The 109161-nt window shown below is 64.7% G+C and carries 115 protein-coding genes and 1 tRNA gene (2 of these 116 only partly in view); 44 read left to right on the top strand and 72 right to left on the bottom strand.

Annotated elements, in window-relative coordinates; all coding sequences use genetic code 11:
* Window positions 1–209, bottom strand: the 5' portion of a protein-coding gene (locus DAEP_RS0107700) for a DUF1428 domain-containing protein (RefSeq protein ID WP_008555687.1). Its footprint begins 154 nt before the window's first position; only the first 209 of its 363 coding nucleotides appear in the window; the start codon lies at window positions 207–209; the stop codon falls past the left edge of the window.
* A gap of 174 nt (window positions 210–383) precedes the next feature.
* Between DAEP_RS0107700 and DAEP_RS0107695 the strand changes: the two genes are divergently transcribed.
* The gene (locus tag DAEP_RS0107695) at window positions 384–827 is read left to right on the top strand and encodes a nucleoside deaminase (protein ID WP_027244253.1); all 444 of its coding nucleotides are present in this window, start codon (window positions 384–386) and stop codon (window positions 825–827) included.
* Window positions 828–851: 24 nt separating this feature from the next.
* Here DAEP_RS0107695 and DAEP_RS0107690 read toward each other — a convergent pair whose 3' ends face one another.
* Window positions 852–1214, bottom strand: coding sequence for a PRC-barrel domain-containing protein (locus DAEP_RS0107690; protein WP_008553785.1), 363 nt, complete (start codon window positions 1212–1214; stop codon window positions 852–854).
* 173 nt (window positions 1215–1387) lie between these two features.
* Here DAEP_RS0107690 and DAEP_RS0107685 point away from each other — a divergent pair, with 173 nt between their 5' ends.
* The gene (locus DAEP_RS0107685) at window positions 1388–2152 is read left to right on the top strand and encodes a hypothetical protein (RefSeq protein ID WP_027244252.1); all 765 of its coding nucleotides are present in this window, start codon (window positions 1388–1390) and stop codon (window positions 2150–2152) included.
* Between the two features lie 21 nt (window positions 2153–2173).
* On the opposite strand, the gene DAEP_RS0107680 is transcribed toward DAEP_RS0107685, so the two are convergent.
* Together DAEP_RS0107680 and DAEP_RS0107675 are read right to left on the bottom strand one after the other, a co-directional pair.
* The gene (locus tag DAEP_RS0107680) at window positions 2174–2587 is read right to left on the bottom strand and encodes a hypothetical protein (RefSeq protein ID WP_027244251.1); all 414 of its coding nucleotides are present in this window, start codon (window positions 2585–2587) and stop codon (window positions 2174–2176) included.
* 13 nt (window positions 2588–2600) lie between these two features.
* A complete protein-coding gene (locus DAEP_RS0107675) occupies window positions 2601–3803 on the bottom strand; it encodes a pyridoxal phosphate-dependent aminotransferase (RefSeq protein ID WP_027244250.1) in 1203 nt (400 codons plus the stop codon).
* 96 nt (window positions 3804–3899) lie between these two features.
* Here DAEP_RS0107675 and DAEP_RS0107665 point away from each other — a divergent pair, with 96 nt between their 5' ends.
* The 3 genes from DAEP_RS0107665 (at window position 3900) to DAEP_RS0107655 (ending at window position 5155) form a co-directional block, all read left to right on the top strand.
* On the top strand, window positions 3900–4316 hold the full coding sequence (locus DAEP_RS0107665) for a helix-turn-helix domain-containing protein (RefSeq protein WP_027244249.1): 417 nt from the start codon (window positions 3900–3902) through the stop codon (window positions 4314–4316).
* 7 nt (window positions 4317–4323) lie between these two features.
* On the top strand, window positions 4324–4581 hold the full coding sequence (locus DAEP_RS0107660) for a succinate dehydrogenase assembly factor 2 (protein ID WP_008554023.1): 258 nt from the start codon (window positions 4324–4326) through the stop codon (window positions 4579–4581).
* A 76-nt stretch (window positions 4582–4657) separates the two neighbouring features.
* Window positions 4658–5155, top strand: a complete 498-nt coding sequence (locus DAEP_RS0107655) for a MarR family winged helix-turn-helix transcriptional regulator (protein WP_425411763.1) — start codon at window positions 4658–4660, stop codon at window positions 5153–5155.
* 554 nt (window positions 5156–5709) lie between these two features.
* Here DAEP_RS0107655 and DAEP_RS0107645 read toward each other — a convergent pair.
* Window positions 5710–6633: a hydrogen peroxide-inducible genes activator gene (locus DAEP_RS0107645; protein WP_027244247.1), complete on the bottom strand. Its 924-nt coding sequence runs from the start codon at window positions 6631–6633 to the stop codon at window positions 5710–5712.
* A gap of 141 nt (window positions 6634–6774) precedes the next feature.
* On the opposite strand from DAEP_RS0107645, the gene DAEP_RS0107640 reads away from it, so the two are divergent.
* Complete coding sequence (locus tag DAEP_RS0107640; protein ID WP_008555437.1) at window positions 6775–7014, top strand: YdcH family protein; 240 nt, start codon at window positions 6775–6777, stop codon at window positions 7012–7014.
* Window positions 7015–7027: 13 nt separating this feature from the next.
* Window positions 7028–7219, top strand: a complete 192-nt coding sequence (locus tag DAEP_RS0107635; RefSeq protein WP_027244246.1) for a hypothetical protein — start codon at window positions 7028–7030, stop codon at window positions 7217–7219.
* A 114-nt stretch (window positions 7220–7333) separates the two neighbouring features.
* On the opposite strand, the gene DAEP_RS0107630 is transcribed toward DAEP_RS0107635, so the two are convergent.
* The 3 genes from DAEP_RS0107630 to DAEP_RS0107620 all read right to left on the bottom strand — a co-directional run bounded on the left by DAEP_RS0107630 (window position 7334) and on the right by DAEP_RS0107620 (window position 10183).
* Window positions 7334–7762, bottom strand: a complete 429-nt coding sequence (locus DAEP_RS0107630; RefSeq protein ID WP_008554058.1) for a VOC family protein — start codon at window positions 7760–7762, stop codon at window positions 7334–7336.
* A gap of 75 nt (window positions 7763–7837) precedes the next feature.
* Window positions 7838–9274, bottom strand: a complete 1437-nt coding sequence (locus DAEP_RS0107625) for a hypothetical protein (protein WP_027244245.1) — start codon at window positions 9272–9274, stop codon at window positions 7838–7840.
* Between the two features lie 3 nt (window positions 9275–9277).
* On the bottom strand, window positions 9278–10183 hold the full coding sequence (locus DAEP_RS0107620) for a hypothetical protein (protein WP_027244244.1): 906 nt from the start codon (window positions 10181–10183) through the stop codon (window positions 9278–9280).
* A 246-nt stretch (window positions 10184–10429) separates the two neighbouring features.
* Here DAEP_RS0107620 and DAEP_RS0107615 point away from each other — a divergent pair, with 246 nt between their 5' ends.
* The gene (locus DAEP_RS0107615; protein ID WP_027244243.1) at window positions 10430–11263 is read left to right on the top strand and encodes a thymidylate synthase; all 834 of its coding nucleotides are present in this window, start codon (window positions 10430–10432) and stop codon (window positions 11261–11263) included.
* Between the two features lie 18 nt (window positions 11264–11281).
* Window positions 11282–11761, top strand: coding sequence for a dihydrofolate reductase (locus DAEP_RS0107610; protein ID WP_008556995.1), 480 nt, complete (start codon window positions 11282–11284; stop codon window positions 11759–11761).
* 72 nt (window positions 11762–11833) lie between these two features.
* Here the strand turns inward: DAEP_RS0107610 and DAEP_RS0107605 are convergent, their stop codons facing one another.
* Window positions 11834–12040, bottom strand: coding sequence for a cold-shock protein (locus tag DAEP_RS0107605; protein WP_008555379.1), 207 nt, complete (start codon window positions 12038–12040; stop codon window positions 11834–11836).
* Between the two features lie 189 nt (window positions 12041–12229).
* On the opposite strand from DAEP_RS0107605, the gene DAEP_RS0107600 reads away from it, so the two are divergent.
* Both DAEP_RS0107600 and DAEP_RS0107595 read left to right on the top strand, forming a co-directional pair.
* The gene (locus tag DAEP_RS0107600; RefSeq protein WP_008556176.1) at window positions 12230–12547 is read left to right on the top strand and encodes an ArsC/Spx/MgsR family protein; all 318 of its coding nucleotides are present in this window, start codon (window positions 12230–12232) and stop codon (window positions 12545–12547) included.
* A gap of 42 nt (window positions 12548–12589) precedes the next feature.
* A complete protein-coding gene (locus DAEP_RS0107595; protein WP_027244242.1) occupies window positions 12590–12958 on the top strand; it encodes a hypothetical protein in 369 nt (122 codons plus the stop codon).
* Window positions 12959–13032: 74 nt separating this feature from the next.
* Here the strand turns inward: DAEP_RS0107595 and DAEP_RS0107590 are convergent, their stop codons facing one another.
* The 6 genes from DAEP_RS0107590 to DAEP_RS0107565 all read right to left on the bottom strand — a co-directional run bounded on the left by DAEP_RS0107590 (window position 13033) and on the right by DAEP_RS0107565 (window position 18927).
* The gene (locus tag DAEP_RS0107590) at window positions 13033–13596 is read right to left on the bottom strand and encodes a DoxX family protein (protein WP_027244241.1); all 564 of its coding nucleotides are present in this window, start codon (window positions 13594–13596) and stop codon (window positions 13033–13035) included.
* Window positions 13597–13600: 4 nt separating this feature from the next.
* Entirely contained in the window at window positions 13601–14356 is a 756-nt protein-coding gene (locus tag DAEP_RS0107585) for an HvfC/BufC N-terminal domain-containing protein (protein WP_027244240.1), read from the bottom strand.
* Window positions 14353–15207 (bottom strand): MNIO family bufferin maturase, encoded by an 855-nt coding sequence (gene bufB / locus DAEP_RS0107580; protein WP_027244239.1) that lies wholly within the window; start codon window positions 15205–15207, stop codon window positions 14353–14355. The genes DAEP_RS0107585 and bufB overlap by 4 nt, the downstream gene beginning before the upstream one ends.
* A gap of 73 nt (window positions 15208–15280) precedes the next feature.
* Entirely contained in the window at window positions 15281–15586 is a 306-nt protein-coding gene (locus DAEP_RS0107575) for a BufA1 family periplasmic bufferin-type metallophore (protein ID WP_008556436.1), read from the bottom strand.
* Window positions 15587–15817: 231 nt separating this feature from the next.
* Window positions 15818–17764, bottom strand: coding sequence for a threonine--tRNA ligase (gene thrS, locus DAEP_RS0107570; protein WP_027244238.1), 1947 nt, complete (start codon window positions 17762–17764; stop codon window positions 15818–15820).
* A gap of 158 nt (window positions 17765–17922) precedes the next feature.
* Window positions 17923–18927 (bottom strand): Lnb N-terminal periplasmic domain-containing protein, encoded by a 1005-nt coding sequence (locus DAEP_RS0107565; RefSeq protein ID WP_027244237.1) that lies wholly within the window; start codon window positions 18925–18927, stop codon window positions 17923–17925.
* A gap of 134 nt (window positions 18928–19061) precedes the next feature.
* Here DAEP_RS0107565 and DAEP_RS0107560 point away from each other — a divergent pair, with 134 nt between their 5' ends.
* From DAEP_RS0107560 to DAEP_RS0107550, 3 genes are all read left to right on the top strand, one after another.
* Window positions 19062–19811 (top strand): alpha/beta hydrolase, encoded by a 750-nt coding sequence (locus DAEP_RS0107560; RefSeq protein WP_027244236.1) that lies wholly within the window; start codon window positions 19062–19064, stop codon window positions 19809–19811.
* Window positions 19812–19877: 66 nt separating this feature from the next.
* Window positions 19878–20303 carry a VOC family protein gene (locus tag DAEP_RS0107555; RefSeq protein ID WP_008554955.1) on the top strand — a complete coding sequence of 142 codons (426 nt, stop codon included), beginning with the start codon at window positions 19878–19880 and terminating at the stop codon, window positions 20301–20303.
* Window positions 20304–20425: 122 nt separating this feature from the next.
* Window positions 20426–21148, top strand: a complete 723-nt coding sequence (locus DAEP_RS0107550) for an alpha/beta fold hydrolase (protein ID WP_027244235.1) — start codon at window positions 20426–20428, stop codon at window positions 21146–21148.
* On the opposite strand, the gene DAEP_RS0107545 is transcribed toward DAEP_RS0107550, so the two are convergent.
* Together DAEP_RS0107545 and phaZ are read right to left on the bottom strand one after the other, a co-directional pair.
* Window positions 21145–21717, bottom strand: a complete 573-nt coding sequence (locus DAEP_RS0107545) for a DUF6151 family protein (protein WP_027244234.1) — start codon at window positions 21715–21717, stop codon at window positions 21145–21147. The genes DAEP_RS0107550 and DAEP_RS0107545 overlap by 4 nt on opposite strands.
* Window positions 21718–21721: 4 nt before the next feature.
* Window positions 21722–22996, bottom strand: a complete 1275-nt coding sequence (gene phaZ / locus DAEP_RS0107540) for a polyhydroxyalkanoate depolymerase (protein WP_008553658.1) — start codon at window positions 22994–22996, stop codon at window positions 21722–21724.
* Between the two features lie 134 nt (window positions 22997–23130).
* Between phaZ and DAEP_RS0107535 the strand changes: the two genes are divergently transcribed.
* Both DAEP_RS0107535 and DAEP_RS0107530 read left to right on the top strand, forming a co-directional pair.
* Window positions 23131–24933 (top strand): PHA/PHB synthase family protein, encoded by a 1803-nt coding sequence (locus DAEP_RS0107535; RefSeq protein ID WP_008553565.1) that lies wholly within the window; start codon window positions 23131–23133, stop codon window positions 24931–24933.
* Window positions 24934–25065: 132 nt separating this feature from the next.
* On the top strand, window positions 25066–25515 hold the full coding sequence (locus DAEP_RS0107530; protein ID WP_008557207.1) for a phasin family protein: 450 nt from the start codon (window positions 25066–25068) through the stop codon (window positions 25513–25515).
* Window positions 25516–25613: 98 nt separating this feature from the next.
* Here DAEP_RS0107530 and DAEP_RS0107525 read toward each other — a convergent pair whose 3' ends face one another.
* Window positions 25614–27362 (bottom strand): tetratricopeptide repeat protein, encoded by a 1749-nt coding sequence (locus DAEP_RS0107525; protein WP_027244233.1) that lies wholly within the window; start codon window positions 27360–27362, stop codon window positions 25614–25616.
* A 430-nt stretch (window positions 27363–27792) separates the two neighbouring features.
* Between DAEP_RS0107525 and phaR the strand changes: the two genes are divergently transcribed.
* Window positions 27793–28350: a polyhydroxyalkanoate synthesis repressor PhaR gene (phaR, locus tag DAEP_RS0107520; RefSeq protein ID WP_008555191.1), complete on the top strand. Its 558-nt coding sequence runs from the start codon at window positions 27793–27795 to the stop codon at window positions 28348–28350.
* A 112-nt stretch (window positions 28351–28462) separates the two neighbouring features.
* On the opposite strand, the gene DAEP_RS0107515 is transcribed toward phaR, so the two are convergent.
* The 17 genes from DAEP_RS0107515 to DAEP_RS0107435 all read right to left on the bottom strand — a co-directional run bounded on the left by DAEP_RS0107515 (window position 28463) and on the right by DAEP_RS0107435 (window position 45265).
* Window positions 28463–28645: a hypothetical protein gene (locus tag DAEP_RS0107515; RefSeq protein WP_245595066.1), complete on the bottom strand. Its 183-nt coding sequence runs from the start codon at window positions 28643–28645 to the stop codon at window positions 28463–28465.
* A 65-nt stretch (window positions 28646–28710) separates the two neighbouring features.
* The gene (locus DAEP_RS0107510; RefSeq protein ID WP_245595065.1) at window positions 28711–29232 is read right to left on the bottom strand and encodes a hypothetical protein; all 522 of its coding nucleotides are present in this window, start codon (window positions 29230–29232) and stop codon (window positions 28711–28713) included.
* A 92-nt stretch (window positions 29233–29324) separates the two neighbouring features.
* A complete protein-coding gene (locus DAEP_RS0107505) occupies window positions 29325–30530 on the bottom strand; it encodes a DegT/DnrJ/EryC1/StrS family aminotransferase (protein ID WP_027244231.1) in 1206 nt (401 codons plus the stop codon).
* A 142-nt stretch (window positions 30531–30672) separates the two neighbouring features.
* The gene (locus DAEP_RS0107500; RefSeq protein ID WP_027244230.1) at window positions 30673–31983 is read right to left on the bottom strand and encodes an NAD(P)/FAD-dependent oxidoreductase; all 1311 of its coding nucleotides are present in this window, start codon (window positions 31981–31983) and stop codon (window positions 30673–30675) included.
* Between the two features lie 105 nt (window positions 31984–32088).
* The gene (locus DAEP_RS0107495; protein ID WP_008554154.1) at window positions 32089–33447 is read right to left on the bottom strand and encodes a glutamine synthetase family protein; all 1359 of its coding nucleotides are present in this window, start codon (window positions 33445–33447) and stop codon (window positions 32089–32091) included.
* The gene (locus DAEP_RS0107490) at window positions 33447–34127 is read right to left on the bottom strand and encodes a type 1 glutamine amidotransferase (protein WP_027244229.1); all 681 of its coding nucleotides are present in this window, start codon (window positions 34125–34127) and stop codon (window positions 33447–33449) included. Before DAEP_RS0107490 ends, DAEP_RS0107495 begins: the two co-directional genes overlap by 1 nt.
* Window positions 34128–34197: 70 nt before the next feature.
* Window positions 34198–35532, bottom strand: coding sequence for a glutamine synthetase family protein (locus DAEP_RS0107485; RefSeq protein WP_027244228.1), 1335 nt, complete (start codon window positions 35530–35532; stop codon window positions 34198–34200).
* A 192-nt stretch (window positions 35533–35724) separates the two neighbouring features.
* Window positions 35725–36531: an ABC transporter permease gene (locus DAEP_RS0107480; RefSeq protein WP_008553466.1), complete on the bottom strand. Its 807-nt coding sequence runs from the start codon at window positions 36529–36531 to the stop codon at window positions 35725–35727.
* Window positions 36528–37412: an ABC transporter permease gene (locus DAEP_RS0107475; protein ID WP_008553262.1), complete on the bottom strand. Its 885-nt coding sequence runs from the start codon at window positions 37410–37412 to the stop codon at window positions 36528–36530. Before DAEP_RS0107475 ends, DAEP_RS0107480 begins: the two co-directional genes overlap by 4 nt.
* A 110-nt stretch (window positions 37413–37522) precedes the next feature.
* Window positions 37523–38230: a transporter substrate-binding domain-containing protein gene (locus tag DAEP_RS0107470; protein ID WP_008553963.1), complete on the bottom strand. Its 708-nt coding sequence runs from the start codon at window positions 38228–38230 to the stop codon at window positions 37523–37525.
* Window positions 38231–38277: 47 nt separating this feature from the next.
* Entirely contained in the window at window positions 38278–39057 is a 780-nt protein-coding gene (locus DAEP_RS0107465) for an ABC transporter ATP-binding protein (RefSeq protein ID WP_008553521.1), read from the bottom strand.
* A 133-nt stretch (window positions 39058–39190) separates the two neighbouring features.
* Window positions 39191–39964, bottom strand: a complete 774-nt coding sequence (locus DAEP_RS0107460) for a phosphate/phosphite/phosphonate ABC transporter substrate-binding protein (RefSeq protein WP_027244227.1) — start codon at window positions 39962–39964, stop codon at window positions 39191–39193.
* The gene (locus DAEP_RS0107455; RefSeq protein WP_008553301.1) at window positions 39961–40401 is read right to left on the bottom strand and encodes a tellurite resistance TerB family protein; all 441 of its coding nucleotides are present in this window, start codon (window positions 40399–40401) and stop codon (window positions 39961–39963) included. Before DAEP_RS0107455 ends, DAEP_RS0107460 begins: the two co-directional genes overlap by 4 nt.
* Entirely contained in the window at window positions 40401–40862 is a 462-nt protein-coding gene (locus DAEP_RS0107450; RefSeq protein WP_027244226.1) for a tellurite resistance TerB family protein, read from the bottom strand. The genes DAEP_RS0107455 and DAEP_RS0107450 overlap by 1 nt, the downstream gene beginning before the upstream one ends.
* Before the next feature lie 43 nt (window positions 40863–40905).
* Window positions 40906–41199 carry a DUF1330 domain-containing protein gene (locus DAEP_RS0107445; protein ID WP_008556856.1) on the bottom strand — a complete coding sequence of 98 codons (294 nt, stop codon included), beginning with the start codon at window positions 41197–41199 and terminating at the stop codon, window positions 40906–40908.
* 189 nt (window positions 41200–41388) lie between these two features.
* Window positions 41389–44460 carry a valine--tRNA ligase gene (locus DAEP_RS0107440; RefSeq protein ID WP_027244225.1) on the bottom strand — a complete coding sequence of 1024 codons (3072 nt, stop codon included), beginning with the start codon at window positions 44458–44460 and terminating at the stop codon, window positions 41389–41391.
* Window positions 44461–44827: 367 nt separating this feature from the next.
* Window positions 44828–45265 carry an Lrp/AsnC family transcriptional regulator gene (locus DAEP_RS0107435; protein WP_027244224.1) on the bottom strand — a complete coding sequence of 146 codons (438 nt, stop codon included), beginning with the start codon at window positions 45263–45265 and terminating at the stop codon, window positions 44828–44830.
* A gap of 104 nt (window positions 45266–45369) precedes the next feature.
* On the opposite strand from DAEP_RS0107435, the gene DAEP_RS0107430 reads away from it, so the two are divergent.
* The 3 genes from DAEP_RS0107430 to DAEP_RS0107420 are packed head-to-tail and all read left to right on the top strand — an operon-like array spanning window position 45370 to window position 49921.
* Window positions 45370–46521, top strand: coding sequence for a type III PLP-dependent enzyme (locus DAEP_RS0107430; RefSeq protein ID WP_027244223.1), 1152 nt, complete (start codon window positions 45370–45372; stop codon window positions 46519–46521).
* A gap of 48 nt (window positions 46522–46569) precedes the next feature.
* The gene (locus tag DAEP_RS0107425; protein WP_027244222.1) at window positions 46570–48867 is read left to right on the top strand and encodes a xanthine dehydrogenase family protein molybdopterin-binding subunit; all 2298 of its coding nucleotides are present in this window, start codon (window positions 46570–46572) and stop codon (window positions 48865–48867) included.
* Entirely contained in the window at window positions 48845–49921 is a 1077-nt protein-coding gene (locus tag DAEP_RS0107420; protein WP_008554127.1) for a DUF2235 domain-containing protein, read from the top strand. Before DAEP_RS0107425 ends, DAEP_RS0107420 begins: the two co-directional genes overlap by 23 nt.
* Before the next feature lie 85 nt (window positions 49922–50006).
* Here the strand turns inward: DAEP_RS0107420 and DAEP_RS0107415 are convergent, their stop codons facing one another.
* The 3 genes from DAEP_RS0107415 to DAEP_RS0107405 form a co-directional block, all read right to left on the bottom strand.
* Entirely contained in the window at window positions 50007–50522 is a 516-nt protein-coding gene (locus DAEP_RS0107415; protein WP_027244221.1) for a DUF2867 domain-containing protein, read from the bottom strand.
* Window positions 50523–50616: 94 nt separating this feature from the next.
* On the bottom strand, window positions 50617–51096 hold the full coding sequence (locus tag DAEP_RS0107410; protein WP_027244220.1) for a PaaI family thioesterase: 480 nt from the start codon (window positions 51094–51096) through the stop codon (window positions 50617–50619).
* A 64-nt stretch (window positions 51097–51160) separates the two neighbouring features.
* Window positions 51161–52030: a methylenetetrahydrofolate reductase gene (locus DAEP_RS0107405; protein WP_027244219.1), complete on the bottom strand. Its 870-nt coding sequence runs from the start codon at window positions 52028–52030 to the stop codon at window positions 51161–51163.
* A 98-nt stretch (window positions 52031–52128) separates the two neighbouring features.
* Between DAEP_RS0107405 and DAEP_RS0107400 the strand changes: the two genes are divergently transcribed.
* The gene (locus DAEP_RS0107400; RefSeq protein ID WP_027244218.1) at window positions 52129–53034 is read left to right on the top strand and encodes a LysR family transcriptional regulator; all 906 of its coding nucleotides are present in this window, start codon (window positions 52129–52131) and stop codon (window positions 53032–53034) included.
* 97 nt (window positions 53035–53131) lie between these two features.
* On the opposite strand, the gene DAEP_RS0107395 is transcribed toward DAEP_RS0107400, so the two are convergent.
* Window positions 53132–54151: an NADP-dependent oxidoreductase gene (locus DAEP_RS0107395; RefSeq protein ID WP_027244217.1), complete on the bottom strand. Its 1020-nt coding sequence runs from the start codon at window positions 54149–54151 to the stop codon at window positions 53132–53134.
* A gap of 192 nt (window positions 54152–54343) precedes the next feature.
* Here DAEP_RS0107395 and DAEP_RS0107390 point away from each other — a divergent pair, with 192 nt between their 5' ends.
* Window positions 54344–55129 carry an inositol monophosphatase family protein gene (locus DAEP_RS0107390; protein ID WP_008557303.1) on the top strand — a complete coding sequence of 262 codons (786 nt, stop codon included), beginning with the start codon at window positions 54344–54346 and terminating at the stop codon, window positions 55127–55129.
* 95 nt (window positions 55130–55224) lie between these two features.
* Here DAEP_RS0107390 and DAEP_RS0107385 read toward each other — a convergent pair whose 3' ends face one another.
* From DAEP_RS0107385 to putA, 3 genes are all read right to left on the bottom strand, one after another.
* Window positions 55225–55605 carry a GFA family protein gene (locus DAEP_RS0107385; protein ID WP_027244216.1) on the bottom strand — a complete coding sequence of 127 codons (381 nt, stop codon included), beginning with the start codon at window positions 55603–55605 and terminating at the stop codon, window positions 55225–55227.
* 201 nt (window positions 55606–55806) lie between these two features.
* Window positions 55807–56577: a rhomboid family intramembrane serine protease gene (locus DAEP_RS0107380; RefSeq protein WP_027244215.1), complete on the bottom strand. Its 771-nt coding sequence runs from the start codon at window positions 56575–56577 to the stop codon at window positions 55807–55809.
* A 53-nt stretch (window positions 56578–56630) separates the two neighbouring features.
* Window positions 56631–60044 (bottom strand): bifunctional proline dehydrogenase/L-glutamate gamma-semialdehyde dehydrogenase PutA, encoded by a 3414-nt coding sequence (gene putA / locus DAEP_RS0107375; protein WP_027244214.1) that lies wholly within the window; start codon window positions 60042–60044, stop codon window positions 56631–56633.
* A 126-nt stretch (window positions 60045–60170) separates the two neighbouring features.
* Here putA and DAEP_RS0107370 point away from each other — a divergent pair, with 126 nt between their 5' ends.
* From DAEP_RS0107370 to DAEP_RS0107355, 4 genes are all read left to right on the top strand, one after another.
* A complete protein-coding gene (locus tag DAEP_RS0107370) occupies window positions 60171–60641 on the top strand; it encodes an Lrp/AsnC family transcriptional regulator (RefSeq protein ID WP_084204405.1) in 471 nt (156 codons plus the stop codon).
* A gap of 67 nt (window positions 60642–60708) precedes the next feature.
* Window positions 60709–61314, top strand: coding sequence for a tetratricopeptide repeat protein (locus DAEP_RS0107365; protein WP_027244212.1), 606 nt, complete (start codon window positions 60709–60711; stop codon window positions 61312–61314).
* 108 nt (window positions 61315–61422) lie between these two features.
* Window positions 61423–61508: transfer RNA gene (locus DAEP_RS0107360), tRNA-Leu, on the top strand.
* A gap of 206 nt (window positions 61509–61714) precedes the next feature.
* Window positions 61715–62404 (top strand): helix-turn-helix domain-containing protein, encoded by a 690-nt coding sequence (locus DAEP_RS0107355; RefSeq protein ID WP_245595064.1) that lies wholly within the window; start codon window positions 61715–61717, stop codon window positions 62402–62404.
* Here the strand turns inward: DAEP_RS0107355 and DAEP_RS0107350 are convergent.
* The 8 genes from DAEP_RS0107350 to DAEP_RS0107315 all read right to left on the bottom strand — a co-directional run bounded on the left by DAEP_RS0107350 (window position 62381) and on the right by DAEP_RS0107315 (window position 68196).
* Complete coding sequence (locus DAEP_RS0107350) at window positions 62381–63052, bottom strand: hypothetical protein (protein ID WP_161787057.1); 672 nt, start codon at window positions 63050–63052, stop codon at window positions 62381–62383. The two genes, DAEP_RS0107355 and DAEP_RS0107350, sit on opposite strands and share 24 nt — an antisense overlap.
* 316 nt (window positions 63053–63368) lie before the next feature.
* Complete coding sequence (locus DAEP_RS0107345; RefSeq protein WP_027244209.1) at window positions 63369–63758, bottom strand: rhodanese-like domain-containing protein; 390 nt, start codon at window positions 63756–63758, stop codon at window positions 63369–63371.
* Between the two features lie 10 nt (window positions 63759–63768).
* Window positions 63769–64689 (bottom strand): MBL fold metallo-hydrolase, encoded by a 921-nt coding sequence (locus tag DAEP_RS0107340; protein ID WP_027244208.1) that lies wholly within the window; start codon window positions 64687–64689, stop codon window positions 63769–63771.
* 212 nt (window positions 64690–64901) lie between these two features.
* A complete protein-coding gene (gene queF, locus DAEP_RS0107335; RefSeq protein ID WP_008553549.1) occupies window positions 64902–65366 on the bottom strand; it encodes a preQ(1) synthase in 465 nt (154 codons plus the stop codon).
* A gap of 16 nt (window positions 65367–65382) precedes the next feature.
* Window positions 65383–66093, bottom strand: a complete 711-nt coding sequence (queE, locus tag DAEP_RS0107330) for a 7-carboxy-7-deazaguanine synthase QueE (RefSeq protein ID WP_027244207.1) — start codon at window positions 66091–66093, stop codon at window positions 65383–65385.
* Entirely contained in the window at window positions 66090–66443 is a 354-nt protein-coding gene (gene queD / locus DAEP_RS0107325) for a 6-carboxytetrahydropterin synthase QueD (RefSeq protein WP_027244206.1), read from the bottom strand. Before queD ends, queE begins: the two co-directional genes overlap by 4 nt.
* Entirely contained in the window at window positions 66443–67144 is a 702-nt protein-coding gene (gene queC, locus DAEP_RS0107320) for a 7-cyano-7-deazaguanine synthase QueC (protein WP_027244205.1), read from the bottom strand. Before queC ends, queD begins: the two co-directional genes overlap by 1 nt.
* A 164-nt stretch (window positions 67145–67308) precedes the next feature.
* Window positions 67309–68196, bottom strand: a complete 888-nt coding sequence (locus tag DAEP_RS0107315) for a LysR family transcriptional regulator (RefSeq protein ID WP_027244204.1) — start codon at window positions 68194–68196, stop codon at window positions 67309–67311.
* Between the two features lie 105 nt (window positions 68197–68301).
* Between DAEP_RS0107315 and DAEP_RS0107310 the strand changes: the two genes are divergently transcribed.
* The 3 genes from DAEP_RS0107310 (at window position 68302) to DAEP_RS0107300 (ending at window position 70361) form a co-directional block, all read left to right on the top strand.
* The gene (locus DAEP_RS0107310; RefSeq protein ID WP_027244203.1) at window positions 68302–69060 is read left to right on the top strand and encodes a class II aldolase and adducin N-terminal domain-containing protein; all 759 of its coding nucleotides are present in this window, start codon (window positions 68302–68304) and stop codon (window positions 69058–69060) included.
* A gap of 23 nt (window positions 69061–69083) precedes the next feature.
* Window positions 69084–70076, top strand: coding sequence for a sterol desaturase family protein (locus DAEP_RS0107305; protein WP_027244202.1), 993 nt, complete (start codon window positions 69084–69086; stop codon window positions 70074–70076).
* 96 nt (window positions 70077–70172) lie between these two features.
* Complete coding sequence (locus DAEP_RS0107300) at window positions 70173–70361, top strand: hypothetical protein (RefSeq protein ID WP_008556487.1); 189 nt, start codon at window positions 70173–70175, stop codon at window positions 70359–70361.
* Here the strand turns inward: DAEP_RS0107300 and DAEP_RS0107295 are convergent.
* The gene (locus DAEP_RS0107295) at window positions 70358–71158 is read right to left on the bottom strand and encodes an alpha/beta fold hydrolase (protein WP_027244201.1); all 801 of its coding nucleotides are present in this window, start codon (window positions 71156–71158) and stop codon (window positions 70358–70360) included. The two genes, DAEP_RS0107300 and DAEP_RS0107295, sit on opposite strands and share 4 nt — an antisense overlap.
* A 61-nt stretch (window positions 71159–71219) precedes the next feature.
* On the opposite strand from DAEP_RS0107295, the gene DAEP_RS0107290 reads away from it, so the two are divergent.
* Complete coding sequence (locus DAEP_RS0107290; protein WP_008557696.1) at window positions 71220–71585, top strand: hypothetical protein; 366 nt, start codon at window positions 71220–71222, stop codon at window positions 71583–71585.
* Between the two features lie 52 nt (window positions 71586–71637).
* Here DAEP_RS0107290 and DAEP_RS22500 read toward each other — a convergent pair whose 3' ends face one another.
* Both DAEP_RS22500 and glyA read right to left on the bottom strand, forming a co-directional pair.
* Entirely contained in the window at window positions 71638–72537 is a 900-nt protein-coding gene (locus tag DAEP_RS22500) for a DUF817 domain-containing protein (protein ID WP_051337331.1), read from the bottom strand.
* A 265-nt stretch (window positions 72538–72802) separates the two neighbouring features.
* The gene (gene glyA / locus DAEP_RS0107280; protein WP_027244200.1) at window positions 72803–74098 is read right to left on the bottom strand and encodes a serine hydroxymethyltransferase; all 1296 of its coding nucleotides are present in this window, start codon (window positions 74096–74098) and stop codon (window positions 72803–72805) included.
* Window positions 74099–74268: 170 nt separating this feature from the next.
* Between glyA and DAEP_RS0107275 the strand changes: the two genes are divergently transcribed.
* Window positions 74269–75030, top strand: coding sequence for an NAD kinase (locus DAEP_RS0107275; RefSeq protein WP_027244199.1), 762 nt, complete (start codon window positions 74269–74271; stop codon window positions 75028–75030).
* Between the two features lie 806 nt (window positions 75031–75836).
* Here DAEP_RS0107275 and DAEP_RS0107270 read toward each other — a convergent pair.
* The 4 genes from DAEP_RS0107270 to DAEP_RS0107255 form a co-directional block, all read right to left on the bottom strand.
* Complete coding sequence (locus DAEP_RS0107270) at window positions 75837–77279, bottom strand: amidase family protein (RefSeq protein WP_027244198.1); 1443 nt, start codon at window positions 77277–77279, stop codon at window positions 75837–75839.
* 146 nt (window positions 77280–77425) lie between these two features.
* Window positions 77426–79315, bottom strand: a complete 1890-nt coding sequence (prpE, locus tag DAEP_RS0107265; protein ID WP_027244197.1) for a propionate-CoA ligase PrpE — start codon at window positions 79313–79315, stop codon at window positions 77426–77428.
* 263 nt (window positions 79316–79578) lie between these two features.
* Window positions 79579–79971, bottom strand: a complete 393-nt coding sequence (locus DAEP_RS0107260; protein WP_008554801.1) for a GFA family protein — start codon at window positions 79969–79971, stop codon at window positions 79579–79581.
* Between the two features lie 44 nt (window positions 79972–80015).
* The gene (locus tag DAEP_RS0107255) at window positions 80016–82289 is read right to left on the bottom strand and encodes an NADP-dependent malic enzyme (protein WP_027244196.1); all 2274 of its coding nucleotides are present in this window, start codon (window positions 82287–82289) and stop codon (window positions 80016–80018) included.
* 163 nt (window positions 82290–82452) lie between these two features.
* Between DAEP_RS0107255 and DAEP_RS0107250 the strand changes: the two genes are divergently transcribed.
* The 6 genes from DAEP_RS0107250 (at window position 82453) to DAEP_RS0107225 (ending at window position 88613) form a co-directional block, all read left to right on the top strand.
* Window positions 82453–83541, top strand: coding sequence for a cupin domain-containing protein (locus DAEP_RS0107250; protein ID WP_027244195.1), 1089 nt, complete (start codon window positions 82453–82455; stop codon window positions 83539–83541).
* Window positions 83542–83609: 68 nt separating this feature from the next.
* Window positions 83610–84023, top strand: coding sequence for a cytidine deaminase (locus DAEP_RS0107245; RefSeq protein ID WP_281171964.1), 414 nt, complete (start codon window positions 83610–83612; stop codon window positions 84021–84023).
* Entirely contained in the window at window positions 84023–85327 is a 1305-nt protein-coding gene (locus DAEP_RS0107240) for a thymidine phosphorylase (protein ID WP_027244194.1), read from the top strand. Before DAEP_RS0107245 ends, DAEP_RS0107240 begins: the two co-directional genes overlap by 1 nt.
* Complete coding sequence (locus DAEP_RS0107235; RefSeq protein WP_027244193.1) at window positions 85327–86538, top strand: phosphopentomutase; 1212 nt, start codon at window positions 85327–85329, stop codon at window positions 86536–86538. Before DAEP_RS0107240 ends, DAEP_RS0107235 begins: the two co-directional genes overlap by 1 nt.
* Before the next feature lie 75 nt (window positions 86539–86613).
* Entirely contained in the window at window positions 86614–87246 is a 633-nt protein-coding gene (upp, locus tag DAEP_RS0107230; protein ID WP_008557887.1) for a uracil phosphoribosyltransferase, read from the top strand.
* A 179-nt stretch (window positions 87247–87425) separates the two neighbouring features.
* The gene (locus tag DAEP_RS0107225; protein WP_027244192.1) at window positions 87426–88613 is read left to right on the top strand and encodes an SPOR domain-containing protein; all 1188 of its coding nucleotides are present in this window, start codon (window positions 87426–87428) and stop codon (window positions 88611–88613) included.
* Window positions 88614–88710: 97 nt separating this feature from the next.
* Here DAEP_RS0107225 and DAEP_RS0107220 read toward each other — a convergent pair whose 3' ends face one another.
* The 3 genes from DAEP_RS0107220 to DAEP_RS0107210 form a co-directional block, all read right to left on the bottom strand.
* Window positions 88711–89523 carry a class I SAM-dependent methyltransferase gene (locus DAEP_RS0107220; RefSeq protein WP_027244191.1) on the bottom strand — a complete coding sequence of 271 codons (813 nt, stop codon included), beginning with the start codon at window positions 89521–89523 and terminating at the stop codon, window positions 88711–88713.
* 111 nt (window positions 89524–89634) lie between these two features.
* A complete protein-coding gene (locus DAEP_RS0107215) occupies window positions 89635–90645 on the bottom strand; it encodes a hypothetical protein (protein WP_008557631.1) in 1011 nt (336 codons plus the stop codon).
* A gap of 103 nt (window positions 90646–90748) precedes the next feature.
* Window positions 90749–92377, bottom strand: coding sequence for an AMP-binding protein (locus tag DAEP_RS0107210; protein ID WP_027244190.1), 1629 nt, complete (start codon window positions 92375–92377; stop codon window positions 90749–90751).
* A gap of 76 nt (window positions 92378–92453) precedes the next feature.
* Between DAEP_RS0107210 and DAEP_RS0107205 the strand changes: the two genes are divergently transcribed.
* The 3 genes from DAEP_RS0107205 to DAEP_RS0107195 all read left to right on the top strand — a co-directional run bounded on the left by DAEP_RS0107205 (window position 92454) and on the right by DAEP_RS0107195 (window position 95183).
* Window positions 92454–93377, top strand: coding sequence for a DMT family transporter (locus DAEP_RS0107205; RefSeq protein ID WP_008554051.1), 924 nt, complete (start codon window positions 92454–92456; stop codon window positions 93375–93377).
* Window positions 93378–93654: 277 nt separating this feature from the next.
* Entirely contained in the window at window positions 93655–94320 is a 666-nt protein-coding gene (locus DAEP_RS0107200) for a sulfotransferase family 2 domain-containing protein (RefSeq protein WP_027244189.1), read from the top strand.
* Between the two features lie 182 nt (window positions 94321–94502).
* The gene (locus DAEP_RS0107195) at window positions 94503–95183 is read left to right on the top strand and encodes a Hint domain-containing protein (protein ID WP_027244188.1); all 681 of its coding nucleotides are present in this window, start codon (window positions 94503–94505) and stop codon (window positions 95181–95183) included.
* A gap of 72 nt (window positions 95184–95255) precedes the next feature.
* Here the strand turns inward: DAEP_RS0107195 and DAEP_RS0107190 are convergent, their stop codons facing one another.
* The 9 genes from DAEP_RS0107190 to DAEP_RS0107150 form a co-directional block, all read right to left on the bottom strand.
* Complete coding sequence (locus tag DAEP_RS0107190; protein WP_027244187.1) at window positions 95256–97457, bottom strand: 3-hydroxyacyl-CoA dehydrogenase NAD-binding domain-containing protein; 2202 nt, start codon at window positions 97455–97457, stop codon at window positions 95256–95258.
* Window positions 97454–97939, bottom strand: a complete 486-nt coding sequence (locus DAEP_RS0107185) for a cupin domain-containing protein (RefSeq protein WP_008555338.1) — start codon at window positions 97937–97939, stop codon at window positions 97454–97456. Before DAEP_RS0107185 ends, DAEP_RS0107190 begins: the two co-directional genes overlap by 4 nt.
* On the bottom strand, window positions 97939–99150 hold the full coding sequence (locus DAEP_RS0107180; RefSeq protein WP_027244186.1) for an acetyl-CoA C-acetyltransferase: 1212 nt from the start codon (window positions 99148–99150) through the stop codon (window positions 97939–97941). Before DAEP_RS0107180 ends, DAEP_RS0107185 begins: the two co-directional genes overlap by 1 nt.
* 10 nt (window positions 99151–99160) lie before the next feature.
* Entirely contained in the window at window positions 99161–99793 is a 633-nt protein-coding gene (locus DAEP_RS0107175) for a glutathione S-transferase family protein (protein ID WP_027244185.1), read from the bottom strand.
* 278 nt (window positions 99794–100071) lie between these two features.
* Window positions 100072–101220, bottom strand: coding sequence for an acyl-CoA dehydrogenase family protein (locus tag DAEP_RS0107170; RefSeq protein WP_027244184.1), 1149 nt, complete (start codon window positions 101218–101220; stop codon window positions 100072–100074).
* 26 nt (window positions 101221–101246) lie between these two features.
* Window positions 101247–101459, bottom strand: coding sequence for a hypothetical protein (locus DAEP_RS0107165; RefSeq protein ID WP_008556741.1), 213 nt, complete (start codon window positions 101457–101459; stop codon window positions 101247–101249).
* A 73-nt stretch (window positions 101460–101532) separates the two neighbouring features.
* A complete protein-coding gene (locus DAEP_RS0107160) occupies window positions 101533–103314 on the bottom strand; it encodes an acyl-CoA dehydrogenase C-terminal domain-containing protein (RefSeq protein ID WP_027244183.1) in 1782 nt (593 codons plus the stop codon).
* 74 nt (window positions 103315–103388) lie between these two features.
* Window positions 103389–103790 (bottom strand): MerR family transcriptional regulator, encoded by a 402-nt coding sequence (locus tag DAEP_RS0107155; protein ID WP_008553284.1) that lies wholly within the window; start codon window positions 103788–103790, stop codon window positions 103389–103391.
* Window positions 103791–104235: 445 nt separating this feature from the next.
* A complete protein-coding gene (locus tag DAEP_RS0107150; RefSeq protein ID WP_008554530.1) occupies window positions 104236–104604 on the bottom strand; it encodes a MerR family transcriptional regulator in 369 nt (122 codons plus the stop codon).
* A gap of 124 nt (window positions 104605–104728) precedes the next feature.
* Between DAEP_RS0107150 and DAEP_RS0107145 the strand changes: the two genes are divergently transcribed.
* The 3 genes from DAEP_RS0107145 to DAEP_RS0107135 are packed head-to-tail and all read left to right on the top strand — an operon-like array spanning window position 104729 to window position 106990.
* Complete coding sequence (locus DAEP_RS0107145) at window positions 104729–105151, top strand: PaaI family thioesterase (protein ID WP_008553902.1); 423 nt, start codon at window positions 104729–104731, stop codon at window positions 105149–105151.
* Window positions 105148–105666: a PaaI family thioesterase gene (locus DAEP_RS0107140; RefSeq protein ID WP_008555702.1), complete on the top strand. Its 519-nt coding sequence runs from the start codon at window positions 105148–105150 to the stop codon at window positions 105664–105666. The genes DAEP_RS0107145 and DAEP_RS0107140 overlap by 4 nt, the downstream gene beginning before the upstream one ends.
* Before the next feature lie 4 nt (window positions 105667–105670).
* Window positions 105671–106990 carry an MATE family efflux transporter gene (locus DAEP_RS0107135; RefSeq protein ID WP_027244182.1) on the top strand — a complete coding sequence of 440 codons (1320 nt, stop codon included), beginning with the start codon at window positions 105671–105673 and terminating at the stop codon, window positions 106988–106990.
* Window positions 106991–107018: 28 nt separating this feature from the next.
* On the opposite strand, the gene arsC is transcribed toward DAEP_RS0107135, so the two are convergent.
* Genes arsC through DAEP_RS0107120 form a run of 3 tightly spaced genes read right to left on the bottom strand, consistent with a single transcriptional unit; the run spans window position 107019 to window position 108750 of the window.
* Complete coding sequence (gene arsC / locus DAEP_RS0107130) at window positions 107019–107360, bottom strand: arsenate reductase (glutaredoxin) (protein WP_027244181.1); 342 nt, start codon at window positions 107358–107360, stop codon at window positions 107019–107021.
* Window positions 107357–108415 carry a quinone-dependent dihydroorotate dehydrogenase gene (locus DAEP_RS0107125; RefSeq protein ID WP_027244180.1) on the bottom strand — a complete coding sequence of 353 codons (1059 nt, stop codon included), beginning with the start codon at window positions 108413–108415 and terminating at the stop codon, window positions 107357–107359. Before DAEP_RS0107125 ends, arsC begins: the two co-directional genes overlap by 4 nt.
* On the bottom strand, window positions 108412–108750 hold the full coding sequence (locus tag DAEP_RS0107120) for a DUF952 domain-containing protein (RefSeq protein ID WP_027244179.1): 339 nt from the start codon (window positions 108748–108750) through the stop codon (window positions 108412–108414). The genes DAEP_RS0107125 and DAEP_RS0107120 overlap by 4 nt, the downstream gene beginning before the upstream one ends.
* A gap of 162 nt (window positions 108751–108912) precedes the next feature.
* On the opposite strand from DAEP_RS0107120, the gene DAEP_RS0107115 reads away from it, so the two are divergent.
* A protein-coding gene (locus DAEP_RS0107115) for a bifunctional metallophosphatase/5'-nucleotidase (protein WP_027244178.1) crosses the window boundary here: on the top strand, window positions 108913–109161 show its 5' portion. Its footprint extends 1332 nt past the window's final position; 249 of the gene's 1581 nt are visible here — the first part of the coding sequence; the start codon lies at window positions 108913–108915; its stop codon lies off the right edge, out of view.

Genomic DNA, 109161 nt, shown 5'->3' with positions numbered 1-109161 from the left:
TGCCAGCAGAAGACGATCCGCTCCCCCGGGCGGGCGGCGACGGCGCGGCGGAAATCGGTGTTCTGGCCGTCGGGCACGTTGTCCTCCCAGGAGTCGACGGACTCGAGGCAGCCGTATTCCCGGAACAGCTCGGCACTGGTTCTGGCCCAGGCCTTATACGCCTCGAAGTTTTCTTCGGGCACGGGGATCACGAATCCGGCGACATACATGGCGGCCCTCCCAGGGATCGTCCGGGGCACGGCCCGGCCTGGGCGAGTGTGGCACGGGACGGCGGTTCGCTCCAGCCTCTTGCTGCGCGCCGCGGCGTGGGGTTGACCGTTTGGCGTCCTGCGGGCAGGGTTCTGGAACAGTCTGATTTTCAACCGGAAAGCCCCTTGCCCATGATGACCGACGACGACAGGCGCCTGCTGCGGATCGCCTATGAGGAAGCCAAGGCGGGATTCGACGAGGGCGGCTGCCCGATCGGCTCGGTGCTGGCGCGCGGCGGACAGGTGGTGGCGCAGGGGCGCAACCAGCGGGTGCAGAAGGGCGACCCGATTGCGCATGGCGAGATGGATGCGCTGCGCAAGGCGGGGCGGCAGACCTCCTACCGCGATACGGTGCTTTATACCTCGCTGTCGCCCTGCATGATGTGCAGCGGCACCATCGTGCAGTTCGGCATCCCGCGGGTGGTGATCGGCGACACGCAGAACTTTGGCGGCAATGAAGAATTCCTGCGCGCCCGCGGTGTCGAGGTGGTGATTGCCGAAGACCCGGACTGCATCGCGCTGATGCAGCGGTTCATCCGCGAGAAGCCGGAGCTGTGGGCGGAAGACATCGCCGAATAGGGGCGCCGGAGAGGGGCAGGGCAATCAGAACCAGTAATAGGGCACGTGGTAATGATCGTAGATGCTTTCCTCGTGGTTGCGGTCGCGGTGCCAGCCCTCGTACTGCGCCGGGGCGCTTTTCAGCTGATCCGGGGTGATGCTGGTGCGGAACCCGTCCAGGCCGCTGTCGTATGAGAGCGCCCCCCAGGGGATCACGAATTCCCGTTCGCCAAGGCCCAGGAAGCCGCCGAAGGTCATGATCGCGTAGACGGCCTTGCCGGATGACTTGTCGATCATCAGGTGGTCAATGGTGCCCGCCTTTTCGCCGGTTTTATCGTAGACGGCGGTGCCGGTGACGTCATTGGAGGAGACGAGGCTGCCGCCAGAGCCGTGTTGAGCCTGTTGCATGGTCTTGCTCCTGTTCTTCGTGTGGACAGAGAAACAACGCCCCGGCTGGCCGATTGTTCCGGTGCCGGGCGGGCAGGCAGGGGCGCGAGGTATTGCAGGGCGGCTGGGCTGGCCGCGCTGCATTTGTGCTAGGCTGACGGCACCCCCGCCGCAACGTCGGGAAGGAGGCTGCGATGACGTTCAGGTGTGCAGAAAAATGCGCGGGCCGGCTGCTGGCCGTGCTGCTGGCCTGCCTCGTGCCGCTGGCACTGATGGCAGAACCGCCGCGGGCCGGGCTGATGTGGAACCGCACCGGGCTGCCCGCCGTGTTTCCCTTGCAGGTGAAGACGCCGGCGGGGGCGGATTATTACCTCACCCTCAGCGATGCGGAGACCGGCGCGGCGGCGCTGGCGGCCTATATCGAGGGCGGCGCATTCTTCAAGGTGCTGGTGCCGCCGGGGCGCTATGTGCTGCGGTTTGCCAGCGGCGCGCACTGGCAGGGCGAGGAGCGGCTGTTCGGGCCGGGTGTGCAGACCCGGTGGTATGAGCTGCCGCAGGTGCTGGAGTTTGCCATCCGCGGGGCAGGCATCAAGGCCGGTCACGCCGTCACTCTGATACGGCAGCAGCCGGGCGGCGGGCTGGGGGCGGCGGTGACGGCCCAGCACATTTGCCAGATCGCCAGCGTGGAGGGCGCGGAGCCGCAGCCTGAGCCCGCAAGCGCAAGCGGCCTGTTCCAGCTGGGCGGCGATGCGCGCTCACGGGGCATATTGCATCTGCAGTGGCGGCTGCAACTGGGCGGGCCGCAGGCGGGAACGCCGCTGGAGCAGTGGCAGCGCAGCCTGTTTTTGCTGGGAAATCCGCTGCTGCCGCCGCGTGCTTCGGGGCTGGACAGCCGCGGCCGGCCGCCGCCGCCCGCGCGGTTCCGGTCTTATTCGGTGCGCTCGCTGTTTTGCGGCTGAACCGGTCGCGATGCGGGTGGCTTATTCGCCGCCTCGGTCCTTCATCAGGCGGTCGGCCTTCTTGCGCACCAGCACGCTGCGCAGGTCGTGCATGGCCAGCAGCAGCGCGTCGGTGACCTCCTCCAGCTGCTCATCGGTGGCGCGGCTGTTGGCCCAGTGGGCGGTCAGGTTCAGATGGTCGATGGCCCGGTGGATGTCGTCGGTATCGCGGGCGGCGAGGGTGGCGGTGCGGGCCGCCATCCACGACTTGATCTCGGCAATGTCCTGATCGCTCAGCTGGCGCTGGCCGTGCGGTTTGATCTCGCCGTTGCGGATGTTCACAACGGCGATCTGGTCCATCTCGATCCGCCGCTGGCGGTTCTCGGTATCGACGCGGAACACAAAAGCGCCGTTTTCGCGGACGCGGAAATAATACTCCGGCAGATCGGCGCTCATGCCGTGTCTCCTGTCAGGTCAGCGCGGCGCAGAAGGTCTGGATGCGGCGGCACGCCTCCTCCAGCGCTGCGTCCGAGGTGGCGTAGCTGACGCGGAAGTTCGGCGACAGGCCGAAGGCCGCTCCAAAGACCACGGCGACATCGGCCTCTTCCAGCAGGGCGGTGGCAAAATCCTCGTCCGTTTCAATCACCTTGCCCGCAGGGGTGGTCTTGCCGATCAGCCCGGCGATGGAGGGGTAGACGTAGAACGCGCCTTCGGGCGTGGGGCAGGAGATGCCGTCGATTTCATTCAGCATCGACACCACCAGATCGCGGCGGCGGACGAACGTTTCATTGTTGGGCGCGAGGAAGTCCTGGGTGCCGTTCAGCGCTTCCACCGCGGCCCATTGGCTGACCGAGCAGGGGTTGGAGGTGGACTGCGACTGCACCTTGCGCATGGCTGCGATCAGTTTCTCCGGGCCTGCGGCATAGCCGATCCGCCAGCCGGTCATCGCATAGGCCTTGGAGACGCCGTTGCAGGTGAGGGTGCGGTCATAAAGCTGCGGCTCCACCTGGGCGGGGGTGCAGAATTCAAACCCGTCATAGGCCAGATGCTCATACATGTCGTCGGTCATCACCCAGACATGCGGGTGGCGCAGCAGCACGTCTGTCAGCGCCTTCAGCTCCTCCCGGCTGTAGCCTGCGCCGGTGGGGTTGGAGGGGGAGTTGAAGATGAACCATTTGGTCTTGGGAGTGATTGCCGCCTCCAGCTGATCCGCGGTCAGCTTGAAACTGGTCTGAAGCGAGGTTTCGGCAATCACCGGGGTGCCGCCCGCCAGCAGCACCATGTCGGGGTAGGAAACCCAGTAGGGGGCGGGAATCACCACCTCGTCACCTTCGTTCAGGGTGGCCATCAGCGCGTTATAGAGCGTCTGCTTGCCGCCGGTGCCGACGGAGACCTGCGCCGGCGTGTAGTCCAGCCCGTGGTCGCGCTTCATCTTGGCGCAGACCGCCTGTTTCAGCTCTGCGATGCCGTCGGGGGCGGTGTATTTCGTCTTGCCCGCGGCGATGGCGGCAACGGCCGCGTCCTTGATATTCTGCGGCGTGTCAAAATCCGGCTCGCCGGCGCTGAGACCGATGACATCGCGTCCGGCTGCCTTCAGCTCGGCTGCCTTGGCCGTCATTGCAATGGTCGGTGACGGTTTGACGCGGGATAAGGTCTCGGACAGGAAAGACATGGTCTGCGGCCTCGGTTTGTATGTTGCTCGCAACTGTCATAGGGTGCGGCTGGACGGCGATCAAGCCGCGTTCAAACTGGATGAGGAGAACTGGCAATGACGGAGCGGACTACAGACTGGTACGGCCCGGACGCAGCGACATTTGGCGACCGCGTGGCGGCTGCACGGGAAGCTGCCGGAATGACCCAGGGCCAGCTTGCGCGCCGGCTTGGGATCAAGAAGTCCACCCTCAGCGCCTGGGAACGCGACCTGGCGGAGCCGCGCGCCAACAAGCTGACGATGCTGGCGGGCGTGCTGAACGTGTCGATGTCCTGGCTGCTGACCGGCGAGGGCGAAGGCATGTCAGAACCGGCGCCGCTGGAGCTGGAGGCAGGCGATTTCACGAGCATTCTGAACGAATTGCGCGACCTGCGCAGCGAAATGCGCCAAAATGCGGAGCGGGCGGCGCGGCTGGAGAAAAAGCTGCGGACCCTGCTGCAGGTCAACGACGGCCAGACCACAGAAGTTGCTTGAGACCAGAATGCAGGAAGACCGGACCATTCGCCTGAAGCGGCTGCAGATGCGCTCTATGCGCCGGGGTATCAAGGAAATGGATATCCTGCTGTCGGCCTTTGCAGCCGCCAATCTGGAGCAGATGGACGCTGCGCAGCTGGATCTTTATGACCAGCTGCTGCACGAGAACGACCAGGATCTGTACCAGTGGGTCACCGGCCAGGCGGAGCCGCAGGAGCGGTTCCGCGCACTGGTCGCGGACATAGCGCAAACGTACCAAAAATAATAAAATACCAGCTTAACCGATTTTTCGGGAATTGTTGGCATCTTACCTCAGAAGCAAATTCGAGTCGGAGATGCGAATGAGTATGGAAATGCCAATTAGCCGGACGGACCGCAAAGGTTTCATGACTGGCTACCTGGAGGCGCTGGCCCTTGTCGAGCGTCTCCACCGTCTGCTGCTGGATGTCATCAAGGACGAGTTTGAACGCGTCGGCGTGCTGGAAATCAATGCGGTTCAGGCGCTTTTGCTGTTCAACATCGGTGACAATGAGGTGACCGCCGGGGAATTGAAGACCCGCGGCTACTATCAGGGCAGCAATGTCAGCTACAATCTCAAGAAGCTGGTCGAGATGGGCTATATGCACCACCAGCGCTGCGAGATCGACCGCCGCTCGGTGCGGGTGCGGCTGACCCAGCGCGGCCGTGAGATCCGCGATATCGTGTCGGCGCTGTTCGCCCGCCATGCCGAAGGGCTGGAAGGCAAGAACGTGATCTCCTCGGAGGGGATCGAGGATATCACCGCCTCGCTGAAGCGGGTGGAGCGCTACTGGTCGGATCAGATCCGCTATATCTACTAAGGCGCAGGCCGGGCGATGATTCCGGCGGCGACGGGCCGTAAATGCTGGCAAAGCACCGGCAGGCCAGAACCGGGCATGAGGGGAAACCGTGTTCCGGGTGTATTGAAGGGCAAAGCGCCGGGACCCGAGCGGGGCCGCGGCTGGAGGTTGCAGAAGTGACCGCCCTTGTTCCCGCGTAAGGGGGTTGCCTTGCGGCGGCTTGTGCCGCTGATGCGGATATTATTATTGGTTTGTGTTTTTCAGAAAACCGGAAGGCGGGTCATTGCACCGCCGGGCACGGACAGCACCGTCAGGCGCTGTGCCGGTTTTTTGCGTTGCGCCGGGCGGTGCGGTCAATTGCGCAACCGGGGCCGCCCAGGCGCAGCTCCATCACGCTGGATGCGTTGGCCGGGCCGGCGGCTTTGGCGGGCGGGCTGCATTGGCCGGTCGGGCCGGGCTGTCTGGGGTGGGGATGGGGCTGCCGGAAGCGGACCGGGCGCTGGCCTGGGGCCTTGCCGGCAGGCGGACAGATGCGGTTCACGGCGGCCCCCGCGCGGCCTGGCCTGTGTCCGGGCTTACAGGATCACCTGATCGGAAAATTCCTGTTCGGCAACGCTGCGGATGAAGTCTGCGAGCTTCAGGAAGGCGGGCGGGCTGCCGCTGCTGCGGCGCCAGGCCAGGCCGGCCTGCCGGTAAAGCACCGGCTGCATCGGGATCACTGCGACATCGCCTTCGCCGCGTTTGACTTCGGAGCCGACATACAAAGCGGGCAGCAGGGTGACGCCCATGCCAAGCGAGACCATCTGGCGCAGCGCATCGAGACTGGTGCCCTCGAAGTCCTCTCGCAGGTGTGCCCCCGACGCCGCGCTGAGATGCGAAACCTGGCGGCTGAGCGTGTAGGAGGGGTTGAGGCTGAGCAGGTTCTCCCCGGCCAGATCGGCGGTCTTCACCCGCTGCTGGCCGGCCAGAGGGTGATCCCGGGCCACAGCCAGGCTCAGCGGCTCCCGGAACAGGAAGGTGTGGCGGATGTCATCGCGCGGCACCGGCAGCTGGGTCAGGATCAGATCGTGCCGGCCCGCCAGCAGATCCTCCGTCAGCTCACGCGGGGGGGCGTCGCGGATGACCAGCTTGAGGTCCGGGAAGGACTGGTGCAGGCGCCGCAGCACCCGCGGCAGCAGGTAAGGGCCGATGGTCGGCGAAGAGCCGAGCCGCAGGGTGCCCTCAAGCTGGGTGCCGGAAGCCCCCGCTGTCTGGCTGAGCCGTTCCACATCCTGCAGGATCCTTTCGGCCTGGAGGGCGGTGTCCCGTCCTGCCGGCGTCAGGATCAGGCCGCTGCGCCGCCGTTCGATCAGGCGCGTGTCCAGGGCTTTTTCCAGGGCGGCGATCTGCAGGCTGAGGGAGGGCTGGCTGATGCCCAGCTGCCGCGCCGCATTGCGGTATTGCAGGGCTTTGCTGAGGACAGAGAAATAGCGCAGCTGGCGCAGGGTGATCTCCGGCATCTGTGGCCCTCCATTTCTTTGAATAGGTAAAACCTATCTTTATTCACAATACTATTGGCTTCTTAAAAAGCAAATGCAGCCCATCTTTTGGGTCAGGCGGCGGGGTGGTGTGCCGCCGGTACTTGAAAAAGGAGGCAATTGATGAAGAACAGTCCACGGGTAAAGGTTTTCTCGCTGCAGGTGAGGCTGGCCAAGCTGCGCCTGAAGCACCAGTCGCTGAAGGCGAAAATCGCCAAGGAGCTGAAACGCCCGTCGCCGTGCAGCATGATGCTGCAGGGGCTGAAGCGCCAGCGCCTGCGGACCAAGGACGAGATCATGCGCTGCCTGAGCCAGCTGCGCCGCACCGGGCTTCCGGGCTTCACGCAGCAGCAGTCCGCATAGGGAGGCCGCGGTGATGTTTCAGTATCCCCATCCGCTGAGCGGTGCGGGCTTTTTGCACAGCGCCGATCTGGACGACATGCGGGCGGCCTTGCTTGATGAGGAAGAAAAAGAGGACGACGACGGTCCTGATGGCGGCAGCCCCTTTATCGCCGGGCAGCGTTCGCAGGTGACGCTGACGTTCGGATCCCAGACCCGCCGGGCCTGAGGGGGCGGAGACACGCGCGCCGCGCGAAGCCGCCCGATCGCCCTCCGGTGCAAGCCGGAGGGCAGATTTGTTTTTGTTAAGCCGGTCCGCACCGGGCCCCGCGGCCGCCGGCGCCTACCAGTGGCCGGTGTTTTCCATGCTGGCCCAAGGTTCTGCCGGGGCCAGCGACTCGCCGTTCTGGAGCAGTTCGATGGAGACGTTGTCGGGCGAACGCACGAAGGCCATATGCCCGTCGCGCGGCGGCCGGTTGATGGTGACGCCATTGTCCATCAGGTGCTGGCAGGTGGCATAGATATCGTCCACCCCATAGGCAAGATGGCCGAAATGGCGGCTGTCATCGGGCAGCGCGTCGTCGCCGTCCCAGTTGTAGGTCAGCTCCAGCGGGGTTTCCTCCTGGCCCGGCGGCGCCATGAAGATCAGGGTGAAACGGCCCTGCTCGTTTTCCCAGCGCCGGGTCTCCTTGAGGCCCAGCAGCTCGTAGAAGGCCATGGATTTCTCCAGATCCTTCACCCGGACCATCGTGTGCAGATATTTGAGGGGCATGGGGGGTCTCCTGTTATCGCTGTCAGGGACTTTAGCGGCGCGGCGCGGGAAGGCCAGCAAAAGCGCCGGGCGGTCTTAGAATTTTGACTCGATCCCCAGCGAGACGGAGAATTCCGAGCTGTCGAAGCGGCTGTGGTTGGAACTGCGCTTGCCGGCCCGGACCCGCAGCATTGGCGCAAAGCCCGCATAGTCGTAGTCTTCAAAGAACAGGTTCAGGTCGGCGTAAACCGAGTGGTCCTGGCGGCCGCCGGGGATGGGCTGCCAGACGCTGCCGTCAAAGAAGGTGTGGTCCGGGTAATCGGCGGTTCCCAAAATCAGGCCGGTGCTGATCCTGGCCGGGCCGACCAGCTGCCCGAAGGCATAGCCGACGTGCACGGTGGCGGTTTGGCCGCTTGAATTCACGCTGTTTGCCTGGGTGTCGCGCAGGCCAAGCGTGAAGCTGAGGCTGTCGCCGTTTTCAAGCTTGCGCGAGAGCGACGCCCCGAGGCCGAAGACATCGGCTTCCAGGCTGGCAAAACGCGGGTCCAGGCGGTGTTCGGCGCTGCCGTTGAGGGTGAGGCGGCTGCGCGGCGAGAGGGCCCAGCTTCGGGCGGCAGACAGTTTCGCAAGGTTGTAGTTGCGCTGCCCGCCGTACCAGGAGGTGGCGGCGGTCAGGTCGGCCCGGGCGCTGCCGCCCTTCTCCGCAGGGCCGGCGGTGAAGGCGTGGCTGAGGGTGATTTCGCCATAGGTCGATCCGAATTCTGAGTTCCGCGGTGCGGTGGTCCCGGTTCTGGCGGCGAGATCTGCCGCCTCTGCCTTGGCGCTGGAGGACAGGGCCACGCGCTGCACATAGAGGCGCCCGCTGAGCGTGGTCAGGCTGGTGCCGCTCTGGCGCAGGCGGCGGGTGATGCCGGCATCAAGGGTTCCAATGAGTCCGGACAGGGCAATCGCCCGCGGCCCGAACCGGTTTTCATGCGACGACAGCCCGTCGATTTCCTGCGTCGCGGCATCGGAGCCGTTGTTCACATTGTTCGACGGCTTCAGCCCGCCGCTCAGCCGGAAGGACCAGGGGCTGATGCGGCGCAGCGCCTGATAGTCCTTGGCGATCAGCTCTTCGGCTTTGCTGTCGGGGGCGTAGACGGCCGTGCGGCGCAGCCAGTACTGCGACAGCAGCGGGCTGCCGCCCTGGAACGCCAGGCGGGAGGCGAGCTGGGCCATCTGGTACTTGGTGGCGTCGTCGGGGGCAAAGCGGAAGGCGCGGGCGGCGGATTTGCGGCCCTTGGCGGGCTGCCCGGCCTGCGCATAGGCGGCGGCCTGAAGGTGCCAGGCCAGGTGGTTCTTGCCGTCGGCCTGCAGCAGCGCCTCCGACACCCGCAGCGCCAGCTGCGGGTTGCCGGTATTCAAGGCGTGCGCCGCCAGAATGTGCCCCTGCTGGAGCGACAGGTGAGCCTGTTGCCGTCCGGTTTCCTGCGCCTGAGGCTGTGCAGACCACAGCCCCAGTCCCAGCAGCGCGGCGGCGGCTGCCTTCCGCATGATTTAAGGCGTCGGCTGGTCGCAAAGCGGGTCGCTGTTGGCGCCCCCGCATTGGCCAAGCACAAAGACGCCGTATTCCTCAATTTCCGGGCCGTATTCGGTTATATGGCCGGTGGCGTGGACACCGCCGGCGACCGAAGCGGCATTCGTACCGGAGAACACACCGCCATACTCGCCGACAGATTGCTGATTGATCGTTGTCAAGCCCGAGAACGTCCCGTCCGAAGCAATGGCAGTCGGCGCCAGTTCCAGATTTGTCGGGGACACCGAGCCGTCATCCCTGACGGCGCGGTTGTAGATCAGGCCATTGACGGCATTGTCGGTAAAGTCTGCGTTGATCAGCACGTCGCCAGTGATTTCGGCGGCTTGCGTCGGCAGCACGTCGGTTGGTGTGCCGGGCGTCACGGGCAGCAGGTCTTCGCCGCTGCCGGCAACATTCAAGAGACCGATGTAGGACCCTGCGTAGCTGACGAGTCCGCCGGACGGCTGATCTGTGACGGGGGCGGAGTAGGCGCCGCCGCGGCCGTAGTTGGCGCCGGCGAAATAGTAGCCGAACTGACCGCCCGTCGCGACAATAACGGCATATCCGCCTTCGATCTCTCGCGCATAAGCGGTGGAGTGGCGGTCGAGCGAAGAATCCTGAACGGTGTAGGCCTCGTACCCGTCGCGGTCCAGTGATGGCTTGCGCACGTAGGTGGCGGAGAAGGGCGTTTCGTCCAAGCTGACGCCGGTCACGGTCAGGGTTTGGCTGGCGGGATTGTAGCTGACGCTGTCGAGATCGTTTGCAATAGCTTCCGGGATCGTGCCGGTGACGTCATCCGGATCTCCTGTCCCGGTGGTAAACGGGTTGCCCCCGCCGCACGCCGACAGCGCGGCCGCCGCCGCGATCCCTAGCCAAAAGCGCCTCATCTGCCTCTACCTCAATATCTTTATCGTTTTGCGCCACCATCGGGCGCGGCCGCGGCAAAGTCAATTGAACAGTGCCGATTCCAGCGCAACCGTGGCGGATGCGCTACCCGTATGTAGGCTTTGGCCCGGTGGTGAGGCGTATATGTTGTGGGGCGGACGCGCCTCCAGACGGTTTTTTCCCTTGGCGGCTGGCTGTGCAGGGGGTATTCCGGGGCGTGATATTCAGGGCAAAGCCAGGGGGGCTCCATGCAGCAGTATCTGGATCAGCTGCGCCATATTCTGGACAATGGCGTGCCATCGGATGACCGCACCGGCACCGGCACGCTGAGCTGTTTCGGGATGCAGGCGCGCTACAGCCTGGCCGACGGGTTTCCGCTGGTCACCACCAAGAAGCTGCATCTGCGCTCTATCATCCATGAGCTGTTGTGGTTCCTGTCGGGCGACACCAACATCCGTTACCTGAAGGAAAACGGCGTTTCGATCTGGGACGAATGGGCGGATGAGAACGGCGATCTGGGCCCGGTTTACGGCCACCAGTGGCGCCGCTTTCCCAAGCTGGAGCTGGCCGAAGGCACCACCGGGGATGAGCCGCTCTACCGCGCCGGGAGTGTCGATCAGATCGCGGATCTGGTAGAGATGATCCGCAAGAGCCCTGACAGCCGCCGCCTGATCGTTTCGGCCTGGAATCCGGCCGACGTGCCGGACATGGCGCTGCCGCCGTGCCACACGCTGTGGCAGGTGCGGGTCGCGGGCGGCAAGATGCATTTGCAGCTATACCAGCGGTCTGCCGACATGTTCCTGGGCGTGCCGTTCAACATCGCCTCCTATGCGCTTCTGCTGGCGATGCTGGCGCATGTGACCGGCTATGAGGCGGGGGATTTCGTCCATACGATGGGCGATGCGCATATTTATTCCAACCATGTGGAGCAGGTGAAGCTGCAGCTGTCCCGCAGCCCCAAGCCGCTGCCGCAACTGCGGATCAAGCGGCAGGTCAGCTCGATCTTCGATTTCAAATACGAGGATTTCGAGATCCTGAACTATGACCCCGATCCGGCGATCAAGGCGCCGGTGGCGGTCTGATCTCAAAGGAAGATACCCATGATCACCCTGATCGCTGCGCGGGCGCGCAACGGGGCCATTGGCAAGGACAATGATATCCCCTGGTTCGCGCCGGAGGATCTGAAGGCGTTCCAGCGCGAGACCCTGGGCGGCGCCATCATCATGGGCCGCAATACCTGGGACAGCTTGCCGGTGAAGCCGCTGAAGAACCGGTTGAATCTGGTGGTATCGTCGAACCCCGCGGCGGCAGACATCGTGCTGCCGTCAATCGGGGCGGCGGTGGCGGAGGCCCATGCGCAAGGGTACAGGCGCGTTTATGGCATCGGCGGAGAAGGGATCTACCGCGGTATGCTGGGCATGGCGGACCGGCTGCTGATCACCGAGGTGGACCTGACCATTCCTGATGCTGACGCCTATTTCCCGGAGTTCGATCCGGACAATTGGGTCAAGGCCGGGGAAACGGTCCTGCGGGACAGCGATCCGGCCTGCGTGATGGTTGAATATCTGCGGCGGCGGTGACAGGGGCAAGACCCCCCGGCCCGTCAGTGCCTGCGCCCAGCCCAAGTCCGGGCGCAGTGCATACTCAGTTGATCAAAGCGCCTTAAGCTCAGCCGCCATTTTCCGGCCGTCGCGGCCTTCGGACAGCTCGTAGCCGATTTTCATATTGTCAGCGAGGCCGGTCATGCCCGACCGCTCCACCGCTGAAATGTGCACAAACACATCCTTGCCGCCTTCATCGGGTTCAATAAACCCGTACCCCTTGGTGGTGTTGAACCACTTCACGGTGCCGCTTGGCATTTCCCGTGTCTCCTTCTACTTTGCACTCTGCCATGGGGGCTGCCCAGGGCATCCGGCCTGCACCCTGCCAAAATTCCGCAGGGGAAGCCGGACAACTTGGAGTTTTACACGGGCCGGGCAAAAATCAAGAAAAACCGGTGAATTCTACCATAAATTGTGCTCGCGGCTTGGCGGGACATAGGGGGATGCATGAAAATCTACGGGTTGAAGACCTGCGATACGTGCCGCAAAGCGTTGAAACAACTGCCTGATTCCACTTTTTCCGATATCCGGGCAGACGGGATGCCGGACGGTCTGCTGGAGGCGGCTTATGCGGCGTTCGGGGCCAAGCTGGTCAACACGCGGTCAACCACCTGGCGCGGCCTGAGCGAAGAAGAGCGCGCCGGTGAGCCGCTGGATCTGCTGCGGGCGCATCCGGCGCTGATGAAGCGGCCGCTGATCGAGCGTAACGGGGAATTATTCCTGGGTTGGGATCAGAACGTGCGGGCCGCCCTTGGTGCCGCGTGACCGGCTGATTATGTCGGTGCGGCAGTTTTCGGGAGATTGACGATGCGCAACGCAGCCCTGGTTCTGGGGATTACCGCCGGGATTTTCGGTATGATTGTGGGTTTCTTCGGCTATGGCTACACGGCTGCGGTCGAGCATTTCGGCGAGATCGAAGGGCTGGCGGAGCAGGTCGGCAACGTGCAACAACTGCGCCTGCTGGCGGTGCTGTCGCCGCTGCTGGCAATTGCCGGCGGTGCGATGGCGCGGGCGCGGGCGCTGTGGGGCGGCGTGCTGCTGCTGGCGTCGGCGGCCGCCATGCACGCGGGCTTCGGCTTCAATGTCTTCACCATTTTCCCGATCAGCTTTGCCGCCACTGCCGGGCTGATGGCGCTGGCCGCGGGCCGGCCGGATGAGCCCAGGGCGCATTTCTGACCGAAGGGACCAGATCATGAAAAAGGCGCCGTTGCCGGGGGCAAGGCGCCTTTTTTTGGTTCCAAGCCAGAGCGTCAGGCAATGGCGGGTTGCATCCGGTGCCGCAGCAGTCTGTCCACGGACAGGGCGCCCGCGCCCTTGACCACCAGGACGGACAGCAGAAAGATCCAGAACAGCCGCTGATCGAGGATTACCGCATCGGGGAAGCGGTCAAACAGCGCGCCAAGGGTTTTGTCATCGGTGGCACCGTGGCCATAGATGTCGGTCAGCGACTGCACGGCCACAAAGCCGATCATGCCCAGCGAGGCCAGCCGGGTCAGAAGCCCGATCACGATCAGCAGAGGCAGGATGAACTCGGCGTAGGTGCCTGCCAGGGCCACGGCCCAGTGAAAGACACCCAGCTGGTCCACGTCATAGCCTGCCGCCTCCAGCTGCTTCGGAAAGATCTGGCTGTAGGCGCCGATCGAGGGGCTGAACAGGCCGAAGAGGCCGTCGCCCAGCTTGGTCAGGCCGGAATTCCAGAAATAGAGCAGCAGCGTTGAGGCAAAGACAAAGCGCGCCGCCAGCGGCAGCAGCCAGTCGCCGGCCCTTTCAACCTGGCGGAAAACGGCGTCGTGAATGGAGACAAGTGCGTGCATGGTCTTACCCTTTGCTGTTCAGTCCTGTGACCGCACCGCCCTGCAGCAGCAGGGCCAGGGGGGCGCTCAGGTCGAATGCGTCATATTCGGCGGCGGCCTGTTCCATCGCCGCGCCGATGGTTGCGCCCGCCATCAGGGCGCGGACCCAGACCGCGCCGGAGGGCGGCAGAAGCTGGGGAATGGGGTCAAATTCGGGGCGTGTGATCAGAACGTCCTCGGCCTGTGCCGCGGGCTTGGGCGCGCCGTCTTCGGTGTTGAAGCGCCAGATGGCGTGAATGGGCCAGGGCGAGCGGAGCACTTGCGCCGCCGGTGCCAGTTCCAGCCGGGTGTCCAGCAGCGCATCCGGCGGCAGCGCGCCAAGCGTTTCCGGCGCGATCGCGGCGGCATCGGCGGCATGGTAGGCGCGGCGCAATGCCAGCTCCAGCCGGGCCACGTCGCCGAGGTAACCCAGATGCCTGAGCTGCTCCATGCCTTCCAGGAAGGCCGGGAAATGCTCGCCGTAGAACATCATCAGCGGCGAGGACGGCGGGTGCTGGCGCAGGTAGATGCCGGCCAGCCCGTCCATGTTCTGCTTGCCCAGAAGCTTGGCAATCACCGGAAAGGCGCTGTGCATCGCTTCGGTCAGCGAGACAGCGACGTTGTTGCGGTAAACGCTGAACCGGCGGCCCGCGGGCTGGCCCAGATGATCGGTGAGCCCGTCCGGCACCGGCTGGCCCGCATCCATCATGGCGCGGGTGAAATCTGTCTGGCTGACACTCATGCCGGGACGCGCTCCAGCGCGGTTGCGGCGCGGGCGGCTTCGGCCTCCAGCACCGGCCAGTCCGGCACGTCGTTGTCCCACTCGATCAGCACCGGCTTGGGGCCGGATTTCGCCAGCGTATAGTCCAAGAGCGCCCAGACCGGATCGGCCACCTCGCGCCCGTGGCTGTCGATCAGGAGCGGGCGGCCCTGGCCGTCGTCATCCTCGTCATGGCCGCCAAGGTGGATTTCACCCACCTTGTCCAGCGGGAAGGCGTCGATGTAGCCCTGCGGCGAGAAATCGAGGTTGGTGGCGGAGACAAAGACGTTGTTCACATCCAGGAGCAGCCCGCAGCCGGTCCGGCGGGAGGTTTCGGCCAGGAACTCCGGCTCGGACCAGGTGCTCTCGGCAAAGGCGAGGTAGCTGGAGGGGTTTTCCAGCAGCATCCGCCGCCCGACGGTCTCCTGCACCTCATGAATGTGATCGCAGATCCGCTGCAGGCTGGCGCCGGTGTAGGGCAGCGGCAGCAGGTCGTTGTAGAAATGGCTGTCGTGAGTGGACCAGGCCAGATGTTCGGAAAAGCTGGCGGGGTTCAGCCAGGATACCAGATGCTTGAGCCGGGCCAGGTGGTCTGCATCCAGCGGCCCTTCGCCGCCGATGGAGAGGCCGACACCATGCACCGACATGGCAAATTGTTCCGACAGGCGGCGCAGTTGCGCCAGCGGGCGGCCGCCGTCGCCCATGTAGTTTTCCGCGTGGATTTCCAGCCACTTGACTGCGCCGGGATCTGTGGTGATCCGGGCAAAGTGCTGCGGCTTGTAGCCAACGCCGGGGGCGGCGGGCAGTGTGTCATGGGCAGCGGCGTCAAGCATGGCGGGTCCTGTTCGCGGATGCAGGCATCAGGGGCGGGACTTCACACTCCCGCCCCCGGTGTTTCAGCGGCAGTTATGCCGGCAGGTCACGCTCCAGCGGCGCCAGCGAGCCGTTGCGCTCGGTGCCGTCTGCCATCGCCGGCAGCTCCATGTCTTCGCAGGTGCCAGCGTCGACCAGGGTCCAGGCGTTGCCTTGGTAATCGACGGTCGAGGTGCCTGCGCAAGTGGTGCCGGGGCCTGCGGCGCAGTCGTTCTGGCCTGCCAGCGACACGCCATAACACTTTTCCTTGGTGCCGGCGGCGGCGGGGATGGTGGACGCTGCGGTCAGAGCGGCGGCAACGGCGCTCGCAACGGCCAGGGATTTTGCGGTTTTCGACATCTCGTGAATTCCTTTCGGTTCTACATGCGGTGTCGTGATGACACGGAAACACTAACCCGAGGTTTTCCGGAGTTTAAGTCACGAGGCCGTGTCTCACATCCGCGTCAGAGCATGTGACCCGAACCTGCGCGCCGAAGATGCCTAGGCCCATGGTTTTAAGGGGTTTGGGAGGGGTTTGAAACAAAACGGCCCCCGGGTGGGGGCCGCTTGCGTTGAAAATTGCGGGAATTGTTACAGAAGATCGGGCGGGGTCGCTTCCGCGGCCAGCGCCTTTGTAACATTTTCCAGGCTCTCCACCTTAGTCTCCTTCTCGCCCAGGCGGCGAACGGAGACGGTGCGCTCTTCCACCTCGCGGTGGCCGACGGCGAGAATGACCGGAACCTTGCCCACGGAATGCTCGCGGACCTTGTAGTTGATCTTCTCGTTGCGGATGTCGGCCTCGGCGCGCACGCCGGCTTTCTTCAGTTCGGCCACGACCTCCTGCACGTAGGCGTCGGCGTCGGAAGTGATCGATGCGACCACCACCTGCCGCGGCGCCAGCCAGAACGGCAGCTTGCCGGCGTGCTCCTCGATCAGGATGCCGATGAAGCGCTCAAACGAACCGAGGGTGGCGCGGTGCAGCATGACCGGGCGGTGCTTGGCGCCGTCGGCGCCGATATAGGTGGCGTCCAGCCGTTCCGGCAGCACGAAGTCCACCTGCAGGGTGCCGCACTGCCAGTCGCGGCCGATGGCATCGGTCAGCACGAACTCCAGCTTGGGGCCATAGAAGGCGCCTTCGCCTGGGTTCAGGTCATAGGCGCAGCCCGCCGCCTCGGTTGCCGCCTTCAGCGCCGCTTCCGATTTGTCCCAGACCTCATCCGAGCCAGAGCGTTTTTCCGGGCGGTCGGAGAATTTGACCGAGAACTTCTCGAAGCCGAGGTCCTTGTAGATCTCAGACAGGAAGTCGATGAACTTCTTGGTTTCCGCCTCGATCTGGTCTTCGGCGCAGAAGATGTGCGCGTCGTCCTGGGTAAAGCCGCGCACCCGCATGATGCCGTGCAGCGCGCCCGAGGGCTCATAGCGGTTGCAGGAGCCGAATTCGGCCATGCGCAGCGGCAGGTCGCGGTAGGATTTGAGACCCTGGTTGAAGATCTGCACGTGGCAGGGGCAGTTCATCGGCTTCAGCGCGTTCACCGCTTTTTCGCGGGCGTGCTCCTCGTCGACTTCGACGATGAACATATTCTCCTGATATTTCTCCCAGTGGCCCGAAGCCTCCCACAGCCTGCGGTCGACGACCTGGGGGGTGTTCACCTCGACATAGCCGCCTTTTTCCTGCTGGCGGCGCATGTAGTCCTGCAGGGTGGTGTAGACCTTCCAGCCGTTCGGGTGCCAGAAGATCTGGCCCGGCGCCTCTTCCTGCATATGGAACAGGTCCATCTCGCGGCCCAGCTTGCGGTGGTCGCGCTTGGCGGCTTCTTCCAGCATGTGGAGATGCGCCTTCAGCTTCTCCTTGCCGGTGAAGGCAACGCCGTAGATCCGCTGCAGCATGGCGCGGGAGCTGTCGCCGCGCCAGTAGGCGCCTGCAATGCTCATGAGCTTGAAGGCATCGCCCGGCAGCTGGCCGGTGTGCTGCAGGTGCGGGCCGCGGCAGAGGTCCTGCCAGTCGCCGTGCCAGTACATCCTGAGCGGCTCATCGCCCGGAATGCTTTCGATCAGCTCGACCTTATAGGGTTCGTTGTTGTCGGTGTAATGCTGGATCGCGCGGTCGCGTTCCCACACCTCGGTGCGGACCTCATCACGCTTGTTGATGATTTCCTTCATCTTTTTTTCGATGGCGCCGAGGTCCTCGGGGGTGAAGGGCTCCGCGCGGTCGAAGTCGTAGTACCAGCCGTTTTCGATGACCGGGCCGATGGTGACCTTGGTGTCGGGCCAGATTTCCTGCACCGCGCGCGCCATGACATGCGCCAGGTCGTGGCGGATCAGCTCATTGGCCTGAACTTCATCCTTCATGGTGTGGATGGCGATGGTGGCGTCGCTTTCGATCGGCCACTGCAGATCCCAGTGCTGATCGTTGACGGTGGCGGAGATGGCCTTTTTGGCCAGCGAGGTGGAAATGCTGGAGGCCACCTGCGCGGGCGTGACGCCTGCGTCATAGGATCGTGCATTGCCATCGGGGAAAGTGAGAGAGATTTGGGCCATCTGCTGGCTGCTCCTCGTCGGTTTGGCGCCCACTGAACGCCCGGTTGCGGGTTATGGTGTGCCGGTGATTTGGCAGCCGCGGCGCGGCGTGTCAAGAAGGCGAGGGGCCGGCCCCTCGCGCTCCCCGGAGTATTTTGAGCCAGATGAAGGGGATCCCGTCAGGGGGCGGGCGCGGGGACGCCTTCGCGGATCACGGCGGAGTAGTCCGGGGTAAGGCCATGGGCCTGGGCAATCGGGGTGATGCTGCCGAGGGCGCGCAGTTCCTCGACGCTGCGGGACTGGTCCAGAACCCCCTGTTCCCAGGCGTATTCCGGCAGGTAGCCATTGGCCAGAACCCGCCAGTCCAGCGGCACCTCCGCGGCGAAGGTGCGGATCAGCGCCATCACCACGGTGGTGCAGTTGGTGGTGAGCGAATTGTACCATTGCGGCTGCGAGGCAAGGCTGTTCGCGGCCGCCACATAGCGCAGCAGCAGGGCGCGGCCGGTGTCGGGGCTGACGCCGATGCGGAACAGCTGCACGTCTTCGCCGCGGGCGTTGGTGCGGGTGCCGACGAGGTCGCGCTCATCCGCGGCGATCATCACCAGGGTGTTGGATTTGAACATGTCGGCCACGGGAGAGAAGCCGCCGCCCTCCCGGCGGCGCACCTCGACCGACCAGGCGATCTGCTCGCCGTCCCCGAAGCCGAAGCTGACGATCATATGCGCCATCTGCGGCCCCGCCCAATAGGACATGAACAGGTCGACGGTTTGCAGCGCGCTGAGGTCGTAGCTGCGGGTTTCCCAGTTCACCGTATAGTCTTCAGGCGTTTCCCAGGTGAAGTTGCGGACGTCGGTAAGGGTCAGGATATCGCCCTGCACCTCGCCGGTGACCTGGCGCGCCACATCGGGCGACCAGGTGCCGTCTTCGGGCGGGGTGAGGGTGGACCACCACAGGATCACCGCGGCGAGGGCCAGGGTGAAGGTGGTGAGCGCCCGCAGGGCGTGCTGGCGGAACAGGCCTGCGATGACGGCGAGGCCCAGCAAGGCAAACCCGCCCGACAGGCCGGCGCGCGGCAGCGTGGCGAAGGGCAGCCGGTACCACAGCGCCAGCGCCGCCCAGGCGGTGGCCAGCGCCACCGCGAGAAGGGCGGCGGCCAGCACCGCGGTTTTGAAGAATTTTGACATGCCCTTAGACCCCCCGGAATTTTCCGGCAGACCATACGGAGGCCGGCAGGGGACTTGCAAGCGGGCTGTGCTGCCGCTTGCAGGGCAGGCGAAGCCATGCCACATCTTGAGGAAAAGGACAGGAGACCAAAGACATGCCCGCCACATCGTTTCTCGGAACCGCCCAGGGCCGCCGCATTGCTTATCACAAGAGCGAAGGGAAGGGGCCGTGCGTGGTGTTTCTGGGCGGGCTGAAGTCGGACATGGAGGGCACCAAGGCGGTGCATCTGGAAGCCTGGGCCAAGGCGCGCGGGCAGGCGTTTCTGCGGTTTGACTACTCTGGCCATGGCGAAAGCTCCGGCCGGTTCGAGGAGGGCTGCATCGGTGACTGGCATGAGGACACGCTGGCGGCGGTGCAAGAGCTGACAGAGGGCGAGATCGTGCCGGTCGGCTCTTCCATGGGCGGCTGGCAGGCGCTCTTGCTGGCGCGGGAGATGCCGGAGCGGATCAAGGGCATGGTGACCATCGCCGCGGCGCCGGATTTCACCGAGGACGGCTATTGGGCCAACTTCTCCGCGGCGCAGAAGGCGGAGCTGGAGAGCCGCGGCTATGTGGAGCTGCCGAGCGATTATATGGAGCCCTATCATATCTCCAAGCGGATGATCGAGGACGGCCGCAAGCATCTGGTGCTGCGCTCGCCACTGTTTCTGCCGTTCAGGACGCGCTGCCTGCAGGGAACCGCGGACACCGCGGTGTCCACGGAAACAGCGCTGCGGCTGATGGATCACGCGACCTGCCCGGACATGCGGCTAACCCTGGTGAAAGATGCCGATCACCGGTTCTCGGACCCTGCCTGCCTGAAGTTGATCGAAAACGCTGTGCTGGACGTGCTGGGCGGCGCCTGAAGCTGCGCCGCGGCTCCGGGCCGCGGGCCTGTCATGGACGCGAATGAAACCGCGAGGAGGTGGGAAATGGAACAGCGGGTAAGCCTGATCACGCTGGGGGTGCCGGACATGGAGAAGGCTGCGGCCTTCTATGAGGCGTTGGGCTGGCAGCGGGCGGAGAGCCCTGACGGGGTGATCGCCTTTGACCTGATCTCGCAGACGCTCGGCCTCTATCCGCTGGCGGCGCTGGCGGACGACATCGGGGTGCCGGAAGCGGAGCTGGGCACCGGCGCGGTGACGCTGAGCCACAACACCCGCAGCAAGGAGGCGGTGGCAGAGCTGCTGGCGGCGGCTGAGGCCGCGGGAGCGGCGGTGCTGAAACCGGCGCAGGATGTGTTCTGGGGCGGCCATCATGGCTATTTCCGCAGCCCGGACGGGCATGTCTGGGAAATCGCCTTCAACCCGTTTTCGCCGCTGGCGGAGGATGGCGCGTTCCGCTGGAACGGCTACTGAGCGTGGCGCGGCGGCGGCAGCGGTTCGGCAAACCGTTGCCTGGGGGAGGTTTTTCTTGATCCGGCTTCCGCCTCTCCGCACAGTTGCAGAGACGGGTGGCAGGCAAACCGCGAGGGCAGGATATGCCTCATGACCAGCAACCGAGCCGCGAACCTCTGGTTCTGCTGCCCGGGATGATGTGCGACGGCCGAATCTTTGACGCTCAGATCAGGACATTTTCCGGCAGCATGCCGGTGATGGTGCTGCCGCTGGCGGGCGGCGACACGGTGGAGAAGATTGCCGCCCGGATGCTGGGCCACTTGCCGCCGCGCTTTGCCCTGGCGGGGATGTCGATGGGCGGGATCCTGGCGATGGAGCTGGTGCGCCGGGCGCCGGAACGGATCAGCCGTCTGTGCCTGATGGGGGCAAGCCCGCTGGCGGAGACGCCGGAGCAGGCCGCCGACCGGGAGCCGCAGATCATCGCCGCACGCACCGGCCGGCTGGAGGATGTCCTGCGCACGGCGATGCCGATGGAGGCGCTGGCGCCGGGGCCGTCGCGGCTGGAGGTCCACAGGCTGTTCTGCCGCATGGGGATGGAGCTGGGGCCGGAACTGTATGTGGCGCAGGCACGCGCCCTGCAGCGGCGGCCCGACCAGCAGGCCACAATGCGGCGGGTGCATGTGCCAACGCTGGTGCTGGCGGGGGAGCATGACACGATCGTGCCGCGTGCCAAGCAGGAGCTGCTGGCGCAGCTGATCCCGCACGCGCGGCTGGAGGTGATCCCGGAGGCAGGGCATTTCCCGGTGCTGGAGGCGCCCGATGCGGTGAACCGGGCGCTGCTGCACTGGCTGGCGGTGCCGGCCTAGGGATACAGCGCCGCGCGCTGTTCCTTGCTGAGCAATTCGGGCTCGGCCACCGGTTTGCCGGTCTCCGCATCAAAGAATGGCGTGTCTTTCCAGCGGCCTGACAGGCGGGCGGTGATCATCCGGCTGAGGATGCCCAAGGCCATGGCGCCGCCGCCCTTGGTTCGGGATTGCTTGCCGGGAACGGGGAGGAAGGCCCAGGCGCGGATCTTGCCCAGGGCGGACGGGTCCTGGAACAGGTTGGAGCGCATCCCGGCAAAGGGCAGGCCGGGCTTGGCCAGCGTGTTGGCGAACGGCGTGCCGCAGCAGGCGGCGTACCAGCGCAAGGGGCCGCGGCGGCTGAGGCGGATCGCCCTCAGCTGTTCTGCCCCTTGGGTGATGGTGATGGTGTCGGGTGACAGCTGGAACAGGTCAACCGGATCCGGGGCCGGATCCGGCTGGCCGTGATAGAGTTCGTTGGCGCGGCAGTCGGCGCAGTAGCAGACAACGCGGGTGCCGCCTTTGACACCCGCTGCTGAAACTTCGCCGCGCAAGGCCCCGCAATTGCAGGAGAATGCCAGGCCGCCGCCCATCCCGTCAGGCAGCCGTGTTCTTGTTGGCCGGTTTGCGGGCCTGTGTGCTGCGGCTGTTGGCGTTCATGAAGTTGATCACCAGCGGGCGGATATTGTCGCGCCAGCTGCGGCCCGCAAAGATGCCGTAGTGGCCGGCACCCGGTTCCAAATGGCTGGCCTTTTTGCTGTCCGGCAGGCCGGTGCAGAGTTTCAGCGCCGCGACGCACTGGCCGGGGGCGGAGATGTCGTCCTTGGCGCCTTCGACGGTTTTGACCGCCACATCGGTGATCTTGCTGAAATCGACCTTGTGGCCGTTGACGGTGAAGTCGTTGCGGGCGATCTCGCGCTTCTTGAAGATGCGCTCCACCGTCGACAGGTAGAATTCGGCGGTCATGTCCATCACCGCCAGGTATTCGTCGTAGAACCGGTTGTGGGCATCGTGGTCCGAGGCCTCCCCGCGGGAGACGCGCTGGATCTGGTCCAGGAACGCCTTGGTGTGGCGTTCGCCGTTCATCGACATGAAGGAGGCGAGCTGCAGCAGGCCAGGGTAGACCTTGCGGCCGACGCCCGGGTATTTGAAGCCGACCTGCTGGATCATGGTTTCCTCAAGCTGGCCCATGGTGACGCGGCGGCCGAAGTCGGTGACCTCCGTCGGGGTGGCGTCCGGATCCACCGGGCCGCCGATCAGGGTCAGCGAGGAAGGCTGCGCATCCGGCTCGCGCTCCGCCAGGTAGGCGGTGGCGGCAAGCGTCAGCGGCACCGGCTGGCAGACCGCGACGACATGGGTTTCGGGGCCCAGTTCCCGCATGAAGTCGACGAGGTAGAGCGTGTAGTCCTCGACATCGAATTTCCCTGCAGACACAGGAATGTCGCGGGCGTTGTGCCAGTCTGTCACATACACTTCGCAGTTCACCAGCAAGCTTTTGACGGTGGACCGCAGCAGGGTGGCGTAATGGCCGGACATCGGCGCAACCAGCAGCACCTTGCGCGGCTGTTCTTCCCGACCGTTGACTTTGAAATGGATCAGGTCGCCGAAGGGGCGCTCGACAACGGAAGTGATGTCGACCAGATGGTCCTTGCCGTCTTCGCAGGTGAAGGTGCGGATGCCCCAGGCGGGTTTCGCCACCATCCGCTGGTAGGTGCGTTCAGTTACTTCGCCCCAGGCGGCCATCCAGCTGAGCGCAGGATTTGGCAAGGCGGAAAAGACCGGGTAAGATGCCATGGAGAGGGCGGTGGCACCCAGCCATTGGTTGGTGTTCCGGACGGTCTCCATCAGGTCGTAGGTCATCATGTATCGCATGCGCGTCTCCTTACGGGCTCTGTCCCCGCGTTATCGGACCAGAAAATCCGGAACATCGGACCAATCGCCGCTTTGCCCTGCCTTTTGCAGACGAGTATTCTGCATAGCAGAAAGCCTATGAGGGATTCCTTTATATGACAACTAGTGACGAAGTATCAGCAACGTCCAATTCTGAGAGCTTTGAAAAACTTAAGGAAAATATGAGCCGAGTCGAGGAGCTGAGCAAGCGCCTGGCTGAGGTGATGTCCCGGAAGGTGCCGCATAACCCGGCTCTGGACGGTCCGAATCAAGAACTTTATGCGCGTGCAGCAACCGCCTATTGGACGGAGGCCATGCAGAATCCAGCCAAACTATTGGAGCATCAGCTCGAGTTCTGGAGCAAGTCTGTGCTGAATTTCGCCGAAGCGCAGAAAGCTCTGACCGGACAATTGGACAGCACGGATGACGGCGGCCCCACGGACCGCCGTTTTTCGAATCCGCTGTGGCAGAGCAGCCCGTACTTCAATTATGTCAAACAGCAGTACCTGACCAACGCCGAGGCGATCCGCAAGGCCGTGCAGAGCGCAGGGGAGATGGATGCCAAAGACAAGCAGCGGCTGAGCTACTTTGCCGATCAGATCATCGAGATGATGTCGCCGACCAATTTCCTGCCGACCAACCCGGACGCGCTGGAAAAGGCGGTGGAAACAGAAGGCCAGTCGCTGATCGACGGGCTGGAAAACCTGGTCAGCGACCTGGAGGCCAACAACGGCGAGCTGGTGGTGCGGCTGGCGGATGAAAGCGCGTTTGAGCTGGGCGGCAACATCGCCACCACGCCGGGCGACGTGATCTACCGAAACCGGATGATGGAGCTGATCCAGTACAAGCCGGTGACCGACACCGTGCATGAGATCCCGATTGTGCTGTTCCCGCCCTGGATCAACAAATTCTACATCCTCGACCTGAAGGCGCAGAACAGCCTGATCAAATGGGTGACAGAGCAGGGCTACACGCTGTTCGTGGTCTCCTGGGTCAATCCTGACGCCAGTTTCGCCGATGTGGGGATGGAGGATTACATCCAGGAAGGGTTCCTGGCCGCGATCGAAAAGGCCAAGGAGGTCTGCAAGGCCGATCAGGTCAACGCGGTGGGATACTGCATCGCTGGCACCACCCTGAGCCTGACCCTGTCGCTGCTGAAACAGCGCGGCGACAAATCGGTGAAATCGGCAACCTTCTTCACCACGCTGACCGATTTCGGCAATCAGGGCGAGTTCACCCCCTTTCTGCAGGACGATTTCGTCGACGGGATCGAGGCGCAGGTGGAACAGGAGGGACTGCTGCGGTCGTGGGTTATTGCACGGACCATGTCGTTCCTGCGCTCCAAGGATCTGGTCTACGGCCCGGCTGTCAAAAGCTACATGATGGGCGAGACGCCGCCCGCCTTCGATCTGCTCTACTGGAACGGCGATGGCGCCAACCTGCCGGGGCGGATGGCGATCCAGTATCTGCGCGGCCTGTGCCAGAACAATGAATTCGCCGGCGATGGGTATGAGCTGATGGGCCACAAGCTGCAGATCAAGGACGTGGATGTGCCGCTGATGGCGATCACCTGCGAAACCGACCACATCGCCCGCTGGAAGGACTGTTACCGCGGCGTGCAGCAGATGGGGTCGCGCAGCAAAAGCTTTATCGTGTCGCAGTCGGGCCATATCGCGGGCATCGTCAATCCGCCCAGCAAGAAAAAGTACGGCCATTACACCAACGACGACCTGCAAGGGGACAGCGAGGCCTGGATGGAGGGCGCGCAGTACCACGAGGGCTCGTGGTGGCCGCGCTGGAATGACTGGCTGAAGAAGCGGTCCGGCAAGCAGGTTCCCGCCCGCGAGGCAGGGGATTCGGGCTTCCCCTCTTTGATGCCGGCGCCGGGATCCTATGTGAAGGTCAAAGCAAACCGTTGAATTTGCAGGCGCAGAAGATTTTTTCTGCACCGCAGCATAATAACTCTTGAAATGCTGCGGTGCGGCGTCCATATTTCTCTCATGCTAAGAGCGCAGGATGGTCCTGCTGCAGCTTTCTGAGGAATTAGAACTATGGCAAAGACCCAAGACTTCACCGCGATGATGAAAGACTTCATGGGCGCCTTCCCGGTTGACACCAAAGCAATGGAAGACGTCTTCAAGAACACCGCTGCCCTGAACGAGAAGCTGTCCGCCGTTGCGCTGGACGCTGCCGGCAAATCCGCCGAGATCTCGAACAAGTGGACCAAAGAAACCATCGCCAAGCTGAGCGACGTTTCCAAGGTCAAGGCAGAGCCGGCCGAATACGCCAAGGCGGCAACCGATTTCGCCTCCGCTTCCGCTGAAGTGGCTGCCGAAAACATGGCTGCCTTCGCTGAAGTGGCCAAGAAGGTCCAGATGGACACCGTCGAACTGATGATGGCGGCCGGCAAGGACATGTCCGAAGAAGCAACCGCTGCCATGAAGAAGGCCACCGACGAGGTGACCACCGCAGCGAAAAAAGCTTCGGCAGCAGCCAAGTAAGAACGACCACGATCCGGCCCTCGCTCTCCTCCCTGACGGAGCCGGACCGTGAAGAAGGGCAGGCCGCAAGGCCTGTCCTTTTGCGTTTCAGGGGATCATCATTCCGGCAATCCGGCCTGCCGCAGGCCCTCGCAGTAGTGCTCCAGGTCCTGGGCTCTGGCAAAGGGCAGCGTCTTGCTGACGCGGGCCACCGAGAATTCAGGCTCTAGTTCCAGAATGCGCCCGCATTCGCGCGCGGCCGCGGGCCGGTTGCCCAGCTGCGCATAGCAGGCGGCCAGGTGGCGGTGCGGCGCCGGGAAGCCCGGAAACAGCTCAATCGCCTTGGACACCTCTGAAACCGCCGGATCATAGGCCCGGCACATGTAGAGCGCGAGCCCGCGGAACCAGTGGAAATAGGTCGGGTGAAACGGGTTCTGCGCCGTTGCCTGGTCCAGTTCGGCCAGCGCCTTTTCGGGCCTGCCCTGATAGATCAGCGACAGCCCGCGGAACGCCATGGCATCGGTATCGTTGGGGTTCAGCATCAGGGCGCGCTGAAAATGGTCCTCCGCCAGTGTGAAATTGCCCTTGCACAAGTGCATCACGGCCAGCCTGCGCTGCGCAACGCTGTCGAGCGGGTCGATCCGGGCCGCATGGCGCAGCAGCGGAAAGGCCTTGTCCAGGGTAAGGTCTGCCGACGTCGCCCAGCCGCTCATCCACTCCACCAGATAGGTCAGCGCCAGCCCGGAATAGGCCGCGGCGTTGCTGAAATCGGCATCGCAGGCCTGCTGGTACAGCGTGCGGCACTGTTTGAGCCTGCCGCGGGAATCCAGAATGACGGACTTGGCCTGCATCACCAGGTCCCGTGCGGTCAGCGCGCCCCGTTTTGCCGCCTGCGCGGCGGACTTCTGCCGTGCAATCGACTGCAGCTGCGTTGCCAGGGTTTGAGTGATCTGCGCCGCCAGCGCATCCTGCTGGGTGAAATCATTGGACAGATCCCTGTCATACCGGCCGCTCCAGAGCGACAGGCCGCTTGCCCCATCGGACAGGGTTACGGTGATCCGCAACCTGCCGGGGAGCTGCCGGATACTGCCTTCAGCCAGGTAGCGGACGCCCAGTTCAGCCGCGACGATGGAGGTTCCGGCGGTGCTGCCCGCAAAGCGCAGCGCCGCAGTGCGGGAAACGACGCGCAGCGCCCGGAACCGGGACAGGCCGATGGTGATGTCCTCGGTCAGCGTCTGCGCCATCGCTTCGGTCTCCGTGTTTGCAGGAGAGGCGCTGGCAAAGGGCAGCACCGCCACCGATGCCTCGGGCGAGGGGCCCTCGGGGTCCAGGGCGGGCAGCGAGTTGCCAGTGATGCGGTAGATCCGCACCGGTTCCGCGATGTTGCGGACCTGCTGCAATCCGAGGTCGTCGAAGGCCGCGCCGACCCTGCCGCGGACCTGTTCATGCACGGTGCCGGAGATGCAGATCTCCCCCGGCGCGGCAAGGCTTTGCAGGCGGGCGGCGATATTCACGCAATTGCCCAGCAGGTCATCGCCGGCGGGGAACACGGTGCCCGCGTGGATACCCATCCGCAGCCTCAGGCTCAGCCCGCGGGGGCCGTTGCGGCAGGCGGCGGCCTTGCTGGAAATTTCCATGGCCGCCTTGACGGCGGGAACCGATGAGGGGAATTCCAGCAGAAACCCGTCCCCCACTGTTTTGACAACCCGTCCTTCATGCGCCTGTGCCGCAGGGGCAATGATGCGGCTGCCCAGATCGCGAACCGCGGCGATGGTTTCCGATTCCCGGGCCTCAGCCAAGGCGGAATATCCTGCCACATCAGCAATCAGTATAGCAGCTTGTTTTTGCCCGTCCCCTTGGTCAGCCATTTTCTCCAGTACCGCAGACTCGAAAGAGCTGACGCTAATTGTATCACATTGAGAATCTTTTGGTGCTGTTTAGGTGCGAAGAATTCTCTATTTGGTTCAATATGTTTCGCTTTAGCGTCAAATATGCGCAGTCCTTGGGCGAAGGTGCCTGATTTTCACGCCCGCCAAGCGGCGCAGCCCGCCGGCCCTGTCTGCTGCGCCTGGGCCGCCGCCCGCGGGCAGGCCCTCAGCGGAGGCATCACGGCAGCAGGGAGGGCGAGGCAGGCCGGAGCCGGCTGGCCGTTTCCCCGCATCCAGTCCGGGGGCCGCTGCGGCGGGCCGCTGGCGGGGAGTGCAGGAACAAATGTTGCGGAAACGGCGCTGAGGCTTCCCTTTTGTTCTGCGGTGGCATAGGCTTTGCTGCGATGCGTCATGACCGGGGAGGGAACACATGGCAGAACAGGACAAACCCTTGCTGATCAAACGGTATGCCAGCCGCAGGCTGTATAATACCGAGACCAGCGATTACGTCACGCTGGAGGATATCGCGGGGTTTATCCGGGAGGGCCGCGAGGTGCAGATCGTCGACTTGAAAACCGGCGATGACCTGACGCGGCAGTACCTGTTGCAGATCATTGCCGAGCATGAAAGCCGCGGCGAGAACGTGCTGCCGGTGAACGTGCTGAACGACCTGGTGCGCAGCTACATGGTGCCCGGCGGCGGGGTGATGCCGCAGTTCCTGCAAACCTCGTTCGATATGCTGCGCGAAAGCCAGTCGAAAATGATGGAGAACATGACCGCGATGAACCCGATCGCCAAGATGCCGGGGTTTGAGGCGGTGAAGGCGCAGCAGGAGGCGTTCCTCAAGGCGATGACCGGCGGCTTTGGCACGGCGGGCTGGACCGGCGGCGGGCGCGAGGAGGAGAAATCCGGCGGCAGCGGCGAAGATCTGGACGACATCAAGAAGCAGCTGGCGGAGCTGCAGGAAAAGCTGTCGAAGATGAAGTGAGGCTAAGCGGCTCGCGCCGGCAGAAAATCCCACAGAAAAGCCCCCGGTCCAGCTTGGCGGGGGCTTTTTCTATAACGGGCCTTCGTGCAGTGTGCCTTCGTGCAGGGTTATGTCACGGCCGGGCTTCGACCTTCAGCACGTTGTGCAGCCGGTGGTATGGCGCGTTCTTCACGATCTCGTCCAAGGTCTTGGCCTCAGCCGCAGGCCGCGCGCGCAGGAACAGATAGGCGCTGGCACCAAAAGACAGGGCGCAGGCGCCGACGATTGTGCTGACGATGACTGTTTCGAGTCCCATGGCTTCAAACATGCGTTTCTCCGGTTGCTTCCCTTATATAAGGCAACAAAGCTGAAAATTCCATATCACTTCCCGTCCGCGCCGAGTTTACCGGCTTCCAGCACGTGGCGGGCAAGGGTTTCGGCGCTGTCGCGCTCCTGCGCGCGGTGGCGCATTTTCACCCGCCCGCCGATCCGCGAGGCGGTTGCGAAGATGAACCCCGAAAACGACAGCAGGATCAGGCCAAAGGCCAGCCCCCCGGTCACCGTGCCCGCAATCGCGGCGCCGAAGCTTGCCAGCAGCGCGCCGGCTGCCAGCCGCTGCGCCCATTGGCCGATCACCTGATCCGCGTCGCGGGCCTGCGCCTCAGCCTCCGCCGCCTCAGTCGCAAAGGCGGAGAGCAGGTCGGCCACGGCAAGACCGCAGTCCGGGTCATTGGCGGCGCGGATGGCGGCCAGCAGCGCGGCGCGTTCTGCCCGGTCCGACACAACCGCGCCGATGATCCGGGTCAGGTCGCCCTTGGGGATTGGATCTCCCATGCTCAGGGAGTTGGCCATGGCAACCAGCGCGGTTGCCGGGCGCCGCTTGAATTTCAACGGGGCTTTCATGGCGGCAAGGTGGACGGCACACGCCCGGATTGCAATCACGAAAAAGCCCCGGCGCGGGGCCGGGGCTGCAACTGTCAGGTCTTCGCTGGGTCTCAGGCGGCGGCCTTGCCCATGGCCTCTTCCACCGCACCCAGCAGGATATCCGCAATCACGTCCAGCTCAGCCCGGCTGAGGCGGACCGGCAGGCGCACGTCGCAGGCCTTCATCAGCATGGCGCGGGTCTGCGGCAGCTCTGGCAGGTCGCGCAGGAACTGCCAGTTCCAGAAGGCGCGGGCGTTGTCGGTGGAGAGGCCAAAGACCTGCACCTTGACGCCCTTGGCCGCAGCCGTGGCGGCAAAGGCGCGGGTCTGGTCTTCGCTGAGGCCCGCCAGGTTGAACTGGATCGAATCCGGCGCGCGGCGCTCAGGGCCCAGCGGCTGGGGCACGTCGAAGAAGGGGGAAGCGTTCAGGCGGGCTGCCACATAGTCATGGTTGGCGAGGCCATCGCGCACCCGCCGCGCCAGTTCGGGCAGCTGCGGGCGGATCACTGCCGCCGAAAGGTTGCTCATCCGCAGGTTATAAAGCGGCAGCTGGTTCTGCCACTTGGCAAAGGCCTGCTCCAGATCCGGGGTGTTATCCCCGTGCGGGCCTTTGTGCTTTTTCCAGTTATGCTCATAGGCGCCGGACATGATCACGGCACGCGCAATCAGGTCGGCGTCGTCGGTGATCAGGATGCCGCCTTCGCCGGCGTTGACCATCTTGTAGGACTGGAAAGAGAAGCAGCCAACCTTGCCGATGGTGCCGATGTTGCGGCCGTTCCAGGTGGTGCCCAGCGAATGGGCTGCGTCTTCGACTACGGGGATGCCGCGGGCGTCGCACAGCGCCATGATCGCGTCCATGTCGGAGGTATGGCCGCGCATATGGCTGATGATCACCGCCTGCACGCCGTCCAGCTTGGCCTCGAAATCCGCCATGTCGATGCGGTAGTTGTCAGCCACCTCGCACAGCACCGGCACGCAGTCGGCATGCACCACCGAAGACGGCACGGCGGCAAAGGTGAAGGCCGGTATCAGCACCCGCGCGTCGCGGGGCAGGCCAAGCGCCTTCAGCGACAGGAACAAGGCTGCCGAGCAGGAGGAGACCGCCAGCGCATATTTGCTGCCCAGAAGCTCCGCATATTCCTGTTCCAGCAGCGTGACCGGCGCATCATCAGGCGCGGTGTAGCGGAACAGGTCGCCCGACTGCATCAGCGCGTCGATGGCCTCGCGGGCGGCTGCGGGAATGGGTTCAGCGTCATGAACGTTGGGCGGCAGGGCCATATTTCAAAATCCTGAATTGTTGCTTCCGAAAACGTAAAACTAACCGCCGCCGGTGCCAAGAGGAGACGCGGCAGAATCTGCCGCGCCCGGCAAAATTTCACAGGATTGTTGCGAAGTTGCGCGGAAACCGGCTCAGGCGTGCCTAGACGCCCAGCCGGTCGCGCAGGGCAAACCACGTCATCGCCAGCACCAGGAGCGGCGAGCGCATCCGCGGCCCGCCGGGAAAGCGCGGCGCAGGGACGCGGGCCATCGTGTCGAACCCCTCTGCCTGGCCCTGGATCGCCTGCGCCATCAGCTGGCCCGCATGGGTGGCAGTGCCGACCCCGTGGCCGGAATAGCCGGAGGCGGTCAGCACGTTGGGCGCCAGCCGCGCCAGATAGGGCATCCGCTTCATGGTGATTCCCAGGGTGCCGCCCCAGGCGTAATCGATCTTCACGTCCTTCAGGTGCGGGAAGATCTCAGCCATCGGTTTGCGCACGGTGGCCTGGATATCGGAGGGAAAGCGGTATCCATAGCTTTCGCCGCCGCCGAACAGCAGCCGCTTGTCGTGGCTGAGGCGGAAATAGTTGACCACGAATTTGGTGTCCGCCACCGCCACATCCCGGGTCAGCACCCGGGCGGCATCTTCGCCCAGCGGCTCCGTCGCCACCACGAAGTTGTTGATCGGCATGACCCGCGCGGCCACCTGGCCGTTCAGGCCGCCAAGATAACCATTGCAGGCCAGGATCAAGTGATCCGCGGTCACGGTGCCGCCTGCGGTGCGGATCCGCAGCTTGGCGCCTTCCTCGATATCCAGCACCTCGCTGCCCTCGTGGAGGACGGCCCCGGCAGCCGCAGCTGCCCGGGCCAGGCTGAAGGCATAGTTCAGCGGATGCAGATGCCCCGCCCCATGATCCAGAATGCCGCCCTTATAGGCGGGCGAGGGGCACATGGCCCAGCAGGCGTCTTTGCCGAGCAGCTCAATGCTGCTGTAGCCGTAGTGGTCCTGCAGGTGGCGGCCATAGTCATGCAGCTCTGCCGCCTCTTTTTCGGAAAAGGCGGTCCAGGCGACGCCGGGTTTCAAGTGGCAGTCCTGGCCGTGGCGGGCGATCAGCGACTTCACAAGATCCTTGGCATCCTCGCCCAGCTGCCAGAGCTTCTGCGCCTCCGGCCCGCCCATCAGCGCCTCCAGGCCCTCCTGGTCCATGCGCTGGCCGCTGCCAAGCTGGCCGCCGTTGCGCCCGGAGGCGCCAAAACCCACCCGCTGCGCTTCCAGCAGCACAACGGACATTCCCGCTTCGGCCAGATGCAGCGCTGCCGACAGGCCGGTATAGCCGCCGCCGACAACGCAGACGTCCGCGGCCACTGCGCCGTCAAGGGCCGGAAATCGCTCCATCGGGATGGCCGTCGCCGCGTACCAGCTGTCCGGGTATTCTCCCTTGCGGTCATTGGAATAGAGCAGGTTCATCCCCATCACGCACCTCATCAGAAGCAGGCCCTCCATCGGGGCGCCTGCTCTTCATCTTTCTGTAAATACTCAATTGCACGGGCGCTGCACCGGAGCGCAGCGCCTGAGGTTTCAGACGTTCATCAGCAGATGCTCGCGCTCCCAGGGGGAGATCACCTGCAGGAACTCCTCGTACTCCGCGCGCTTCACGATGGAGTAGACGCGGGCGAAATCCGGGCCCAGGACCTCATGCAGGGCGGTGGCTTCCTCGAACATGTCGAGCGCCTCGCCCATCACCTGCGGAATGTCGCCATCGCCCTCATAGGCGTTGCCCTTGAACTGCTTGCGCGGGCGCTTCTCCTCGATCAGGCCGAGATAGCCGCAGGCCAGCGACAGGGCGATGCCCAGATAGGGGTTGCAGTCCATGCCTGCGATGCGGTTTTCCACCCGCCGCGCTTCAGGGCTCGACAGCGGCACCCGGATGCCGGTGGTGCGGTTGTCGCGCGCCCATTCCAGATTGATCGGGGCGGCGTGGTCCTTCACATAGCGGCGGTAGGAGTTCACATAGGGCGCCATGACCGCAAGACCTGCGGGCAGGTGGTTCTGCAACCCGGCAATGAAGTGGAAGAAGGCATCCGTCTCGCCGCCCTGCGGGCCGGAGAAGATGTTTTCTCCTGTCTCGATGTCGATCACCGAATGATGGATGTGCATGGCCGAGCCCGGCTCATCCTCGATCGGCTTGGCCATGAAGGTGGCAAAGCAGTCATGGCGCAGCGCTGCCTCGCGGATCAGCCGCTTGAAGTAGAACACCTCATCCGCCAGCTTGACCGGGCTGCCGTGGCGCAGGTTGATTTCCAGCTGGCCTGCGCCGCCTTCCTGGGTGATGCCGTCGATCTCGAACCCCTGCGCTTCGGCGAAGTCGTAGATGTCGTCGATCACGGGGCCGAATTCATCGACAGCCGTCATCGAATAGGCCTGCCGCGCAGCCGCCGGGCGGCCTGAGCGGCCCATCATCGGCTTGATTTCATGCGCCGGGTCCAGGTTGCGCGACACCAGGAAGAATTCCATCTCCGGTGCCACAATCGGCTTCCAGCCTTTGTCGTGATACAGCTGCACAACCCTCTTCAGCACGTTGCGCGGGCTGTAGGGGATCGGATCGCCGTCCCGGTCATAGGCATCATGGATCACCTGCAGCGTCCAGTCCGCGGTCCAGGGCGCGGCCGAGGCCGTGGACATGTCCGGCTTCAGGATCATGTCCTTTTCGATCCAGCCGTCGTCATCGGCGGCATCGGCCCAGTCGCCAGTGATGGTCTGGTAAAAGATGCTGTCCGGCAGGTGGAAATAATCGGTCTTCGCAAATTTGGATGCCGGTACCGCCTTGCCACGGGCGATACCGGGAAGGTCCGAGATAACGCATTCAACTTCGTCGAGACGACGGCCCTCCAGATAGTTTTTTGCTGCATCGGGAAGGGCGTCGAGCCAGGATGACATTAGGTCCTCTCTTTCCTGTAAAACTCTGCGAGGATGGTTGCGATTTCGGGGTTGTCCACGGGGACGTCCAGTTCGGCGGCGGCGCGGTCAAGCAGATCGTCCGGCACCACGCCGCGGCCGCGTTTTTCGATCAGGCCGCCAACAAATGCGCTGGGAAATTCGGGGTGGGGCTGCCAGGAAATGATGTGGTCGCCATAGGCCAGGATGCCGTTGCGGCAGAAATCATTGCCGCCCAGCACCCGTGCGCCCTCGGGCAGTTCCACCACCTGATCCTGGTGCCAGGCGTTCAGGGTCAGCGGGCCGTCCTCGGTCTGGTAGGTGACGGGGCCCACAGCCCAGCCGCCCTCGAACTTGGCGACCTTGCCGCCAAGCGCCTGGGCGATGATCTGATGGCCAAAGCAGATGCCGGCCAGGGGCTGTTTGCTGGCGTAAATGGCGCGGATCAGGTCCTCCAGCGGCGGGATCCAGGCGTGGTCCTCATAGGCGCCGTGTTTGGAGCCGGTGATCAGCCAGCCGTCGGCCTCCTGCGGGCCGTCCGGGAAGATGCCGTCCACCACGGCCCAGGTCTGAAACTCGAAACCCTTGCCGTCCAGCATGCCGCGGAACATGCTGTCGTAATCGCCGAACGGTTCATACAGGTCTTCGGGGGAGTGGCCGGTTTGCAGGATGCCGATTTTCATAAGTCACCAGATAGAAGGAGTTCGCTGCACGGGACGGTAGCCCGCCGCCAGCACGGCGGGCAAGAGGCCGTCAGACCGTATCCAGGTAGATCTCAACCCGTTCTTCCGGGGTGAGCTCTTCCATGTAATGCAGCTCCTGGCGCTTGGTCAGCACCATGTTGCGGATCATCTCGGCGGAGAAGAACTGCGGGATGATCTCGGAGTTCTCGAACGCGTCGATGGCGCTTTGCCAGGTGTTGGGCACCTGCGGCAGGTCCAGCGCATAGGCATTGCCGGTGATCGGTTCCGAGGGTTCGATCTTGTTCTCGATCCCATAGAGCGCGGCGCCGAGAATGGCGGTCAGCATCAGATAGGGGTTCACGTCGCCGCCGGCAAAGCGGTGCTCGATCCGGCGCGCCTTGGGGCTGCCGGAGGGCACGCGGATGGCGGCGGTGCGGTTTTCGTAGGCCCAGCAGATGCCGGTGGGGGCGTGGGCGCCCGGGACCATGCGGTCATAGCTGTTGCCATGCGGCGCAAACACCAGGGTGGAATCGCCCATTGCCTTCAGGCAGCCGCCGACAGCGTGGCGCATCGCGTCGGTGCCCTTGGGGCCGCCATCGTCAAAGATATTGTTGCCGTCCTGATCCAGCACCGAGAAATGCGTGTGCAGGCCGTTGCCGGCGTAGTCCTCATACGGTTTCGCCATGAAGCTGGCGGCAAAGCCGTGGCGCCGGGCCAGGCCCTTGACCAGCATCTTGAACAGCCAGGCGTCATCGGCAGCGCGCAGCGCGTCGGGGCCGTGCATCAGGTTGATTTCGAACTGGCCCAGGCCCGCCTCGGAGATCGCGGTGTCGGCGGGGATGTCCATGTCCTCGCAGGCGTCATAAAGATCGGTGAAGAAGGTGTCGAACTGGTCCAGCGCCCGGATCGACATGGTCTCCGCCGCCTTGCGGCGCTTGCCGGACCGCGGCGATGTCGGCACCTGCAGGTTCTTGCCGCTGTCGTCGATCAGGAAGAACTCCAGCTCCACCGCGACCACCGGGGTCAGCCCCAGCGCCTTGTAGCGGTCCACCACGGCACGCAGCGCATGGCGCGGGTCGCCGTCATAGGGGCGGCCGTCTTCGCGGTACATCCAGATCGGCAGCAGCGCAGAGGGCGATTCCAGCCAGGGCATCGGCACAAAGCCGCGCTCGGTCGGCTTCAGCACCCCGTCGGCATCGCCGCTCTCAAACACCAGCGGGCTGTCGTCGATATCCTCGCCCCAGATGTCCAGGTTCAGAACCGACAGCGGAAAGCGGGTGCCTTCCTCGACCGCCTTATCGGCAAAGCGGGCAGGGACGCGCTTGCCCCGGGCCTGACCATTGATGTCCGCCGCCGCAACGCGGATGGTGCGCACATGCGGGTTTTTCCTGAGCCAGTTCTTCATCTAATCACCTGACGGTTTCGGGGGCACCGCCGGCCGCCAGCGCCCCCGGACGGGGCGCAGCAGGGCCGGGGCAGCTTATCACCCCTGGTCCATATTTTTGATCATAATCCAGCTAAGCCCGTGGTTTGTTCATGAACTCGCAAGATTCTGCGGTCAGACGCTCGGGCTGTGAATTTGATCAAATAATGGATACTACCGGATCAGATTAGGACGCAAGCGAAATTTTCTCCGCCGTTCCTGGGGCAGGTGCTTGTTCAGGTGTTTGTTCACCGCGCCGAAGATGGCGATGATCACCAGGGTCAGCAGGATGAAGTAGAATGCCAGGATCGGGTAGGGGACAAACGGGTTGAAGGTCTTGTCCGCGAAGTAGCTGGCGTAATACAGCGCGTCGCCCTGCTGCCGCCAGGCCGGGAAGCCGGAGAAGAACACCAGCGTTGTGGCGTGGAACAGGAAAATCGCCTCGTTGGTGTAGGCGGGCCAGGCCAGCCGCAGCATGGTCGGGAAGGTGATGCGGCGGAACCGGGTCCAGCCGGACATGCCATAGGCGTCCGCGGCCTCGATATCGCCCTTGGGGATCGACAGCAGCGCGCCATAGAAGATCTCCCCCGAATAGGCGGCGGTGTTGAAGAACAGCACGACCAGGGCGCCCAGCCAGGCCGAGGTGAACGGGTCAAAGAAGCTGGAGACGCTTTTCAGGCTGAGGAAGCAGGCATAGGCAAAGAAAAACTGGATGAACAGCGGGCTGCCGCGGAACACGAAGATGAACCACTCCGCCGGTTTGCGCCACAGCGGGTTGGGGCTGGACTTGCCCACCGCCAGCGCCACCGCCAGAAAAAAGCCGGTCGTCAGCGCCAGCGCGCCGAAGTAGACATTCCAGATCAGGCCGGAGCCGATCAGCGTGAAATGCTCGCACAGGGTATATTCGCCGCGCGGCAGCAGCCGTTCGCCAATGCCCAGCGAGCGGAGGGCATAGGCCTGGATGGTTTCAACGCAACTCATGCCGCTGCCTTTCTTTGTGCTTCGCCGCCCGCTGTGGCCTGGCCCCTGGTCAGGCGGGTCATGATCTTGTCCAGCACAACCTCGGACACTTTGGTGAAGCAGAGGTAGAACACCAAGAGCGCCGCAAAATACCAGACATGCCAGTTCGGATGCGGGTATTCCGTGAACCGCTCGGTCTTTGCGCCGCCCAGCTCCCGCGCCCAGTAGACGATGTCTTCGACCCCCAGCAGGAACAAAAGCGGCGTCGCCTTGATCAGCACCATCCACAGGTTTGACAGCCCCGGCAGCGCATAGACCCACATCTGAGGCACCAGAATGCGCCAGAATGCCTGGCGTGTGGTCATGCCATAGGCCTCGGCGGTTTCGATCTGGGCACGCGGAACCGCCCGCATGGCGCCGTAAAGAACGTTGGCTGCAAAGGCCCCGAAGACGATCGAGAAGGTCAGAACCGCGAGGAAAAAGCCGTAGGTTTCATGCACCCACTGCGGCGATGCGGACAGCGGCAGCTTGGCCGCGTCGCAGACCACAAAGTCGATTCCCTGCCGGATCGGCTGATCCCAGTCCGGGCATTTCACCTTGTGGCGCATCCACTCGAACGCCTGGTCCAGCGCGATGACGAAAAACAGGAAGAAGGCAATGTCCGGGACGCCGCGCACGATGCTGGTATAGCCTTTGCCGAACCAGCGCAGCGGCAGGAAATTGGAGCGGGCAGCGCTGGCGGCGCCAAAGCCGAACAGCAGTGCGACCGGGGCGGTGATGGCCAGCAGGACCAGTACCACGGCGACCGAGATATAGAGGTTCAAGTGCTTGCCCGTGGTCAGGTAGCAGCTGAGCCAGCTCAGCCCCTCAAGCGTGGATGGGTCCGTGCAATAGGAAAACATGTTAGTGCCTGTCTTTCTCCGGCCGTGCCCGGCAGCATGGCTGCCGGAAGAGAATGAATGAGGCCCGCGCGCCGCGGCGGCGGGCCTGCAGATCCTGGAACAGGATCAGATTACCACTGGGAGGACACTTCCCACTTGGCGATCAGGTCGTTCAGCGAGCCGTCATCCTTCATCGACTGGATCGCCGCATCGAACTTGCCGCGCAGCTCAGCGTCCGACTCGCGGAAGCCCATGCCGACGCCGCGGCCCAGAGATTCGGTGCGCTCCAGCAGCACCAGATCGTCGCCCATCAGCGAGTCGAGGAAGCTCTTGTCGGCCAGAACCGCGTCAGCCTCGCCGTTACGCACGGCGGCGACGGTTTCTTCCGGGGTGGCAAACTCAACCAGGGTCCAGCCCTGCTCAGCCACAAAGGCGGCCTGGATGGTGGTGGCCTGGGCGGCAATCACGCCGGATTCCAGGTCGACGTCTGCCGACTGGGCTGCATAGGCGGACGGATCCGGCGGCGTGTAGGGCTGGGTGAAGTCAATGACCTCGTCCCGCTCGTCGGTGATCGACATGCCGGCGATAATGGTGTCGTAGTTGCCGGACACCAGGTTCGGAATGATCGAATCCCAGTCGTTCTTGACCCACTCGCAGGTCAGCTCGGCACGCTTGCACAGTTCGTCGCCCAGTTCGCGCTCGAAACCGTCGATTTCGCCCGCGTCGTTGACGAAATTCCACGGCGCATAGGCGCCTTCGGTGCCCAGGCGCACGGTCTCCGCCAGGCCCATGCCCGCGGACAGCGCCAGGGCGGCGGTGCCAAGGATCAGTGATTTCATGAGTATACTCCCGTTTTTGGTTGGTTATTGGACTTATTTGTTATTGCTCAATGCGCGTGGCGCGTCGAGGACAGGAAGGCGCGCAGCCGCTCGGAGCGGGTGCCGCCAAAGACGTCGTCGGGGGTGCCTTCTTCTTCGATCAGGCCCTGGTGAAGAAAAACAACGTGGCTGGAGACGTCGGCAGCCATTTTCATGTCATGGGTCACGATCATCATGGTGCGGCCTTCGGCAGCCAGATCCTTGATCACCTTGATGACTTCCTGTTCCAGCTCCGGATCCAGCGCCGAGGTGGGCTCGTCAAACAGCAGCGCCTCAGGCTCCATGCATAGCGCGCGGGCAATCGCGGCGCGCTGCTGCTGGCCGCCCGACAGCTGGGCGGGGTAGACATCGCATTTGTCGCCTATCCCGACCTTGGTCAGGTAATAGCGGGCTTTCTCCTCCACCTCAGCCTTGTCGCGGCCCAGCACCGTGACCGGCGCTTCCATCACGTTCTGCAGGATGGTCATATGGGCCCACAGGTTGAACTGCTGGAACACCATGCTGAGGTTGGTGCGGATGCGCAGGATCTGCTTGGCGTCGGAAGGGCGGCGGTTCAGCCCCTGGCCGGTCCAGGTGACGGGTTCGCCCTTGAACAGGATCTCGCCTTCCTGGCTGTCTTCCAGCAGGTTGCAGCAGCGCAACAGGGTAGACTTGCCCGACCCCGAGGACCCGATCAGCGAAACCACATCGCCCTTGTGGGCGGTGATATCCACGCCTTTGATCACTTCCAGCTCACCATAGGATTTGTGCAGGCCGCGGATTTGCAGAACGGGCGTTGTGTCGGTCAAGGTGTCGTTGTCCCTATGAGTGGAAATTCGTTCTTATTGGACCGAAAAAAAGACCGAATGCAACGTTCAAACCGCACAAGCTGGCACCGCAGGCCGCAAAACGGGGGAGTATGCCGCCGTTTTGGAAGGGGCGCTACGTCAGCTCTGCAGCGCGGATGCGCTGGCCGGTCAGCACCGGGCCGGGCGGCGTCGGCACCGCCAGGTAGCCGCTGGGAGCGATCTGGACAAGGCCGTTCAGGTGCAGCAGGCGGCGGGTTTCCGGGTCCAGCCCGCGGATGGCGGATTCGATGGCGGAAAACAGCGCCTTGGTGTCGCCGTCCAGGGCGGTGATATAGGGCAGCCCAGGCGTGGGCTCGGTGCGCCCGATCTCTGTCAGCCCGGCGGCGAACCCGTCGTATTCACGGACCATTTCCCAGGTCAGCGCGTCCAGCGCGGCAAAGTCGGCGCGGCCCTCGGCCACGGCCTGGGCAGACAGCCGGTGGCCGCCGGTTTCCACCAGCGCGCCAGGCAGGATGCTGCGGTCGTGCAGATGCACCATCGGCGCCGCCCAGCCTGATTGCGACAGCGCTTCGTTGTAGGCAAAGCGGCGCCCGGCAAAGCTGCCAAGGGGCTGGCCGGCGTCTTCTTTGCGGGCAATGAAGACGCTGTTGTAATACCCCGGCGGGCAGCCGGGCAGGCCGTAGTCGGGCGTGCCGACAAGCTCCACCTCACCATAAAGGCGGGTGCGGTAGGGGCAGCCGCAGGTCTGTGACAGCAGCAGATCGGGGGATTTCCAGACCTCCCAGAAATCGGCGCCGCGGGTCAGCTGGTCCGGCCCGCCGCCAAGATGATCGCGGATCGAGGCCCAGAACCGGTCGTTTGCCGCCGCTGTTTCCGGGCGGTCGTACATTTCAAGATGAGCAATCATAAAGCAGCCTCTGCCCGTTGGCGCGCCTTGGCGCTATCCACGTCCGATACCCCCAGCAGGCTGGCTGACAGCCGCAGGAGCGCGTCTTCGTTCGCATCGCGGCGGCCGTCGGCCAGGGCCACCTGCCACAGCGCCTCCAGCACGCCGGTGCGGTCCTCATAGACCACTGCATCCTTGATCGCGCGGGTAAAGCGGACGGTGTCGGGGGCCTCGGCCTCCATCGCCTCCGCCTGTTCGCGCAGGATCAGCGCGCCGCCGGTGTCCAGCCCGTAGCGGGCCGCCAGGATGCGGTCGATGCGGTCCTTTTCCACTTCGGAATAATTGTGGTCGGAGCGGGCAATCCGCACCAGCAGCGCGGTCAGCGCCAGCCGCGCGCCTTCGTCATCCAGCGTGGCAGGTGCGGGCTCCAGCAGGCGGTGCAGAAGCTCCCGGAACATCACGGCTCTCCAGCAGTGCTGCCGAGTTTCTGCTCGGCGCGCTCCCGGGCCTTCTGGCTGTCGGTATAGGAAAGGCCCATCGCCTTGCGGGCCTCCTCCACGATGGTGACTTCGCCCTCGTGGGCGCTGCCGTCGGCCAGCACCACTTCCCACAGCGCGTCCAGCGCGGCGAGGCGCTCCTCCAGGCCGGTGGTTTCGCGGATCAGCCGGCCGAAGGTGTCGGTTTCCGGCGCAGCCGCGTGCAGCTTCTCGCAGGTGGCGCGCACTTTGGCGGCCTCGATCGCGTTGTGCTGGTAAAGCCGGGCCAGGATCCGGTCGATCAGGCTGATCTCCTCCAGCTGGTAGTCGCGGTCGGATTGCGCCACCCGCACCAGGAGCGCCCCCAGCGCCAGTTCGGCATCCGGGTCGGGCAGGGCCGGCGGTTCGGACGGGCGGAAAGCTTGGAAGAATTTCTTTAGCAGGGGCATTCGATGACCTCAGTCAGCTGCGCGGCGGGGCGCGGGATTATTCGCCGTAGCCTTCGATGATTTCCATATCACCGGCAGACACCGGATCGCGCAAGGCCTTGGCGTCCTGGTAGGCCACTGAATCATAGCAGGCTTTTGCGGTTGCGAAATCCTTGAATTCGATTACCACCGTGCGCGCCCTCATCTGCCCTTCGCGCACTTCCTTCGGGCCGCCGCGGATCAGGAACCTGGCGCCGTATTCAGCAAACACCGGCCCGTTGGCATTGATGTAATCCTTGTAACGCTCCGCGTCGTTCACATCCACATGGGCCACCCAGTATCCTTTGGGCATGGGGTGCAGCCTCCCTTCTTTTTATGGTTGAGTGCAGGCTGATATAAATCCGCGCCGAACACAATGGGGCGGTTATTAAGAATTTCCTGTTTCCGTGGAATTTGCGGTTGTTTCAATGTGTTGCGCGAAGAACGAAAACGCCCGCCGGACGCGGCGGGCGTTTCAAACTTGATTAACGGCAGGGCCGTGTCAGCCGATCTCAGCCAGGCGCGCCAGCGCTTCCTTGACCTTGGCTTCCTCTTCCTCGCGCGCGGCGAGGTTTTCGCGGGCCTCAGCCACAACTTCTTCCGGGGCGGAGGCCGCGAACTTCGGGTTGTTCAGCCGCCCGCGAAGGCCCCCCAGTTCCTTGGCCAGCTTGCCAAGGGTCTTCTCCAGCCGCGCCTTTTCGGCGTCAACGTCGATCACATCCGCCAGCGGCAGGCCGAAGGAGGCGCCGGGCGCCGCCACGCTCGCGCAGCCTTTGGGGAAGCTCTCCACCTGCTCCAGCGAGGTGATGCGGGCCAGTTTCTGGATCATCGCCTCGTTCTTCTCCCAGGCCGCGCGGGCCTGGCCGGAGAATTCGGTCACCACCATCGGGATCTTGGCACCGGCCGGCACATGCATCTGCGCGCGGGTGGAGCGGATGTTCTCAATCGCGGTGATCACCCAGTTCATCTCGGCGTCCGCCTCAGCGTTGACCAGCTCGGTGCCATAGGTCGGCCAGTCTTCATGCACCAGCATGTTCGAACGCTTGGCGGTATTGCCCCACAGCTCCTCGGTGATGAAGGGCATGATCGGGTGCAACAGGATCATGCACTGATCCAGCACCCAGCCCAGCGTCTGGCGGGTCTCGGCGATCACCGCCTCATCGTCGGAGCCGAACAGCGGCTTGGACAGTTCGATGTACCAGTCGCAGACCTTGCCCCAGACAAAGGCGTAAAGCGCATTGGCCGCATCGTTGAAGCGGAACGCCTCAAGGGCGGCGTCCACCTCAACCCGCACCTTGGCGGTTTCACCGATGATCCACTGGTTCACCGCCGCCTTGGCATCCGGGCAGGCGTAGGCCGGAACGTTCTCGTCGTAGACGTTGTTGAAATGGGCAAAGTTCACCGCATTCCACAGCTTGGTGCCAAAGTTCCGGTAGCCCTTGAGCCGCTCCATATCCAGCTTCAGCACGCCGCCAAGCGCCGCCATCGCAGCAGAGGAGAAGCGCAGCGCGTCGGCACCGAATTCTTCGATGATCTCCAGCGGGTCGACAACGTTGCCGGTCGATTTCGACATCTTCTTGCCCTTGGCGTCGCGCACCAGCCCATGCAGGTAGACAGTGTCGAAGGGGATGCGCTCCTTGACCGGCAGGTTTTCGTCCAGCACCGCCAGCTGCATCATCATCATCCGGGCAACCCAGAAGAACAGAATGTCCTGACCGGTAACCAGGGTCGAGGTCGGGAAGTATTTCTTAGTCTCCTCGGTCCATTCCGGCCAGCCCAGCGTGCCGATCGGCCAGAGGCCGGAGGAGAACCAGGTGTCCAGCACGTCGGGGTCGCGGAACATCGGCACCTGCATCGGCCCGTCAAAGCTGCGGATCGCGCCTTCGTCCTGCACATCCATCAGCTTGACTTGTTCGGCCAGAATCTTCGCCGCTTCGTGCTGATCTGCAACGATGCGGAACTCAGTCCCTTCGGCGGACTGAAGACGCGCCTTTTCCAGCGCCTCTTCCTCAGTCGCCGCACAGATCGGGTACCAGTCCTCCGCGCCGGGGATGTACCAGACCGGGATCTGATGGCCCCACCACAGCTGGCGCGAGATGCACCAGGGCTCAATGTTTTCCAGCCAGTGGTAATAGGTCTTCTCACCGCTTTCCGGCAGGATCTTCACATCGCCATTGCGGACCGCATCCAGCGCCGGGCCGACAACCTTTTCCGCGTCCACGAACCACTGGTCCGTCAGCATCGGCTCAATGACAACCTTGGAGCGGTCGCCGAAGGGCTGCATGATCGGTTTGTTCTCGACGTAAGGCACCTGAACCTGGACGTCTTCGCCGGTCTCCGGGTCGGTCTTGGTGACGGTCTGCGTTACCGCCAGGCCTTCGCGGGTGATCTGCTCGACCACCAGTTTGCGGGCCTCGAACCGGTCCAGCCCGCGCAGGTCGTCCGGCACCAGGTTGATGGCGTCGGCTTCGTTCTCGCTCAGGGCCTGCTCACCCTTGGCCACTGCCATGGCAATGCCGGCGGCTTCTGCATAGGGGGCACCGTCGTCGCGCATCTGGCCCTTGGTGTCCATCAGCCGGTACATCGGGATCCCGCCGCGCTTGGCAACCTGGTAGTCGTTGAAGTCATGCGCGCCGGTGATCTTCACCGCACCGGAGCCGAAATCCTTGTCCGGGTATTCGTCGGTGATGATCGGGATCAGGCGGCGGTGTTCCTTCGGGCCGACCGGGATTTCGCACAGCTTGCCGACGATGGGCGCATAACGCTCGTCGCTGGGATGCACCGCAACCGCGCCGTCGCCCAGCATGGTCTCGGGCCGGGTGGTCGCGATGGAGATGTAGTCGCGCTCTTCCTCAAGGATGACGTTGCCGTCCGCGTCCTTCTCCACATAGGTGTAGGTGGCGCCATTCGCCAGCGGGTACTTGAAATGCCACATGTGGCCCGCAACCTCGATGTTCTCGACCTCAAGGTCGGAAATCGCGGTCTCGAAATGCGGGTCCCAGTTGACCAGCCGCTTGCCGCGGTAGATCAGGCCCTTGTTGTACATCTCCACGAACACCTTGATCACGGCGTCGTGGAAGTTGGGGGAATTCTCGTGGCCCACGCGGGTATCGCCCTGCGCGCCTGCCATGGTGAAGGCGGTGCGGGAGAAGTCGCAGGACGCGCCGAGACGTTTCAGCTGCTCGACGATGGTGCCGCCGGATTTCTCCTTCCATTCCCAGACTTTCTCCAGGAATTTCTCGCGGCCCAGCTCGCGGCGCGACGGCTGCTGGGTTTTGGCCAGTTCGCGCTCGACAACCATCTGGGTCGCGATCCCTGCATGGTCGGTGCCCGGCTGCCACAGGGTGTCATAGCCCTGCATCCGCTTCCAGCGGATCAGGATGTCCTGCAGAGTGTTGTTGAAGGCGTGGCCCATGTGCAGCACGCCCGTGACGTTCGGCGGCGGGATCATGATGCAATAGGTGGAGGCTTCGGGCTTGGCGTTTGCGCCTACCTTGAAACAGCCGGCCTCTTCCCAGGCTTTGTAAAGGCGGCTTTCGGCTTCGGCCGCGTTGAATGTCTTTTCCATCGCCATGCGCTAGGTCCTGCGTGCGTGTAAATTTGGGGTCGCGCTATCCCTTACCGAAAGGGGCGGCAAAGGGAAAGTCCCAGCGGCACCGGGGCAGTGCGGCGGCCTGCCGGGCGTTGCCTCATTCAACTTTTATGGAACCAGCGGCGCGCGGGCGCGTTTACCGTTAACCAAGCGCCAAGCGGAACAGCAGTGGCGCACCGGTCTTTCAGGCGCCCCGCAGCGGCGCCTAAGCCAAAGACGCCCGGCCCCTGCTGACGCGCATTCCGCGGTACGGGCCGGGCGCACGATTTTCAGGATGGCGCGATACCTTGGGTCCGGCGGCCATGAATTCCGCCGCGGGCAGCCGCAGAGCGCGCGGACCGTCTGCCCTCTATTGCCCGGTCCGGTCCAGCTTGGTCGCCAGGTGGATCAGGCTTTCCGACGAGCGCACCCCGCGGGCCTCCGCGATCCTGTCGATGGTTTCGTCCAGCTCCGCAGTGCTTTGCGCCACCACCTGCGCCAGAAGATCGAACCGGCCGGAGGTTGTGTGAACGACCTCCACCCCCGGCAGCTTGCGCAGCCGCGCCAGCACCTCCGGCCCGCTGCGCGGCTCGATCGACATCAGAACCGTGGCCTGCAGCGGCGGCCGGGCGGCGGCGCAGGATTTGAGCGTGTAGCCGGTGATCACCCCAGTGGCCTCCAGCCGCTCGATCCGGGCCTGCACTGTGGTGCGGGCAAGGCCAAGATGGCGCGCGAGATCGGCCACCGGACGGCGGGCGTTTTCCCGCAGCAGGGTGACAAGACGCTGATCGGTGTCGTCGTTTTGCATGTTCAGCCTGCGATGTGACGAAAGATTTCGTCACTATAGGCAAAGTGACGAGCGGAATCGACGGAAAACTCGCGGAAAATATGCAAAACGAATGAGGGTTACAGATGCAGCAGATTCCCCCGCTATGGCTTTCGCCTGAGTCCCACCTGGCCCGCAGCTCGCCGGATCATCCGATCCTGTATTTCTCGCCGCGGGTCCTGCACGAGGTGGCGCGGCGGTTCAGCCAGGGGTTTCCGGGACTTGTGACCTACGCTGTGAAGGCAAATCCGCATCCGGCGGTGCTGTCCAACCTGGTGGCGGCGGGGATCACCGCCTTTGACGTGGCCTCGCCCGCAGAGATGGAGGCGGTGCGCGCTGCCAGCCCCGATGCGGTTATGCACTACAACAACCCGATGCGGTCCGAAGCGGAGATCGTCACCGGGATCGAACACGGCGTTGCCAGCTGGTCTGTGGATGAACTGAGCGAGCTGGAGAAGCTGGACGCGGTGCCGCGCAGCTGCGAAGTCGCCGTGCGCTTTGCGCTGCCGGTAGCGGGGGCGGCCTATGATTTCGGCAGCAAGTTCGGCGCTGCGCCGGAAGAGGCGGTGGAACTGCTGAAGCAGGTGGCAGCCAAGGGCTGGACGCCTGCCTTGTGTTTCCACCCGGGCACCCAATGCGAAGATGAGATGGCCTGGGTCGAATATGTCCATGCCGCAAAGCGGATTGTCGATGCTGCGGGGGTGCGGATTGCGCGCCTGAATGTGGGCGGCGGCTTTGCCGCCAACCGCGACGGCGTGGCGCCGGATCTGGAAAAGGTCTTTGCCGCCATCGGCACGGCGGCGGATCAGGCCTTCGGCGCGGAGAAGCCCACGCTGATCTGCGAGCCGGGCCGGGCGATGGTCTCCGAAAGCTTTACCCTGGCCGCCCGCATCAAGGGGATGCGCAAGGATGGCGCGGTGGTGTTCCTGAACGACGGGATCTATGGCGGGCTGGTCGATATCCGCGACATGGGCCTGCCGGGCCGGGTTGAGGTCGTGGGCTCCGACGGAACCCACCGCAGCGGTGTCCGCAAGCCGCGGGTGGTGTTCGGGCCGACCTGCGACAGCCTCGACCGGCTGCCGGACGGGCTGCCGCTGCCTTGCGACTGCGTCGCGGGGGACTATGTGCTGTTCCCGGGGCTGGGCGCATATTCTTCTGCCATGAGCACGCAATTCAACGGCTATGGCTTGTCTGACGTGGCGACGGTGATTGAGCTGGCTGGACAAGCGGCCCGCTGACAGTAGTCTCGCCCCCGCAACAGCAGCCAGCGCGGACAGGGGGCGAGCATGGAAAAATTCGGGAAAAGCCAGCCGGTAAAACGGGTCGAGGACGTCAGGTTCCTGACCGGCCAGGGGCGCTACATCGAGGATGCCGCCCCTGCAGGTGCATTGCGCGCCTGGGTGCTGCGCAGCCCGGTGGCGCATGGGGTGATTTCCGCGCTGGACGTCGAGGATGCGCGCGCGGCGGAGGGCGTCCATGCGGTGATCACCCTGGCCGATCTGGAAGCTGCTGGCATCGACACCTCCATGGACGGCTCGCTCGTGACCAACCGAAACGGCACCAAGGGCGCGGCGCCCGAGCGCCCGATGCTGGCGCGCGATCGGGTCCGCTATGTCGGTGAGCCGGTGGCGGTGGTCGTAGCGGAGACGCTGGATCAGGCCCGCGATGCGGGGGAGCTGATCGAGTTGGAGATCGACGATCTGCCGGTGAAGCTGGACGTTCTGCCGGGCGGTGAACCGCTGCATGAGGGGGTGCCGGACAACAAGGCGTTTGACTGGGGCATGGGCGACGAGGCGGCCACCGCGGCGGCGTTCCAAAGCGCGGCCCATACCGTTGCGCTGCAGGTCGAGGACAACCGGATCATCGTCAATTCGATGGAGCCGCGCGGCTGTTTTGCCGAGTGGTCCGAAGGGCGGCTGCATTTCTGCTACGGCGGGCAGGGGGTCTGGGCGATGAAGTCCCAGCTTGCAGCCAAGCTGAGGCTGGATGAGGCGGCTGTGAGAGTCACCACGCCCGATGTGGGCGGCGGCTTCGGCATGAAGGCGATGCCTTATCCGGAGTATTTCGCGGTCGCCCATGCCGCCCGGACCCTGGGCCGGCCGGTGTTCTGGATGTCGGATCGTTCCGAGGCGATGCTGAGCGACAATGGCGGCCGCGACCTCACCTCGCTGGCAGAACTGGCCTTTGACGAAAACCTGAAGATCACCGCCTATCGGGTCACCACCCGGTGCAACCTCGGCGCGTATAACTCTCATTTCGGCCAGCCGATTCAGACCCAGCTGTTCAGCCGTGTGCTGGCAGGCGTCTATGACATTCAGACCGCCTGGCTGCAGGTGGAGGGGATCTATACCAACACCACCCAGGTTGATGCCTACCGCGGCGCCGGGCGGCCGGAGGCGATTTATGTGCTGGAGCGGGCGATGGACCGGGCCGCCCGCGAACTGGGGGTGGACCCGTGGGAGCTGCGGCGGCGGAACTTCATTCCGGCTGACGCGTTTCCCTATAACACCGTGACCGGAGAGACCTATGATGTGGGCGATTTTAGCAAAGTTCTGAGCCGTGCCGCGCAAGAGGCTGATATCGCAGGATTCGCAGCCCGCCGCGCCGAAGATGGTAAACGCGGCAAGTTACGGGGCGCCGGGCTTTGTTACTATATCGAAAGCATTTTGGGCGATCCTTCGGAAAGCGCGGAAGTGGAGTTTCTGGAGGACGGGCGGGTGCAAATCTATGTCGGCACGCAAAGCAACGGACAGGGGCATGAAACCGTCTATGCCCAGTTCCTCGCCGACCAGAGCGGCATTCCCGCGGAGAAAATCCATGTCATCCAGGGCGACAGCGACCGCATCGCCACGGGCGGCGGCACCGGCGGCTCGCGGTCGGTGACGACGCAGGCCAATGCCACGCTGGCGGCGGTGGACGCGATGATCGCCGCCTTCATCCCCTTCCTGGCGGAGGAGATGGGGGTGGACGAGGAGGCTGTCGCGTTTGATGGCGAGACCTTCCGCGCGCCGGGATCCAACCTGACCCCGACCATGCTGGAAGCGGCAGAGATGGCCCGCGCGCACGGGCGGCTCGATCTGCAGCGTCACGCGGCGCAGGCCCGGCTGCCGGGGCGCTCGTTTCCGAACGGTGCCCATGTTGCCGAGGTCGTGATCGATCCGGAGACTGGGAATTCCGCTGTGGAGCGCTACACTGTAGTCGACGATTTCGGTAATCTGATCAACCCGGTGCTGGCCGAAGGCCAAGTGCACGGCGGGGTGGCGCAGGGGCTGGGACAGGCCATGCTGGAGCGGGTTGTCTATGACGAGGACGGACAACTGCTCACGGCTTCGTTCATGGACTATGCCTTGCCGCGAGCCAGCGGCGTTCCCATGATTGGATTCACCTCCGAGCCGGTGCCTTCGACACAGAACCCGATGGGGATGAAAGGCTGCGGCGAGGCGGGCACCGTCGGCGCGCTGGCAGCGGTGGCGAACGCGGTGCAGGACGCGGTCTGGGACCGCGGCGTGCGGCAGGTGGACATGCCGTTCACCCCGCTGAGGATTTGGGAAGTGCTTAGGGATGTTTCTGACGCAGCTGAGTAAAAGGGTTTTAGGGTGGCTGGGACGGCCGCTGCGGTCGGAGCATTCCGGCGAAACCAAGCTGCGCGGGCCGCAGGCGCATGTGATCATCCTGGACGGCACCATGTCGACGCTGGAGGCGGGGCATGAAACCCATGCCGGCCAGCTGTACCGGCTGTGCAGCCAGACCAGCGGCCAGGTCTCGGTCTTTTATGAATCCGGCGTCCAGTGGAAGGGCTGGGGCAGCGCGCCGGACGTGATGATGGGCCGCGGCATCAACCGCCAGATCCGCCGCGCCTATGGCTATCTCGCCTCGCGCTACCGGCCGGGCGACCGGATCTATCTGTTCGGCTATTCCCGCGGGGCCTATGCGGTGCGCTCGCTGGCCGGGGTGATCGACCGGATCGGCCTGCTGAAGCCGGAGCACGCCACCGTGCGCAATATCCGCACCGCCTACCGCCATTACCGGCTGAACGGGCGCTCCAAGACCGGCACCGCTTTCACCAAGGCCTATTGCCACGACGAGGTCGAGATCGAGATGGTCGGCGTCTGGGACACCGTCAAGGCGCTGGGCCTGCGGCTGCCGCTGCTGTGGCGCTGGGCGGAAAAGCAGCACAATTTCCACAACCATACACTGGGCCCGCATATCAAAAGCGGCTATCACGCGCTGGCACTGGATGAGACGCGCGACGTGTTCAAGCCGGTGCTGTGGGACTGCCCCAAGGGCTGGAGCGGCCACGTCGAGCAGGTCTGGTTCCGCGGCGCCCATGGCGATGTGGGCGGCCAGCTGGGCGGGTTCGAGGAAGCCCGGCCGCTGGCGAATGTCTCGCTGATCTGGATGCTGGAAAAGGCCGAGGAGCGCGGCCTGCCGCTGCCCAGCGACTGGCGGATGCGCTTCCCGGTCGACCCCAAGGCGCCCTCGGTCGGCACCTGGCAGGGCTGGGCCAAGATTTTCCTGCTGCGCAGCCGCCGCCGGGTCGGGCTGGACGCCAGCGAACGGCTGCACAGCAGTGTTGCTGCGGGAAGGCAGAACGCCGCATCGTCCGGTGGCTGGCTGGCGATGTTCTCCAAGACCTGAAAACGAAGCTGCCCTAGCTGATTTTCAAGCCGAATGAGGCGCGCAGTGCCGCCTGCAGGCAAGATGCAGCGGGAGGGGTGGCGGATCAGACGGCGGCGCGGCGCTGTTCCAGCGCCTGCTTCAGGCGCTTCAGGGACAGGGCGACAATCAGCTTGTGGGCGGGCCGGACCGGGATCATGTAGGCGCGGCCAAACCGGTTGCGGGTCTTGACCGAGGACGTCACGGACAGGACGCCGTCGCTGCTGGTGATACAGGTCATGACGTCCAGGTGCCTGTCCCGCACGGTCAGGGTCAGGACAGTATCCGACACGGCTTCCACCAGAAAGAAATCCAGCTTGTCACCGGGCTGAATGCCGGTGTGCGGCTTGCTGGTGATGCCGCCGATGCGTTTGACGCCGAAACAGGCGGATATCGCGTCCCGCAGCCAGAACGCCAGCTTCAGGCCCGGCAGCGGCCGCGCGTGCATCAGGGTCCAGGCCTCCAGCGGGGTGACCGGCACTGGCAGAACAATGGACTGCGTGTGCAGGAAATCCAGCTCTGCGGCGGGGGCCAGGATTTGAATGCGGGCGGTGGCGGCCCGTGCGAAGGCATTTGGCGGCATGGCCGGCCTTTCCGCTGCGTGTCAGGTTACGGGATTGGAGATAATTGCAAAAATGCGGCCGGCAAGGCCAGCGGTAGAATTCCTGCGCGTTCCCTCAAGCAACTTTCATCACGATGCAGGTGGTGGAGCCGGTCGCGTAAAGCCGGCCGTCCTCAACCCCGCGAAGCTCGCCATGCGCCACCCCGGTCGAGCGGCCCGCATGGTCGACGGTGCCGGTGCAGCCGATCAGGGTGCCCAGCGGGATCGGCCGCAGGATGTTGATCTTGAATTCCAGCGTTGTGTAGACCGAGCCCGGCGGCACCCTGGTCATCACCGCGCAGGCCATGGCGCTGTCCAAGAGCGTGCCGTACCAGCCGCCATGCACGGTGCCCATCGGGTTGGTGACGTGGAATTCGGGCGTGCCGCGGAACACGACCCGGCCTTCTTCGACACTGTGCAGGTAATAGCCCAGCGTCTCGGCAATCGGCGGGCCGGGCAGGCGGCCCTCCAGGATGCCTTGCATGAACTCAAGCCCGGACATCCGGGACATCTGCTCTAACGTCAGCAGGTCGGAGGGCTGTTTGGCATAAAGCATGGCGCGCGGGTCCTTGGCGGGGGTTTGCCCCGCATTAGGAACCGCGCGCCGGGGCCTGCAAGGCTTACGCCACGTTCTCCAGTGCCACCTTGGGGGTGATGCCCAGGGCAAAGCAGACGTCGCGGGTCAGTTCCGGGCGGTTCAGCGTGTAGAAATGCAGCTTGTCGACGCCGCCTTCCAGAAGGTCCGAACACAGCTCGGTGCACAGTGCCGTGGCCAGCAACTCCTCGCGGCCGTCGCGCAGCGCCTTGTCAAAGGCGTTTTCGACCCAATCCGGGATCACGGTGCCGCAGCGCTTGGCGAAATTGCGGGCGCCTTTCCAGTTCTCGATCGGCAGGATGCCGGGCGTCAGCTTGCTGCCGTCGATCCCCGCCTTCTCGCAGGCGTCGCGGAAGCGGAAGAAGGTGTCCGCCTCGAAGAAGAACTGGGTCAGAGCCTCATCAGCGCCGGCATCCAGCTTGCGCTTCAGCCATTCCACGTTGGCGGCCTGGCTGGCGGCCTCCGGGTGGCAGTCCGGGTAGGCGCCGACGCGGATGGTGAAGCCGCCGCGCGCCGCCAGACCCTTGATCAGCTCCACCGAGTCGGCAAAACCTTCGGGGTGCGGAGTGAACTTGCCTTCACCCTTGGGCGGGTCGCCGCGCAGGGCAACGATCTCGGTCACGCCGGCCTCGGCAAACTGGTCGGCGATCTCCAGCGTTTCCGCCTTGGAGGCATCCACGCAGGTCAGATGCGCAGCCACATTCAGGCCGGAGGAATTGTGCAGGGTCGCCACCGCATCGCGGGTCAGCGTGCGGGTGGTGCCGCCTGCGCCATAGGTCACCGATACAAACCGCGGATCCATCGGAGCGAGGACCTGCACGGTGTCCCAAAGCCGGAAGGAGGCTTCGAGATTTTTCGGCGGGAAGAATTCGAAGGAAATCTTGGGCGTCGTCATCTCAGGTCTCTCGCTATGTGTCTGTCTGCACTTGTTGCACGCGCAGCATTGTGAGACAATTTCATAATACTCAAGATTAACATGAGCGATCTGATAGAATGCATATCGAATTCCGCCATCTCCGCACCATCAAGGCCATCCATGAGGCCGGCGGGCTGGCAAGGGCTGCGGAGCAGCTGAACATCACCCAAAGCGCACTGAGCCATCAGGTGAAGGGGCTGGAGGACCAGGCCGGGGTGGAACTGTTCATCCGCCGGTCCAAGCCGATGAAACTGTCCCCTGCGGGCCTGCGGCTGTTGCGGCTGGCAGAGCAGGTCCTGCCGCAAGTCGAAGCGGCGCAAGCGGAATTTTCTTCCTTGCGGGATGGCAATACTGGCCGGATGCATATCGCCATTGAATGCCACGCCTGTTTCGAATGGCTGTTCCCGGTGCTGGAGGGCTTCCGCAAGAACTGGGGCGACGTGGATGTGGATATCCGCCCGGGCCTGGCCTTTGACGCGCTGCCTGCGCTGCTGAAGGAGGAGGTGGATCTGGTGGTGTCCTCCGACCCGGAGGACATCGCCGGTGTCGAGTTTATCGAGCTGTTTGATTACAATCCTGTCTTTGTCGCTTCAGCGCAGCATCCGCTGGCGGAAAAACCCTATATCGAGGCGGAGGATTTCATCGGCCAGAGCCTGATCACCTACCCGGTGGATAAGGTCCGGCTGGATGTGTTCAGCCAGCTGCTGATGCCGGCGGGGGTGGAGCCTGCCTCGATCCGGCAGGTGGAGCTGACGGCGGTGATCCTGCTGCTGGTCGCCTCCAACCGCGGGGTGTCGGTGCTGCCGGACTGGGTGGTGCGGGAGGTGAAATACTCTTCGGATTATGTGACCCGGCCGCTGACCAAAACCGGGATCACCCGCAGCCTGTATGCCGCGATCCGGACGGAGGACCGCGAGAAGCCCTTCATGCAGGAGCTGATCCGCCTGGCCAAGGTGGAGGCACGCAAGCTGCAGCATCAATAGATGCCGCCGCCAGGACAGGCGCGGAGCGGCCTGCGCCGGTCCGGCGCCTGTGCCCGCTCCGCGCGGTTGCGTGATCCGGCAGATGCCGGCGCCCGGCTCAGACCAGCTTGACGATCTGCTTGCCGGTATTGCCGCCCTGCATCATCGACAGGAAGGTCTGCGGCGCGTTTTCCAGCCCCTCGGCGATATCCTCCAGATACTTGATATCACCGCTGGCGATCTTGGGAGCCACTTCGCGCAGGAACTCGCCATAACGGTCGTAGTGGTTGAAGATGATGAAGCCATTGACCGACAGGAACTTGGTCAGCACCGTGCGCCAGATGGCCGGCGCGGTCAGATCCGTCTCGGCGCTGTTGTACCAGGCGATCATGCCGCAGACCGGGATGCGGCCGAAGTTGTTCATCAGGGGCAGCACCGCTTCCAGCACCTTGCCGCCGACGTTTTCGTAATAGATGTCGATGCCGTCCGGGCATTCTGCCGCGAGGGCCTCGCTCAGGCTTTCGGCACTGGCATAGGCGCGGTGGTCGAGGCAGGCGTCAAAGCCGAAGGTCTCGACCGCCAGCTTGCACTTGTCGGCACCGCCGGCAATGCCGACCACCCGCAGGCCTTTCTGTTTCGCGAGCTGTCCCACCATGGAGCCGACCGGGCCGGTGGCGGCGGCAACCACCAGGGTTTCGCCTGCCTGCGGGCGGCCATAGGCGTCCAAGCCATGCCAGGCGGTAAACCCCGGCATGCCCAGAGCGCCAAGCGCGGTGGTGAGCGGCGCCATATCCGGGTCCAGCTTGCGGATATCGCTGGCCAGCGCACAGGCGTGGCTGGCCCAGCCGAACGCACCGAGGGCAAAGTCGCCGGGCTGGAAATCCGGGCTGTTGGAGGCAATCACCTCACCGACGCCGCCCGCAGTCATGGTTTCCCCGATCTCCACCGGCGGCGCATAGGATTTGCCTGCGTTCATGCGCCCGCGCATGTAGGGGTCCAGCGACATATAGTGAATTTTGACAAGCACTTCGCCGTCGCCGGGCTGGGGCATGTCCACGCTTTCCAGGCGGAAGTTCTCTTCGCTGGCCTGGCCTTCGGGGCGGCTGGCCAGCACGATACGCTGCATCTGGTCGGTCATGGGAGTCCTCCTTCTGATGATTGCAGCAGAGACTGGGCTTCGCGGGGGCGGAATTCAACCGTTTCCCGGGCTGTAACCGGGCGTCAAGGCCGCCCCCCCTCTTGCCGGCAAAGCCCCTTGGCAATCGGGGGCAGGGGGCGTATAGGCACGGTTTGACCCGGCATCTCCCCGACGTGACAGGATTCTGCAGACATGATTGGCAGCGCAAACCTCAATGTGATGATCAAAGCCGCCCGCAAGGCTGGCCGTTCCCTGGTGAAAGACTTTCGCGAGGTGGAAAACCTGCAGGTGTCGATGAAGGGCGCGGGCGACTTCGTCTCCAAGGCCGACATCGCCGCCGAGAAGATCATCAAGGATGAGCTGCGCAACGCCCGCCCGACCTATGGCTGGATCGCGGAAGAGGGCGGCGAGATCGAGGGTGAGGACCCCACCCGCCGCTGGATCGTCGACCCGCTGGACGGCACCACCAACTTCCTGCACGGGCTGCCGCACTGGGCGATCTCCATCGCGCTGGAGCACAAGGGACAGATCGTTGCCGGCGTGGTCTATGACGCCGCCAAGGACGAGATGTTCTTTGCCGAGAAGGGCGCAGGCGCCTGGATGAACGACACCCGCATCCGCGTGTCGGGCCGCCACCGGATGATTGAATCGATCTTTGCCACCGGGGTGCCGTTCGGCGGCCGCGCCGACCTGCCGCTGACGCTGCAGGACCTGGCCCGCCTGATGCCCGCCTGCGCCGGCGTGCGCCGCTGGGGCTCGGCTGCGCTGGACATGGCTTATGTGGCCGCAGGCCGTTACGAGGGCTTTTGGGAACGCCGCCTGAACCCGTGGGATCTGGCCGCAGGCATCATCATCGTGAAAGAAGCCGGCGGGTTTGCCGAGGCGATCGACCCGGACGCGGGCATCATCGACAGCGGTTCGGTGGTGTGCTCGAACGAGCCGATTTTCGAGAACTTCGCCAAGGTGATCCGCGGCTGAACCCGCCCGGAACTTTGAGCATCGGAAACGCGGCCTCTGAGCCGCGTTTTTTTATTTCACTGGTGCGCTGCCCGGCCTATCGGCCAGGCGGCAACTCAGCTTTGATCCGACGGATGGTTCACCCCGTCGTTCCAGGGGATTTCGCCGTAGGTTTCCGTGTGCGTCCGCGGATTGGCGCCTTCGATGCAGCCCAGGTTGACGCCGCATTCCTTCGGATCTGAGCGGCGCTGATGGTGGGTGTAGATACCGCAGGTCTTGCAGAAATAGTGCTTCGCCGTATGGGTGCCCCAGGTGTAAAGGCTGAGGTTCTCCGCCCCTTTCAGCACCTTCAGGCTGGCGGTCAGGGCGGTGACGGCCGCCGCCCCGCGGCGCAGGCAAAACGAACAGTCGCAGCGCGCGGCAGAGGCGAGGCCCTCGGGAAACTCCGCCTCAATCTCAACGGCACCGCAGTGGCAGGTTGCTTTCAGGTGGGGCATTCGATGGTCCTTTCCGGGTCATATGCGGCGCAAGGCTGACTAAGGCCGGAGATAATTCCCCGTAATAACCTAAGGCGCAGCGCTACCATTTGCTTGCCCCGATGCCCGTCGGGGTGGCGGCCTGCGTGTTCACCAGTAGCTTGTTTCGAGAGTTGCGCAGGCCGCCTTTTCTGCATGCCATGGCTTAAGCCGGGTGTTGTCTCACTTCCCCCACGGCCCCGGATTGCGCTTTTTGCGCGGCAGCTTGGGGATGCGGCTGGCGGAAAATTCATACTCGTTCTCCGGATGCGGCGGGGTGCCGTGGGTGCGGTTCCAGAACGCCGGGCCGCCGCGGCGCAGCCACAGGGGCAGGCACAGGATCAGCCCCACCGCAAAACCGCCGGCATGGGCCCAATAGGCAACTCCGCCCTGGTTGGGGTCAGAGCCGAGGCCGCCGAAGAACTGCATCGCCAGCCAGACGCCCAGCATCACGAAGGCGGGAATGGTGAAGATGCGGAAATAGACGATCAGGATCAGCAGGATATCGACGCGCGCCCTTGGGAACATCAAGAGGTAGCCGCCCATGACGCCGGCAATGGCGCCGGAGGCGCCAACCGTTGGCACCATCGAACCTGGGGCGGACATCACATGGATCAGCCCGGCGCCAAGCCCGCTGAGGAGGTAGAACAATAGAAAGGGGAGATGGCCCATTTCCTCCTCCAGATTGTCGCCGAAGATCCACAGGAACAGCATGTTGCCGCCCAGATGCATCAGCCCGCCATGGATGAACAGGGAGGTGAAAAGGGTTTCAAACCCGTAGCCATGGATGATCTCGGCCGGGACAATTGCGTAGGCGTCATAGAAATAGGCCAGCGCGCGCGGCGAAGCATAGCTGGCGGTGTAGTAGATATAGGCCAAGACGTTTGCGGCAATCAGCGCATAGACGACATAGGGCCTGCGGCCGGACGGGTTGTGGTCGCGGATTGGAAACATGAGGGAACGCTGGGCCGGAAATGGCCCAGCGTCAAGTGCTTAGCGCCGATAGCTCAGGCGTTTCCGCCCAGCAGCTGTGCGTTGCCGCCCGAGGCGGTGGTGTCGACGCAGACGTGGCGTTCAGCCAGGACGCGGGCGCGGTCGGGCTTGCCGGGGATCAGCGGGATGATCGGGCCGTCGCGCTTGGCGAGGCATTGCTCGATGTCGCGCCCCGCCGCGTCATCGCCCCACCACAGCACGCCGGAGATGCCCTCGATGGTCTGCAGCTGGTTCAGGCCGAGAAGGCCATGCGCCTCAATCGCGGTGCCGCCGAGGCTGATCACCTGCTTGGCCTGTTCCGCGGCAGCCTCCGGTCCCGGGCCCATGCACAGGAGCGGCGGGCGGGCCGAAACCGTCAGGCGGTTTGACTCACCGGTCGGGCCGGGCAGGGAGGTGGTGACGGGCTGCGCAGGAACGCCGCTGGCCCCCGGCAGCGCGGCGGTTTCAGTGTCCCATTCGCTTTTGACCTGCTGCCGGTCCGGCGCGCAGAAGCGGTTGAGGTAGAAGGGGCCGCCTGCTTTGGGGCCGGTGCCCGACAGGCCTTCGCCGCCGAAGGGCTGGCTGCCGACAATCGCGCCGATCTGGTTGCGGTTCACATAGATGTTGCCCGCATGGATCCGGTCGCAGACATGCTGCACCCGGTCGTCAATGCGGGTGTGCAGCCCGAAGGTAAGCCCGTAACCGGTTGCGTTGATGTCGGAAATCACCTGATCAAGCTGGTGCGACTTGAACCGGGCCACATGCAGCACGGGTCCAAAGATCTCTTCTTCCAGCGCGCTGATGCCGGGCACCTCGATCATCGTGGGCGCCACGAAGGTGCCGCCCTGCGGCGCCATCAGCTCCTTGATCACCCGGCCCTCGGCCCGGGCCTGGTCGATATGAGCCAGGATCCCTGCGCGGGCGCCTTCGTCGATCACCGGGCCGCTGTCGGTTGACAGGTGCCAGGGGTCGTCCAGGCGCAGGCAGTCCATCGCACCCTTGAGCATTTTCAGCACGGTATCCGCGATGTCGTCCTGCAGGTAGAGGCAGCGCAGCGCAGAGCAGCGCTGGCCCGCCGATTGGAAGGCGCTTTCGATCACCGCCTGCACCGCCTGTTCCGGCAGTGCGGTGGAGTCGACGATCATCGCATTCAGCCCGCCGGTTTCCGCAATCAGCGGGGAGCCCGGCTGCAGGTTGTCTGCCATCGCCTTGCGGATGCGCAGGGCGGTGGCGGTGGAGCCGGTGAAGGCAACGCCGTTCACCCGCGGATCGGAGGTGATGGCAGCCCCGACCACGCTGCCGCGGCCCGGCACCAGCTGCAGGGCGCTGCGCGGCACCCCGGCCTCGTGCATCAGCTGCACGGCGCGATGCGCAATCAGCGGCGTCTGGTCGGCGGGTTTGGCCAGCACGGCGTTGCCCGCGGCCAGTGCAGCCGAGACCTGGCCGGTGAAAATCGCCAGCGGGAAGTTCCAGGGCGAGATGCAGGAGAAAATGCCCGCGGGCGGCGCATCGGGAATGCGGGCCGCATAATAGCGCAGGAAATCCACCGCCTCGCGCAGCTCGGCAACCGCATCCGGGATGGTCTTGCCCGCCTCCCGGGCGAGGATGGCAAACAGCTCGCCATAGTTTTCTTCATACAGATCCGCAGCCTTGTTCAGGATCGCCGCGCGTTCCGCCGCCGGGGCTTCCCAAGGGTCGGCAAGCGCCAGCGCCAGTTCGATATCTTCGGGGCTGCACTGGCTGACGGTGCCGACGGTGCTCAGGTCGGTGGGGCTTGTCACTTCCTTGGCGGCCTCCGGCTGGGCGTCGCCCGCCAGCAGCGGCCCGGCCTGCCACTGGTGGCTGCGCCAGGGCGCGCGGGCCTCCTCTATCTTGGCCAGCGTCGGCGCATGGCCCAGGTCGAAGCCCTTGGAGTTAATGCGTTCGGGCAGGAACAGTTCCGGCCCGGTCGGGATCTTGCGGGTGACATCGGCCACCGCTGCGAAGGGGTCGGCGGCGACCACCTCCGGCGGCACATTCTCGTCCACGATCTGGTTCACAAAAGAGGAGTTGGCGCCGTTTTCCAGCAGGCGCCGCACCAGATAAGCCAGCAGGTCGCGGTGCGCGCCGACCGGCGCGTAGATCCGGCAATTGGTCTTGTTCTGCTCCAGAACCATCTGGTGCAGGGTTTCGCCCATGCCGTGCAGGCGCTGGAACTCGTAAAGCCCCTTATCCATGCCTTCGGCCATGTGCAGGATGGCGGCAACGGTGTGGGCGTTGTGGGTTGCGAACTGCGGATAGATCCGGTCCGTCAGCCCCAGCAGCTTTCGGGCGTTGGAGATATAGGAGACATCGGTCAGCGGCTTGGAGGTGAAGACCGGGAAGCCATCCACGCCTTCGACCTGGGCGCGCTTGATCTCGGTGTCCCAATAGGCGCCCTTCACCAGCCGCACCATGAAGCGGCGGTTGTATTTCTCTGCCATTTCATGCAGCGCGTCGATCGCCAGTCCGGTGCGCGGGCCATACGCCTGCACCACCACGCCAAAGCCGTCCCAGCCCGCCAGCGCCGGGTCGGAGACCACGGCGTCGATCACTTCCAGCGACAGCGACAGGCGGTCGGCCTCCTCGGCGTCGACATTCAGGCCCATCCTGGCGGCCTTTGCCAGCAGAGCCAGCGCCTTCAGGCGCGGCACCAGATGCTCCATCACACTGTCTTCATGCGCCAGTTCATAGCGCGGGTGCAGCGCCGACAGCTTTACCGAAATGCCGGGGTTCTTGCGGATGTCGTCGCTGTTGCAGGCGGCGGCAATGGCCGAAATCGCCTTGGAATACGACAGGTGATAGCGCGAGGCATCGGCCTCCGTCCGGGCGGCCTCGCCCAGCATGTCGTAGGAATAGGTGTAGCCCTTGGCCTCCATCCCGGCGGCGCGGTTCATCGCGCTTTCGATGGTCTCGCCTAGCACGAACTGGCGGCCCATTTCCTTCATCGCGCGGCTGACGGCGGTGCGGATCACCGGCTCGCCCAGGCGCTTGATGGCACCGCGCAGGGCGCCGATGGGGCTGCGTTCCTCGTCCAGCACCTTGCCGGTCAGCATCAGGGCCCAAGTGGACGCATTGACCAGCGAGGAGGTGGATTTGCCCAGATGCTTGCCCCAGTCGGAGGGGGCGATCTTGTCCTCGATCAGCGCGTCGATGGTGTCGGCATCCGGCACCCGCAGCAGCGCTTCGGCCAGGCACATCAGGGCGATGCCTTCCTCGGTCGACAGGCCGTATTCGGCCAGGAACACCTCCATCAGCCCGGGCGCAGAATGCCCGCGGATGTCGCGCACCAGGGCGGCGGCATTGGCGCAGATCTTGGCGCGGTCGGCCTCGGACAGGGCCGCTTGTGCAACCAGCTGGTCGCGCATGGCGGTCTGATCGGCATAGGTGCCGGCATCGATCCGGTAACGCAGCTTGGATTGGGTGGTCATGCAGGGGACTCCACGAAAAACATGCAGGGCTTTTGCAAAGAATACACGCTTTCTGGCGGGACAATCGCCTGAAAATGTGTAACATGCAGGTCGGATTCCGGAAAGATGAGCGGGGAGACAGTTCAAATGGCCTTTCCTGATATCGACAGGTTCGACCGGGCGATTCTGAACGTGCTGGCGGAGGACGGGCGGATCTCCGTCGCCGATCTGGCGCGCCGGATCGGATTGTCGAAAACCCCGACCCAAACCCGGCTCAAACGGCTGGAGACGGAGGGCATCATCACCGGCTACCGCGCCCTGGTGGACCCGATCCGGCTGGGGCTGGACCACGTGGCCTTTGTCGAGGTGAAGCTGGACGATACCCGGCAGGCGGCGCTGGCCAAGTTCAATGCTGCGGTGTCCAAGCTGCCGGAGGTGGAACAGGCCTATATGATGGCCTCGCATTTCGACTATCTGCTGAAGGTGCGCACCCGCTCTATGACCGATTACCGGGCGGTGCTGGGGGAGAAGATCTCCTCGCTGCCGCATGTCTCCTCGACCTCCACCTATGTGGCGATGGAGGCGGTGAAGGAAGACGGCGCGCTGGGGCCGCTTTAGGGGGTCGCGGAAGCTGCGCGCGCACAGGTGACTTGATCGAAACCGCAAATGTGCCAGCATTGGGGGCATGTTTAGCTTTGTGTTCCGCCCCCCGCGGCGCCCCGCCAGTTGTCTTCCGGGGGCGGCTGCCCTGCTGCTGGCAGTGCAGGCCGCCGCTGCCGGCTGCCCCTCTGCACCTGACCACAGCACGCCGCTCGAAGGGCTTCTGAGCGAGGTCCAGCAGGCCGGCAGCGAGGCGCAGGCACGCGAGATCGCCAACCGGATGTGGGAGTTCTGGGCCGATGCCCCGGATGAGCGCGCGCAGGAGATCCTGAACCGCGGCATGACCCGGCGCTCGTCGTTTGATTTCCTCGGCGCGCTGGAGGATTTCGATCAGCTGATCGCCTATTGCCCGGAATACGCCGAGGGCTACAACCAGCGCGCTTTTGTGCATTACCTGCGCCGCGATTTTGCCGCCGCGCTGCGGGATCTGGACCGGGCGCTGGAGCTGTCGCCGCGCCATATTGCGGCGATGAGCGGGCGGGCGCTGTCGCTCTACGGCCTGTCCCGGCTGGAGGAGGCGCGGGTTGCGCTGGCAGAAGCGCTGGCGCTGAACCCGTGGCTGCCGGAGCGTCATCTGGCCGATCCGGGCGGGCCGCTGGCACCGCCGGGGGCAGGGGATGTGGAACTGTAGCAGCGCGCGCACAACCGAGAAATTTCCAGGCAAACGCCGAAAACCGATTGTCCGTCAGAAATCAGGAGGCTAGACCTGCTGCTGTGGCGCCGCCCGGCGGTGCCGCCTGCGGACGTGGTGGAATGGTAGACACCGGAGACTTAAAATCTCCTGGCCTTTTGGCCGTGCGGGTTCGAGTCCCGCCGTCCGCACCACCGGCTCCCTTGCCGCATCCCCCCTGACACAACCGTCCCGACCCGGCATCGCCTGGCCTGCCGTTCCCATGCTAATGGGAGTTGGCGCGATCACGTAAAGATTGCATTGCTGTAGCGGTAGTATTATGCAAGATGTCGCACATAATGTGAAAGATCTTAGGCATATGGCGCTGATCCATCAGAAAATCTCCGCTTTGCTTGCGGATATGAATCTGTCCAACCGGCAGGCCGCGCTGAAATGCGGCATTCCTTACGGCACGTTTAACAGTGCGCTTAAGAATGAGCGCGAGATCGGCTGGAGCATGCTGGATGCGCTGTCGCGCGGGTTGGGGGTGTCCTTCAGCTATTTTTCGTCCGGTAACGCCGGACTGGAGCTGCTGCCGGAGCGCCAGGCGGATGCGCCGGGCAGCAGGGCGTTCGAGATTCTCAATGCACAGATGCAGGCGGTCACCCGCAACCGCCAGTACAGCGGCTGCGATGTCTCGCTGCAGGATTTTCTGGACTGGTGGTTCTCCAACAGCGGCCGCCTGGAAGGGTTCGACCAGCTTCAGCACGCGGTGGATATGTTCGATCCGCCGGACCCGGAAAAGAACCGCATTCAGCCGATCCGGTCCGGGGCGCACAGCTTGGCCTCGGTCTGCTTTGAGGTGTCCAGCAGCGGCCAGCTGCGCGATACGCTCAACGGGTTCAGCGACAAGGTGAACGCCGATCTGGTGATGGCCCACAGCGAGGCGATCAGCCGGGGCGAGCCGGTCATCACGCATCCTTCGCTTGACGTGAAGCTGCTGAACGGCCGCCGGTTTACCCGTCAGTACCGGCGGGGTCTGGCGCCGGTTTACCTGCCGGACGGCAAGCTGCTGGTGGCCAATTTCTCACAGGATATCAAATTCGGCTAGGTCGCTTTGCAGCATGTGCTCCATTTCCAGCCGGGAAGAGCCGACAAACCATTCGGTGCTGCTGCGCACCTCCGGTTCCGGGGCGCGCCATTTCTGAGCCCGCGGGAGCGCCCGGGTGAAGCCGTAAACCAGATCCAGCCGCGCCTGCATGTGGCGGTCGGGAATGAAGGCATAGATCCAATCCACATCCCATTTCTGGATCGCCAGAATCTGAAATATCCGCATGAAGGGCGCCAGCCGCTCAGCGCGTTTGCCGCGGCGGCCCGGCAGAAAGTTCAATTCGCCTATATATGCCAGCCGCCCGCTGACTTCGCGGGCCAGCGGCTCGGCCACACTCTCGACACCGCCGCCTGACGGGTTGGGAAACTGATGGCGGGAGGTGCGCATCAGGAAATCGGCCAGGGTTTCCCGGCCCAGGTCCTGCAGCATTGCTGCTGCGCCGCCGATATAGATGTCATTCTCCTTCAAAAACAGCCAGAAAGCCGAATTCTCGGTGTGGTCGGCGCGCTCAATGGCAAAGCCCGGCATCTGGAACTGGCGGCCTGACAGGGCGGCGGTCTCGGGCACTTTCTCGAAATCCGTGAACATTTCGACCTGCAGACCGCCCTGCGAAAGCGTATGCAAGTATCCCGAAAGCGTTTTTCCCATATCGAGCGAATTCATTAAAGTCCCCTGTCGTAAAGTCTTCCACTCGAATATCCCGAAAAACTTTCTAGCGCCGCTAAAGAGTTCAAGTTGCATAAAATCTTAAATAAAATTTCGGAAAATCATCTGCTTTACCGCAGGGAAGGTAATGCAGCTATGAGATGCAACACTATTGGCGTCCTGCCGAGCTAATATTGCGTCCGGCAGGCACCTGCTTATTGCGGGCCATCCCGCTCGCGGCGCGGCTGTTGCAGGGGCAGGGCGCCGCGCCGGACTATTATGTGCCGTTATGGGCGTGCCTATGGGCGTGCCAAAGGGTCTATGACACGCCTTCGACCGGAAGGCCGTCGTCTTTCCAGGCCTGCAGCCCGCCTTCTATGATGGCCGCGTCATACCCCATCTGGCACAGCGTCTGCGCGGCCAGCGCGGCCCGGGCGCCGGAGGCGCACAGCACGTAGATTTTCGCGTCATCCCGGCGGCTGGTCAGGGCGTCCTCTGCACCGCCGCTGTCCGGATCTGCCTTTGATTCCAGAACGCCACGGGGGATGTGCACACTGCCGCAGACAGAGCCGTCCTGCTGCAATTCACCGGCCTCGCGCACGTCAAGGATCACGTGCTCCGCAGCGGCCGCCTCATGCGCCTCGCGGGGGTTAGCGGTGTTGGTCTGCGCCTTGGCGGCTTCGACCATCTCTTTCATGCTTTGTGCCATTTTGCGAACCTCAGAACTTGTTGACAGGGATTTTCAGGTAATGGTTGCCGTCGCTTTCCGTCGCGCCCAGACGGCCGCCGCGCAGGTTCACCTGCAGGGCGGCCAGCATCCGGTCCGGCAGGGAGAGGGTTTCGTCCCGCTCGGTGCGCTGCTTGATCCAGTCTTCCTTGCGGGTCCCGGCTTTCACATGCGGGTTGCGCGCCAGATGCTCTGCCACCGTGGCCTCCCACGCGGGGGTGTCCCGGTCATCGGTGCCGTAATCGTGGCCGACGAACAGGCGGGTGTCCTCCGGCAGGGAGAGTATCTCCTGGATGGACTGCCACAGCTCCCCGGCGGAACCGCCGGGAAAGTCCGCACGCGCGGTCCCGGTGTCAGCGTGCATCAGCGTGTCATGGACAAAGGCCGCATCGCCGCAGACATAACTGACTGAACCCAGTGTGTGACCGGGCGACAGCATTACCCGGATCTGAAGGCCGCCCAGCTCGATTGTGTCGCCATCCGCCAGCAGCCGGTCAAAGTCGCGGCTGGGATCAAATGCCTCCGGCATGTGGTAGTAGCCGCGCCAAAGCTCCGCAATTTCGCGCACCTTTTCGCCGATCGCCGTAGGCGCGCCCGTGCGCTCTTTCAGCCGGGCGGAGGCCATGAAGTGGTCGGCGTGCGGGTGGGTGTCCAGGATCCAGGCGGGCGTCAGGCCTTCCTGTTCGACCACCCGCATCACGTGGTCAATGCTGTCCTGCGCGGTACTGGCGCTTTTCGGGGCAAAGTCCCAGACCACGTCAATCAGCGCCGCCTTGCGGGTCGACGGATCGGCGCAAATATACTGGACCGATCCGCTTTCCGGTTCATAGAGGCCCCAGACATCGGGGCTGTTGCCGCCGCCTGAGGGCGAATGCCGGACAATCCTGTCCCCTTGCGTGTAATCCGTTGCCATCGTTTCCCCTCCTTTGCGCAGTTGCCGTGCTGTTGGCCGCAGGGACCAGGCCGCCTGCGGCATTGGAAGCGTAACGCTTGGCAGGAAAACCGGTTCCCGCACGGGCCTTCGCCGCGGCGGAGACGGCGCGCAAGATGCACCGCCGGGCACAATAAAAACGGCCCGGGAACCACCAGGTCCCGGGCCGTTCTCATGTCTGCTGCAATACCGGTTCAGCCGCGGCCGCGGTAGGGCGGCACGCCCTGGTCGGGGATCCAGACGCCTTCAGGCATCGGGCCGGTCTGCCAGAACACATCAATCGGGATGCCGCCGCGCGGATACCAGTAGCCGCCGATACGCAGCCATTTCGGCTCCAGGAAATCCGCCAGGCGGCGGGCGATGGAGACAGTGCAATCCTCGTGAAAGGCGCCGTGGTTGCGGAAAGAGGTGAGGAACAGTTTCAGCGATTTGCTTTCGACCAGCCATTCGCCCGGCACATAGTCGATCACCAGATGGGCAAAATCCGGCTGCCCGGTCATCGGGCAGAGCGAGGTGAACTCCGGCGCGGTAAAGCGCACGTTGTAGGCCACATCGGCCTGCGGGTTCTGCACCCGCTCCAGTTCCGCCTCTTCCGGGCTTTGCGGCACGATGGTGTCGCCGCCCAGCTGTTTCAGGTTGCTGTAGATGCTGTCAGACATATCAGGTTCCTTGTCGTCAGACGCCGCGTTTGTTGCCCCAGACCAGCACATGCAGCTGGGGCAGGACGCGGGGGGTGAACCAGCCGTCGCCGGTCACTTTTTCAATCAGCCACAGCAGGCGGTCCGTGGCCTGGTTCAGATCGACGGGCTGTTCCGGGTCGACCTCCGGGTTGCCGGGCTGCAGGTACAGCGGCAGCTCCGGGTGACGCTCTGCCGCCGCCTTGGCCCAGGCGTAATCGGTGTCGTCAAACACCACGATCTTCATCACAGCCTGGCCGCAGCCCTTGGCCTGATGCAGGCAGCGGGTGAACTTGTGCCAATCGGTCTTTTCGCCGCTCGACGGCGGTTTGGGGCTCAGCACCAGCGTATCCAAATCCGCAAACCAGGGTTGAGACACTGACCCCTGGGTCTCGCAGGCGAAGCGGTAGCCTTCCTCCTTGCCGATCGCGATCACCGGCGCAAAGTCCTGGATCGCCGGGTTGCCGCCGGAGATCGAGACGGTCAGCGGCTTGCCTGCGGACAGGCGGCGCACCTCTGCCATGACGTCCTCGGGAGTCATCACCGCCCAGTCATGCCGGCGGGCGCTGTCGACCGCGTGCATCGAGTCGCACCAGGAGCAGCGGTAATCGCAGCCGCCGGCGCGCACAAAGACTGTGGGTTCCCCGATCAGGGCGCCCTCGCCCTGGATCGTGGGGCCGAAGATTTCCGCGATGCGCAATGCTGTCATGGCCGGTATTCCGCCCAGGTCTTGGGCGTCTCCGAAACCTTCACCGCAGCAACCTCCGGCCAGCGTGCATGGCACCAGTCATAGAAATGCTTCGCCATGTTTTCCGCCGTCGAATAGACGTCCAGCACATCGTTCAGATGCCGGTGGTCGAAGGTTCCGTCGATGTAGTCCTTCAGCGGTTTCAGCTCGTGATAGTCGCGCACGAAGCCGTCGCTGTTCAGCTCCTTCGCCGCCAGCTCCACCACCACGACATAGTTGTGGCCGTGCAGCCGGGCGCATTGATGGTCCGGCGGCAGGTGGGTCAGCTGGTGCGAGGCGGAGAAGTGAAACTCCTTGGTGATCCGGAACATCAGGCACCGTCCTTGGCGGCGATTGCCGCTTTCCAGAAGTCCGGGTCGGCATAGTCCGTCGGATCCTCGACCCCCGCCAGATGGAAGGCTTCGCGCCGTTCCACGCAGGTCCCGCAACGCCCGCAGTGCTTCTCACCGCCCTTGTAGCAGGACCAGGTCTCGGCAAAGGGGGTGTTATGTTTGGCGCCTGCGGTGACGATGTCGCCCTTGGTGCGGTGGACAAACGGGGTGTAAAGGCGAACGTCCGCATAACCGTCCAGCGCCGCGCGCTGCATGGCGTCAAACGCCTCGGTGAAGGCCGGGCGGCAGTCCGGGTAGATGAAATGGTCGCCGCCATGCACGGCCGTTGCCACGGCGTCATCGCCGTTGGCAGCGGCAATGCCATAGGCAATGGTCAGCATGATCGCATTCCGGTTCGGCACCACGGTGACCTTCATGGTCTCTTCGGCGTAGTGGCCGTCCGGCACGTCGATGTCATCGGTCAGGGCCGACCCAGAAAGCGCGGCGCCGATGCCCCTCATGTCGATGATGTCATGCGGCACGCCCAGCCGTTTGGCGGCGGCGGCGGCATAGTCGAGTTCCTTTCTGTGGCGCTGGCCGTAATCGAAGGAGACAAGACGGGTCAGCTGATGCTCCTCAGCGACCATATGAGCAAGCGAAACGGAATCCAGCCCGCCCGAGCAGATAACGATAGTCTTCATTTTTGAACCCTTGTTTTGGTGACCGGGTAGGCTGCGACCGGTGGCGCGCGTTTAGCAGCATGCGGCAAATGGCGCAAGCCGCGGGCGTATTGCGAACATTCGGCAGGACTTGTTGGAGAATTTTGAAAGTGGCTGCTGCCCGGCGTGCTGCCGGGCGGTACTTTCTATACCGGGGGCAATTCCCCCTCCAGCCACTCCAGGAACGCCCGCGACGCCGGGGTGCTGGCGTGGCTCGGCGGCGGCATCAGGAAGTAGCTCTCCAGCTGCTCCGCCGAATGATCGCTGGCCCGGACCAGCTGGCCGCTCTCCAGCAGGCCGCCCGCCAGGGTGTCATGGGACATGGATATCCCGGCCCCGTTCACCGCCGCCGTCATGGCGATCACGTAAGTTGAGGCCAGGTTGATTTCGTGATTGCGGTCAAACGGCCGGTCCTGCGACTTGAACCACGCCCCCCAGGAGCCTGTGACGCCTGCACAATCCAGCAGCGTGGCAGTGCTGAAATCAACCGCGCCGCCCTGGTAGCCCGGTGCGCAGACCGGATAGAAGCGGTCCCGCGTCAGACGCACCGCCGCCGCCGACATATCGTTCGGTCGGCCAAACCGGATCTCTGTCCCGGCAGAGGCGGCATGGCGTTCCGGGTCCCAGATCGGCGTCACGATGTTCAAGACCAGCCAGGGAAACCGCGCATAGAGCCGCGGCAGGCGCGGCGACAGCCAAAACACCGAAAATGCCATATTGCACTGCAAGACCAGATGCCGGCCCTGATCGCCGCCGGTAAAGGCCCGGGTTCCGGCGGCAATCAGGTCGAAGGCCTCGCGCACGATCGGCATGTAGTTCGCCCCGGCCTCGGACAGTTCCAGCGCACGGGTTTTCCGGATGAACAGCTCCCTCCCCAGGAAGTTTTCCAGGCTGCGCACATGCTGGCTGATTGCCGGTTGGGTCAGGTTCAGCTCCGCCGCGGCGCGGGTGAACGACAGGTGCCGGGCGCTGGCCTCAAAGGCGCGCAGCCAGGTGAGCGGCGGCAGGGAGGAGGAGGGCGGCGGCATAGACATATGACCTGTGCATTAGTTCATCTAATGCATAGCGGCGGAATCCATCGTTTGTCAGCAGGGAATGCGGCTGGCACCACTAAGGAAAGCGACCTTGGAGACCCCGGAATGAACAAGCAAGCGGAGCTGAGCCCGAACCTCACCCATTGGCAGGAGCGCGTCGACATGGCCGCGGCCTTCCGCTGGACCGCGCGGCTGGACATGCATGAAGGCGTCGCCAACCACTTCAGCCTGGCGGTGAGCGAGGATGGCAGCAAATTCCTGATGAACCCCAACCAGGCGCATTTCGCGCGGATGAAAGCATCCAGCCTCCTCCTGCTAGATGCAAACGACCCCAAGACGATGGAGCGCCCCGATGCGCCGGATCCGACCGCCTGGGGGCTGCACGGCTCGATCCACCGCCTGTGCCCGCATGCGCGCTGCGTGATGCATGTGCATTCGATCCACGCCACCGTGCTGGCCTGCCTTGCCGACAGCACCCTGCCGCCGATCGACCAGAACACCGCCGCTTTCTATAACCGCTATGTGGTGGATGGCGGTTTCGGCGGGCTGGCGTTTGAGGACGAGGGCGCGCGCTGTGCCGGTATGCTGACGGATCCCAAGGTCAAGGTGATGATCATGGGCAACCACGGCGTTCTGGTGATCGGCGATAGCATCGCGGACACCTTCAACCGGCTCTATTACTTCGAACGCGCCGCCGAGACCTATATCCGCGCCCTGCAAACCGGCCAGAAGCTGCGGGTGCTGAGCGACGAGATCGCCGAAAAAACCGCTCAGGAGCTGGAGGAGTATCCGGATCAGGCGGAACGGCACCTGGCGGAGCTGAAGGCGATCCTCGACGACGAAGGCTCGAACTACGCGACTTGAAACTTGGGACAGGAGGCAACCCGATGCACGGCACGCTCCCCGACCGCGAGGCGGACCGCTGGCACTATCACCCCAAGGGGCCGGTGCCGCTCAACCCGCTGTTCAGCTGGCCGCCGCGCCCGGCGGCAGTCCTCAGATGGTACCGCGGCGCCTGGATGGAGATCACATCGCTGACGCTCTGTCTCCTGCTGGCGCTTGCCCTTTACGCCTGGCTGTTGCCGCCTCTGGCAGAGATGGCCGAATTCCGCCCCGGCTGGATGCTGCAGGTCTGGCTCGCCAACCTGCTGCCGCAGGCCGCGGTGGCCGGCAGCCTGCACTGGTGGCTCTACATGCGCAAGGGCCAGGGGATGCAAAAGAAGTTCGACAAGCGCGACCTGTCCCGGGGCAATGGCACCTTCACCTTCAAGAACCAGGTCTGGGACAACATCTGGTGGACGCTGGGCAGCGCCATCACCGTGGCGACGGTGTATCAATGGGGCATCTACTGGCTGATGGCCAATGGTTGGGTGCCCGTGGTGACTTTCGCGGAGGCGCCCGTGTGGTGCGTGGTCTGGATGCTGTTCATCCCGATGTGGTCCGGCCTGCATTTCTACTGGATACACCGGCTGGAGCATCATCCGCGGCTCTATAAACACGTCCATGCAGTCCACCACCGCAACGTCAACATCGGGCCGTGGTCAGGGATCTCCAACCACTGGTATGAGAACCTGCTCTACTTCACCACCTATTTCATCCACCTGATCGTGCCCTCGCACCCGCTGCATCTGGTGTTCCATGCAATGTTCCAGCAGGTGAGCCCGGCGCTGTCGCATTCCGGCTTCGAGCGGGTGATTGCCGGCGAAACCGCGGCCGCCAAGGCCGGGGACTTCTTCCACCAGTTGCACCACCGCTATTTCGAGTGCAACTACGGCACCTCGGAAATCCCCTTCGACAAATGGTTCGGCACCTACCACGACGGCTCCGCCGCGGCGACGGACCGGACGCGGGCCTTCAAGAAGCAGATGTACACGCGCTAGAATTGCATCAGCGCCAAACTGATCAGGATCAAGGCGTACATATTCGCGAATCCCTATGCCTGTGCGCAGAACAGTCAGAGGCAAAGGAGAAAGCCCATGTTGCGTCTTGCATCCATCCTGTATTCGCTGATCGGCAGCAGCCTGGCAGGCGCCGGGGTGATCGCGGTGCTTGCAGCAGGGCTGGTCACGACCCAAGCGATCCTTGCCGCCGCCGCTGCCGGTGCCGTTCTGGGGATGCCAGTCGCATGGCTGGTCGCCAGGCAGCTCTATGCCCGCGGCGCCTAGGCGTTGAGGAACACCCGCGCGGCGGCCTCGAACTCCCGCGGCTTCTCGGCGTGCAGCCAATGGCCCGCGCCGGGCAGCTTGGCAAACCGGGCATTCGGGAACCGCGCGCGGATTTCGTCGCGGTGCTGCGGCAGCACGTAATCCGAGTCCGACCCTGACAGGAACAGCGCAGGGCCGTCCCAGGCGGCCTCTGTCTGCGGGAAGGACATGATGTGGGGCATCTGGTCTGCCAGCGTGTCCAGGTTCAGCTTCCAGCGCTTGTTCGGCAGGTCCAGCGACTGGGTGAAGAAGCTCTGCAGCGCAGCGTCCACCCCGGCCTCAGCCAGCCGGGCGGCGGCCTCGGGGCGGCGCTCGATGCTCTCCAGATCCAGCGACTTCATCGCGTGGATATACTGGATCTGCGTATGGCCATAGGCCACCGGCGCGATGTCGGCGACCACCAGTTTGCGCACCGCCTCGGGGTGGTTGAGCGCCAGCATCATCGCCGCCTTGCCGCCCATTGAGTGGCCGATCACATCCATCCGGCCGCCATGGGACGCGATCACCTCCGCCAGATCCTCCGCCAGCTCCGGATAGGTATGGCTGTCCCTGCGGGGGCTGTCGCCGTGGTTGCGCATGTCCACCGCAACCACCTGCCGCTCATCCGACAGGCGCTTGGCGATGACGCCCCAATTGCGGGCCGAGCCATAGAGGCCATGGGCTATCAGAAGCGGGGGTTTTCCGGTGGCAGAGCCATGAGTGATCGTGTTCAGCATGGCGCCTTGATAACCGGGCAGGCAAAGGCTTGCCAGCCCCATTGAGGCGGGCGCGGGCGCGGGATAGGGTGGCGCAACACATCAGCCGAGGGAGAGTGCCGCAATGGCCGCCAGCCTGGATCAGGATATCGAAGACATCCGCACGCTCCTGAAGGAGCGCGAGCACGCCTCCGGCGACCTCGCCGCCGCGCTGAAACTTGTCCGCCGCCGCCTGCCGCGGCGGGTTTACAAGCAGGGCATGAAACTGGCCGGCGCGCTGCCGCTGCTGGAACACCCCAAGCTGCGGCAGACGGTGGACCAAAAACCGCTGCGCGGCGCCGCCCGCGAAGTTAAGGCGCACTTGAAGGAAATCGACATTGCCGACCGGCGCAAGGGGTTCTGGCTGGGGGTCTTGGGCAGCATGGCGTTTTCGCTGCTGGTGGTGATGATCCTGCTGGTCGTCGTTCTACGCTGGCGCGGGCTGGTCTGATGTCCCGTTTCCCGCTGCCTGCGATGTGAAAGCCTGTCCCGTCCGGCTGCCCTTAAGCCTGCCGCTGCTGCCCGGCAGCTGGCGGCGGGCGGTCCGCCGCGGCGGCCGGAGACAGCGCATCGCGGAACACCAGCGTGACCGTGACAAAGCTGACGTACAGCAGAAGATACCACGACCCCATTTTGGCCAGGCTCACCCACTCGCCGCTGGCCTGACCGTTGTAGAGCCAGGTTTTGGTGCTGGTGCCGACATTCTCCGCCAGCCACAGGAAAAAGCTCGACAGAAATGCCGCCAGCGGCAGCGGCATCCAGTAAAACCGCTCGCCGATGCGGAACCAGATGCGGGTGCGGGCAAACAGCAGCACGGTGGCGGCAAACAGGCCCATCCGGATGTCTGGCAGATAGTGGTGGGCATAGAAGTTGCCATAGATCGCAGCGGCCAGCAGCACCGTGCTCCAGAACGGCGGGTAGGGGGCGAAATGCATGTCGAACAACCGGATCACCCGCGCCAAGTAAGAGCCTACGGCGGCATACATGAAACCGGAAAACAGCGGCACATCGTTCAGTTTGACCACTCCTGCTCCGGGATAGGCCCAGCTGCCCGCCTGCACCTTGAAGATTTCCATCGCGGTTCCGGTCAGGTGGAACAGCAGGATCACCCGCACCTCGCGCCAGCTCTCCATGCCAGTTGCCAGCAGCAGCCCCTGCAGCGCCAGCGCATAGATGAGCAGCGCGTCGTAGCGGGCCAGCGGCCATTCCGGCTGCCAGATCCAGCCCGTGAAAATCAGCCCGGCCAGCAGCAGGATCCCGAAGATGGCGGCCCACCCCTGTTTCAGGGTAAACATGATGAACTCGGCGGCGGCCAGCGGCAGGCGCGCGCGCATTCCATCGCCCAAACGCCGCTCCAGGCGCCGGGTCCGGTTCGTGGCCGGTGAGTCTTGAAAAGGGATCATTAAACGGCTGCTCTACAGTGTCTTGGTTCAAAACGGTGGCTAACCCTCAGGCCTGCCGGAGAACCTTTCCCTGATCTTTCCGGAAACGCAATCCGGAAGCGGCCCGCACGGCGCGGGCAGCGCCCCACTTGGGGGCGCTGCCGGGCCCAAGGCCCGTGCCAGGGCATCTTTGATGCACAGGCGGGGCGCGGGAGCCTGCCGGGCAACAGAAAACCGCCGCGGTCCTGGGGCCGCGGCGGTTTCTTTTCGTCAGATAAGCCGGAGCTTACAGGTTCGGGTAGAGCGGGAACTTGGCGCAGAGGTCCGCGACCTTGGCGCGCACCGCCGCTTCCACATCCGCGTTGCCCTCTTCACCGTTGGCCGCCAGCCCGTCGATCACCTCGATGATCAGGTCGGCGATCTGGCGGAACTCGGCCTCGCCGAAGCCGCGGGTGGTGCCTGCGGGCGTGCCGAGGCGCAGGCCCGAGGTCACGGTGGGCTTTTCCGGGTCGAACGGGATGCCGTTCTTGTTGGTGGTGATATGGGCGCGGCCCAGCGCCTTGTCGGCGATGTTGCCGGTCACGCCCTTGGGGCGCAGGTCGACCAGCATCACATGCGTATCGGTGCCGCCGGTCACGATGTCCAGGCCGCCCTTGATCAGCTGATCCGCCAGCGCCGCCGCATTGGCGCGCACCTGCTTCTGGTAGGCCTTGAACTCCGGCTTCAGCGCCTCGCCGAAGGCCGCCGCCTTGCCTGCGATCACATGCATCAGCGGGCCGCCCTGGATGCCCGGGAAGATCGCCGAGTTCACCTTCTTGGCGATATCCGCGTCATTGGTCACGATCATGCCGCCGCGGGGCCCGCGCAGGGTCTTGTGGGTGGTGGTGGTGGCGACATGGGCGTGCGGGAACGGCGAGGGGTGCTCGCCGGCGGCAATCAGGCCCGCGATATGGGCCATGTCGACCATGAAATAGGCGCCGACGCTGTCCGCGATTTCACGGAATTTGGCAAAGTCGATCTGGCGCGGGATGGCGGAGCCGCCGGCGATGATCAGCTTCGGCTGGTGTTCGGTTGCCAGCGCCTGGATCTGGTCGTAGTCGATCCGGTTGTCATCGCGGCGCACGCCGTAATGCACGGCGTTGAACCACTTGCCCGACTGGTTCGGCGCCGCGCCGTGGGTCAGGTGGCCGCCGGAGGCCAGATCCATGCCGAGGATGGTGTCGCCGGGCTGCAAGAGCGCCTGGAACACGCCCTGGTTGGCCTGGCTGCCGGAGTTCGGCTGCACATTGGCGAATTCGCAGCCGAACAGCTGCTTGGCGCGGTCGATGGCCAGGTTTTCGGCGACGTCGACATACTGGCAGCCGCCGTAGTAGCGGCGCCCCGGGTAGCCTTCAGCGTATTTGTTGGTGAGCACGGAGCCCTGCGCTTCCATCACCGCGGCGGAGACGATGTTCTCGGAGGCAATCAGCTCGATCTCGTCGCGCTGGCGGCCCAGCTCGGCCGTGATCGCGCCGTAAAGCTCAGGATCGCGCTCGGACAGCGATTGGGTGAAAAAGCCGGGGTCACGGGTCGCTTCAGTCATGGTGGCTCCGTTGGAGTAGGGGGTCAGAACTGAGCGATTTCCTATCGGAAACATCTTTGCGCAGGAAGCCTGTAAAGCGACATTTCCCTGCGACAGAACGGCAACTATGGCCTTTGGCGGAAAGCTGTGATTGTTTCGGAACCAGTTGCCTAATACCGGAAACATATTTGATGGGTTTGAGAATCGCCTTTCTGGCCAGCGAAGCGGAGCTTGCCCAGGAAGCCCACGCCAAACTGGCCCGCCGCTATGGCCATGTCCCCCCCGAAGAGGCTGACATCATCGTGGCGCTTGGCGGTGACGGGTTCATGCTGAGCACCCTTCACACCATGGTGGACAATCCGGCGCCGGTTTACGGCATGAACCGCGGCACCGTTGGCTTTCTGATGAATGAATACCGCGAGGACGGGCTGATCGAGAGGCTTGGCGACGCGAAGCAGGAGATCATCAACCCGCTGTCGATGACCGCGATGGACCGCCGCGGCGAGGTCCACAAGGCGCTCGCCATCAACGAGGTGTCGCTGCTGCGGGCAGGTCCGCAGGCAGCGCGGCTCAGGGTGTCCGTGGACGGCCGGGTCAGGATGGAAGAGCTGGTCTGCGATGGTGCGCTGGTGTCCACCCCGGCAGGCTCCACCGCCTATAACTACTCGGCGCACGGGCCGATCCTGCCGATCGGCGCCGATGTGCTGGCGCTGACCGCGATTGCCGCCTTCCGCCCGCGGCGCTGGCGCGGCGCGCTCTTGCCCAGCAATGCGATGGTGCGCTTTGACGTGCTGGAGGCGGACAAGCGCCCGGTGATGGCCGATGCGGATTCGATTTCCGTGGCGGACATCGACTGGGTCGAAATCCGCATCAATCCGCAGATCCGCCACAAAATCCTGTTCGATCCCGGTCATGGGCTGGAAGAAAGGCTGATTTCCGAGCAGTTCACCTGAGTGTTTAACGGAACATTCACGAGTTTGTGAACTTCCCGGTAATAATTCCATGCGATGCTTTTCCACAGGCAGATGTGGATGGCGTCTGCCGCAGGGCTGGCACGCCACAGTGCCGCACCGGCATGTTTCGAATAATGAGTGTCCTTGTTTGCAGCCGGTAACGCCCACGGAGCCTGCGCCCGAAGCCGGGCCCGCCTGTTATGGCGGCAGGGGCGCTGTATGTAGCGAGTTGTCTGGGTATGGAAGTTCCCCGGGGGCGGTTCAAACCGTTCCCCGGGACCATGGATCCGCCTTCCGTGCATCCGGATCCGGGACCGTGAGGCGGCCCCTAGGTAAGACGGGTTCTAGGTGCTTTTCCGTGATGCGGCCAGTTGGTGCCGGGTTGTGAGCCGGGCCTGTGACCCAGCAGGGTTCTTCACACGGCTCCGCTTTCCTTGCAATCTGCCGTGACGCGTAGACCACGCACGCTTCTGCTGGCGCTGTTTGCTTGCCGTCCGGCGTTCGGAAAGGCCGGGAAGCTCAAACATGCCGTTGCAGGGAGCCGGTCTGCCCCTGATCCGCTGAGAGGCGCTGACCGAATGGCGGCGCCGCCTGCGTGCGCTCGACTGGCCGGGCGCGCTCAATAGCGCGTTTTTCACGGCAGACTGATTGCGCACCGGCTGTCAGAAACGCAGCTGCAGGCCGGAACCACGGGCATCCCCAACCCGGCGCGATCCGGGGAGGGATGTCAAACCGGATCAAGCGCCCGGACGCTAGGTGCGGCACCGCGTGCCCAACGCGGGCCAGATCTCTGGGGGCCGCTGGTTTCAGGCGGAGGCCTCTTGCATTTTCTCCCACAGCGGCAGGCACATGCGGCCGGCGCGGGCCTCGATCGCGGCGCAGGCGTCCACCGCCAGATCCTCGCGCCAGCGGCGGGCGGCGATCTGCACGTTAATCGGCTGGGGGCCGTTGGGCAGCTGCGCCAGCCGGGCCGGCACGGAGGCCGCAGGCAGCCCAAGGAAGTTCATCGCATAGGAATAGACCGCGCAGCCGAGCACCTCATGTACGCCTTCCGCGCCTTCGGTGTCGCGGTCGGGCCGGAAGAAGGGCTGCGGCAGGAAGGGCGACAGCACCAGCGGGTAGTCCTCCAGGAACAGCGACCATTGCCGTGCGAAATGGGTGCGCTTAGCCATCATCCGCAAGAGCTCATCTCCGGCAAAGGGCGGGAATTCCTGGAAATAGACAGCAAAGATATCGCGCACGGTCTGCGAGCCGGCCGCGTCCACATCCTGCTTCATCAGGGCATGGATCTCGCCCATCAGGGCGCGGTAGCCGGTGCGCCCGGCCTCAAACACGCAAGGAGGCTCCACTTCCTCAACCTGATAGCCCGCATCGCTGAGCGCCTCGCGGGCGAAGTCCAGCGCCGCCTCGACCTCAGGGTGCAGATCGTAACCGTGGGTGTTTTTCGTGAAGGCGACCTTGATGGGGCCATCCAGCGCCGCGCCGCGCCAGGGCATCGGCACATGGAAAGGGTCGCGCGGGTCCGCGGCAATCAGGGAGGGCATCGACAGATGCAGGTCTTCGGCGGCACGGGTAATCAGCCCCTGCACCGACATGAGCTGCGCCAGCAGCCCGCGTTCCGCCGTCTGGCTGGGGTTCCAGGCGGGCACCCGGCCCAGGCCCGGCTTGACCGTAACTGCGCCATTGGCGGCGGCGGGAAACCGCAACGAACCGCCGATGTCGTTGCCATGCGCCAGCGCACCGATCCCGGCCATCACCGCGGCCCCAGCACCGCCGGAGGAGCCGCCGGGGGAAATGTGCCGGCCCCAGGGGTTGCGGGTGCGCCCATGCAGCGGATTGTCGGTGTCGGCGCGGAAGGAGAACTCCGGCGTGTTGGTGCGGCCGATCACCACCGCACCGGCCTTGTGCAAATTATCGACCACGGGGGCGTCCGCCGGGGCGATCAAATTTCTCAGTGCCGTCACCCCGTTGGAGGTTGCGTGGCCCTTCTGATCCACATTGATCTTGATGGTGACTGGCACACCGTGCAGCGGGCCAGGCTCCGCCCCATTTGCCCGTGCGGTGTCCAGAGCGCGGGCGCGGTCCAGCGCCTCGGTGCTCAGATCCTCGACCACGGCATTGAGGCTTGGGTTCACCGCGTTCATGCGGCTGAGTGAGGCTTTCACCGCGTCCTCTGCGCTCAGATCCCCGGCGCGGGTCAGTGCGGTCAGCTCCGTTGCGCTCAAGCGCCAGATATCCGGTTGTGTCATGCGAAAGCCTCCCTCGCCGCAGCCTAGGCGGGCAGGGCGCAGTTGCAAGCAAAACCGGACGGCAAAAAAGGCTCCGCCCGCAGGCGAAGCCTTCAAAGAACCCTCGCAGGATTTTTGGCCGTTCCCCGCGCTCGGAAACGGGCGCGTTACTTAGCGTAGCCGATGGTCTGCAGCGCCGCGGTGATCTCGTCCAGGATCGCGGGATCGTCGATGGTGGCGGGCATCTTCCACGGTGTTCCGTCGGCAATGTTCACCATGGTGCCGCGCAGGATCTTGCCGGAGCGGGTCTTGGGCAGGCGGTCGACCACCACCGCCAGCTTGAAGGCGGCGACAGGGCCGATCTTCTCGCGCACCAGTTTCACAACTTCGGACACCACCTCCGCGCTGTCGCGGTCCGCCCCGGCGTTGAGGCAGAGGAAGCCCACCGGCATCTGCCCCTTGAGGCTGTCGGCGACGCCGATAACGGCGCATTCGGCGACATCCGGGTGGCCTGCCAGCACTTCTTCCATGGCGCCGGTCGACAGGCGGTGGCCCGCCACGTTGATCACGTCATCCGTGCGCGCCATGATGTAAAGATAGCCGTCCTCGTCCTTCATCCCGGCATCGCCGGTCTCATAATAGCCGGGGAAGGTTGTCAGGTAGCTTTTCTTGAAGCGGTCCTCAGCATTCCAGAGCGTCGGCAGGGTGCCCGGCGGCAGCGGCAGCTTCACCGCGATCGCGCCCAGCTCCCCAGGGGCCACCGGGTTGCCGCCTTCATCCAGAATATCGACTTCATAGCCCGGCATCGGCACGGCGGGGGAGCCGAGCTTGACCGGCAGCTCCTCGATCCCCAGCGGGTTCGCGGCAATCGACCAGCCGGTCTCCGTCTGCCACCAGTGATCGACCACCGGCACCTTCAGCTGCTCCTGCGCCCAGGTGATAGTGTCGGGGTCGGCACGCTCGCCGGCCAGATAGACCTGCTTGAGGCAGCTGAGGTCGTATTTTCCGACATATTCGCCCTTCGGGTCCTCGCGCTTCACCGCGCGGAAGGCGGTGGGGGCGGTGAAGAAGCTCTTGACCTTGTGCTCGGAGATCACCCGCCAGAACGTGCCCGCATCGGGCGTGCCCACGGGTTTGCCCTCGAACACGATGGTGGTGTTGCCGTGAATAAGCGGCCCGTAGCAGATATAGCTGTGGCCCACGACCCAGCCCACATCCGAGGCCGCCCAGAACACATCGCCGGGATCGACGTTGTAGATGTTCTTCATGGTCCAATTGAGCGCCACCAGCTGGCCTGCGGTGTGGCGGATCACCCCCTTGGGCTGGCCGGTGGTGCCAGAGGTATAGAGGATGTAGGAAGGATGGTTGCCCTCCACCGGGACGCATTCGGCCGGTTCCACGCCGTACTGGAAGCCGTGCCAGTTCACGTCGCGGCCCGGAACCAGCTCCGCCACCTCCTGCTCGCGCTGGAAGATTACACAGAAGTCGGGCTTGTGCTCTGCCAGGTCGATGGCACCGTCCAAGAGCGGCTTGTAATGCACGATCCGGCCCGGCTCGATGCCGCAGGAGGCGGCGATGATCGCCTTGGGCTTGGCATCGTCGATCCGCACCGCCAGCTCGTTGGACGCAAAGCCGCCGAACACCACCGAATGCACCGCGCCGATGCGGGAGCAGGCCAGCATCGCCTCCAGCGCTTCGGGGATCATCGGCATGTAGAGGATGACGCGGTCGCCTTTCTCCACGCCCTTGGCGCGCAGCGCGCCGGCCAGTGTGGCAACCCGGTTCCTGAGCTCGACATAGGAGATTTCACGCTTGGTATGGGTGACCGGGCTGTCATAGATGATCGCGGTCTGCTCGCCGCGGCCTTCTTCGACATGGCGGTCGACGGCGTTATAGCAGGTGTTCACCTTGGCATCGGCAAACCACTCGTAAAGCCCCTCTCCCTTGTCAAACAGCGCCTGTTTCGGAGCCTCGTCCCAGCTGATGCCCTTGGCGGCCTCCATCCAGAAAGCTTCCGGATCCTGTTTCCAGGTGGCGTAAATGTCCTGATATCCCATGGTGTCTATCTCCTCCTTCCATCTGCGTAGGCGAGGAACCGGGGAGCGGGCAAGTTTTGCCGTTTCCGCACGCAAGGTTCGTCAAGGAATTTACAGGTTCTGCCCGGATTCACACGGATGTTTTACCGGATTTACAAGCCTCGGGCGGTTTGCACCCGGCCCGCTTTGCAAACCTGTGTTTGCCGCAGAATAATCCGGAAAGGCGCGGAAAACTTGCAAACTTGCAAACCCAACCGCCGCGTGCGCGAAGCTGCGGCAGGGAATCACCCGCTGGAGGATTTGGCGTAGCGGGGCAGGCGGTCTTTCAGCTCCAGCCAGCTCAGATGATCGGAATGGAACACATGGAACCTGGGCGGCATGCTGCCCGGGTTTTCCAGTGTTGCCGTGTAAAGGTGAATGTTCACCGGATCGCGGCTGGTGCGGTAGGCCATCTGGGTGCCGCAGGTGCCGCAGAACAGCCGTTCGACGCCTTCGGAGGAGTTGTAGACCTTCGGTTCCGCACCTGACCACGCTACCGCCTCATGCGGCAGCCCGAGGAATGCAGTGACAGGCGACGCGCAGACGCGGCGGCAGTCGGCGCAGTGGCAGTAGCAGCTCCAGGCCGCCTCGGCCTGGCTCTCCCAATGCACTGCGCCGCAGTGGCAATGCCCTCTCATCTCCGGCCTCCCTGATTGGGCGGCCGGCAAATGGGGCCGCGCCGTTAACCGTAGTGCGCGACCGGGGTGCCGGCAATGGCGGCCATGTTCAAAAGGCCCCGCGCGGTAATCGAGGGCGACACGATGTGGGCGCGGTTGCCCATCCCCATCAGGATCGGCCCGACTTCCAGCCCGCCGGCCCGCATCTTGAGGATGTTGCGCACGCCTGAAGCCGCATCGGCATGGGCAAAGATCAGCACGTTGGCGGCGCCCTCCAGCCGCGAATTGGGGAAGATCCGCTCGCGCAGTTCCGGGTCCAATGCGGTGTCGATGTTCATCTCGCCCTCGTAAACGAAATCGCGGCGCTTATCGTCGAGGATTTCGATGGCGGCGCGCAGACGGCTGCCGGTGTCGCAGGAGATATTGCCGAACTGCGACTGCGAGCACAGCGCGATCTTCGGCGCGAGGCCGAAGCGGCGCACGTGGCGGGCGGCGCCGATCACGGTTTCGGCGATCTGTTCCGGGGTCGGCTCCACATGCACATGGGTGTCGGCAATGAACAGCGGGCCGTCTTCAAGGATCATCATCGACAGCGCCCCGTGCGGCGAATAGGTGCCGCCGCCCAGCACCTGCTGCACGTAATTCAGGTGCCAGCGGTACTCTCCGAAAGTGCCGCACAGCAGGCTGTCCGCTTCGCCGCGGTGCACCATGATGGCACCGATGGCGGTGGTGTTGGTGCGCATGATCGCCTTGGCCAGATCCGGCGTCACGCCGCGGCGCTGCATCACCTTGTGATAGCTGTTCCAGTAATCGTAATAGCGCGGATCGTTTTCCGGGTTCACCAGCTGGAAATCCCGCCCCGGGCGCACATCCAGCCCCAGCTTTTCGCAGCGGCGCTCGATCACCTCCGGGCGGCCGATCAGGATCGGGGTTTCGGTGGTTTCTTCCAGGATCGCCTGCGCCGCGCGCAGCACCCGCTCGTCCTCGCCCTCAGCAAAGACAATGCGGCGGGCGGCGGCGCGGGCAGCCTCGAACACCGGCCGCATCAGCAGGGCGGATTTGAACACCGTCTGGTTCAGTTTCTGCTTGTAGGCAGTGATATCTTCGATCGGGCGGGTCGCCACGCCGCTTTCCATTGCCGCCTTGGCCACGGCGGAGGACACAACCGCCACCAGCCGCGGGTCGAACGGTTTCGGGATCAGGTAATCGGCGCCGAAATTCAGCTGTTCGCCCTTGTAGGCCGCCGCGGCCTCGGCGCTGGTCGTGGCGCGGGCCAGTTCGGCTATGCCGTCGACGCAGGCAATCTGCATTTCGTCATTGATCTCTGTGGCCCCCACATCCAGCGCCCCGCGGAAGATGAAGGGGAAGCACAGCACGTTGTTGACCTGATTGGGAAAATCGCTGCGGCCCGTGGCGATAATCGCATCCGGAGCCACCTTGCGCGCCTGTTCGGGCATGATCTCCGGCGTCGGGTTGGCCAGCGCAAAGATGATCGGGCGTTTGGCCATCTTCTTGACCATATTTGGCTGCAGCACGTTCGGGCCAGAGAGGCCCAGGAACAGGTCCGCGCCGTCCATCACCTCGTCCAGCGTGCGCTTGTCCGACGCTTGGGCAAAGGCCGCCTTCTGCGGGTTCATGTCCTCTTCGCGGCCCTCATAGACCAGCCCGTGGATGTCGCAGAGCCAGATATTTTCCCGCTTCACGCCCAGCTTCACCAGCATGTTGAGGCAGGCAATCCCCGCCGCGCCGCCGCCGGTGGAGACGATCTTGATGTCCTCAAACGACTTGCCCGCCACGTGCAGCGCGTTCTTGGCCGCAGCCCCGACCACAATCGCGGTGCCGTGCTGGTCATCGTGGAAGACGGGAATGTTCATCCGCTCGCGGCACAGTTTCTCGACCACAAAGCAGTCCGGCGCCTTGATGTCTTCGAGGTTGATCGCGCCGAATGTCGGCTCCAGCGCGCAGACGATATCGGCCAGCTTTTCCGGATCGCTTTCGTTCACCTCGATGTCGAAGCAGTCGATCCCTGCGAAATTCTTGAACAGGACCGCCTTGCCCTCCATCACCGGCTTGGAGGCCAGCGCGCCGATGTTGCCCAGGCCCAGAACCGCCGAGCCGTTCGACACCACCGCCACCAGGTTCCCGCGCGAGGTGTAGCGGGCCGCGTTGGCCGCATCCGCCTGGATCTCGGTGCAGGCTTCGGCGACGCCGGGGGAATAAGCGCGCGCCAGATCGCGCCCGTTGGCCATCGGCTTGGTCGCGCGGATCTCCAGCTTACCGGGGCGCGGAAACTCGTGATAGTTGAGCGCGGCTTGGCGCAGGTTCTGTGAATCGGACATCTGGCGCTCCTCGAAAATCGTATGGTTTAGTGTTAAACCATTTTTCCTGCCGGAAACCTAGCGTAAACTGACGCTATTGGGCGCGGCGGCGCCCCGGCGGCGGCTTCTTGCATAAATCCTGCCCTGCGGCCACAGTTCCCCGCAAATGAAAAGGGAGTGAAAAATGAGCGATACAATCGCCGAAATCCGCCTGCCCACGCAGGAGCTGCGCGACGATATTCCGTTCTATACCAAGGTCTTGGGCATGAAGATGGATATGATCTACCCGGCGGATGATCCGCGCATCGCGGTGTTTTCCGGCCACGGGCTGCGGCTGCGCATCGAAAAGGGGGCAGAGGAAAGCGCCGGCACAATCCGCATTCTGACTGAAGATCCTGATGGTTTTGCCGAAGGCCAGCGCCGCCTGACCGCGCCCAACGGCACCAAGGTGGAAATCGAGGAACGCCACCCGCCGATGGTGATGCCGGAAACGGTGCACAGTTTCGTGGTCCGCCGCCTCAAGGACCAGGCCCCCTGGATCATCGGGCGGGCGGGCATGCACTACCGCGATCTGGTGCCGGACCGCTTGGGCGGCTCGATCATCGCCAGCCACATCCGCATTCCCGACGGCGGCCCGGTGCCGGACATGGTGCATTTCCACCGTGTCGGCTTCCAACTGATCTTCTGCATCCACGGCTGGGTCGATGTGGTCTACGAGGATCAGGGCGACAAGATGCGCCTGACTGCGGGCGACTGCTTTATCCAGCCGCCGGAAATCCGCCACCGGGTGCTGGAGGCAAGCGACAACGTCCAGGTGATCGAGATCGGTGTCCCGGCCGAACACGTCACTGAAATCGACCACGACATGGCTCTGCCGACGCCCCATTACCGCCCCGAACGGGAATGGCAGGGCCAGCGCTTTGTCTACAACAAGGCAGAAAGCGCCGAATGGGTGCCGTTCCGGCTGCCGGGCTACATCTGCCGCGACACCACGATTGCCGCGAACACAAAGGGCGTCGCGGGCGTGCAGGTGGTGCGCCGCGGAGAGGGCGCGCCGCAATGGGCCGCGCATGACACCGATATCCATTTCACCTTTGTGATGAATGGCACGGTCACGCTGGAGGGTGAAGGCCGTGAACCCTGCCGACTGGAACAGGGCGACGCCTTTGTCATCCCGCCGGGCATGAAGACCCGCCTCAGTGAACCGTCGCAAGATGTGGAGCTGCTGGAAGTGACCCTGCCCGGCGTGTTCAACACCACGCTGGGGCAGTGACGGAACCGCGCCCGGGGGCTTTCGCTCCCCGGGCCGTTTCCGCTATCCTGCGGCACCTTGACCAGACGATCAAAAAACGGGGAATCGCCATGAGCCTCAGAAACGCCGCCGCCGCCGTCCGCGAAAACGCCCACGCGCCTTATTCCAACTTCAAGGTAGGCGCTGCCGTGCGCTCCGCCTCCGGCCAGATCTACGTTGGCTGCAACGTCGAAAACGTGGCCTATCCCGAAGGCACCTGTGCCGAGGCCGGCGCCATCGCCGCGATGGTGGCCGCGGGCGAGACGGAACTGGCCGAGGTCTATGTGATCGCCGATTGCCCGTCGCCGATCCCGCCCTGCGGCGGCTGCCGCCAGAAGATCAAGGAATTCGCCGGCAATGACGTGAAGGTGACCATGGCCACCACCGATGGCGCCGAACGGGAATCCACCGTCGGCGACCTGCTGCCGGGCGCCTTTGACACGGACCATTTGGAGCGCAAGTGATGGACGCCCGCGCCATCAACGCAAAGCTCCGGCGCGGCGACCCCCCCGGCGAAGCGGAGCTGCGCTGGTTTGCCGATGGCCTGGCCAGCGGCGCGGTGTCGGATGCGCAGGCCGGGGCCTTTGCCATGGCCGTCTGCCTGCAGGGCCTCAGCGTCGAGGGCCGCCGCGCGCTGACCCTGGCGATGCGCGATACCGGCGATGTGCTGCATTGGGATCTGGACGGCCCGGTGCTGGACAAGCATTCCACCGGCGGCGTGGGCGATTGCGTCTCGCTGCTGCTGGCGCCTGCGCTGGCGGCTTGCGGTGCCTATGTGCCGATGATTTCGGGCCGCGGGCTGGGCCATACCGGCGGCACGCTGGACAAGCTCGAGGCCATTCCCGGCGTCTCCATCAACGTCAGCGAAGACCATCTGCGGGGCATGATGCAGGACACCGGCTGCGCCATTGTTGGCGCCACCGCCCAGATCGCGCCTGCGGACAAGCGGCTTTATGCGATCCGCGACGTGACCGGCACCGTCGAAAGCCTCGATCTGATCACCGCCTCGATCCTGTCCAAGAAACTCGCGGCGTCCCCGGACGCGCTGGTGCTGGACGTGAAAATCGGCTCCGGCGCGTTTATGAAAACCGCGGATGAGGCCCGCGCGCTGGCGCAATCCCTGTGCGACACCGCCAACGCCGCAGGCTGCCGCACGTCGGCGCTGATCACCGACATGAACCAGCCGCTGGCGCCTGCGCTTGGCAACGCGCTGGAGGTGGCAGAGGTGATGCGGGTGCTGACCGGCGATGCGTCCGGGCCGCTGGCAGAGATCACCGCGATCCTGGGCGGCGAGCTGCTGTCCCACGCAGGCCTCGCCGCAGATGCGGCGGAGGGCGCGGCCAGGATTGCCGCGACCCTTGCAGACGGCAGCGCGGCAGACCGCTTTGCCCGGATGATCGCGGCGCTCGGCGGCCCTGCCGATTTTGCCGGCAGGTGGCAAGACCATCTGCCCGGTGCGGAAGTCATCCGCGAGGTCAAGGCGCCCTCAACGGGGCATATCGCAGCCATGAACGGCGAGGCGCTTGGCCTGGCGGTTGTCAGCCTTGGCGGCGGCCGCATGGTGGAAAGCGACCGCATCCACCCGGGCGTCGGGATTTCGGACATTGTCCGCCTGGGCCAGCAGGTCGGGGCAGGGGACACCCTTGCCCGCATCCACGCCGCCAGCGATGATGCGGCAGAGACGGCGGAGGCTGCCTTTCTCGCGGCAATCTCCATCGGCGAAGCGCCCCGGTCCCTGCCGCCGCTGGTTCACGAAAGGATCTGCTGATGCCCCGTGCCTTCATTGTGGTGATGGACTCCGCCGGCATCGGCGGCGCGCCGGATGCCGGGACCTTCTTCAACGGCGACCTGCCGGACCTTGGCGCCAACACGCTGGCCCACATCGCCCAGGCCTGTGCCGCCGGCAAGGCGGACGAGGGCCGCAGCGGCGCGCTGAATGTGCCGAACCTGGAACGGCTTGGCCTTGGGGCTGCGATGCGGCTGGCGTCCTCGGTGCCGTTCCCGGGCCTGGACGCCGAACCGCAGGGCCGCTGGGGCTGTGCCCGCGAACTCAGCCGCGGCAAGGACACGCCTTCGGGCCATTGGGAGCTGGCAGGCCTGCCGGTGCCCTGGGACTGGCATTACTTCCCCGATCAGGCGCCCTCCTTCCCTGAGGATCTGAGCGCCTTTGTGGCGGAACAGGCAGGCACCGATGGTATCCTCGGCAACTGCCACGCCTCCGGCACGGTGATCATCAGCGACCTGGGGGCCGAACATATGCGGACCGGCAAGCCGATCTGCTACACCTCCGCCGACAGCGTGTTCCAGATCGCCGCGCATGAAGAATCTTTCGGCCTCGACCGCCTGCTGAAGCTGTGCGAAGCGATTGCCCCGCGCCTGCACGCGATGAAGGTGGGCCGGGTCATCGCGCGCCCCTTCATCGGCTCGGCAGCAGAAGGCTTCACCCGCACCACCAACCGCCGCGACTACGCCATCACCCCGCCCGCACCGGTTCTGACCAACTGGGTGCAGGACGCGGGCCGCAAGGTCCACGCCATCGGCAAGATCGGCGACATCTTTACCATGTCCGGCATCGACACCCTGAAAAAAGGCTCTGATGCCAAGCTGATGGAGCATCTGTTTGACGCGGTGGAGACAGCGGAGGACGGCAGCCTGACCTTCGCCAACTTTGTCGAATTCGACAGCCTGTTCGGACACACCCGCGACATCTCAGGCTATGCCCGCGCGCTGGAGTGGTTTGACGCTGAAATCGGCCGCCTGCTGCCCAAGCTGCGCAAGGGGGACATGCTGCTGCTGACTGCCGATCACGGCAACGATCCCAGTTGGCCCGGTTCCGATCACACGCGCGAACAGGTGCCGGTTCTGATCGCAGGGCTTGACGCAGGCCCCATCGGGCAGGTCAAATTTGCCGATATGGGCGTCTCTGTCGCGGCCCATCTGAACGTCCCGGCCCAGGGTCCGGGCAAGAGTTTTCTTTGACCCGGCGGTCAAAACCCGCTTGCCTGCCGCGGCCAAGCCCGTAAAAGCGCTGCAACCAAATCTGAGGAGTGCCCCATGACCGACCACCTGACCGTTGTTGATCACCCGCTTGTGCAGCACAAGCTGACCCTGATGCGGGACAAGGGCACGTCCACCGCGGGCTTCCGCCGCCTGCTGCGCGAGATCACCCAGCTCCTGGCCTATGAAATCACCCGCGAGATGCCGCTGACCACCACCACCATCGAAACCCCGATGGAGGAAATGGAAGCGCCGATCCTGGCGGGCAAGAAACTGGCGCTGGTATCGATCCTGCGGGCGGGCAACGGGATGCTGGACGGCGTGCTGGAGCTGATCCCCTCGGCCCGCGTCGGTTTTGTCGGCCTCTACCGCGACGAGGAAACCCTGGAGCCGGTGCAGTATTACTTCAAGGCGCCCGAAGGGCTGAAGGACCGTCTGGTGATCGCGGTGGACCCGATGCTGGCCACCGGCAACAGCTCTGCCGCGGCCGTCGACCTGCTGAAGGAAGCCGGCGCCAACAACATCCGCTTCCTGTGCCTGCTGGCGTCGCCCGAAGGCGTTGCCCGGATGAAAGAGGCGCACCCGGATGTGCCGATCGTCACCGCGTCGCTGGACCGCGAAATCAATGCCAAGGGCTATATCCTGCCGGGCCTGGGCGATGCCGGCGACCGGATGTTCGGCACCAAGTAACACCCACTGCGCCAAGGCGCCTCAGGGCGCCCTGGCCGTGCGCGGGCAGATCCGGCCCTTGCGGCCATTCGCTCCAATTGGCGCAAAAATTGCCGGAGCGCAGCCCTATTGTTGCCGCAAAATCTTTACTCACAAGCCAGAGTCAGGCATCCTGCAGCCATATTTTGTGGGGCTCAGGAATGAAAATAACTAGAATTATTGCACTGGCCATCATCGCGGGGACATCAGGCGCGGCAGGTGGACAGGCGCAAACTCTGCGCCCAACCAGCCCGCCCGCCGAATTTCCGCCAGCCTCCTATGACGGGCGGCAATTTGTCGACAGCCGCGGGTGTGTCTACATCCGGGCAGGCATTGACGGCAACGTGACCTGGGTGCCGCAGGTGACGCGCTCGCGCAAGCAGATCTGCGGTTTGCAGCCGACCCAGCTGGCCGGAACCACCCAGCAGCAGCCGCGCGCCGCAGCACCGGAGCTGATCACGCTGGAGCCCAGCCAGCAGCCCGCACAGACGGCAGAACCCGCGCCGGCCGCCTCTGCACCGGCTGCGGCCAGCCCGCCGCCCCAGGTGGCGGCCACCGCCAAACCGCGCAGCACGCCGCAAACCGCCAGCGCCCGCCCGGCGCCTGCCGCTGCCACCGCGCCGGCGGTCAGGAAAGTGGTGCGGGTAGCCCCGGCGTCCGCCGCCGCTGCGCCGCAGTCCTCCGTGCTGCTGACGCCGAACACCCGGGTGGTGCAGACCCACATCTACCAGGAGCGCCGCCTCAGCAACAGTTTCCAGGTGCCCCAGGGCTACCGGCCGGTCTGGACCGACGGCCGCCTCAACCCGCAGCGCGCGGTGCGCACGGTGCGGCCTGCGGTGGTGAGCGGCGCGGCCCAGGTCCCGCCCGGCTATCTGAGGGTTGAGCGCGAAGACGGCCGCCTGAACCCGATGCGCGGCCTGCGCTCGCCGCAAGGGGACGCGCAGATGGCGCGGGTCTGGAACGACGAGGTGCCGCGCAGTTTGGTGCAGCTGCCGCTGGACCGTCCCACGGTAAGACTGCCGCGCGAGGCCCGCCGCAGCCCGGCTGAGGCAAAGGAAACCGGGCTGCGCCTGTCCACCCGCTCGGCACCAGGCGCAGAGGCACCGGAACACGCCGCCGCTGCGGCGCGCTATGTCCGGGCCGCGACCTACGCAGACGCGGGTCAGGCCCGCGCCGCGGCCCGCAAGCTGGCCGCATCGGGGCTGCCGGTGCGTCTGGGCACCGTCAGCCGCAAGGGTCAGCCCTACAAGGTTGTGATGGCAGGGCCGTACCGGGACGCAGGCCAGGCCGCCGCCGCGCTGGCCAAGGCGCAGCAGGCCGGTTTCAGCGGCGCCCGGCTCAGCAGATAACATTCTGCGGGCATGCGGATGAACAGGCCGGGCTGCTGCCCGGCCTTTTTTTCGCCGTCTGTCTGGTCTTCGCGCGCTGATGGACGGGAGCCTGGCGCTACCGCCGCTGGCAGGTAAAGACATAAGCGGCCAGCGGCATCCGCAGCGGCGGCGGCCCAAGCCGGGCGCGCAGGGCGTCCAGAATGGCGCTGGCGACCTCATCGGGATCCACGCCGCCCCGGCTGCGGATTTCGTCGATCATCGGATTGCCATAGACCAGCGCCTCCGCAAATGTCTCCGGATCCTCCAGGGCCTTATCCAGCGCAACCGCTTCATGGCCGGCGTCGGTCCAGTCCTCCCCGTTCAGGTCCGCCTTCACCGCTTCGGGGTCGCCGTAATGGAACGGCACCTTGTAGAACCCCGGCGGATCATCGGGGAAGAACCGGGCGGCCTCGCCGTCGGCGATTTCCGCAAACGGGTTCTGCGCCATTGGCGCCCAAACGCTGAAGATATACCGCCCGCCGGGCTTCAGCACCCGCGCGGCTTCCCGGAAGGCGGCGGGTTTGCCGGGAAAGAACATCACCCCGAACTGGCAGGCAACCAGATCAAAGCTGCCATCGGCAAAGGGCAGCGTCATCGCATCGGCGGTTTGAAAGGTGACATTCGCGGCACCCGACAGTTTCGCCTCTGCCACGGCCAGCATCGGTTCGTTCAGGTCGGTGACAGTCAGCTTGCAGTCCGGCGGCAGACTGCGCCTCAGCCGCTGCGAGACAATCCCGGTTCCCGCCGCCAGTTCCAGCACGTTTTGCGGGCTGTGGCCGCGGCACCGTGCGGCCAGGTCATCCGCATAGTCACTGAAAATAACCGGCCCCAGGCCCCTGTCATAATAGCTTGGAATATTCCCCGTAAATCTGGCTGCAGTCTCCGGCATGGCTCCATCCCCCTGAACACGCGTTTGCGCAGATTTGACGATCCTAGCAGATCCGGCGCATTCGGGCGATTGGCAGGGTTATGGCAGCGGGCGGCAGGGCCGCGGACGGGATCAGCCGCAGATGTTTTGCAGCTGCACCCAGTCGCGGTCGTTCAGCACCGGCTCCAGCTCGCGGCCGGCCATCGGGTCGGCTTCGATCAGCCCCAGCACCGATTCACCCGTGATATCCAGCGCATAGGCGTAGGGCGAGGAGGGCAGGGCGGCGCGGGCAAATTCCGCCAGCAGCACCTGGTCCGAAAGCGCGGGCCGCGGGCTGGCCAGGGTGGCCTCGGCATAGGCGTCCAGGGTAGAGCGGTCCACATCGCCGGTGGTCAGCAGCTTGAAGGTGGCAAGAACCCCGCCCGCCTCCAGCAGCTCGAACATCGGGTCGCTGGCCTCAGCGCGGGCGCGTTCTGCCAGAATTGCGCCGGCCGCCACTGCCGGATCCTCGAAATCCTCCACATAGGCGCGATTCAGCAGCACGATGCCGCCGGGCAGATGCAGGCTGCCGGGAATGCCGGAGCGCAGCACCGCCAGCTGCCGCACCCCGGTGCGCTGTGCCAGGGTCTTCAGGATCGGCGCCGCCTCCGGCGTGGCGCAGGCCGGGCCGGAGACCCGCTCGATCCGCCCCAAAAGCGCCTGGCCGATGGCCTTGCGCTTGATCTCAGGCACCACGCTGACCGCGTGGCGCGTGACGGCGCCGGGCAGCCACAGCACCAGCAGCGCCATCACCAGCGCCAGCATGCCCAGAATGCTGACCGCCCGCAGCCGCCCGGGCCGCGCTCGGGAGCGGCCGATGGCGTTCTGCACCCGGGAGATCGCCTCCAGCATGGCGGTTTCATCCGCGGCGATTTCCAGCGTCTCGCCGGGGTCGCCGTCGGGGTGGAACAGGGCTGGGAATTCGCCGGGATTGGCCCGCTCCACCGCAGCCAGCGACCAATGCGCCAGCGGCCGGTCATTCATGCTGGCAATCGTCAGCGTCGCATCGCCCAGCGAGATGATCACATCCCGCCGCTGCGCCCCAGGATCTGCGCGCCACAAGCCCGCAGCCTCCAGCCGCTCAAATTCCTTCAATGCCGTCATGCAGCCCGCCCGGCCCCCGTGTTTATCATTGGCGCCAGAATAATCACATAAAACAGGGGCGGCAATTTGCTTTGCCGCCCCGGACCGCCTTCACAGCCGGAAATTACAGGTTCTTTGCGATTTTCCTCAGCTCGAACTTCTGGATCTTGCCGGTGGAGGTTTTGGGCAGCTCCTGAAACACCACTTTCTTCGGCGCCTTGAAGCCTGCGAGCGTCTCGCGCGAGAAGGCGATCAGCGCCGCCTCATCGGTGCTGGCGCCCGGCTTCAGCTCGACAAAGGCGCAGGGCACCTCGCCCCATTTTTCGTCCGGCATCGCCGCGACCGCGGCCAGCAGCACATCGGGATGCGCCATCAGCACGCCCTCCACCTCGACAGAGGAGATGTTCTCGCCGCCCGAGATGATGATGTCCTTGGCACGGTCAGCGATCTGGATATAGCCGTCGGGGTGCTGCACGGCGAGGTCGCCGGAGTTGAAATAGCCGCCCTTGAAGGCCTCCGCCGTGGCGTCCGGGTTTTTCAGATAGCCCTTCATCACCACATTGCCGCGCAGCGCAATCTCCCCCTGGCTCTGGCCGTCCATCGGCAGCACATTGTGCTCGCTGTCGCGCACCACCACCGGCTCCAGCATCGGCATGGCGACACCCTGGCGGGACTTTTTGGCGGCAATGCCCGCCTTGTCCAGACCGTCCCATTCCGCCGCCTTCCAGTAGCACTCGGTGACATGCCCGAAAGTCTCGGTCAGCCCGTAGACATGGGTGATGTTGAAGCCGAGGTTTTCGATCTTCGAAAGTGTCGCGGGGGCGGGCGGGGCGCCGGCAGTGAAGACCTCCACCGTGTGATCAAAGGTGCGGCGTTCCTCGTCCAGCGCGTTCACCAGCATGTTCAGCACGATCGGCGCGCCGCCGAAATGGGTGACGCCCTCGTAATGGATGGCGTTGTAGATATTCTGCGCGCTGATATCGCGGCAGCAGACCAGTGTGCCGCCGACCAGCGGCATCATCCAGGTGTGGTTCCAGCCGTTGCAGTGGAACAGCGGCACAATGGTCAGATAGACCGGGTGCAGCACCATCCGCCAGGACACCACCGTGCCCATGGTCATCAGGTAAGCGCCGCGGTGGTGATAGACCACGCCCTTGGGCCGCCCGGTGGTGCCGGAGGTATAATTCAGCGCCAGGCTCTCCCATTCGTCTTCGGGCATGACCCACTGGAAGTCCGGATCGCCACTGGCCAGCAGCGCCTCATACTCCATATGGCGGCCGGTGGCGTGCCAGGTTGCCTGGTCATCGGCCACTTCGATCAGGATGGGGGCAGGGCCTTCCATCTCCTCCACCGCGGCCTCGGCCAGTTCCAGGAACTGCGGATCGACCAGCACCGCCTTGGCCTCGCCGTGGCCGAAGATATAGGCGACCGTACCGACATCCAGCCGGGTGTTGATGGTGTTCAGCACCGCACCGCAAGCGGGCACGCCGAAATGCGCCTCCGCCTGGGCGGGGATGTTCGGCAGCAGGGTGGCCACCACATCGCCGGGCTTCACCCCCAGCCTGGCCAGGCCGGACGCCAGCCGGGTGCAGCGCTCGTGATACTCGGCATAGGTCTTGCGGTGCTTGCCATAGCTGACGGCCAGATGGTCCGGAAACACCTGCGCCGCCCGCTGCAGATGCGACAGCGGCGTCAGCGGCACATAATTTGCGGCGGTCTTCTCCAGACCGGTTTCATCCGCCATCCACCCCATCAGTTTCCTCCCCTGAATCACTATGGTGTCGCTTAGAGGACAGATATTGCGGAAAGTTGCGGGCAATGGGAAGGGTATGAAACAAACAGCAACCTTCGCGCCCGGAGGCGGCAGCCAGGCCGCTGCTGCCCAGTCAATGCTGGCCGCCATGCTGATTATCGGCATCACAGACAACGCCGTGCCGCTGCTGGCGGAGACCATCGGGCTGGGCCAGTTCTACCTGCTGCGCACATTTGTCGCGCTGCCGTTCCTGTGGCTGATGGCGCGCGCCGGACTGGGCGGGCTCAGCCCGCGCCGGTTCGGGGCGGTGCTGCTCAGGGCGGTGCTGGTGGCGGTGTCGATGGTGTTCTACTTCTCCGCGGTGGCGCTGATGCCGATTGCCCAGGCGCTGGCGGGGCTGTTCACCTCGCCGATCCTGATCGTGGTGATCTCCGTGCTGTTCCTGAGGACGCGGATCGGCTGGATCCGGGTTGCCGCGGTGCTGTGCGGCTTTGCCGGCGTTCTGATGGTGCTGCAGCCGGACCCGGCGGCCTTTAACTGGCTGATCCTGGTGCCGGTGGCGGGCGGGCTGTTCTATGCGCTCGGCTCCCTGGCGACCGGTCTTTACTGCCAGGGCGAAAGCACGGTGGCGATGCTGTTTGTCTACCTGCTGGTGCAGGGCCTGCTGGGCGCGATGCTGCTGGCGGGGCTGGAGATCTGGCCGCAGGCCGTGCCCGCGGGCGCCGATGGCTTTGTCACCCGCGGCTGGGTCTGGCCGCTGTGGGAGATCTCGCACCTGATCCTGTTGCAGGGCTGCGCCGCGGTCGGCGGCGTGTTCCTGATCACCAAGGCCTACCAGCTGGGCGAGGCGTCTTATGTCGCGGTGTTCGAATACTCGGTGATGATCGTCGGCCCCGGCGTTGCCTGGGCCTATTGGGGGCAGGCGCTGAACATCTGGCAGATGCTGGGGATCGCGCTGATCATCACCGCCGGGACCACCATCGCGCTGCGCTCAAGATAAATTGCAGGGGCGCTGCCCCGCAGGTTAATAGTGGAAGAGGGGCGCTGCCCCGCAGGTTAATAGTGGAAGAGGGGCGCTGCCCCGCAGGTTAATAGTGGAAGAGGGGCGCTGCCCCTCTTGGCCCTTCGGGGCCAATTCACCCCGGAGTATTTTCGCAAAGGTGAAAGGGCGGGCCGCGCTGCGCTTTCATCTTTCCCCAAATACTCCCGCCGGAGGCCTGCACCGGAAGGTGCAGATCTGCATTTCCATGTGCGGATCAATATCCTAGGGTCGGCGCATGATCCTGTCGCAAGGCCGCCAATTCGTCTTTATCCATATCCCCAAGACCGGCGGCACTGCGCTGGCGCTGGCGCTGGAGGCGCGTGCCATGGCGGATGACATGATGCTGGGCGACACCCCCAAGGCGCTGAAGCGCCGCCGCCGCCTGCAGGGCGCACAGGCGCGCGGGCGGCTGTGGAAGCACTCCACGCTGGCGGATATCGACGGGCTGCTGCCGCAGGAAGCCCTGCGCGGCCTGTTTGCCTTCACCCTGGTGCGCAATCCCTGGGACCGGGCGGTGAGCTATTACCACTGGCTGCAGACGCAGGGCTTCGATCATCCCGCCGTCGCCCTGGCGCAAAGCCTGGCGTTCCGCGCCTTCGTGCAGCACCCGCAGATCATCAGCGCCTTCCGGGCCAGCCCGGCGGCCTCCTACATGCGCCATGCGGACGGGACGGAGCAGTGCCAGCTCTATATCCGGCTGGAGCATTTCCGGGACGATGCGCAGCCGCTGTTTGACCATCTCGGGTTTTCGCTGGAACTGCCCCGGGTCAATGAAAGCGGGCGGCAGCGGGACTGGCGGCCCTATTACGACGCGGCCGCGGCAGAGGCGGTCGCCAAGGCCTGCGCGCAGGATATCGCGCAATTTGAATACTCTTTTAACGATTCTCTCCTATCCCAATGACAGGAAACAGCGCCGGTTCTGCCGGCCCGGGAACCAATCCGGGTGGCCGCAGGCAGGTTGGCGCAGGGACGTGAACATTGACCGGATTCTGCCGCAATTGCGCGCTGTTGCCGCCGCGGTTGAAGGCAGATCCCGATTGGGCCGAAGGGGCGTGCTGCCCCGGCCGCAGGAAAGGAACGCAGATGCTGGACTGGCTTCTGAAACGCTCGCAGGTCTCGATGGGGCGCACCTTGAACAGCGGGTTTTCCCTGATCCCAGTGGGGCAGGGCGGCTTCCTGGCAGGCACCCATGTGGCCTCGAACCTGGGCTGGCGCCCGGTGGAGGCGCTGATGGCGGGCGACAAGGTGCTGACCTTCGATCAAGGCATGCAGACCATCGTGGAACTGCAGCGCGAAACCATCCTGCCGGGCGAGGGGGAGCTGGAACCGGCCCGCTGCCCGCTGCTGGTCCCGCGTGATGCGCTGATGAACCGGGTGCCCTTGTGGCTGATGCCGGATCAGGGCGTGCTGCTGGAGAGCGAGCTGGTGGAGGACGCCCTGGGCGATCCCTTTGCGGTGGTGCCGGCCTGCGCGCTGGAGGGCTACCGCGGCATCCGCCGGATGCATCCGGGCGCGCAGTTGGATCTGGTCACGCCGCGTTTTGCCCAGGATCAGGTGATTTATCTGGAGGCCGGGATGCTGGGATTTTCCGCTGCCCCGCGCGACCTGATGTGCGGCCGGGTCTATCAGGAGGAATGCGCCTACAGGGTGCTGCCGCCGGAAGAGGCGCGCGGGCTGGTGCTGTCGCTGATGGCCGAGGATGAGCACTGGAGCGCGCCCGGTGCCGCACTGGCCGGGGCGGAGTACCAGCCGACGCTGAGCTGAGCCGCGCCAGATGGACGGAACAGAAAAACGGCCGGGGCAAAACCCCGGCCGTTTTGATTCTCAGGTATGACGTCAGGCTGCCGCGGATTTTTCCGGGGCGAAGCGGGTGTAGAAGCTCTGGCCCTTCTCCGCCATTTCGCGCAGCAGCGCCGGGCAGGTGAAGCGTTCGCCGAACTTCTCCGTCAGGCTGTCGCAACGCTCGGCGGCATAGGGCGTGCCCAGGATGTCCAGCCAGCTCAGCGGCCCGCCCGACCAGGGCGCAAAGCCCCAGGCCAGGATCGCGCCCACGTCACCCTCGCGGATGTCCATCAGCACGCCTTCCTCCAGCGCCCGCACCGCTTCCAGCACCTGCGCGAACATCAGCCGTTCCTGCACCTCGATCAGATCGGGCTGCTCAGCCGCCAGCGGGTATTTCTCCTGCAGGCCCTTCCAGTATTCAACGCGCTTGCCCTTGTCGTCATAGTCGAAGAAACCGGCGTTGGCCTTGCGGCCCAGACGGCCCTGTTCCTCCATCCAGAAGATCAGCTCGTCCGCAGGGCTTTCCGGGTAGGCATCGCCCATCGCCGCCTTGGTGGCGCGGGCAATCTTGGCGCCCAGATCAATCGAGGTCTCATCGGTCAGCTGCACCGGCCCGACCGGGAAGCCCAGCTGGCGCGCGGCGTTGTCGATCAGCACCGGGCTGACGCCCTCGGTGATCATCCGCATCCCTTCGTTGATGTAGGGGATGATGCAGCGGTTGGCGTAGAAGAAGCGCGCATCGTTGACCACGATCGGCGTCTTGCGGATCTGGCGCACATAGTCCAGCGCCTTGGCCACCGCGCGGTCGCCGGTTTCCTTGCCCTTGATGATCTCCACCAGGAACATCTTCTCGACCGGCGAGAAGAAGTGGATGCCGATGAACTGCTCCGGCCGGCTGGACGCCTTGGCCAGTTCGCTGATCGGCAGGGTGGAGGTGTTGGAGGCAAAGATGCAATCCTCGGGGATGATCGCCTCGACCTTCTTGGTCATCTCGGCCTTGACGCCCGGATCCTCGAAAACGGCTTCGATGATCAGGTCGCAGCCTTTCAGCGCGTCCAGGTCCGGGGTCGCGGTGATCTGCGCCAGCAGCGCCTCTTTCTTCTCCTCGGTCGCCTTGCCGCGCTTGATGCCGGTGTCCATGTAGGCGGCGGAATAGGCTTTGCCCTTGTCGGCGGCCGCCTGGTCGCGGTCGATCAGCACCACTTCCATACCGGCCTGGGCCGACACCAGCGCGATGCCCGCACCCATCATGCCGGCACCCAGCACGCCGATCTTCTTCACCGACTGGTCCGGCACGCCGGCGGGCCGCACCGCGCCTTTTTCCAGCGCCTGCTTGTTCAGGAACAGGCTGCGGATCATCGCCGAGGACGAGGGGTTCATCAGCACATGGGTGAACCAGCGCGCCTCGATCTTCAGCGCGGTGTCGAAATCGACCAGCGCGCCCTCATAGATCGAGGACAGCAGCGCCTTGGCCGCCGGAAACGCGCCTTGCGTCTTGCCGTGCACCATCGCCGAGGCACCGACAAAGGTCATGAAGCCTGCGGGGTGATAGGGGGCGCCGCCTGGCATCTTGTAGCCCTTGGCGTCCCAGGGTTTGACCAGATCGGCGTCCTTGGCGTTCAGCACCCATTCCTTGGCCGCCGCCAGCGGATCCGCGGCCACGGCGTCGATCAGCTGCGCGCCCTTGGCTTTCTTCGGGTCCATCATCTTGCCTTCCAGCAGCACCGGAGCCGCCGCCATCGCGCCCACCATGCGGGAATAGCGCATGGTGCCGCCGCCGCCCGGGAAGATGCCGATCATGATTTCCGGCAGGCCGATCCTGGCCTTCGGGTTGTCGGTCATCACCCGGTGATGGCAGGCCAGCGCAATCTCGGTGCCGATGCCGGCACAGGTGCCGTTGATGGCGCAGGCCACCGGCTTGCCGCCCTTCTTGGTCTTGGGGTCCATGCCCGCCAGCTCCAGCTTGCGCAGGATGCGGTGGCCGCCCATGGTGAAATCGAACAGGCCCTGGGCCGGGTTGTCGCCCGACTCCTCGCGGATGGTGGCCAGCACGTTCAGGTCCATGCCGCCGGCAAAGTCCTTCTTGCCGCTGGTGATCACGATGCCCTTCACGGCATCGTCTGCCAGCGCCCGGTCCACGTATTCCTCCACCAGGCCAAAGGCCTCGCGGGTGAGGACGTTCATGCTCTTGCCTTCGGCGTCCCAGGTGATGATTGCGACGCCGTCTGCGTCCACGTCGTATTTGAAATCGCTCATGTGTCTTCTCCGGTCTGGTCAGCCGTCAGCGGGCTGCCGTCCTTGCGGGTGAATGTGAACTCGCGGCCTGCGAATTTCACCATCATGTCCATATCGCTGTAAAAGCCGGTCTCGGTCGAAGTGCGGGTCCCTACCACCAGAAACGCCGCCGGCTTGTCCGAACGGTTCACCAGGTGGTGACCGTTCGCCTCGCCCGCCGGAAAGGCGGCGCAATCGCCAGGCTGCATTTCATGCGCGCCCTGATCGTCGATCAGGGTGCAGCTGCCCTCGGTCACCATCACGAACTCGTCCTGCTCCATGTGGTAATGGCGCAGCGACGACATCGCGCCCGGCTCCAGCCGAACGATGTTGACGCCGAACTGGCTGAGCCCGCCCGGATCCCCCAGTGGCTGCACGCTGCGGCCCTTGCAGGCCTCCGCCAGCTTGCCGGGGTAACCCGATCCTGTCCGCCAGGGCAGTTGGGATAGGTCCAGCTTCGGCATCAGACCCGCTCGATGATCGTTGCGGCGCCCATGCCAGAGGCGATGCACAGGGTGGCGAGGCCGGTTTGCTTGTCCTGACGCTCCAGCTCATCCAGCAGGGTGCCGATGATGATCGCGCCGGTGGCGCCCAGCGGGTGGCCCATGGCGATGGAGCCGCCGTTGACGTTGACCAGCTCCGGATCGACGTCGAACGCCTGCTGGAACCGCAGCACGACGGAGGCGAAGGCCTCGTTGACTTCGAACAGGTCGATGTCGCCGATCTGCATGCCGTTGTCGGCCAGGATCTTCTCGGTCACCGGAACCGGGCCGGTCAGCATGATGGTCGGATCGGTGCCGATCTTGGCAGTCGCCTTGATCCGCGCGCGCGGCTTCAGGCCGTGCTTTTCGCCGAACGCCTTGTTGCCGATCAGAAGCGCCGCAGCGCCATCCACGATGCCGGAGGAGTTGCCCGCGTGGTGGATGTGGTTGATCCGCTCCAGATGCGGGTATTTCAGCATGGCGACCTTGTCAAAGCCCGGCATCTGCTCGCCCATCATCTGGAACGCGGGGTTCAGCGAGCCCAGCGCCTGCATGTCGGTGCCGGGGCGCATGTATTCGTCATGGCTCAGGATCGGCAGGCCGTTCTGGTCACGCACGGTGATCACGGATTTCTCGAACCGCTTTTCTTCCCACGCCTTGGCGGCGCGGCGCTGCGATTCCATTGCCAGCGCATCGGCCTGATCGCGGGTAAAGCCGTATTCGGTTGCGATGATATCGGCCGAGATGCCTTGCGGCACGAAATAGGTCTCCATCGCGAGGCTCGGATCAACCGCAATCGCCGCGCCGTCGGACCCCATGGCCACCCGGCCCATCATCTCGACACCGCCCGCGATATAGGCATCGCCCGCGCCGCCCTTCACCTGGTTCGCCGCCAGGTTCACCGCTTCCATGCCGGAGGCGCAGAAGCGGTTGATGGCGAGGCCCGGAATGCGCTCATCCAGGTCCGAAGCCAGAACAGCCGAGCGCGCCAGGCAGCCGCCCTGTTCCATCACCTGGGTCACGTTGCCCCAGATCACGTCCTCGACCGCATGGCCTTCCAGGTTGTTGCGCTCCTTGATCGCGTTCAGCGTCAGGGCGGACAGGCGGACCGAGGTCACCTCATGCAAGGAGCCGTCCTTGCGTCCCTTGCCGCGCGGGGTGCGCAGCGCGTCATAGATATATGCGTCTGTCATCTTGCTCTCCTCAGGCCCGGTCCGACGGGTTGCCGGGCATCAAGTCATAGGGGTGTTTCCAGCCGGGCAGGGCGCTGATGCGGTCCAGCCAGGCGTCGATATGGGGCCAGCCGGCCCGGTCGAAGCCAAAGGGCTCCGGGTAATACAGGTAGCCGCAGCAGGTCAGATCGGCGTTGGTGAGACCATCGCCGACGATCCACTCGCGGTCCTGCAAATGGGTGTTCAGGGTGGTGAAGGCAGCCTTCAGCCTTCCTTGCATGAAGGTGATCACCTCCTGCGGGCGCTTGTCCTCGGGGATGAAATTCATCAGGAAACGGGTCATGCCCGCCTGGCTGGACAGTTTGTGGTTGTCCCACAGGACCCAGCGCAGCACCTCGTATTTGTCTTCCGGGCGGCCTGCGAATTTGCCGGTCTTGTCGCTGATATACTGCTGGATCACGCCCGACTGCGACAAGCGCAGATCGCCGTCCACCAGCACCGGCGCCTCCGCCATCACGTTGAGGCCGCGGTAATCCTCGCTGCGGTGCGCGCCGCCGAAGAAATCGACAAACACCGGCTCCCAGGCCAGTCCCGACAGCTCCAGCGCCAGCGCCGCCTTGTAGGAATGGCCGCTTTCCCCGAAGCAATGCAGTTTGAGTGTCATACGGTGCTCCCTGTGTCTGCTGGCGGAGCGGGGGTTTCACACCCCCGCGCCCCCGTGGAGTATTTTTGGAAAGATGATGGGGCGTTAACCTGCGCCTGCGCGCGGCGTGCTACCTTGGTCCTGCGGCACAGGCTGGAGAGCTGATGGCCGTGAAAGGTGAAGACGTCCCAGCCCATTTGGCGAAGGCTTGGGGGCAGGGACACTGCCCTTGCTTCATCTTTCCCCAAATACTCAAGATCCATCATCGGCCTCCCGCGGCGCCGCCGCGGCCCCTGCGCCTACAGCGACCGCGCAATCAGCTCCTTCATGATCTCGTTGGTGCCGCCGTAGATCCGCTGCACCCGGGCGTCGGCCCACATTTCGCCTACCGCGTATTCCTGCATGTAGCCGTAGCCGCCATGCAGCTGCAGGCATTCGTCCAGCACTTCGCCTTGCGTGTCGGTGATCCAGTATTTCGCCATCGCCGCCTTCTCGACGCTCAAGCGGCCCTCCAGATGCTCGGCGATGCACTCATCAAGGAAGGCGCGCGCGACCTTGGTCTTGGTCAGGCATTCGGCCAGCTTGAAGCGGGTGTTCTGGAATTGCAGGATCGGGCCGCCAAAGGCCTCGCGCTCCTTGCAGTAGGCCACGGTGCGCTCCACCGCGCCTTCCATCGCGCCGACCGCGCCGCAGGCGATGATCAGGCGTTCCTGCGGCAGCTGCTGCATCATCTGGTAGAAGCCCTGGCCCTCGGCCCCGCCCAGGATGTTTTCCTGCGGGATCTCCACATCGCTGAAGAACAATTCCGAGGTGTCCGCCGCATGGCAGCCGATCTTGTCGAGGTTGCGGCCGCGGCTGAAGCCCGCGGCGCCATCGGTTTCCACCGCTACCAGCGAAACGCCCTTTGCGCCCGCCGCCGGGTCGGTCTTGGCCGCCACCAGGATCAGGTTGGCGTGCTGGCCGTTGGTGATGAAGGTCTTCTGCCCCGACAGCCGGTAGGCGTTGCCGTCCTTCACCGCCTTGGTCTTGATCGCCTGCACGTCGGAGCCGGTCGAAGGCTCGGTCATCGCCAGCGCGCCGACCAGCTCACCGGTCACCATCTTCGGCAGCCAGCGCTGTTTCTGCTCTTCGGTGCCATAGGCCAGGATGTAATGCGCCACGATGCCCGAATGGATGCCATGGCCCCAGCTGGCCAGATTGGCGCGGCTGCCTTCCATCAGGATCACCGCCTCATGGCCGAAATCGCCGCCCGCACCGCTGTACTCCTCGGGGACTGAGGGACAGAGCAGGCCCAGTTCACCGGCCTGCTGCCAGGTCTCCCGGTCCATCATGCCCTGCTTGCGCCAGGTTTCGAACTTGGGCGCCCATTCATTGGTGATGAACTGGGCCGTCATTTCGGCAAGCATCTGGTGCTCTTCCGTCATCCAGGCGGACTGCGTGCTGGTCATTTCTCTCCCCTTGGCCGTGTTCGGGCCTACTTCTTGCGCGCCTCCAGCTCGGCGTTGAACAGCCGCAGCCGGTGGGTCAGGTTCTCTTGGTCTGTCACACTGTCGAAATGCTCGAACAGGAATGACAGCGCTTCTCCCTCGTCCAGCCCCGCCTCCTGGGCAAATTTCCTGAGCTTGCGGTAGCCGTCCTCGGTCATCGCGACGGGGAAGCGGCGGGTCAGGCGGAAGCGTTTCGGCATCTATCGGTCCTTTGCATGTCAAGGCACCGGCCGGGGCTGTATCGGGCGCCCCGCGACGGGGCGCCCTCAGGCGTCAGAAGGCGCCTGCGTCCAGCGCCATCACTGTCTCCGCGCCGCTTTCGATGCGGGCCAGGTGCAGTTTGGTCGCGGGCAGCCGCCGTGCCATATAGTACCGGCCGGTTGCGAGTTTCGTCTCATAGAACGCCGCGTCACCGGCCCCCGCGTCAAGCGCTTCCTGCGCCGCCTTGCCCATCCGGGCCCACATCAGGCCCAGGCACACGTGGCCGAACAGGTGCATGAAGTCGTAGGAGCCTGCCAGCGCCTGATTGGGATCCTTCATGCCGGTTTGCATGAAGAACATGCCGGCCGCCTGCAGATCCTTGGAGGCCGCCTGTAGGGGTTTGATGAAGTCCTTGGTGTAATCCTCGGAAATATCTTTGTTTTCCTGGCAGAAGCTCTTCACCATGTCGAAGAAGGCCAGGACGTACTTGCCGCCGTGCTGGCCCAGCTTGCGGCCCACCAGGTCCAGCGCCTGCACGCCGTTGGCACCCTCGTAGATCATCGCGATGCGGGCGTCGCGGGTGTATTGCGACATGCCCCATTCCTCGATGTAGCCGTGGCCGCCATAGACCTGCTGCGCCTGCACGGTCATGTCATAGCCCTGATCGGTCAGGAAGCCCTTGATCACCGGGGTCATCAGCGAGATCAGGCCGTCGGCATCCTTGTCGCCGGCGCGGTGCGCCTGGTCGATCAGGGTGGCGCCCCACAGCAGGAACGCGCGCGCGCCTTCGGCAAAGCTTTTCTGATCCATCAGCGAGCGGCGGATGTCCGGGTGCACGATCAGCGGATCGGCCGGGCCGTCCGGGTTCTTGGCGCCGGTCACATCGCGGCCCTGCAGCCGGTCCTTGGCGTATTCCAGCGCGTTCTGATAGGCGGCCTCGGCCTGCGCCAGACCCTGCATGCCAACGCCCACACGCGCTTCGTTCATCATGGTGAACATGGCGCGCATGCCTTTGTGCTCTTCACCCAGCAGCCAGCCCACCGCGCCGTCATAGTTCATCACGCAGGTGGAGTTGCCGTGGATGCCCATCTTCTCCTCGATCTTGCCGACCGAGACGCCGTTGCGCTCGCCCAGGCTGCCGTCCTCGTTCACCAGGAACTTCGGCACGATGAACAGGGACACGCCCTTGATGCCCTCTGGGCCGCCGGGGATCTTGGCCAGCACCAGGTGCACGATGTTTTCCGCCATGTCGTGATCGCCGGAGGAGATGAAGATCTTCTGGCCGGAGATGCGGAAGCTGCCGTCATCCTGCGGTTCCGCCTTGGTGCGCATCAGGCCCAGGTCGGTGCCGCAATGCGGTTCGGTCAGGTTCATGGTGCCGGTCCACTGGCAGCTGACCATATTCGGCAGATAAGTTGCCTTCTGCTCGTCGGTGCCGTGCGCCAGGATCGCCGAAGCGGCGCCGTGGGTCAGGCCCTGGTACATGGTGAACGCCTGGTTGGCAGCCGAGAAGAACTCGCCCACTGCGGTGCCGATCACATAAGGCATGTTCTGGCCGCCGAACTCTTCCGGCATGTCGATACCCGGCCAGCCGCCTTCCTTGACCTGCTCAAAGGCGTCCTTGAACCCTTTGGGGGTGTAGACCACGCCGTTTTCCAGGCGGCAGCCTTCCTGATCGCCCACCACGTTCAGCGGGTGCAGCACTTCGCTGGCGATCTTGCCTGCTTCCTCCAGCACGGCACCGGTGAACTCGGGCTCCAGTTCGGAGTAGCCGGGGATATCCTGGGCCGAGACCTTCAGGACATCATGCAGAATAAACTGGGCGTCTTTTGCGGGGGCTGTATAAGAAGGCATTAGGGTCCTCTTCGGGGGTCTTGTTGGACTTGATCAGGGGCCGGACAGGCCGGCAGACGGGGCAGGGCGGCTGCTTATTCGGCAGCCTTTTTCTGGGCCCGCATTGAGGCGATCATCTTTTCACCCCAGGCGAGCTGGTCTTTCAGATCCTCGATTGCCTCGGTCAGCTCCTCGCGCTGGCGCTCCATGTCGTCGAGCCGGTCCTTGGCAATCTCAAATGTCTTGGTCAGCTGAGTCACCTGCTGGTCGCCGACATGGTACAGGTCCAGCAGCTGCCGGATTTCCTCCAGGCTGAACCCGAACCGCTTGCCGCGCAGAATCAGCTTCAGGCGGGCACGGTCGCGCTTGGTGAACAGCCGCTTCTGGCCGTCGCGGATCGGGAACAGCAGTTCCTTGGCTTCGTAGAACCGCAGGGTGCGGGGCGTCACGTCAAAGGCCTCGCACATCTCGCGGATGGTCATGGTTTCTTCGGTCATCGTCGTCACTCTTACGGCTTGGTGCAGCCCTAAGCTGAGCACTTCCGGCTTTTCGATCAAGACTGACTTTACGTTTACGTAAGTTGTACGTTGCGTCACTTTGAGAGCGGTGACAGTTCGTAATACGAACCTTATTTGGCCTGCAGCAATGCGCGCGGGAGAGGGGTATGGGGCAGCGCGGCCCTGCGCCGCGCGGGCGGCCGGGGGCGGACGGGGGCGGCTCTGGAGGCGCGAACCTGCGCCTGCCTTTGGCTTTGCGGCGCGGCGCACAGGGCCGTCCAGCCAAGCCAAAGGCGTGGCTGCGCCATCGCGCCAGCACGTGGCGGGTGAAAATTTTCCAAACTTCAGAAGGGGTTGGCAGGTGTCATGCACCCGGCCGGACGCGGCGGCACCAAGGCGCCGGCGCCTTCCGGCCCGGCTGGCTTCTGGTGCCGCGGCGGCGGGTTTACTTCAGCTGCGCCTTGGTGCTGGCGCGCAAGGCGCTCAGTTCTTCAATGGCTTCGTTGATCTGTTCGCGCTGCTTTTCCAGTTCCGCTAGCTGGCGGTCGGCCATTTCCATGAAGGCGCGGTTCTGGGCGTCGTTGCCCTCTTCCTCATAGATCAGCAGCCACTGGCGGATCTCTTCCAGCTGAAAGCCGAACTTGCGCCCGCGCAGGATCAGCTTCATCCGGGCACGCTCCCGCGCGCCGTAATAGCGCGACCGGCCCTCGCGGTCCGGCTGCAAGAGTTCGATGTATTCATAATAGCGCAGCGTCCGCGGCGTAACGTCGAACTCTGCGCACATTTCCTTGAATGACAATCTGTTGTCGGTCATCCGTTTTCTCCCTTGCCGGGAACCTATGCACTTGCAGCGAACAGTGCAACCTCCGTGGCGGCACACTTGCGCTTTCGCCGGGCCGCAGCCAAAGATAGGGCAGAGATTTCAAAGGGACAGCCCCATGGCCGACAAGACCCAGCTCGCTCGCCAGTTCATCGAAGCGATTCCCCATGCCAAGCAACTGGGCATGAAGCTGACAGAGATCGGCGACGGCACCGCCGAGATCCGCATGGCCTATGACGAAAAGCTGATCGGCGACCCGGCGACCGGGGTGATTCACGGCGGCGCGGTGTCGGCCCTGATGGACACATGCTGCGGCGCGGCGGTGATGAGCCACCCGTCGGCGCCCGGCGGCACCGCCACCATCGACCTGCGCATCGACTACATGCGGCCTGCGACCCCTGGCCAGGCAATCACCACCCGCGCCACCTGCCACCACATCACCCGCTCTGTCGCCTTTGTCCGCGCCGTGGCGATGGATGAGGACGCGGACCGTCCCGTGGCCACCGCCGCAGGCGCCTTTACCGTGGAGAAGAAGTTTTGAGCCGCCCCCGTCCCGAACCGATCCAGGTGGTCAAGCAGCGCCGCGATGCCGCGCTGTCGGCGCTGGTGGATTCGGTGCCCTACATCCGTTTTCTGAACGTGACCTTCGACCGCCGCGGCGATGAGCTGACGGCGCAGCTGAATTTCGAGGACAAGCTGATCGGCAACCCGTTTCTGCCGGCCATCCACGGCGGCGTGACCGCGGCCTTTCTGGAAATCACGGCGATGATCACGCTCAACTGGTCCTTCCTCTGGCCGCGCATCGAATCCGGCGATCTGGACCCGGCCGAGATGGCCAAGGGCAACCTGCCGCGACAGCCCAAGACCATCGACTTCACCGTGGACTACCTGCGCTCGGGCCTGCCGCGCGATGCCTATGCCCGCGCCCGTGTGAACCGCTCCGGCCGCCGTTATGCCTCGGTGCATGTGGAGGCCTGGCAGGACCACAAGGACAAGCTGTTTGCCCAGGCCACCGGCCATTTCCTGATGCCGCAGGACGCAAGCGGCGAAGGCTGAGTTCATGAGCAGCGCGGACACCGGGATCACCCACGCCCGGGTGCTCAGGATCGCCTTGCCGATTGTCCTGTCCAATGCCACCGTGCCCATCCTGGGCGCTGTTGACACTGGCGTGGTCGGGCAGATGGGGCAGGCCGCCCCGATTGGCGCGGTCGGCATCGCCGCGGCAATCCTGGCGGCGGTGTACTGGATCTTCGGCTTCCTTCGCATGGGCACCACCGGCCTCGCCGCGCAGGCGCGCGGGGCAGGGGACCGGGCCGAAACCGGGGCTCTGCTGATGCGCGGCCTCCTGCTGGCCTTTGCTGCCGGGGCGCTGTTCATCATCGCGCAAGCGGCAGTTTTCTGGGGCGCCTTCGCGCTGGCGCCTGCCAGTCCCGAGGTCGAAACCCTGGCCCGTGCCTATCTGGAAATCCGCATCTGGGGTGCGCCTGCCACCATTGCGCTTTATGCCGTGACCGGCTGGCTGATCGCGGTGGAGCGCACCCGCGGCGTGTTCCTGCTGCAGGTCTGGATGAATGGGCTGAACATCGTTCTGGACCTGTGGTTCGTGCTGGGGCTGGGCTGGGGCGTCGAAGGTGTCGCCCTGGCCACGCTGATTGCCGAATGGACCGGGCTGGCGCTGGGGCTGTACCTGTGCCGCGATGCCTTTGCGGGCGAGCAATGGCGCGATTGGGCGCGGGTGTCCGACCCGGCGCGGCTCAAGCGGATGATGCAGGTGAACGGCGACATCATGGTGCGCTCGGTGCTGCTCACGGGGTCGTTCACCACCTTCCTGTTCATCAGCTCCGGCGTCGGCGACGTGAACCTGGCCGCCAACCAGATCCTGCTGCAGTTCCTGTCGGTCACCGCCTTTGCGCTCGACGGCTTTGCCTTTGCCGCCGAAGCGCTGGTGGGCGGGGCGGTCGGCGCACGCGCCCGCGCAAGGCTGCGCCGGGCGGCGGTGATTGCCGCACAGTGGAGCACCGGCGGCGCGCTGCTTCTGGGGGCGGGGTTTGCCTTGGCCGGGCCTGCGGTGATCGACCTGATGGCCACCGCGCCGGAAGTGCGCGACGCGGGCCGTGCCTATCTGCTGTGGGTGGTGCTGGCGCCGGTGCTGAGTGTCGCGAGCTACATGTTCGACGGCATCTATATCGGCGCCACCTGGACCCGCGAAATGCGCCGGGCGATGGTGCAGGCAGTGGCGGTCTATGTGCTGGCGCTGCTGGTGCTGGTGCCGGTGTTCGGCAATCACGGGCTATGGGCGTCGCTGATGGTGCTGAACATTGCCCGCGGCGTGACGCTGGGCCTGCGCTATCCGCGGCTGGAGGCCCAGGTGGGCACCTGAGCCGCCCGTTTTCTGCGTTGGGAAACGGCTACAGCAGCGCTTCAATCGCCTCCGTGGGCCGCCCGATCACAGCCTTTCCGTCCTGGATCGCAATCGGCCGCTCGATCAGGACCGGATGCGCGGCCATCGCCGCCAGCAGGTCCGCTTCGCCGCTGTCCTTCGTGAGGCCCAGCTCCTTGAACACCTTCTCGCCGGTGCGCATCATCTCCGCCGCGGAAACGCCAAGCGCCGCCTGCACCGCCTTGATCTCCGCGACCGAGGGCGCATCCTGCAGGTAGAGCCGCACCTGCACGTCAGCACCGCGCTCTTCCAGCAGCGCCAGGCCAGCGCGGGATTTCGAACAGCGCGGGTTATGCCAATAGGTGATCACAGCCAGTCCTTCCGTTTCGTGCCAACCGCTTGCGCGACGTTTTCAAACCCGTCGCGGGCCAGCAAGTCATCCAGCCCGCGCGCGATATCGCCCGCCAGCGACAGCCCGCCATAGACCATCGCGGTGTAGAACTGCACCGCGCTGGCCCCGGCGCAGATCTTGGCATAGGCCTGCTCTGCCGTGCTGATGCCGCCGACGCCGACCAGCGGCACCTGGCCATCCAGAAGCTCCGACAGCTGCGCCAGAACCCGGGTGGATCTTTCAAACAGCGGCGCGCCGGACAGGCCGCCGGCCTCGCCCTTATGGGCGCTGTGCAAGCCATCGCGCGACAGGGTGGTGTTGGTGGCAATCACCGCGTCGATGCCGGTTTCCACGGCGACGGCGGCGATGTCCTCGATCCCTGCACGGTCCAGATCCGGGGCGATCTTCAGGAACACCGGCACCCGGCGGCTGAGGCCGTCGCGGGTTTCAATGACGCCCGCCAGCAGCGCCGACAGCGCCGCCTTGCCCTGCAGGTCGCGCAGCTTCTCGGTGTTCGGGGAGGACACGTTGACAGTGGCAAAGTCCAGATGCGCGCCGCAGTGGGCCAGCACCTTGGCAAAATCCGCGGCACGGTCGGCGCTGTCCTTGTTGGCGCCGAGGTTCAGCCCGATGACCGCATCGCCGGGCCGCTGCGCCAGACGCGCACCGATCGCCTCCATCCCCTCGTTGTTGAAGCCGAAGCGGTTGATGGCCGCCTTGTCCTCGGTCAGGCGGAACAGGCGCGGCTTGGGGTTGCCGGGCTGCGGGCGCGGGGTGGCGGCGCCAACCTCGATGAAGCCGAACCCGGACTTCGCCAGCGGCGCCAGCGCCTCGGCGTTCTTGTCATAGCCTGCGGCGAGGCCCACCGGGTTCGGCAGCTCAATCCCCGCCAGCGTGGTCCTGAGCCGGGGTGAGGTGACCGGGCCGGGGGCCGGTGCCAGCCCCATGGTCAGCGCCTTGATCGACAGCCCGTGCGCAGCCTCCGGATCAATCTGGTGCATGGCGGCAAGGGCCAGCTTCTCGGTCAGCTTCATGCCATCTCCTCGGGGAACTGATGCACGCCTTCCGCCAGCGGCAGCGGCTTGGCCCAGACCACGTCCGACAGGCGGATATTGCGGTAGAGGTGGGGGAACTCGGCGCCGCCGCGGGACACTTCCCATTTCAGGTCTTCGCCCATCGCGCCGGCATCGCAGGCCAGCAGGGTCAGCCCCTCGGCGCCGGCGAAATGCTTGGCCGCGGTTTCCGCCGCCTGGGTGGCGGTGGAGAAATGGACATAGCCGTCCGCAACATCAATCGGCGCGCCGCTGGTCTCGCCCGCGGCTTGCAGCGCGGCCCATTCGTCCGCCCGGAAAATCTTGTAAATCAGCATGACGGTCTGATGCCCTGCGATTGCTGCGGAATCAAGGGGGATTGGATGCGGTGCGGCTGGTCACGCTGACGCAAGGGGAGCCAGCGCGGCGGCTTTTCCCCTTTGACCGGCGCGGGCTTTGGGCGCAGGCTTGGGCAAAACAGAATAACGGGAGCGCTCCTCATGATTGCACGCATTCTCACTTCGGTTGCCGCCCTGGCCCTGACCGCCGGTGCGGCGGCGGCGGAGTACAGGCTGACCATCCTGCACACCAATGATTTCCATTCGCGGTTCGAGCCGATCAACAAATACGACAGCACCTGCGATGCCGAGGATCAGGCTGAGGGCAAGTGTTTCGGCGGCACCGCGCGGCTGGTGACGGCGATTGCTGAGGCCCGCGAGCGGGCGGAGAACGCGATCCTGGTGGATGGC

It is taken from the genome of Leisingera daeponensis DSM 23529, assembly GCF_000473145.1.
GTDB classification, from domain to species: Bacteria; Pseudomonadota; Alphaproteobacteria; order Rhodobacterales; family Rhodobacteraceae; genus Leisingera; species Leisingera daeponensis.
The sequence above is the reverse complement of the archived record's forward strand: the minus strand, read 5'-3'. Positions and strand labels throughout refer to the sequence as shown.

Bases quoted from the DNA above. Each gene is read 5' to 3' on its own strand.
- DAEP_RS0107695 (WP_027244253.1), top strand. From the start codon at position 384: ATGACCGACGACGACAGGCGCCTGCTGCGGATCGCCTATGAGGAAGCC.
- DAEP_RS0107690 (WP_008553785.1), bottom strand. From the start codon at position 1,214: ATGCAACAGGCTCAACACGGCTCTGGCGGCAGCCTCGTCTCCTCCAAT.
- DAEP_RS0107685 (WP_027244252.1), top strand. From the start codon at position 1,388: ATGACGTTCAGGTGTGCAGAAAAATGCGCGGGCCGGCTGCTGGCCGTG.
- DAEP_RS0107680 (WP_027244251.1), bottom strand. From the start codon at position 2,587: ATGAGCGCCGATCTGCCGGAGTATTATTTCCGCGTCCGCGAAAACGGC.
- DAEP_RS0107675 (WP_027244250.1), bottom strand. From the start codon at position 3,803: ATGTCTTTCCTGTCCGAGACCTTATCCCGCGTCAAACCGTCACCGACC.
- DAEP_RS0107665 (WP_027244249.1), top strand. From the start codon at position 3,900: ATGACGGAGCGGACTACAGACTGGTACGGCCCGGACGCAGCGACATTT.
- DAEP_RS0107660 (WP_008554023.1), top strand. From the start codon at position 4,324: ATGCAGGAAGACCGGACCATTCGCCTGAAGCGGCTGCAGATGCGCTCT.
- DAEP_RS0107655 (WP_425411763.1), top strand. From the start codon at position 4,658: ATGAGTATGGAAATGCCAATTAGCCGGACGGACCGCAAAGGTTTCATG.
- DAEP_RS0107645 (WP_027244247.1), bottom strand. From the start codon at position 6,633: ATGCCGGAGATCACCCTGCGCCAGCTGCGCTATTTCTCTGTCCTCAGC.
- DAEP_RS0107640 (WP_008555437.1), top strand. From the start codon at position 6,775: ATGAAGAACAGTCCACGGGTAAAGGTTTTCTCGCTGCAGGTGAGGCTG.
- DAEP_RS0107635 (WP_027244246.1), top strand. From the start codon at position 7,028: ATGTTTCAGTATCCCCATCCGCTGAGCGGTGCGGGCTTTTTGCACAGC.
- DAEP_RS0107630 (WP_008554058.1), bottom strand. From the start codon at position 7,762: ATGCCCCTCAAATATCTGCACACGATGGTCCGGGTGAAGGATCTGGAG.
- DAEP_RS0107625 (WP_027244245.1), bottom strand. From the start codon at position 9,274: ATGCGGAAGGCAGCCGCCGCCGCGCTGCTGGGACTGGGGCTGTGGTCT.
- DAEP_RS0107620 (WP_027244244.1), bottom strand. From the start codon at position 10,183: ATGAGGCGCTTTTGGCTAGGGATCGCGGCGGCGGCCGCGCTGTCGGCG.
- DAEP_RS0107615 (WP_027244243.1), top strand. From the start codon at position 10,430: ATGCAGCAGTATCTGGATCAGCTGCGCCATATTCTGGACAATGGCGTG.
- DAEP_RS0107610 (WP_008556995.1), top strand. From the start codon at position 11,282: ATGATCACCCTGATCGCTGCGCGGGCGCGCAACGGGGCCATTGGCAAG.
- DAEP_RS0107605 (WP_008555379.1), bottom strand. From the start codon at position 12,040: ATGCCAAGCGGCACCGTGAAGTGGTTCAACACCACCAAGGGGTACGGG.
- DAEP_RS0107600 (WP_008556176.1), top strand. From the start codon at position 12,230: ATGAAAATCTACGGGTTGAAGACCTGCGATACGTGCCGCAAAGCGTTG.
- DAEP_RS0107595 (WP_027244242.1), top strand. From the start codon at position 12,590: ATGCGCAACGCAGCCCTGGTTCTGGGGATTACCGCCGGGATTTTCGGT.
- DAEP_RS0107590 (WP_027244241.1), bottom strand. From the start codon at position 13,596: ATGCACGCACTTGTCTCCATTCACGACGCCGTTTTCCGCCAGGTTGAA.
- DAEP_RS0107585 (WP_027244240.1), bottom strand. From the start codon at position 14,356: ATGAGTGTCAGCCAGACAGATTTCACCCGCGCCATGATGGATGCGGGC.
- bufB (WP_027244239.1), bottom strand. From the start codon at position 15,207: ATGCTTGACGCCGCTGCCCATGACACACTGCCCGCCGCCCCCGGCGTT.
- DAEP_RS0107575 (WP_008556436.1), bottom strand. From the start codon at position 15,586: ATGTCGAAAACCGCAAAATCCCTGGCCGTTGCGAGCGCCGTTGCCGCC.
- thrS (WP_027244238.1), bottom strand. From the start codon at position 17,764: ATGGCCCAAATCTCTCTCACTTTCCCCGATGGCAATGCACGATCCTAT.
- DAEP_RS0107565 (WP_027244237.1), bottom strand. From the start codon at position 18,927: ATGTCAAAATTCTTCAAAACCGCGGTGCTGGCCGCCGCCCTTCTCGCG.
- DAEP_RS0107560 (WP_027244236.1), top strand. From the start codon at position 19,062: ATGCCCGCCACATCGTTTCTCGGAACCGCCCAGGGCCGCCGCATTGCT.
- DAEP_RS0107555 (WP_008554955.1), top strand. From the start codon at position 19,878: ATGGAACAGCGGGTAAGCCTGATCACGCTGGGGGTGCCGGACATGGAG.
- DAEP_RS0107550 (WP_027244235.1), top strand. From the start codon at position 20,426: ATGCCTCATGACCAGCAACCGAGCCGCGAACCTCTGGTTCTGCTGCCC.
- DAEP_RS0107545 (WP_027244234.1), bottom strand. From the start codon at position 21,717: ATGGGCGGCGGCCTGGCATTCTCCTGCAATTGCGGGGCCTTGCGCGGC.
- phaZ (WP_008553658.1), bottom strand. From the start codon at position 22,996: ATGCGATACATGATGACCTACGACCTGATGGAGACCGTCCGGAACACC.
- DAEP_RS0107535 (WP_008553565.1), top strand. From the start codon at position 23,131: ATGACAACTAGTGACGAAGTATCAGCAACGTCCAATTCTGAGAGCTTT.
- DAEP_RS0107530 (WP_008557207.1), top strand. From the start codon at position 25,066: ATGGCAAAGACCCAAGACTTCACCGCGATGATGAAAGACTTCATGGGC.
- DAEP_RS0107525 (WP_027244233.1), bottom strand. From the start codon at position 27,362: ATGGCTGACCAAGGGGACGGGCAAAAACAAGCTGCTATACTGATTGCT.
- phaR (WP_008555191.1), top strand. From the start codon at position 27,793: ATGGCAGAACAGGACAAACCCTTGCTGATCAAACGGTATGCCAGCCGC.
- DAEP_RS0107515 (WP_245595066.1), bottom strand. From the start codon at position 28,645: ATGGGACTCGAAACAGTCATCGTCAGCACAATCGTCGGCGCCTGCGCC.
- DAEP_RS0107510 (WP_245595065.1), bottom strand. From the start codon at position 29,232: ATGAAAGCCCCGTTGAAATTCAAGCGGCGCCCGGCAACCGCGCTGGTT.
- DAEP_RS0107505 (WP_027244231.1), bottom strand. From the start codon at position 30,530: ATGGCCCTGCCGCCCAACGTTCATGACGCTGAACCCATTCCCGCAGCC.
- DAEP_RS0107500 (WP_027244230.1), bottom strand. From the start codon at position 31,983: ATGGGGATGAACCTGCTCTATTCCAATGACCGCAAGGGAGAATACCCG.
- DAEP_RS0107495 (WP_008554154.1), bottom strand. From the start codon at position 33,447: ATGTCATCCTGGCTCGACGCCCTTCCCGATGCAGCAAAAAACTATCTG.
- DAEP_RS0107490 (WP_027244229.1), bottom strand. From the start codon at position 34,127: ATGAAAATCGGCATCCTGCAAACCGGCCACTCCCCCGAAGACCTGTAT.
- DAEP_RS0107485 (WP_027244228.1), bottom strand. From the start codon at position 35,532: ATGAAGAACTGGCTCAGGAAAAACCCGCATGTGCGCACCATCCGCGTT.
- DAEP_RS0107480 (WP_008553466.1), bottom strand. From the start codon at position 36,531: ATGAGTTGCGTTGAAACCATCCAGGCCTATGCCCTCCGCTCGCTGGGC.
- DAEP_RS0107475 (WP_008553262.1), bottom strand. From the start codon at position 37,412: ATGTTTTCCTATTGCACGGACCCATCCACGCTTGAGGGGCTGAGCTGG.
- DAEP_RS0107470 (WP_008553963.1), bottom strand. From the start codon at position 38,230: ATGAAATCACTGATCCTTGGCACCGCCGCCCTGGCGCTGTCCGCGGGC.
- DAEP_RS0107460 (WP_027244227.1), bottom strand. From the start codon at position 39,964: ATGATTGCTCATCTTGAAATGTACGACCGCCCGGAAACAGCGGCGGCA.
- DAEP_RS0107455 (WP_008553301.1), bottom strand. From the start codon at position 40,401: ATGTTCCGGGAGCTTCTGCACCGCCTGCTGGAGCCCGCACCTGCCACG.
- DAEP_RS0107445 (WP_008556856.1), bottom strand. From the start codon at position 41,199: ATGCCCAAAGGATACTGGGTGGCCCATGTGGATGTGAACGACGCGGAG.
- DAEP_RS0107440 (WP_027244225.1), bottom strand. From the start codon at position 44,460: ATGGCGATGGAAAAGACATTCAACGCGGCCGAAGCCGAAAGCCGCCTT.
- DAEP_RS0107435 (WP_027244224.1), bottom strand. From the start codon at position 45,265: ATGCAAAACGACGACACCGATCAGCGTCTTGTCACCCTGCTGCGGGAA.
- DAEP_RS0107430 (WP_027244223.1), top strand. From the start codon at position 45,370: ATGCAGCAGATTCCCCCGCTATGGCTTTCGCCTGAGTCCCACCTGGCC.
- DAEP_RS0107425 (WP_027244222.1), top strand. From the start codon at position 46,570: ATGGAAAAATTCGGGAAAAGCCAGCCGGTAAAACGGGTCGAGGACGTC.
- DAEP_RS0107420 (WP_008554127.1), top strand. From the start codon at position 48,845: ATGTTTCTGACGCAGCTGAGTAAAAGGGTTTTAGGGTGGCTGGGACGG.
- DAEP_RS0107415 (WP_027244221.1), bottom strand. From the start codon at position 50,522: ATGCCGCCAAATGCCTTCGCACGGGCCGCCACCGCCCGCATTCAAATC.
- DAEP_RS0107410 (WP_027244220.1), bottom strand. From the start codon at position 51,096: ATGCTTTATGCCAAACAGCCCTCCGACCTGCTGACGTTAGAGCAGATG.
- DAEP_RS0107405 (WP_027244219.1), bottom strand. From the start codon at position 52,030: ATGACGACGCCCAAGATTTCCTTCGAATTCTTCCCGCCGAAAAATCTC.
- DAEP_RS0107400 (WP_027244218.1), top strand. From the start codon at position 52,129: ATGCATATCGAATTCCGCCATCTCCGCACCATCAAGGCCATCCATGAG.
- DAEP_RS0107395 (WP_027244217.1), bottom strand. From the start codon at position 54,151: ATGACCGACCAGATGCAGCGTATCGTGCTGGCCAGCCGCCCCGAAGGC.
- DAEP_RS0107390 (WP_008557303.1), top strand. From the start codon at position 54,344: ATGATTGGCAGCGCAAACCTCAATGTGATGATCAAAGCCGCCCGCAAG.
- DAEP_RS0107385 (WP_027244216.1), bottom strand. From the start codon at position 55,605: ATGCCCCACCTGAAAGCAACCTGCCACTGCGGTGCCGTTGAGATTGAG.
- DAEP_RS0107380 (WP_027244215.1), bottom strand. From the start codon at position 56,577: ATGTTTCCAATCCGCGACCACAACCCGTCCGGCCGCAGGCCCTATGTC.
- putA (WP_027244214.1), bottom strand. From the start codon at position 60,044: ATGACCACCCAATCCAAGCTGCGTTACCGGATCGATGCCGGCACCTAT.
- DAEP_RS0107370 (WP_084204405.1), top strand. From the start codon at position 60,171: ATGGCCTTTCCTGATATCGACAGGTTCGACCGGGCGATTCTGAACGTG.
- DAEP_RS0107365 (WP_027244212.1), top strand. From the start codon at position 60,709: ATGTTTAGCTTTGTGTTCCGCCCCCCGCGGCGCCCCGCCAGTTGTCTT.
- DAEP_RS0107355 (WP_245595064.1), top strand. From the start codon at position 61,715: ATGAATCTGTCCAACCGGCAGGCCGCGCTGAAATGCGGCATTCCTTAC.
- DAEP_RS0107350 (WP_161787057.1), bottom strand. From the start codon at position 63,052: ATGGGAAAAACGCTTTCGGGATACTTGCATACGCTTTCGCAGGGCGGT.
- DAEP_RS0107345 (WP_027244209.1), bottom strand. From the start codon at position 63,758: ATGGCACAAAGCATGAAAGAGATGGTCGAAGCCGCCAAGGCGCAGACC.
- DAEP_RS0107340 (WP_027244208.1), bottom strand. From the start codon at position 64,689: ATGGCAACGGATTACACGCAAGGGGACAGGATTGTCCGGCATTCGCCC.
- queF (WP_008553549.1), bottom strand. From the start codon at position 65,366: ATGTCTGACAGCATCTACAGCAACCTGAAACAGCTGGGCGGCGACACC.
- queE (WP_027244207.1), bottom strand. From the start codon at position 66,093: ATGACAGCATTGCGCATCGCGGAAATCTTCGGCCCCACGATCCAGGGC.
- queD (WP_027244206.1), bottom strand. From the start codon at position 66,443: ATGTTCCGGATCACCAAGGAGTTTCACTTCTCCGCCTCGCACCAGCTG.
- queC (WP_027244205.1), bottom strand. From the start codon at position 67,144: ATGAAGACTATCGTTATCTGCTCGGGCGGGCTGGATTCCGTTTCGCTT.
- DAEP_RS0107315 (WP_027244204.1), bottom strand. From the start codon at position 68,196: ATGTCTATGCCGCCGCCCTCCTCCTCCCTGCCGCCGCTCACCTGGCTG.
- DAEP_RS0107310 (WP_027244203.1), top strand. From the start codon at position 68,302: ATGAACAAGCAAGCGGAGCTGAGCCCGAACCTCACCCATTGGCAGGAG.
- DAEP_RS0107305 (WP_027244202.1), top strand. From the start codon at position 69,084: ATGCACGGCACGCTCCCCGACCGCGAGGCGGACCGCTGGCACTATCAC.
- DAEP_RS0107300 (WP_008556487.1), top strand. From the start codon at position 70,173: ATGTTGCGTCTTGCATCCATCCTGTATTCGCTGATCGGCAGCAGCCTG.
- DAEP_RS0107295 (WP_027244201.1), bottom strand. From the start codon at position 71,158: ATGGGGCTGGCAAGCCTTTGCCTGCCCGGTTATCAAGGCGCCATGCTG.
- DAEP_RS0107290 (WP_008557696.1), top strand. From the start codon at position 71,220: ATGGCCGCCAGCCTGGATCAGGATATCGAAGACATCCGCACGCTCCTG.
- DAEP_RS22500 (WP_051337331.1), bottom strand. From the start codon at position 72,537: ATGATCCCTTTTCAAGACTCACCGGCCACGAACCGGACCCGGCGCCTG.
- glyA (WP_027244200.1), bottom strand. From the start codon at position 74,098: ATGACTGAAGCGACCCGTGACCCCGGCTTTTTCACCCAATCGCTGTCC.
- DAEP_RS0107275 (WP_027244199.1), top strand. From the start codon at position 74,269: ATGGGTTTGAGAATCGCCTTTCTGGCCAGCGAAGCGGAGCTTGCCCAG.
- DAEP_RS0107270 (WP_027244198.1), bottom strand. From the start codon at position 77,279: ATGACACAACCGGATATCTGGCGCTTGAGCGCAACGGAGCTGACCGCA.
- prpE (WP_027244197.1), bottom strand. From the start codon at position 79,315: ATGGGATATCAGGACATTTACGCCACCTGGAAACAGGATCCGGAAGCT.
- DAEP_RS0107260 (WP_008554801.1), bottom strand. From the start codon at position 79,971: ATGAGAGGGCATTGCCACTGCGGCGCAGTGCATTGGGAGAGCCAGGCC.
- DAEP_RS0107255 (WP_027244196.1), bottom strand. From the start codon at position 82,289: ATGTCCGATTCACAGAACCTGCGCCAAGCCGCGCTCAACTATCACGAG.
- DAEP_RS0107250 (WP_027244195.1), top strand. From the start codon at position 82,453: ATGAGCGATACAATCGCCGAAATCCGCCTGCCCACGCAGGAGCTGCGC.
- DAEP_RS0107240 (WP_027244194.1), top strand. From the start codon at position 84,023: ATGGACGCCCGCGCCATCAACGCAAAGCTCCGGCGCGGCGACCCCCCC.
- DAEP_RS0107235 (WP_027244193.1), top strand. From the start codon at position 85,327: ATGCCCCGTGCCTTCATTGTGGTGATGGACTCCGCCGGCATCGGCGGC.
- upp (WP_008557887.1), top strand. From the start codon at position 86,614: ATGACCGACCACCTGACCGTTGTTGATCACCCGCTTGTGCAGCACAAG.
- DAEP_RS0107225 (WP_027244192.1), top strand. From the start codon at position 87,426: ATGAAAATAACTAGAATTATTGCACTGGCCATCATCGCGGGGACATCA.
- DAEP_RS0107220 (WP_027244191.1), bottom strand. From the start codon at position 89,523: ATGCCGGAGACTGCAGCCAGATTTACGGGGAATATTCCAAGCTATTAT.
- DAEP_RS0107215 (WP_008557631.1), bottom strand. From the start codon at position 90,645: ATGACGGCATTGAAGGAATTTGAGCGGCTGGAGGCTGCGGGCTTGTGG.
- DAEP_RS0107210 (WP_027244190.1), bottom strand. From the start codon at position 92,377: ATGGGGTGGATGGCGGATGAAACCGGTCTGGAGAAGACCGCCGCAAAT.
- DAEP_RS0107205 (WP_008554051.1), top strand. From the start codon at position 92,454: ATGAAACAAACAGCAACCTTCGCGCCCGGAGGCGGCAGCCAGGCCGCT.
- DAEP_RS0107200 (WP_027244189.1), top strand. From the start codon at position 93,655: ATGATCCTGTCGCAAGGCCGCCAATTCGTCTTTATCCATATCCCCAAG.
- DAEP_RS0107195 (WP_027244188.1), top strand. From the start codon at position 94,503: ATGCTGGACTGGCTTCTGAAACGCTCGCAGGTCTCGATGGGGCGCACC.
- DAEP_RS0107190 (WP_027244187.1), bottom strand. From the start codon at position 97,457: ATGAGCGATTTCAAATACGACGTGGACGCAGACGGCGTCGCAATCATC.
- DAEP_RS0107185 (WP_008555338.1), bottom strand. From the start codon at position 97,939: ATGCCGAAGCTGGACCTATCCCAACTGCCCTGGCGGACAGGATCGGGT.
- DAEP_RS0107180 (WP_027244186.1), bottom strand. From the start codon at position 99,150: ATGACAGACGCATATATCTATGACGCGCTGCGCACCCCGCGCGGCAAG.
- DAEP_RS0107175 (WP_027244185.1), bottom strand. From the start codon at position 99,793: ATGACACTCAAACTGCATTGCTTCGGGGAAAGCGGCCATTCCTACAAG.
- DAEP_RS0107170 (WP_027244184.1), bottom strand. From the start codon at position 101,220: ATGACCAGCACGCAGTCCGCCTGGATGACGGAAGAGCACCAGATGCTT.
- DAEP_RS0107165 (WP_008556741.1), bottom strand. From the start codon at position 101,459: ATGCCGAAACGCTTCCGCCTGACCCGCCGCTTCCCCGTCGCGATGACC.
- DAEP_RS0107160 (WP_027244183.1), bottom strand. From the start codon at position 103,314: ATGCCTTCTTATACAGCCCCCGCAAAAGACGCCCAGTTTATTCTGCAT.
- DAEP_RS0107155 (WP_008553284.1), bottom strand. From the start codon at position 103,790: ATGACCGAAGAAACCATGACCATCCGCGAGATGTGCGAGGCCTTTGAC.
- DAEP_RS0107150 (WP_008554530.1), bottom strand. From the start codon at position 104,604: ATGACCGACAACAGATTGTCATTCAAGGAAATGTGCGCAGAGTTCGAC.
- DAEP_RS0107145 (WP_008553902.1), top strand. From the start codon at position 104,729: ATGGCCGACAAGACCCAGCTCGCTCGCCAGTTCATCGAAGCGATTCCC.
- DAEP_RS0107135 (WP_027244182.1), top strand. From the start codon at position 105,671: ATGAGCAGCGCGGACACCGGGATCACCCACGCCCGGGTGCTCAGGATC.
- DAEP_RS0107125 (WP_027244180.1), bottom strand. From the start codon at position 108,415: ATGAAGCTGACCGAGAAGCTGGCCCTTGCCGCCATGCACCAGATTGAT.
- DAEP_RS0107120 (WP_027244179.1), bottom strand. From the start codon at position 108,750: ATGCTGATTTACAAGATTTTCCGGGCGGACGAATGGGCCGCGCTGCAA.